Origin of the sequence: Streptomyces sp. NPDC046915, assembly GCF_040644935.1 — a bacterium.
Lineage (GTDB): Bacteria > Actinomycetota > Actinomycetes > Streptomycetales > Streptomycetaceae > Streptomyces.
Genome location: NZ_JBEYXB010000021.1, coordinates 55,930 through 166,877, shown reverse-complemented (window position 1 = coordinate 166,877; position 110,948 = coordinate 55,930). Strand labels below are relative to the sequence as shown.

Annotated in this window: 100 protein-coding genes, 2 tRNA genes, 4 pseudogenes and 1 riboswitch (1 of these 107 running past the window's edge); of the genes and pseudogenes, 45 read left to right on the top strand and 61 right to left on the bottom strand. The window is 71.2% G+C overall.

Annotated elements, in window-relative coordinates; translation table 11 throughout:
- Nucleotides 1-177: 177 nt before the first annotated feature.
- From ABZ915_RS39130 to ABZ915_RS39120, 3 genes are all read right to left on the bottom strand, one after another.
- The gene (locus tag ABZ915_RS39130) at nucleotides 178-549 is read right to left on the bottom strand and encodes a four-helix bundle copper-binding protein (protein ID WP_361813370.1); all 372 of its coding nucleotides are present in this window, start codon (nucleotides 547-549) and stop codon (nucleotides 178-180) included.
- 86 nt (nucleotides 550-635) lie between these two features.
- A complete protein-coding gene (locus ABZ915_RS39125; protein ID WP_361813382.1) occupies nucleotides 636-1,457 on the bottom strand; it encodes an SAM-dependent methyltransferase in 822 nt (273 codons plus the stop codon).
- Between the two features lie 130 nt (nucleotides 1,458-1,587).
- Nucleotides 1,588-2,745, bottom strand: coding sequence for an acyl-CoA dehydrogenase (locus tag ABZ915_RS39120; protein ID WP_361813368.1), 1,158 nt, complete (start codon nucleotides 2,743-2,745; stop codon nucleotides 1,588-1,590).
- 181 nt (nucleotides 2,746-2,926) lie between these two features.
- Between ABZ915_RS39120 and ABZ915_RS39115 the strand changes: the two genes are divergently transcribed.
- Nucleotides 2,927-4,270, top strand: coding sequence for a UDP-glucose/GDP-mannose dehydrogenase family protein (locus ABZ915_RS39115; protein WP_361813366.1), 1,344 nt, complete (start codon nucleotides 2,927-2,929; stop codon nucleotides 4,268-4,270).
- A 126-nt stretch (nucleotides 4,271-4,396) separates the two neighbouring features.
- On the opposite strand, the pseudogene ABZ915_RS39110 reads toward ABZ915_RS39115, so the two are convergent.
- Nucleotides 4,397-4,609: pseudogene (locus ABZ915_RS39110) on the bottom strand (CGNR zinc finger domain-containing protein); the annotation flags it as partial.
- A gap of 25 nt (nucleotides 4,610-4,634) precedes the next feature.
- Between ABZ915_RS39110 and ABZ915_RS39105 the strand changes: the two are divergent.
- The gene (locus tag ABZ915_RS39105; RefSeq protein WP_361813364.1) at nucleotides 4,635-4,859 is read left to right on the top strand and encodes a VOC family protein; all 225 of its coding nucleotides are present in this window, start codon (nucleotides 4,635-4,637) and stop codon (nucleotides 4,857-4,859) included.
- A gap of 14 nt (nucleotides 4,860-4,873) precedes the next feature.
- The gene (locus ABZ915_RS39100) at nucleotides 4,874-5,278 is read left to right on the top strand and encodes a VOC family protein (RefSeq protein WP_361813362.1); all 405 of its coding nucleotides are present in this window, start codon (nucleotides 4,874-4,876) and stop codon (nucleotides 5,276-5,278) included.
- Nucleotides 5,279-5,286: 8 nt separating this feature from the next.
- Here ABZ915_RS39100 and ABZ915_RS39095 read toward each other — a convergent pair whose 3' ends face one another.
- Genes ABZ915_RS39095 through ABZ915_RS39085 form a run of 3 tightly spaced genes read right to left on the bottom strand, consistent with a single transcriptional unit; the run spans nucleotide 5,287 to nucleotide 8,137 of the window.
- Nucleotides 5,287-6,480: a dipeptidase gene (locus tag ABZ915_RS39095; protein ID WP_361813360.1), complete on the bottom strand. Its 1,194-nt coding sequence runs from the start codon at nucleotides 6,478-6,480 to the stop codon at nucleotides 5,287-5,289.
- Nucleotides 6,477-7,001 (bottom strand): 5-(carboxyamino)imidazole ribonucleotide mutase, encoded by a 525-nt coding sequence (purE, locus tag ABZ915_RS39090; RefSeq protein WP_361813358.1) that lies wholly within the window; start codon nucleotides 6,999-7,001, stop codon nucleotides 6,477-6,479. The genes ABZ915_RS39095 and purE overlap by 4 nt, the downstream gene beginning before the upstream one ends.
- Nucleotides 6,998-8,137 (bottom strand): 5-(carboxyamino)imidazole ribonucleotide synthase, encoded by a 1,140-nt coding sequence (locus tag ABZ915_RS39085; protein ID WP_361813356.1) that lies wholly within the window; start codon nucleotides 8,135-8,137, stop codon nucleotides 6,998-7,000. The genes purE and ABZ915_RS39085 overlap by 4 nt, the downstream gene beginning before the upstream one ends.
- Nucleotides 8,138-8,300: 163 nt before the next feature.
- Between ABZ915_RS39085 and ABZ915_RS39080 the strand changes: the two genes are divergently transcribed.
- Nucleotides 8,301-8,804 carry a GtrA family protein gene (locus ABZ915_RS39080; RefSeq protein WP_361813354.1) on the top strand — a complete coding sequence of 168 codons (504 nt, stop codon included), beginning with the start codon at nucleotides 8,301-8,303 and terminating at the stop codon, nucleotides 8,802-8,804.
- A 309-nt stretch (nucleotides 8,805-9,113) separates the two neighbouring features.
- On the opposite strand, the gene ABZ915_RS39075 is transcribed toward ABZ915_RS39080, so the two are convergent.
- Both ABZ915_RS39075 and ABZ915_RS39070 read right to left on the bottom strand, forming a co-directional pair.
- Nucleotides 9,114-10,385: an ATP-binding protein gene (locus ABZ915_RS39075; RefSeq protein ID WP_361813352.1), complete on the bottom strand. Its 1,272-nt coding sequence runs from the start codon at nucleotides 10,383-10,385 to the stop codon at nucleotides 9,114-9,116.
- Nucleotides 10,386-10,421: 36 nt separating this feature from the next.
- On the bottom strand, nucleotides 10,422-11,099 hold the full coding sequence (locus ABZ915_RS39070) for a response regulator transcription factor (RefSeq protein ID WP_361443697.1): 678 nt from the start codon (nucleotides 11,097-11,099) through the stop codon (nucleotides 10,422-10,424).
- Nucleotides 11,100-11,595: 496 nt separating this feature from the next.
- Between ABZ915_RS39070 and ABZ915_RS39065 the strand changes: the two genes are divergently transcribed.
- Nucleotides 11,596-13,092: an oligopeptide:H+ symporter gene (locus tag ABZ915_RS39065; RefSeq protein WP_361813350.1), complete on the top strand. Its 1,497-nt coding sequence runs from the start codon at nucleotides 11,596-11,598 to the stop codon at nucleotides 13,090-13,092.
- A 94-nt stretch (nucleotides 13,093-13,186) separates the two neighbouring features.
- Here ABZ915_RS39065 and ABZ915_RS39060 read toward each other — a convergent pair whose 3' ends face one another.
- From ABZ915_RS39060 to ABZ915_RS39035, 6 genes are all read right to left on the bottom strand, one after another.
- Entirely contained in the window at nucleotides 13,187-14,425 is a 1,239-nt protein-coding gene (locus ABZ915_RS39060; RefSeq protein ID WP_361813380.1) for a hypothetical protein, read from the bottom strand.
- Nucleotides 14,426-14,496: 71 nt separating this feature from the next.
- A complete protein-coding gene (locus ABZ915_RS39055; protein WP_361813348.1) occupies nucleotides 14,497-15,609 on the bottom strand; it encodes a hypothetical protein in 1,113 nt (370 codons plus the stop codon).
- Entirely contained in the window at nucleotides 15,606-16,502 is an 897-nt protein-coding gene (locus ABZ915_RS39050; protein ID WP_361813346.1) for a hypothetical protein, read from the bottom strand. The genes ABZ915_RS39055 and ABZ915_RS39050 overlap by 4 nt, the downstream gene beginning before the upstream one ends.
- 29 nt (nucleotides 16,503-16,531) lie before the next feature.
- Nucleotides 16,532-17,239, bottom strand: coding sequence for an LPXTG cell wall anchor domain-containing protein (locus tag ABZ915_RS39045; protein ID WP_361813344.1), 708 nt, complete (start codon nucleotides 17,237-17,239; stop codon nucleotides 16,532-16,534).
- Nucleotides 17,240-17,454: 215 nt separating this feature from the next.
- Entirely contained in the window at nucleotides 17,455-18,003 is a 549-nt protein-coding gene (locus tag ABZ915_RS39040) for an ATP-binding protein (RefSeq protein WP_361813342.1), read from the bottom strand.
- 393 nt (nucleotides 18,004-18,396) lie between these two features.
- On the bottom strand, nucleotides 18,397-18,774 hold the full coding sequence (locus tag ABZ915_RS39035) for an STAS domain-containing protein (RefSeq protein ID WP_361813340.1): 378 nt from the start codon (nucleotides 18,772-18,774) through the stop codon (nucleotides 18,397-18,399).
- 282 nt (nucleotides 18,775-19,056) lie between these two features.
- Here ABZ915_RS39035 and ABZ915_RS39030 point away from each other — a divergent pair, with 282 nt between their 5' ends.
- Both ABZ915_RS39030 and ABZ915_RS39025 read left to right on the top strand, forming a co-directional pair.
- Nucleotides 19,057-19,950: an RNA polymerase sigma factor SigF gene (locus ABZ915_RS39030; protein WP_361813338.1), complete on the top strand. Its 894-nt coding sequence runs from the start codon at nucleotides 19,057-19,059 to the stop codon at nucleotides 19,948-19,950.
- A gap of 240 nt (nucleotides 19,951-20,190) precedes the next feature.
- Complete coding sequence (locus ABZ915_RS39025; protein ID WP_361813336.1) at nucleotides 20,191-21,729, top strand: RICIN domain-containing protein; 1,539 nt, start codon at nucleotides 20,191-20,193, stop codon at nucleotides 21,727-21,729.
- A 5-nt stretch (nucleotides 21,730-21,734) separates the two neighbouring features.
- Here the strand turns inward: ABZ915_RS39025 and ABZ915_RS39020 are convergent, their stop codons facing one another.
- Both ABZ915_RS39020 and ABZ915_RS39015 read right to left on the bottom strand, forming a co-directional pair.
- Nucleotides 21,735-22,043, bottom strand: a complete 309-nt coding sequence (locus tag ABZ915_RS39020; protein WP_361813334.1) for a hypothetical protein — start codon at nucleotides 22,041-22,043, stop codon at nucleotides 21,735-21,737.
- Nucleotides 22,044-22,046: 3 nt separating this feature from the next.
- Nucleotides 22,047-22,448, bottom strand: a complete 402-nt coding sequence (locus ABZ915_RS39015) for an ATP-binding protein (RefSeq protein WP_361813332.1) — start codon at nucleotides 22,446-22,448, stop codon at nucleotides 22,047-22,049.
- 153 nt (nucleotides 22,449-22,601) lie between these two features.
- Between ABZ915_RS39015 and ABZ915_RS39010 the strand changes: the two genes are divergently transcribed.
- Nucleotides 22,602-23,453: a helix-turn-helix transcriptional regulator gene (locus ABZ915_RS39010; protein ID WP_361813330.1), complete on the top strand. Its 852-nt coding sequence runs from the start codon at nucleotides 22,602-22,604 to the stop codon at nucleotides 23,451-23,453.
- Nucleotides 23,454-23,461: 8 nt separating this feature from the next.
- Nucleotides 23,462-23,659: a DUF397 domain-containing protein gene (locus ABZ915_RS39005; protein ID WP_361813328.1), complete on the top strand. Its 198-nt coding sequence runs from the start codon at nucleotides 23,462-23,464 to the stop codon at nucleotides 23,657-23,659.
- Nucleotides 23,660-23,673: 14 nt separating this feature from the next.
- Here the strand turns inward: ABZ915_RS39005 and ABZ915_RS39000 are convergent, their stop codons facing one another.
- From ABZ915_RS39000 to hutU, 5 genes are all read right to left on the bottom strand, one after another.
- Complete coding sequence (locus ABZ915_RS39000; protein ID WP_361813326.1) at nucleotides 23,674-23,886, bottom strand: DUF4287 domain-containing protein; 213 nt, start codon at nucleotides 23,884-23,886, stop codon at nucleotides 23,674-23,676.
- Between the two features lie 126 nt (nucleotides 23,887-24,012).
- Complete coding sequence (gene hutI, locus ABZ915_RS38995; RefSeq protein WP_361813324.1) at nucleotides 24,013-25,188, bottom strand: imidazolonepropionase; 1,176 nt, start codon at nucleotides 25,186-25,188, stop codon at nucleotides 24,013-24,015.
- 47 nt (nucleotides 25,189-25,235) lie between these two features.
- A complete protein-coding gene (locus tag ABZ915_RS38990; RefSeq protein ID WP_361813322.1) occupies nucleotides 25,236-26,585 on the bottom strand; it encodes a formimidoylglutamate deiminase in 1,350 nt (449 codons plus the stop codon).
- The gene (locus ABZ915_RS38985) at nucleotides 26,582-27,784 is read right to left on the bottom strand and encodes an allantoate amidohydrolase (protein ID WP_361813378.1); all 1,203 of its coding nucleotides are present in this window, start codon (nucleotides 27,782-27,784) and stop codon (nucleotides 26,582-26,584) included. The genes ABZ915_RS38990 and ABZ915_RS38985 overlap by 4 nt, the downstream gene beginning before the upstream one ends.
- Nucleotides 27,785-27,882: 98 nt before the next feature.
- Nucleotides 27,883-29,547: a urocanate hydratase gene (gene hutU, locus ABZ915_RS38980; protein WP_361813320.1), complete on the bottom strand. Its 1,665-nt coding sequence runs from the start codon at nucleotides 29,545-29,547 to the stop codon at nucleotides 27,883-27,885.
- Between the two features lie 32 nt (nucleotides 29,548-29,579).
- Here hutU and ABZ915_RS38975 point away from each other — a divergent pair.
- The 5 genes and pseudogenes from ABZ915_RS38975 to ABZ915_RS38955 all read left to right on the top strand — a co-directional run.
- Nucleotides 29,580-31,073 (top strand): annotated as a pseudogene (locus ABZ915_RS38975) (hypothetical protein); the annotation flags it as partial.
- Between the two features lie 172 nt (nucleotides 31,074-31,245).
- Nucleotides 31,246-31,638 (top strand): hypothetical protein, encoded by a 393-nt coding sequence (locus ABZ915_RS38970; RefSeq protein ID WP_361813318.1) that lies wholly within the window; start codon nucleotides 31,246-31,248, stop codon nucleotides 31,636-31,638.
- Nucleotides 31,635-32,456, top strand: coding sequence for a transcriptional regulator (locus tag ABZ915_RS38965; RefSeq protein ID WP_361813316.1), 822 nt, complete (start codon nucleotides 31,635-31,637; stop codon nucleotides 32,454-32,456). Before ABZ915_RS38970 ends, ABZ915_RS38965 begins: the two co-directional genes overlap by 4 nt.
- Nucleotides 32,457-32,487: 31 nt before the next feature.
- Nucleotides 32,488-33,000 carry a roadblock/LC7 domain-containing protein gene (locus ABZ915_RS38960; RefSeq protein WP_361813314.1) on the top strand — a complete coding sequence of 171 codons (513 nt, stop codon included), beginning with the start codon at nucleotides 32,488-32,490 and terminating at the stop codon, nucleotides 32,998-33,000.
- A gap of 16 nt (nucleotides 33,001-33,016) precedes the next feature.
- Nucleotides 33,017-33,391, top strand: coding sequence for a hypothetical protein (locus ABZ915_RS38955; protein WP_361813312.1), 375 nt, complete (start codon nucleotides 33,017-33,019; stop codon nucleotides 33,389-33,391).
- A gap of 18 nt (nucleotides 33,392-33,409) precedes the next feature.
- On the opposite strand, the gene ABZ915_RS38950 is transcribed toward ABZ915_RS38955, so the two are convergent.
- The 3 genes from ABZ915_RS38950 to ABZ915_RS38940 all read right to left on the bottom strand — a co-directional run bounded on the left by ABZ915_RS38950 (nucleotide 33,410) and on the right by ABZ915_RS38940 (nucleotide 36,489).
- Complete coding sequence (locus tag ABZ915_RS38950) at nucleotides 33,410-33,994, bottom strand: hypothetical protein (RefSeq protein WP_361813310.1); 585 nt, start codon at nucleotides 33,992-33,994, stop codon at nucleotides 33,410-33,412.
- Between the two features lie 114 nt (nucleotides 33,995-34,108).
- Nucleotides 34,109-34,951 carry a MurR/RpiR family transcriptional regulator gene (locus ABZ915_RS38945; protein ID WP_361813308.1) on the bottom strand — a complete coding sequence of 281 codons (843 nt, stop codon included), beginning with the start codon at nucleotides 34,949-34,951 and terminating at the stop codon, nucleotides 34,109-34,111.
- Nucleotides 34,948-36,489 (bottom strand): aromatic amino acid ammonia-lyase, encoded by a 1,542-nt coding sequence (locus tag ABZ915_RS38940; protein ID WP_361813306.1) that lies wholly within the window; start codon nucleotides 36,487-36,489, stop codon nucleotides 34,948-34,950. Before ABZ915_RS38940 ends, ABZ915_RS38945 begins: the two co-directional genes overlap by 4 nt.
- A gap of 141 nt (nucleotides 36,490-36,630) precedes the next feature.
- On the opposite strand from ABZ915_RS38940, the gene ABZ915_RS38935 reads away from it, so the two are divergent.
- The 5 genes from ABZ915_RS38935 to ABZ915_RS38915 are packed head-to-tail and all read left to right on the top strand — an operon-like array spanning nucleotide 36,631 to nucleotide 40,399.
- Entirely contained in the window at nucleotides 36,631-37,668 is a 1,038-nt protein-coding gene (locus ABZ915_RS38935) for an ABC transporter ATP-binding protein (RefSeq protein WP_361813304.1), read from the top strand.
- A complete protein-coding gene (locus tag ABZ915_RS38930) occupies nucleotides 37,665-38,306 on the top strand; it encodes an ABC transporter permease (protein ID WP_361813302.1) in 642 nt (213 codons plus the stop codon). The genes ABZ915_RS38935 and ABZ915_RS38930 overlap by 4 nt, the downstream gene beginning before the upstream one ends.
- A gap of 1 nt (nucleotide 38,307) precedes the next feature.
- Nucleotides 38,308-38,970 (top strand): ABC transporter permease, encoded by a 663-nt coding sequence (locus ABZ915_RS38925; protein WP_361813300.1) that lies wholly within the window; start codon nucleotides 38,308-38,310, stop codon nucleotides 38,968-38,970.
- Nucleotides 38,971-38,980: 10 nt separating this feature from the next.
- Nucleotides 38,981-39,913, top strand: a complete 933-nt coding sequence (locus ABZ915_RS38920) for an ABC transporter substrate-binding protein (RefSeq protein ID WP_361813298.1) — start codon at nucleotides 38,981-38,983, stop codon at nucleotides 39,911-39,913.
- A 48-nt stretch (nucleotides 39,914-39,961) separates the two neighbouring features.
- A complete protein-coding gene (locus ABZ915_RS38915; RefSeq protein ID WP_361813296.1) occupies nucleotides 39,962-40,399 on the top strand; it encodes a hypothetical protein in 438 nt (145 codons plus the stop codon).
- Nucleotides 40,400-40,403: 4 nt separating this feature from the next.
- Here ABZ915_RS38915 and ABZ915_RS38910 read toward each other — a convergent pair whose 3' ends face one another.
- Nucleotides 40,404-41,165 (bottom strand): SDR family oxidoreductase, encoded by a 762-nt coding sequence (locus tag ABZ915_RS38910; protein WP_361813294.1) that lies wholly within the window; start codon nucleotides 41,163-41,165, stop codon nucleotides 40,404-40,406.
- A 146-nt stretch (nucleotides 41,166-41,311) separates the two neighbouring features.
- On the opposite strand from ABZ915_RS38910, the gene ABZ915_RS38905 reads away from it, so the two are divergent.
- On the top strand, nucleotides 41,312-42,169 hold the full coding sequence (locus ABZ915_RS38905) for a helix-turn-helix transcriptional regulator (RefSeq protein ID WP_361813292.1): 858 nt from the start codon (nucleotides 41,312-41,314) through the stop codon (nucleotides 42,167-42,169).
- 329 nt (nucleotides 42,170-42,498) lie between these two features.
- Here the strand turns inward: ABZ915_RS38905 and ABZ915_RS38900 are convergent, their stop codons facing one another.
- Entirely contained in the window at nucleotides 42,499-43,890 is a 1,392-nt protein-coding gene (locus tag ABZ915_RS38900; protein WP_361813290.1) for a cystathionine beta-synthase, read from the bottom strand.
- 160 nt (nucleotides 43,891-44,050) lie between these two features.
- Between ABZ915_RS38900 and ABZ915_RS38895 the strand changes: the two genes are divergently transcribed.
- The 3 genes from ABZ915_RS38895 (at nucleotide 44,051) to ABZ915_RS38885 (ending at nucleotide 47,566) form a co-directional block, all read left to right on the top strand.
- Nucleotides 44,051-45,088 carry an SGNH/GDSL hydrolase family protein gene (locus ABZ915_RS38895; protein WP_361813289.1) on the top strand — a complete coding sequence of 346 codons (1,038 nt, stop codon included), beginning with the start codon at nucleotides 44,051-44,053 and terminating at the stop codon, nucleotides 45,086-45,088.
- A 186-nt stretch (nucleotides 45,089-45,274) separates the two neighbouring features.
- Nucleotides 45,275-46,495 (top strand): acetyl-CoA C-acetyltransferase, encoded by a 1,221-nt coding sequence (locus tag ABZ915_RS38890; RefSeq protein ID WP_361813287.1) that lies wholly within the window; start codon nucleotides 45,275-45,277, stop codon nucleotides 46,493-46,495.
- 273 nt (nucleotides 46,496-46,768) lie between these two features.
- On the top strand, nucleotides 46,769-47,566 hold the full coding sequence (locus tag ABZ915_RS38885) for a hypothetical protein (RefSeq protein WP_361813285.1): 798 nt from the start codon (nucleotides 46,769-46,771) through the stop codon (nucleotides 47,564-47,566).
- Nucleotides 47,567-47,608: 42 nt separating this feature from the next.
- On the opposite strand, the gene ABZ915_RS38880 is transcribed toward ABZ915_RS38885, so the two are convergent.
- Complete coding sequence (locus tag ABZ915_RS38880) at nucleotides 47,609-47,920, bottom strand: hypothetical protein (protein ID WP_361813283.1); 312 nt, start codon at nucleotides 47,918-47,920, stop codon at nucleotides 47,609-47,611.
- A gap of 105 nt (nucleotides 47,921-48,025) precedes the next feature.
- Between ABZ915_RS38880 and ABZ915_RS38875 the strand changes: the two genes are divergently transcribed.
- Nucleotides 48,026-48,256 carry a DUF4287 domain-containing protein gene (locus ABZ915_RS38875; RefSeq protein WP_361813281.1) on the top strand — a complete coding sequence of 77 codons (231 nt, stop codon included), beginning with the start codon at nucleotides 48,026-48,028 and terminating at the stop codon, nucleotides 48,254-48,256.
- Nucleotides 48,257-48,362: 106 nt separating this feature from the next.
- On the opposite strand, the gene ABZ915_RS38870 is transcribed toward ABZ915_RS38875, so the two are convergent.
- The 6 genes from ABZ915_RS38870 to ABZ915_RS38845 form a co-directional block, all read right to left on the bottom strand.
- The gene (locus ABZ915_RS38870; protein ID WP_361813279.1) at nucleotides 48,363-49,229 is read right to left on the bottom strand and encodes a Bax inhibitor-1/YccA family protein; all 867 of its coding nucleotides are present in this window, start codon (nucleotides 49,227-49,229) and stop codon (nucleotides 48,363-48,365) included.
- A 203-nt stretch (nucleotides 49,230-49,432) separates the two neighbouring features.
- The gene (locus tag ABZ915_RS38865) at nucleotides 49,433-50,608 is read right to left on the bottom strand and encodes a 4-hydroxybenzoate 3-monooxygenase (RefSeq protein ID WP_361813277.1); all 1,176 of its coding nucleotides are present in this window, start codon (nucleotides 50,606-50,608) and stop codon (nucleotides 49,433-49,435) included.
- A 206-nt stretch (nucleotides 50,609-50,814) separates the two neighbouring features.
- The gene (locus tag ABZ915_RS38860; protein ID WP_361813275.1) at nucleotides 50,815-51,501 is read right to left on the bottom strand and encodes a hypothetical protein; all 687 of its coding nucleotides are present in this window, start codon (nucleotides 51,499-51,501) and stop codon (nucleotides 50,815-50,817) included.
- Nucleotides 51,502-51,935: 434 nt separating this feature from the next.
- Nucleotides 51,936-53,849: a hypothetical protein gene (locus tag ABZ915_RS38855; RefSeq protein WP_361813273.1), complete on the bottom strand. Its 1,914-nt coding sequence runs from the start codon at nucleotides 53,847-53,849 to the stop codon at nucleotides 51,936-51,938.
- Between the two features lie 112 nt (nucleotides 53,850-53,961).
- A complete protein-coding gene (locus ABZ915_RS38850; protein WP_361813271.1) occupies nucleotides 53,962-54,180 on the bottom strand; it encodes a hypothetical protein in 219 nt (72 codons plus the stop codon).
- Between the two features lie 105 nt (nucleotides 54,181-54,285).
- Nucleotides 54,286-54,501, bottom strand: a complete 216-nt coding sequence (locus ABZ915_RS38845) for a hypothetical protein (RefSeq protein WP_361813269.1) — start codon at nucleotides 54,499-54,501, stop codon at nucleotides 54,286-54,288.
- 238 nt (nucleotides 54,502-54,739) lie between these two features.
- Between ABZ915_RS38845 and ABZ915_RS38840 the strand changes: the two genes are divergently transcribed.
- The 3 genes from ABZ915_RS38840 (at nucleotide 54,740) to ABZ915_RS38830 (ending at nucleotide 56,628) form a co-directional block, all read left to right on the top strand.
- The gene (locus ABZ915_RS38840) at nucleotides 54,740-55,135 is read left to right on the top strand and encodes a helix-turn-helix transcriptional regulator (RefSeq protein WP_361813267.1); all 396 of its coding nucleotides are present in this window, start codon (nucleotides 54,740-54,742) and stop codon (nucleotides 55,133-55,135) included.
- 164 nt (nucleotides 55,136-55,299) lie between these two features.
- Nucleotides 55,300-55,551: a hypothetical protein gene (locus tag ABZ915_RS38835; RefSeq protein WP_361813265.1), complete on the top strand. Its 252-nt coding sequence runs from the start codon at nucleotides 55,300-55,302 to the stop codon at nucleotides 55,549-55,551.
- Nucleotides 55,552-55,653: 102 nt separating this feature from the next.
- A complete protein-coding gene (locus ABZ915_RS38830; protein ID WP_361813263.1) occupies nucleotides 55,654-56,628 on the top strand; it encodes an alpha/beta hydrolase in 975 nt (324 codons plus the stop codon).
- 31 nt (nucleotides 56,629-56,659) lie between these two features.
- On the opposite strand, the gene ABZ915_RS38825 is transcribed toward ABZ915_RS38830, so the two are convergent.
- A tRNA-Leu gene (locus tag ABZ915_RS38825) sits at nucleotides 56,660-56,742 on the bottom strand.
- Nucleotides 56,743-57,173: 431 nt separating this feature from the next.
- Between ABZ915_RS38825 and ABZ915_RS38820 the strand changes: the two genes are divergently transcribed.
- The gene (locus ABZ915_RS38820; RefSeq protein WP_361813261.1) at nucleotides 57,174-57,944 is read left to right on the top strand and encodes an ABC transporter ATP-binding protein; all 771 of its coding nucleotides are present in this window, start codon (nucleotides 57,174-57,176) and stop codon (nucleotides 57,942-57,944) included.
- Complete coding sequence (locus ABZ915_RS38815) at nucleotides 57,944-60,472, top strand: ABC transporter permease (protein WP_361813260.1); 2,529 nt, start codon at nucleotides 57,944-57,946, stop codon at nucleotides 60,470-60,472. The genes ABZ915_RS38820 and ABZ915_RS38815 overlap by 1 nt, the downstream gene beginning before the upstream one ends.
- A 70-nt stretch (nucleotides 60,473-60,542) precedes the next feature.
- Here the strand turns inward: ABZ915_RS38815 and ABZ915_RS38810 are convergent, their stop codons facing one another.
- The 15 genes and pseudogenes from ABZ915_RS38810 to ABZ915_RS38740 all read right to left on the bottom strand — a co-directional run bounded on the left by ABZ915_RS38810 (nucleotide 60,543) and on the right by ABZ915_RS38740 (nucleotide 78,707).
- Nucleotides 60,543-61,829, bottom strand: a complete 1,287-nt coding sequence (locus ABZ915_RS38810) for a cyclopropane-fatty-acyl-phospholipid synthase family protein (RefSeq protein WP_361813259.1) — start codon at nucleotides 61,827-61,829, stop codon at nucleotides 60,543-60,545.
- A gap of 199 nt (nucleotides 61,830-62,028) precedes the next feature.
- On the bottom strand, nucleotides 62,029-63,411 hold the full coding sequence (locus ABZ915_RS38805; protein WP_361813257.1) for an NAD(P)/FAD-dependent oxidoreductase: 1,383 nt from the start codon (nucleotides 63,409-63,411) through the stop codon (nucleotides 62,029-62,031).
- A gap of 444 nt (nucleotides 63,412-63,855) precedes the next feature.
- Entirely contained in the window at nucleotides 63,856-64,758 is a 903-nt protein-coding gene (locus tag ABZ915_RS38800; RefSeq protein WP_361813376.1) for a Ppx/GppA phosphatase family protein, read from the bottom strand.
- A 207-nt stretch (nucleotides 64,759-64,965) separates the two neighbouring features.
- Nucleotides 64,966-65,475 (bottom strand): annotated as a pseudogene (locus ABZ915_RS38795) (DUF501 domain-containing protein); the annotation flags it as partial.
- Between the two features lie 26 nt (nucleotides 65,476-65,501).
- A complete protein-coding gene (locus ABZ915_RS38790) occupies nucleotides 65,502-65,978 on the bottom strand; it encodes a septum formation initiator family protein (protein ID WP_361813255.1) in 477 nt (158 codons plus the stop codon).
- 120 nt (nucleotides 65,979-66,098) lie between these two features.
- Nucleotides 66,099-67,406, bottom strand: a complete 1,308-nt coding sequence (gene eno, locus ABZ915_RS38785) for a phosphopyruvate hydratase (RefSeq protein WP_361813253.1) — start codon at nucleotides 67,404-67,406, stop codon at nucleotides 66,099-66,101.
- A gap of 305 nt (nucleotides 67,407-67,711) precedes the next feature.
- On the bottom strand, nucleotides 67,712-68,404 hold the full coding sequence (locus ABZ915_RS38780; RefSeq protein ID WP_361813251.1) for a transglycosylase family protein: 693 nt from the start codon (nucleotides 68,402-68,404) through the stop codon (nucleotides 67,712-67,714).
- A 4-nt stretch (nucleotides 68,405-68,408) separates the two neighbouring features.
- A riboswitch (cyclic di-AMP (ydaO/yuaA leader) is annotated at nucleotides 68,409-68,593 on the bottom strand.
- 182 nt (nucleotides 68,594-68,775) lie between these two features.
- Nucleotides 68,776-69,798, bottom strand: coding sequence for a transglycosylase family protein (locus tag ABZ915_RS38775; protein WP_361813250.1), 1,023 nt, complete (start codon nucleotides 69,796-69,798; stop codon nucleotides 68,776-68,778).
- 189 nt (nucleotides 69,799-69,987) lie between these two features.
- On the bottom strand, nucleotides 69,988-71,283 hold the full coding sequence (locus ABZ915_RS38770; protein ID WP_361813248.1) for a cytochrome P450: 1,296 nt from the start codon (nucleotides 71,281-71,283) through the stop codon (nucleotides 69,988-69,990).
- A gap of 40 nt (nucleotides 71,284-71,323) precedes the next feature.
- A complete protein-coding gene (locus tag ABZ915_RS38765; RefSeq protein ID WP_361813246.1) occupies nucleotides 71,324-72,349 on the bottom strand; it encodes a nucleoside triphosphate pyrophosphohydrolase in 1,026 nt (341 codons plus the stop codon).
- A 149-nt stretch (nucleotides 72,350-72,498) separates the two neighbouring features.
- Nucleotides 72,499-73,146, bottom strand: a complete 648-nt coding sequence (locus ABZ915_RS38760) for a SurA N-terminal domain-containing protein (RefSeq protein ID WP_361813244.1) — start codon at nucleotides 73,144-73,146, stop codon at nucleotides 72,499-72,501.
- A 163-nt stretch (nucleotides 73,147-73,309) separates the two neighbouring features.
- On the bottom strand, nucleotides 73,310-74,143 hold the full coding sequence (locus ABZ915_RS38755) for a glycoside hydrolase domain-containing protein (RefSeq protein ID WP_361813242.1): 834 nt from the start codon (nucleotides 74,141-74,143) through the stop codon (nucleotides 73,310-73,312).
- Between the two features lie 137 nt (nucleotides 74,144-74,280).
- A complete protein-coding gene (locus ABZ915_RS38750; RefSeq protein ID WP_361813374.1) occupies nucleotides 74,281-75,774 on the bottom strand; it encodes a serine/threonine-protein kinase in 1,494 nt (497 codons plus the stop codon).
- Nucleotides 75,775-75,812: 38 nt separating this feature from the next.
- On the bottom strand, nucleotides 75,813-76,427 hold the full coding sequence (locus tag ABZ915_RS38745; RefSeq protein WP_361813240.1) for a hypothetical protein: 615 nt from the start codon (nucleotides 76,425-76,427) through the stop codon (nucleotides 75,813-75,815).
- A 123-nt stretch (nucleotides 76,428-76,550) separates the two neighbouring features.
- Nucleotides 76,551-78,707, bottom strand: coding sequence for an N-6 DNA methylase (locus tag ABZ915_RS38740; protein ID WP_361813239.1), 2,157 nt, complete (start codon nucleotides 78,705-78,707; stop codon nucleotides 76,551-76,553).
- A gap of 187 nt (nucleotides 78,708-78,894) precedes the next feature.
- Here ABZ915_RS38740 and ABZ915_RS38735 point away from each other — a divergent pair, with 187 nt between their 5' ends.
- Nucleotides 78,895-79,584: a hypothetical protein gene (locus ABZ915_RS38735; RefSeq protein WP_361813237.1), complete on the top strand. Its 690-nt coding sequence runs from the start codon at nucleotides 78,895-78,897 to the stop codon at nucleotides 79,582-79,584.
- Between the two features lie 128 nt (nucleotides 79,585-79,712).
- Nucleotides 79,713-80,474 carry a hypothetical protein gene (locus ABZ915_RS38730; RefSeq protein WP_361813235.1) on the top strand — a complete coding sequence of 254 codons (762 nt, stop codon included), beginning with the start codon at nucleotides 79,713-79,715 and terminating at the stop codon, nucleotides 80,472-80,474.
- A gap of 7 nt (nucleotides 80,475-80,481) precedes the next feature.
- On the opposite strand, the gene ABZ915_RS38725 is transcribed toward ABZ915_RS38730, so the two are convergent.
- Both ABZ915_RS38725 and ABZ915_RS38720 read right to left on the bottom strand, forming a co-directional pair.
- Nucleotides 80,482-81,198 carry an HNH endonuclease family protein gene (locus tag ABZ915_RS38725; protein WP_361813233.1) on the bottom strand — a complete coding sequence of 239 codons (717 nt, stop codon included), beginning with the start codon at nucleotides 81,196-81,198 and terminating at the stop codon, nucleotides 80,482-80,484.
- Nucleotides 81,199-81,363: 165 nt separating this feature from the next.
- Nucleotides 81,364-82,251: a hypothetical protein gene (locus ABZ915_RS38720; protein ID WP_361813231.1), complete on the bottom strand. Its 888-nt coding sequence runs from the start codon at nucleotides 82,249-82,251 to the stop codon at nucleotides 81,364-81,366.
- A 107-nt stretch (nucleotides 82,252-82,358) separates the two neighbouring features.
- On the opposite strand from ABZ915_RS38720, the gene ABZ915_RS38715 reads away from it, so the two are divergent.
- Entirely contained in the window at nucleotides 82,359-82,979 is a 621-nt protein-coding gene (locus tag ABZ915_RS38715) for a TetR/AcrR family transcriptional regulator (protein ID WP_361813229.1), read from the top strand.
- A 46-nt stretch (nucleotides 82,980-83,025) separates the two neighbouring features.
- Nucleotides 83,026-83,817 (top strand): SDR family oxidoreductase, encoded by a 792-nt coding sequence (locus tag ABZ915_RS38710; RefSeq protein WP_361813227.1) that lies wholly within the window; start codon nucleotides 83,026-83,028, stop codon nucleotides 83,815-83,817.
- Between the two features lie 58 nt (nucleotides 83,818-83,875).
- Here ABZ915_RS38710 and ABZ915_RS38705 read toward each other — a convergent pair whose 3' ends face one another.
- From ABZ915_RS38705 to ABZ915_RS38690, 4 genes are all read right to left on the bottom strand, one after another.
- The gene (locus ABZ915_RS38705) at nucleotides 83,876-84,223 is read right to left on the bottom strand and encodes a MerR family transcriptional regulator (RefSeq protein WP_361813225.1); all 348 of its coding nucleotides are present in this window, start codon (nucleotides 84,221-84,223) and stop codon (nucleotides 83,876-83,878) included.
- Nucleotides 84,224-84,236: 13 nt separating this feature from the next.
- Complete coding sequence (gene mfd, locus ABZ915_RS38700) at nucleotides 84,237-87,788, bottom strand: transcription-repair coupling factor (RefSeq protein WP_361813223.1); 3,552 nt, start codon at nucleotides 87,786-87,788, stop codon at nucleotides 84,237-84,239.
- A 477-nt stretch (nucleotides 87,789-88,265) separates the two neighbouring features.
- The gene (locus ABZ915_RS38695) at nucleotides 88,266-90,848 is read right to left on the bottom strand and encodes an FtsX-like permease family protein (RefSeq protein WP_361813221.1); all 2,583 of its coding nucleotides are present in this window, start codon (nucleotides 90,846-90,848) and stop codon (nucleotides 88,266-88,268) included.
- Nucleotides 90,845-91,633, bottom strand: coding sequence for an ABC transporter ATP-binding protein (locus tag ABZ915_RS38690; RefSeq protein WP_361813219.1), 789 nt, complete (start codon nucleotides 91,631-91,633; stop codon nucleotides 90,845-90,847). Before ABZ915_RS38690 ends, ABZ915_RS38695 begins: the two co-directional genes overlap by 4 nt.
- Before the next feature lie 411 nt (nucleotides 91,634-92,044).
- Between ABZ915_RS38690 and ABZ915_RS38685 the strand changes: the two genes are divergently transcribed.
- The gene (locus tag ABZ915_RS38685; RefSeq protein WP_361813217.1) at nucleotides 92,045-93,541 is read left to right on the top strand and encodes an MFS transporter; all 1,497 of its coding nucleotides are present in this window, start codon (nucleotides 92,045-92,047) and stop codon (nucleotides 93,539-93,541) included.
- Between the two features lie 15 nt (nucleotides 93,542-93,556).
- On the opposite strand, the gene ABZ915_RS38680 is transcribed toward ABZ915_RS38685, so the two are convergent.
- Complete coding sequence (locus ABZ915_RS38680) at nucleotides 93,557-94,744, bottom strand: alpha/beta hydrolase (protein WP_361813215.1); 1,188 nt, start codon at nucleotides 94,742-94,744, stop codon at nucleotides 93,557-93,559.
- Between the two features lie 315 nt (nucleotides 94,745-95,059).
- On the opposite strand from ABZ915_RS38680, the gene ABZ915_RS38675 reads away from it, so the two are divergent.
- Both ABZ915_RS38675 and ABZ915_RS38670 read left to right on the top strand, forming a co-directional pair.
- A complete protein-coding gene (locus tag ABZ915_RS38675; protein WP_361813213.1) occupies nucleotides 95,060-95,506 on the top strand; it encodes a DUF485 domain-containing protein in 447 nt (148 codons plus the stop codon).
- Complete coding sequence (locus tag ABZ915_RS38670) at nucleotides 95,503-97,107, top strand: cation acetate symporter (RefSeq protein WP_361813211.1); 1,605 nt, start codon at nucleotides 95,503-95,505, stop codon at nucleotides 97,105-97,107. Before ABZ915_RS38675 ends, ABZ915_RS38670 begins: the two co-directional genes overlap by 4 nt.
- Nucleotides 97,108-97,427: 320 nt before the next feature.
- On the opposite strand, the gene ABZ915_RS38665 is transcribed toward ABZ915_RS38670, so the two are convergent.
- Complete coding sequence (locus ABZ915_RS38665; RefSeq protein ID WP_361813209.1) at nucleotides 97,428-98,312, bottom strand: cellulose-binding protein; 885 nt, start codon at nucleotides 98,310-98,312, stop codon at nucleotides 97,428-97,430.
- A gap of 355 nt (nucleotides 98,313-98,667) precedes the next feature.
- Between ABZ915_RS38665 and ABZ915_RS38660 the strand changes: the two genes are divergently transcribed.
- Nucleotides 98,668-99,891, top strand: a complete 1,224-nt coding sequence (locus tag ABZ915_RS38660) for an RNA-guided endonuclease TnpB family protein (RefSeq protein ID WP_361813207.1) — start codon at nucleotides 98,668-98,670, stop codon at nucleotides 99,889-99,891.
- A gap of 57 nt (nucleotides 99,892-99,948) precedes the next feature.
- On the opposite strand, the gene ABZ915_RS38655 is transcribed toward ABZ915_RS38660, so the two are convergent.
- Nucleotides 99,949-102,648 carry an SUKH-4 family immunity protein gene (locus ABZ915_RS38655; protein ID WP_361813205.1) on the bottom strand — a complete coding sequence of 900 codons (2,700 nt, stop codon included), beginning with the start codon at nucleotides 102,646-102,648 and terminating at the stop codon, nucleotides 99,949-99,951.
- Between the two features lie 9 nt (nucleotides 102,649-102,657).
- Nucleotides 102,658-103,647, bottom strand: a complete 990-nt coding sequence (locus tag ABZ915_RS38650) for an SMI1/KNR4 family protein (RefSeq protein ID WP_361813203.1) — start codon at nucleotides 103,645-103,647, stop codon at nucleotides 102,658-102,660.
- A 236-nt stretch (nucleotides 103,648-103,883) separates the two neighbouring features.
- On the opposite strand from ABZ915_RS38650, the gene ABZ915_RS38645 reads away from it, so the two are divergent.
- The gene (locus tag ABZ915_RS38645) at nucleotides 103,884-104,399 is read left to right on the top strand and encodes a YwqJ-related putative deaminase (protein WP_361813201.1); all 516 of its coding nucleotides are present in this window, start codon (nucleotides 103,884-103,886) and stop codon (nucleotides 104,397-104,399) included.
- A gap of 47 nt (nucleotides 104,400-104,446) precedes the next feature.
- The gene (locus ABZ915_RS38640; protein ID WP_361813199.1) at nucleotides 104,447-104,938 is read left to right on the top strand and encodes an SUKH-3 domain-containing protein; all 492 of its coding nucleotides are present in this window, start codon (nucleotides 104,447-104,449) and stop codon (nucleotides 104,936-104,938) included.
- 18 nt (nucleotides 104,939-104,956) lie between these two features.
- On the opposite strand, the gene ABZ915_RS38635 is transcribed toward ABZ915_RS38640, so the two are convergent.
- Nucleotides 104,957-106,258: a histidine kinase gene (locus tag ABZ915_RS38635; RefSeq protein WP_361813197.1), complete on the bottom strand. Its 1,302-nt coding sequence runs from the start codon at nucleotides 106,256-106,258 to the stop codon at nucleotides 104,957-104,959.
- A 166-nt stretch (nucleotides 106,259-106,424) separates the two neighbouring features.
- Here ABZ915_RS38635 and ABZ915_RS38630 point away from each other — a divergent pair.
- From ABZ915_RS38630 to pth, 6 genes and pseudogenes are all read left to right on the top strand, one after another.
- Nucleotides 106,425-107,258: pseudogene (locus ABZ915_RS38630) on the top strand (hypothetical protein); the annotation flags it as partial.
- A gap of 50 nt (nucleotides 107,259-107,308) precedes the next feature.
- A tRNA-Gln gene (locus tag ABZ915_RS38625) sits at nucleotides 107,309-107,379 on the top strand.
- Between the two features lie 113 nt (nucleotides 107,380-107,492).
- A complete protein-coding gene (gene glmU / locus ABZ915_RS38620) occupies nucleotides 107,493-108,941 on the top strand; it encodes a bifunctional UDP-N-acetylglucosamine diphosphorylase/glucosamine-1-phosphate N-acetyltransferase GlmU (RefSeq protein WP_361813195.1) in 1,449 nt (482 codons plus the stop codon).
- A gap of 88 nt (nucleotides 108,942-109,029) precedes the next feature.
- On the top strand, nucleotides 109,030-110,010 hold the full coding sequence (locus ABZ915_RS38615; protein WP_361813193.1) for a ribose-phosphate diphosphokinase: 981 nt from the start codon (nucleotides 109,030-109,032) through the stop codon (nucleotides 110,008-110,010).
- A 243-nt stretch (nucleotides 110,011-110,253) separates the two neighbouring features.
- On the top strand, nucleotides 110,254-110,850 hold the full coding sequence (locus ABZ915_RS38610) for a 50S ribosomal protein L25/general stress protein Ctc (RefSeq protein WP_361813191.1): 597 nt from the start codon (nucleotides 110,254-110,256) through the stop codon (nucleotides 110,848-110,850).
- 73 nt (nucleotides 110,851-110,923) lie between these two features.
- Nucleotides 110,924-110,948: the beginning of an aminoacyl-tRNA hydrolase gene (gene pth / locus ABZ915_RS38605; RefSeq protein WP_361813189.1), read on the top strand. The gene runs 578 nt beyond the window's last position; only the first 25 of its 603 coding nucleotides appear in the window; its start codon is at nucleotides 110,924-110,926; its stop codon lies beyond the right edge, outside the window.

Here is a 110,948-nt window from a genome sequence, read left to right as displayed (position 1 = left end):
GTACTTGGGCTTGTGCCCGGTGCGGCGAGTGGGGGCACCTCCCACGCCCTTGAGGCAGTGGGGGAGCGTGCCGGGCGTCGCGACGGGGCGAACGTTGCCTGTCGCGGCACTAGCACCGCGCACGGCCGAGGGCACCCACCGCGTGCGGGTGCCCTCGTTCGTCGGCTCAGGGCCGGTTCACATCCTGACGCCCGCCATCGCCCGGCACATCTCCGCGCAGCGGCGACACGCCTCCGCGCAGCGCATCATCTGCTGGTCGTCCGGCATGGACATACACGCCTCGGCGCACATGTCGCAGGCCTTGGCGCACATGGCGCACATCTCCGGGGACATGGGCGAACGCCGCATCATCATGTCGGCGCACATGCGGGTCATCTCCGAGCAGTCCATGAGCGCGCGCATGATCTGCATCTGGGCCTGGCCGCCCATGTGCATGCAGGAGCTCATGGTCTGCTCGCACATGGTGTGCGCCGTCATGCAGGCGTCGACGCAGTCCTGCATCTCCTTGCTCATCGCTCCCATGGCGGGCTGGGTTCCGGGTGCGGTCATGGCTCCTCCTCGGAGGCAGGGGTGCCCAGGGAGTGGGCTCCGTGTGCTTCCGTCCTACGCCCGACCCGCGGGTACTGCCATTCCTGCTACGGCTTTCTGCCGACGCCGCCGAAGTGGGTGACCGCGACGGGCTCCGGGCCCTCCTCGGGGCGCCAGCGGGAGCAGGAGACGATGCCCGGTTCGAGGACCTCCACCCGGTCGAAGAGGCGGACCAGGTCGGCGCGGCCGCGCAGGGTCATGGAGGCCGAGCCCTGGCTGTTCCAGTACTCCACCGCCTGGGTCATCGCCTCGCCGTCCACCTCGGTGGTGGGGTGGGAGATCACCAGGTGGCTGCCGGAGGGTACGGCGTCCAGGAGCCGGTGGACGATGGAGACCGCCTCGTCCGTGTCCATGACGAAGTTCAGGATGCCCAGCATGGTGATCGCGACCGGCCGGTCGAAGTCCAGCGTCCGGGCCGCCCCCCGCAGGATCTTCTCCGGGTCGTGCACGTCCGCCTCGATGTAGTCGGTGGCCCCCTCGGGCGTGCTGGTCAGCAGCGCGTGGGCGTGGGTCAGGACGAGGGGGTCGTTGTCGACGTACACGATCCGGGCCGCCGGGTCGACCCGCTGGGCGACCTCGTGGGTGTTGTCGGCGGTCGGCAGGCCCGTGCCGATGTCCAGGAACTGCCGTATCCCCGCCTGACCGGCCAGGTGCCGCACCGCCCGCGCGAGGAAGGCCCGGTCGGCCACGGCCGAACGGGGCAGGGCCGGCACGAAGCCGAGGATCTGCTCCCCGACCTCCTCGTCCACCGGGTAGTGGTCCTTGCCGCCCAGCCAGTAGTTCCAGATGCGGGCCGAGTGGGACACGTCGGTCCGCAGCCGGGTCATGCGCGCGACGCCTTCGTCACCGGCGGCTTGGATTTCGGGCATGCCGGATATTTCTGACATGACAGCTTGGTCTCCTTCGGGCGATCACCGACACGATGCGCACCAAAATAGACAGAAGGCGCCCCTCGGGACGCCTTCTTTCGAAACCTCACACTCGGCAACTACGCGACCACTAGGGCAGGTTGCGGGCCATCACGATCCGCTGGACCTGGTTCGTGCCCTCGTATATCTGCGTGATCTTCGCGTCGCGCATCATCCGCTCCACCGGGTAGTCACGGGTGTAGCCGTAACCGCCCAGCAGCTGGACCGCGTCCGTGGTGACCTCCATCGCGACGTCGGAGGCGAAGCACTTCGCCGCCGCGCCCTGGAAGGTGAGGTCGCTGTCGCCGCGCTCGGAGGCGGCCGCGGCCTGGTAGGTGAGGGCGCGGGCGGCGGCGATCTTCATGGCCATGTCGGCGAGCATGAACTGGATGCCCTGGAACTCGGCGATCGGCTTGCCGAACTGCTTGCGCTCCTGGACGTAGCCCTTGGCGTAGTCGAGGGCACCCTGGGCGACACCGAGGGCCTGGGCGGCGATGGTGATGCGGGTGTGGTCCAGGGTCTTCATGGCGGTCGCGAAGCCCGTGCCCTCCTCGCCGATCATGCGGTCGGCGGGGATGCGGACGTTGTCGAAGTAGACCTCGCGGGTCGGGGAGCCCTTGATGCCGAGCTTCTTCTCCGGCGCGCCGAAGGAGACGCCCTCGTCGGACTTCTCCACGACGAAGGCCGAGATGCCCTTCGAGCGCTGCGAGGGGTCGGTCACGGCCATCACCGTGTAGTACTCCGACACACCCGCGTTGGTGATCCAGCGCTTCACGCCGTTGAGGATCCAGTGGTCGCCGTCGCGGACCGCCTTGGTCTTCATGCCGGCCGCGTCGGAGCCGGCCTCCGGCTCGGAGAGGCAGTACGAGAACATCCCGTCGCCCTTGGCCAGGGGCGAGAGGTACTTCTTCTTCAGGTCCTCGGAGCCGGAGAGGATCACGGGCAGGGAGCCCAGCTTGTTCACGGCAGGGATCAGGGAGGAGGACACGCAGGCCCGCGCCACCTCCTCGATCACGATCACCGTGGCGAGCGCGTCGGCGCCCGAGCCGCCGTACTCCTCGGGGACGTGCACGGCGTGCAGGTCACTGGCCACGAGGGCGTCGAGCGCCTCCTGCGGGAAGCGGGCGTCCTCGTCCACCGCCGCGGCGTACGGCGCGATCTTCGCCTCGACCAGCGAGCGGACGGCGTCACGGAGCATGTCGTGCTCCTCGGACGGGCGGTACAGGTCGAAGTCAGCCGATCCGGCCAAGGTCTCTCACGCTCCAACGCTAATTACCGTTAAGTAACACAAAGTTTAGGGGTCCACCAGCGGCCCGCATACGTGAGCTTGGCGACAGCGGGAAGTTGCCCACTCAAGCGCCCGCCGAAGCCCCGTGGCAAGCCTTGGCTATGCTCGGGCCCGCACCTGACGCGTACCCCCTGGAGCACCCATGAGCCTCAAGATCACCGTGATCGGCACCGGCTATCTCGGCGCCACGCACGCCGCGGCCATGGCTGAGCTCGGTTTCGAGGTGCTGGGCCTGGACGTCGTACCGGAGAAGATCGCCAAGCTGGAGCGCGGCGAGACCCCGATGTACGAGCCGGGGCTCGAGGAGTTGCTGAGGAAGCATGTCGCGGGAATCGAGGGTTCCTCGGGCCGGCTGCGGTTCACCCAGGACTGGGCGGAGGTCGGCGCGTTCGGCGACGTCCACTTCCTGTGCGTGAACACCCCGCAGCGGCACGGGGAGTACGCGGCCGACATGTCGTACGTGAACGCGGCCCTCGCCTCCCTCGCCCCGCACCTGACCGGTCCCGCGCTCGTCGTCGGCAAGTCCACCGTGCCCGTCGGCTCCGCCGACCGCCTCGCCGCCTACCTGGCCGAACACGCGCCGGCCGGCGCGGACGCCGAGCTGGCCTGGAACCCGGAGTTCCTGAGGGAGGGCTTCGCCGTCGAGGACACGCTGCACCCCGACCGGATCGTCGTCGGTGTGCGCAGCGAGCGGGCGGAGAAGCTGCTGCGCGAGGTGTACTCCACCCCGGTCGCCGAGGGCACGCCGTTCGTGGTCACCGACTTCCCGACGGCGGAGCTGGTGAAGACCGCCGCGAACTCCTTCCTGGCGACCAAGATCTCCTTCATCAACGCCATGGCGGAGGTGTGCGAGGCCGCGGGCGGTGACGTCACCAGGCTGGCGGAGGCCATCGGGTACGACGACCGGATCGGGAAGAAGTTCCTGCGCGCCGGCATCGGCTTCGGCGGGGGCTGCCTCCCGAAGGACATCCGGGCCTTCATGGCGCGCGCCGGTGAGCTGGGCGTCGACCAGGCGCTGACCTTCCTGCGCGAGATCGACTCCATCAACATGCGCCGTCGCGGCCAGATGGTCGAGCTGACCCGGGAGATCCTCGGCGGGGGCTCCTTCCTGGGCCGGCGGGTCGCGGTGCTCGGCGCCACCTTCAAGCCCGACTCGGACGACGTCCGGGACTCCCCCGCGCTGAACGTGGCGGGCCAGATCCATCTCCAGGGCGGCCAGGTCACCGTGTACGACCCGAAGGGCATGGAGAACGCCCGCCGGGTCTTCCCGACGCTCGGCTACGCCGACTCCGCGCTGGAGGCGGTCCGGGGTGCCGATGTCGTCCTGCACCTCACCGAGTGGCGGGAGTTCCGGGAGCTGGACCCGGCCGCGCTGGGCGAGGTCACCACGGGCCGGGTGATCCTCGACGGCCGCAACACCCTCGACCCGCAGCTGTGGCGGCGGGCCGGCTGGACCTACCGCGCGATGGGACGTCCGACCGCCTGAACGAAGACGGACGCGGACAGGTGACGCCGGTTCGGCCGAGGCTCAGTCGGCCGAACCGGCGTCTTCACGCATTCTGCACCACCGGGCCGCCGTGCGGCCTCGGAACCACCTGTGGGTCACCGGGATTTACGCCTCCTTGGCCCGGTGACGGCGCATCTTCGCGCCCGCCCCGCACAGCCGCATCGAGCACCAGCGGCCCCGTCCGGCCGGGCTGCCGTAGTACGCCCAGTGGCAGGTGCCTGCCTCGCAGGCCTTGAGCCGGGTCCAGGCGCCGGCCACCAGCGCCTCGGCGACGGCGGCCGCGACACGGGAGAGGAGCGGGGCCGCGTCGGCGCCCGACCCGATGTATGCCGAGGAGGAAGTCATGGCTCTCGCCGAGCCGGGAACCGCCGTCCTGGACTGCCCCGCCCCCCGTGCGCTCGCCGGTTTCTACGCGGAGGTACTCGGCGGCACCGTCGAGGACCTGGACGCGGCGGAGGGAGGCGTCCTGGCGCTCGGTGCCCGGCCGCTGGACACGGACGACCGCTCGCGCACCTTCCGGGTTTACGCGGACCCGGCCGGGCACCCGTTCTGCCTCTGCGCCCGCTGACACAGGGAGGGCTCATGCCTGGCGTCGCACGTTTCCGTTCCGTCGTGATCGACTGTCCCGACCCCCAGGCGCTCGCCGCCTTCTACTCGCAGCTCGTGGGCGGCACCGTGCACACCGACGAGGGAGACGACGAGGCCGACTGGCTCGTCCTGGACGTCCCGGGCGGGCCCCGGCTCGCCTTCCAGCGGGCGGACGACTACACGCCGCCGGAGTGGCCGCGGGGCGACCGGAACGCGCAGCAGTTCCACATCGACCTCGACGCCGGTTCCACATGGGAGGAGATCGACGCGGCCCACGAGAAGGTGCTGGCGCTGGGCGCGCGTCCACTGGACCTGGAGGACCGCGAGAAGAAGGACTTCCAGGTGTACGCCGACCCGGCCGGGCACCCGTTCTGCCTGTGCCGGATCGAGCACGCCTGAGGGGCCCCCTAGCCGTCGAGCTCCTCGATGGTCGCGTTGGACGGTTCCCGGGTCTCCTGGAGGTGGCGGGCCACGTCTTCCGCGGCGCCCAGTACCCGTACCGCGTTCTTCCAGGTCAGCTTGGCCAGGTCGGACGTCGACCAGCCGCGGTCCAGGAGCTCGGCGATGAGGTTCGGGTAGCCGGAGACGTCGTTCAGGCCGTCCGGGGTGAAGGCGGTGCCGTCGTAGTCGCCGCCGATGCCGAGGTGGTCGATGCCGGCGACCTCGCGCATGTGGTCGAGGTGGTCGGCCACCGTGGCCGCCGTGGCGATCGGACGCGGGGTGCGCTCCTCGAAGGCGCGGTGCACCTTCATCGCCTCGGCGGTGGTGTCGAGGTGGTGGAAGCCGTGGGCGCGCATGTTGTCGTCGGCCGCGGCCGTCCAGTCCACGGCCGCCTGGAGCACGAACTTGGGCACGAACGTCGCCATCGCCAGACCGCCGTTCGCGGGCAGCCGCTCGAGGACGTCGTCCGGGATGTTGCGCGGGTGCTCGCACACGGCCCGCGAGGAGGAGTGCGAGAAGATCACCGGCGCGGACGAGGTGTCCAGCGCGTCGCGCATCGTCGTCGGCGCCACGTGGGAGAGGTCGACCAGCATGCCGAGCCGGTTCATCTCCCGCACGACCTCGCGGCCGAAGGCCGACAGGCCGCCGACGTTCGGCTCGTCCGTCGCGGAGTCGGCCCACGCCACGTTGTGGTTGTGGGTGAGGGTCATGTACCGGACGCCGAGCGCGTACAGACCGCGCAGGGTGCCGAGGGAGTCACCGATCGAGTGGCCGCCCTCCGCACCCATGAGGGAGGCGATACGGCCGTCCCGGCGCGCCGTCTCCATGTCGGCGGCGGTCAGCGCGGGGGCCAGGTCGGCCGGGTAGCGGGCCAGCAGCTGCCGTACGCAGTCGATCTGTTCCAGCGTCGCCGGGACCGGGTCGGGCAGGTCGGAGCGGACGAACACCGACCAGTACTGCGCGCCGACGCCGCCCTCGCGCAGCCGCGGGATGTCGGTGTGCAGATGGGCGTTCTGGTGCCGGCCGATGTCACGGGCGCCGAGGTCGTAGCGGACCTGCTCGCGCAGCGCCCAGGGCAGGTCGTTGTGCCCGTCGACGACCGGGAACTCCCTCAGCAGCTCCCGGGCCGCCGCCACGGACACAGAACTCACCGCGGTCACTTCCCGAAACCGAAGCCGTCGGCGGCGCCCTCGACCTTCGAGCGCAGGCGCTTGCCCTTCTCGGTGGCCTGGTCGTTCAGGTCCTGCTGGAAGTCGCGCATCCGCGCCAGCAGTTCCTCGTCGTGCGAGGCGAGGATGCGGGCGGCGAGCAGACCGGCGTTGCGGGCCCCGGCGACGGAGACGGTGGCGACCGGGACACCGGCCGGCATCTGCACGATGGACAGCAGGGAGTCCATGCCGTCGAGGTACTTCAGCGGCACGGGCACGCCGATGACCGGCAGCGGGGTGACCGAGGCCAGCATGCCGGGCAGGTGGGCGGCGCCGCCCGCGCCCGCGATGATCACCTTCAGCCCGCGGTCGGCGGCCTGCTCGCCGTACGTGATCATCTCGCGGGGCATGCGGTGCGCCGAGACGACGTCGACCTCGTACGCGATCTCGAACTCGTCCAGGGCCTTGGCGGCGGCCTCCATGACGGGCCAGTCGGAGTCCGACCCCATGACGATGCCAACAACAGGGCTCATTCGGTGATCGTGCCTCTCAGGTAACCGGCAGCGTGACGTGCGCGCGCCAGGACGTCGTCCAGATCGTCGCCGTAGGTGTTGACGTGGCCCACCTTGCGGCCGGGCTTCACGTCCTTGCCGTACATGTGGATCTTCAGCTTGGGGTCGCGGGCCATGCAGTGCAGGTACGCGGAGTACATGTCCGGGTAGTCCCCGCCGAGGACGTTGACCATCACGGTCCACTTCGCGCGCGGGCGCGGGTCGCCGAGGGGGAGGTCCAGTACGGCCCGTACGTGGTTGGCGAACTGGCTGGTGATCGCGCCGTCCTGGGTCCAGTGGCCCGAGTTGTGCGGGCGCATCGCCAGCTCGTTGACGAGGATGCGGCCGTCACGGGTCTGGAACAGCTCGACGGCGAGGTGACCGACGACGCCGAGCTCCTTGGCGATGGTCAGGGCCATCCGCTCGGCGTCCAGCGCGAGGTCCTCGTCGAGGTCGGGGGCGGGCGCGATCACGGTGTCGCAGACCCCGTTCACCTGCCGCGACTCCACCACCGGGTAGGCCACGGCCTGGCCGTGCGGGGAGCGTACGACGTTGGCGGCCAGCTCGCGGACGTAGTCGACCTTCTCCTCGGCGAGGACCGGGACGCCGGCGCGGAAGGGCTCGGCGGCCTCCTCGGCGGATTCGACCACCCACACGCCCTTGCCGTCGTAGCCGCCGCGGACGGTCTTGAGGACCACCGGGAAGCCGTCGCCCTCGGCGGCGAAGGCGACCACGTCGTGCGGGTCGGTCACGATGCGGTGCCGTGGGCACGGGACACCGATCTCGGTGAGCTTCGCGCGCATCACGCCCTTGTCCTGGGCGTGCACGAGCGCGTCGGGACCCGGGCGCACGGGGATGCCGTCCGCTTCGAGGGCCCTGAGGTGCTCGGTGGGTACGTGTTCGTGATCGAAGGTGATCACGTCGCAGCCCCGTGCGAAGGCGCGCAGCGTCGCCAGGTCGCGATAGTCGCCGACGACGACATCGTTCACGACCTGTGCCGCGGAATCCTGAGGGGTGTCACTGAGGAGCTTGAACCTGATGCCCAACGGGATGCCCGCTTCGTGTGTCATACGCGCGAGCTGGCCCCCGCCGACCATGCCGACTACCGGGAACGTCACGCCCCTAGGGTATCGGCCGCGCCGGGGCGGCCGGATTCTGCCTCTCTTACCCGGTACTTTCCGGGTTCTTTCCGACCTCGGAGCCCGTCCGCAGGAAACCTCGCGGGGGGCCGGATAGCATGGCGGGGTTGGTCCAAACCTACGGACAGGAGCCTGCACGACCATGGAACGTGGTTCCTCGGGGCTGCACCGGCTCGTACGCGAGGTCGCCAAATTCGGCGCCGTCGGCGGCGTCGGCATCCTTGTCAATCTCGGCGTGTTCAACCTGGTACGGCACCTCACCGGCCTCCAGGTCGTCCGGGCGAGCGTCATCGCCACGGTCGTGGCGATCGCCTTCAACTACGTCGGCTTCCGCTACTTCGCCTACCGCGACCGCGACAAGAGCGGCCGGACCAGGGAACTGACCCTGTTCCTGCTGTTCAGCGCGGTGGGTCTGGTGATCGAGAACGGCGTTCTGTACCTGGCCACGTACGGCTTCGGCTGGGACAGCCCGCTCCAGAGCAATGTCTTCAAGTTCGTCGGCATCGGGGTCGCGACCCTCTTCCGCTTCTGGTCCTACCGCAGCTGGGTCTTCAAGGCCCTCCCGGCCCGCGAGGCCGTGGCCGGCGCGGAATCGATCGTCGTCGCGGAATCGAAGAAGCCCCGCCCCACCCAGCGGGTCCCGTAGCTCTTCGCTTCCCCTGGCAGACTGTCGGGCTGCCCTCCACCGACGGCTGGGTCTCCAGCAGCTCCAGACGGCCACAGCTCCACGGCCCCGCCGGGGTCCAGGGGAGCAGCCCCTGGCGGGGTCGAAGGGGCGCAGCCCCTGGAGGACGGGAAGGGTAGGGGCGGCGCGGGCGAAAGCCCCAGGGCGGCCGACCGTTCGCCTCCGCCAGGTCGCGGGGCGCGGCCGGGCCGATTCCCGTCGAGTTCCGTCCTGACCGTGCGGATTCCATAAGCCACGGACCCGGATCCGGGCCCGGGGCCCAGCCCCGCCCTACCGGACCGTCGGGCTGTCCTCCGCCGGCTTCCGGGACGGCGGGGTCCGGGACAGGAACAGGCCGAAGACCGGGGGCTGGGCCTGGAGCAGCTCCAGGCGACCGCCGTCGGCCTCCGCGAGGTCGCGGGCCACGGCGAGGCCGATTCCGGTCGAGTTCCGTCCGCTGATCGTGCGCTCGAAGATGCGGGCGCCCAGGTCGGCCGGGACGCCGGGGCCCTCGTCGGTGACCTCCACGACGGCCTGGTTGCCGGTGACGCGGGTGCGCAGGGCGACCGTGCCGCCGCCGTGCATCAGGGAGTTCTCGATCAGCGCCGCCAGCATCTGGGCCACCGCCCCCGGGGTACCGACCGCCTGGAGGTGCCGCTTGCCCGAGCTGACGATCGCCCGGCCCACGCTGCGGTAGGCGGGGCGCCACTCGGCGAGCTGCTGCTGGATGACCTCGTCGAGGTCGAACGTGACGGCGGAGCCGGTGCGCGGGTCCCGGGAGTTCGTCAGCAGCCGCTGCACCACGTCCGTGAGGCGTTCCACCTGCGTCAGCGCGACGTTCGCCTCTTCCTTCACCTGGTCCGGGTCGTCGGTGAGGGTGATCTCCTCCAGCCGCATCGACAGCGCGGTCAGCGGCGTCCGCAGCTGGTGGGAGGCGTCGGCGGCGAGCCGGCGTTCGGCGGTGAGCATCCGGGCGATGCGCTCGGCGGAGGAGTCCAGCACATCGGCGACCCGGTCCAGCTCGGGAACCCCGTACCGCTTGTGCCGGGGGCGCGGGTCGCCGGAGCCGAGGCGTTCGGCGGTCTCCGCCAGGTCGGTCAGCGGGGACGCGAGCCGATTGGCCTGGCGCACGGCGAGCAGCACGGCGGCGACCACCGCGAGCAGCGCCACCAGCCCGATGATCAGCAGCGTGCGGCCGACCTCCCGGGTCACCGTCGAGCGGGGCTCCTGGACGGTGACCGTCTCCCCCTCCTCGCCGTTCTCGGTCGAGTGGATCACGTCGCCCTGCGGCCTGGTACCGACCTCGATCGGCGGGTGGCCGGGCATCCGGATGACCGCGTACTGGTCCTTGGTGACCTGCTTGCGCAGGAGCTCGGCGGTGACGTCCTGCGCGCCGAGGATCCGGCTGTCCACGATGCTGGCCAGCCGGACCGCCTCCGAGTCCACGCGTTCCTGGGCGCTGTTACTGATCGTCCGGGTCTCGACGATGACGAGCGACACACCGAAGACGGCGATCACGACCAGGACGACGGCAAGGGTGGACTGAATGAGACGACGACGCACAGGGCCCTCCGGGCGGTGGCTCTAGAACAGCCCCGCTCAGCTTTTCTCGAACCGGAAGCCGACCCCCCGCACCGTGGCGATGTACCGGGGATTCGCGGCGTCGTCGCCGAGTTTCTTCCGCAGCCACGAGATGTGCATGTCCAGCGTCTTGGTCGACGACCACCACGTCGTGTCCCACACCTCGCGCATCAGCTGGTCCCGGGTGACGACCCGGCCCGCGTCCCGCACGAGCACCCGCAGCAGGTCGAACTCCTTCGCGGTGAGCTGGAGCTCCTCGTCGCCCATCCACGCCCGGTGCGACTCGACGTCGATGCGCACCCCGTGCGTCGCGGGCGGCTGCTGCGGTTCGGCGGCGCCGCGCCGGAGCAGGGCCCGGACCCGGGCGAGCAGTTCGGCGAGCCGGAAGGGCTTGGTGACGTAGTCGTCGGCGCCCGCGTCCAGGCCGACGACGGTGTCCACCTCGTCGGCACGCGCGGTCAGGATGAGGACCGGCACGGTGTGCCCCTCGGCACGCAGCCGGCGGGCGACCTCCAGGCCGTCCATGCCGGGCAGGCCCAGGTCGAGCACGAGCAGGTCGATGCCGCCCTGCAATCCGGCGTCGAGCGCGGTGGGTCCGTCCTCGCGCACCTCGACCTCGTAACCTTCCCGGCGCAGGGCGCGGGCCAGCGGTTCCGAAATGGACGCGTCGTCCTCGGCGAGCAGTACACGGGTCATGAGCTGATGGTAGTCCGGTTGCGCGTTGTGCTGGGGTGTGATCGCGGGCAGGGATTCTTACCTTCGGGCACAGTGGTACGAACCTATGGCCGAAAGGTGCGATCGTAGGAGAGACCTTCGAAATCGTTGCCCTGGTTCCTCCGACACCTGTGATCCGTGTCTCAAGTCCTTCCATATCAGGCACTGTCGTGACGTACAGTGACCTGGAACGCCTGTAGCACACAGGGGACCTTCGCGGGCACTTGACGCTGAAGGTCTCTTTTGCGTGCGGGCCGGCCCCTCCGCCGGCCTTGAAAGGAATGACCTCTGGCCGGGCTCCGGACGCATCGTCGCGTCGGGGGCGTGGATCCCGGTGGTCGCCGTCCACCGCTCCGCGATCCGGGGCGGACTCCCCTCGGGCGTGGGGGCGGACGACCGATCCCGCCGGTGCCGGCCGACTCCCCCCACCGGGCGCGCGACGCTCCAGCCAGCGCGTCCCGACCAGCAAGGAACGACCATGGCGTCCAGCCTGACGAAGGACTCGGTCCGACCGGGCACCCCCGGTTCCGAGAAGACCTTCTTCGGCCACCCCCGCGGCCTGGCCACCCTCTTCATGACCGAGATGTGGGAGCGTTTCTCCTACTACGGCATGAGGGCTCTTCTCCCGCTGTACCTCGTGGCACCGGGCGGCCTGCACCTGAGCGCGGCCACCGCGACCGCGATCTACTCGGTGTACGTGTCCCTGGTGTACCTGCTCGCCCTGCCGGGCGGCTGGTTCGCCGACCGTGTCCTCGGCCCCCGCAAGACGGTCGCCGTGGCCGGCGCGGTCATCATGCTGGGCCACCTCACGCTGGCCCTGCCGAGCGCGGGCACGTTCTTCGCCGGTCTGGGCCTGGTCGCGATCGGCTCCGGTCTGCTGAAGGCCAACATCTCCACGATGGTCGGGCACCTGTACGACGGTCCGGACGACCCGCGCCGCGACGGTGGCTTCACGCTCTTCTACATCGGCATCAACGTGGGCGCGTTCGCCGCACCGCTGGTCATCGGCACCGTCGGTGAGAGCTACAACTGGCACCTGGGCTTCGCGCTGGCCGCGCTCGGCATGGCGCTCGGCCTCGGCCAGTTCCTGCTGGGCACCCGCCACCTGAGCTCGCGCTCGGACATCGTGCCGACCCCGCTGTCGGCCGAGGAGAAGAAGGCCACCCTGACCAAGGCCGCCCTGTGGGCGGGCATCGCGGTCGTCTTCTACGCGATCGTCGGCTTCTCCGGCGTCTACACCCTGAACTGGCTGCTGGTCCCGATCACGATCGCCGGTCTGGTCATCCCCGTGCTGGTCATCGCCCGCATCAAGCGGGACAAGGAGCTCGACCGCGCCGATCAGTCGAAGATGACCGCGTACATCTGGTTCTTCGTCGCCGCCGCCGTGTTCTGGATGATCTACGACCAGGGTGGCTCGACGGTGTCCCTGTTCGCCGAGGCCTCGGCGAAGAACACGGTCTTCGGCTGGGAGTTCCCGGTCTCCTGGTACCAGTCGGTCAACCCCGTCATGATCATGGCGTTCGCGCCGGTCTTCGCCTGGGCCTGGCTGGCGCTCGCCCGCCGTGGCAAGGAGCCGAGCACCGCGGTGAAGTTCACGATGGGCCTGGTCCTGATCGGCGCGTCCTTCTTCCTGTTCCTCGCCCCGCTGGGGATCGCCGACGGCGGTCACAAGGCGGCCGCGATGTGGCTGGTCGGCATCTACTTCGTGCAGACCGTCGGCGAGCTGCTGCTCTCCCCGGTCGGCCTGTCGGTCACCACGAAGATGGCGCCCGCGAAGTACGCCTCCCAGATGATGGGCGTCTGGTTCCTGGCCGTCACCGCCGGTGACGCCACGACCGGTCTGCTCTCCATCGCCGGCGTCGACCTCAACAAGACGGGCATCGTGACCCTGGAGGCCGCCCTCGCCGTGCTCGCCGGTGCGGCGGTGTGGATGTACCGCAAGAAGGTCAGGGAGCTCATGGGCGACGTGCACTGACGCACGCCCGAGGCTCTTCCGCGGGAGGGTCACCGTGTCCCGGCCAGGACACGGTGACCCTCCCGTCGTTTCTACGGGTCAGCGGGTCAACGGGTCAGCGGGTCCGCCGTCCCGGCATGAACGTGAACACCGCCGCGCCCAGCAGGACCGCCGTACCCGCGACCAGGCCGAGGGCCTTGAGGGCGCCGTGGTCGCTCGCGCCCGTCTCGGCCAGGCCGCCGCTGCCACTGCTGCCGCCGGAGGTGGAGCTGCCGCCCCCGGAGGTCGAGGAGCCGCCCGACGCGCCGTTGGTCTGCTCGCTGGTGTCGAGGGTGAGGGAGACCTCGGTCTTGGTCGGCGTGCAGGTCGTCGTCGTACCGAGCGCCTTGATCGTCAGCACGCCCGGGGACAGGGTCGACTTGCCGCTCGCGCCCGGCTTGTAGGTGCCGGTGAGGTCCGGGATCGTCATCGGGTCGCCGGTCTTGATGTCGGAGGAGTTCGTCGGGCCCTCGACGTGCACCGTGCCCTTGTCCGCGCCGCCGAGCACCACCTCCATCGAGGGCTTCACGGAGCCCTTGGGGATGGGGGCCGGGCTGTCCATCACCGACTTCTTGAACTGCACGGTGAGATCGAAGTTCCCGCCGTCCTTCTTGGCGTTGATCTGCACCGGGGAGGTCGCGTTCTTGTCGCCGATGGGCGTCTTGCACGCGTAGGGGATCTGCACCTCCTTGCCGGTGAAGTCCGTCTGGCCGGTGCCGTCACTGGCGCTGGTGGTGGGGGTGGGGGTCGAGGACTTGGTGGGGGTGGCCGTGCCGGTCGGCGTGCCGGTGCCCGTCGGCGTTCCGGTGCCGGTCCCGGTGCCCGCCGTCACCTGGATCGTCGCCGACGGCTGCACCGTCACGGTCGGCGTGCACTTGGTGTCCGTGGACATGGCGTTGACCGTGTACGCGTCCGGCGTCAGCTTCACCTCACCGGCCGCGGTCAGCTTCAGCGTGCCCTTCATGTCGGACAGCACCATGTCGCCGCCCTTGGGGATCGCCGGGTTCTCGCGCGGCCCCTGCATCGCGATGTCCGCGGTCTGCGCCCCGGACGCCTTGAGGGTGCCGGACGGCTGGACCGAGTTCGCGGGCAGGTCGATGATGTTCGGGTTCTTCGACGCGGCCTGGGTGAACTTCCACACCACGTCCACCGTGTCGCCCACCTTCGCCGTGGCCGGCGCGGTGATCTCGACCTTCGTGGTGCCGTCGACGGGGTCGATGCCGGCGGGCGGTACGCAGTGGGTGGCGTACGAGACCTCGGCGGCCGCCGCGGACCCGGCGCTCACGCCGAGCAGCACGCCCGCCGAACAGAGCACCAGCGCGGCAGCCGCCGCGCCCGCTCGCCGCACGCCGGGTCCGCCGGTCGCCGTCACTCTCCTTCGCTTGCTCACGTGGGTCCTTTCCAGGTGGGAGTCGTAGGACTCGTGGGAGTCACGGGACTCGTCGGAGCCGTAGGACTCGTCGGACTGTCGTCGTGCGGTGCGGAGAGCCGGCCGGCCTCGCCCGGATGGGAGTCCGGGGTGAACCACGGCAGCGTCGAGGTGGGAGCGGGCGGCTCCGGAGCGGGCCGGGACCTGGGCAGTCGCAGGGCCGGCGGCAGCCGGCGGGGCCCGCGCCGGCGTCCGCCGCCCGCCCGGCGCGGCCGGATCCGGTCCACCACCGCCATTCCGGCGCGGAACAGCGCGGCCGGGACGACCACGCAGAGCAGCAGCCAGAACAGCGTCACGCCCCAGGGGCGGCCCACGCCCCAGGGCTGCTCGGCGAGCACCTTGCCGCCGTACTTCAGGGAGACGGTGTAGTCGCCGTGCGCCCCGGCGGCGAGCTCGACCGGCAGCTTGATCTGCGCCCTCTTCCCGGGTGCGAGGGTGCCGCGCCACTGCTGCTCGTCCCACTGGGGGGCGAACACGCCGTGCGCGGCGCCGACCTGGAAGACGGGGTCCTTGATGTCGGAGGTGCCGACGTTGCCGACGGTGAGGACGAGGGTGCGGGAGGGGGGCGCCCCGAACCAGGTCAGCAGCCCGCTGGACCCCGCCAGCCGGGTGTCGCTGAGGACGGACAGGGTGCCCCCCGAGGACTCGGCGGGCAGCGGCCGGACCGGGTGCCCGGCGACCTTGAGCGTCGCGTCGGCGTCCGCCTTCGCCCCGGTGACGGTGGCCACGTGCACCACGCACGGGCACGGCACCGGCGGCTCGGCGACCGGCAGCTTCCTGCTGAAGCCGCCCTTCGCGTCCGTGGTGACGGCCCGTCCGTCCGCGTTGGCGCAGGAGTTGGTGCCGCCGATCACGCCCCGGGACGGGGTGGCCTGCCCGCAGATCAGCACCATCAGCAGCGCGTGCGGGCGCCAGCCGCCGCCGCTGACGGTGATGGAACCACCGGTGCCCGCCTGGGACTTGGACAGCGCGACACTCGGCCCGGACGCCGCCGACGCGTTGCCCGCCAGGGGCAGCAGGAGCAGCGCGAGGACCGCCACCAGTGCCGGTATCCGCCCCTTGCCGCTCACCGCACCGCTCCCGTCGACCGGGCCTGTCCGACCGGGGATTGGGCCGGGGATTCGGCCGGGCGTTCGGCCGGGGGGTCGGCTTCTGGTGCTCCTGGTGTACGACGCGCGCGCCGCCGTACGACGACGGCGACCGCCCCTGCGGCCACCGCTCCCGCCGTCCCCGTCGCCGCGCCCCACGGCACGAACCTGGCCGAGGTGCCCGCCGTGGCGTGTGCCCCGCCCGGCGCCGTCACCGTCAGCCGCACGTCGACCGCGTCCAGCGCGGGCCGCCCGGGCCACGGCTCGTCCAGCCGCAGCCGCTCGCCCGGGGACAGCCGGACGGGCAGGGAGCGCGGGGCGCGGTCCAGGACCCGGCGGCCGAGGAGGCCGTCGGCCTGCACCGCGAGCGTCGGCACGAGGGCCGTCGTACCGCGGTTGACCAGCTCGTACGAGATGCGGTCGGCATGGACGGCGACGTGCTCGACGGTCAGCGCGGACAGCGCCGGTCCGACGGCCCGCAGGCGCACGTCCACGGCCGCCGTACGTCCGTCCCCGTCCCGCGCGACGATCGTGCCTGCCCGCTCCCCGGGCGCGGTGCCGGCCGGGACGGTCACCGTGAAGGGCACATCGGCGCGGGTGCGGGCGGGTACGCGGACGCGGGTCCGGGCGAAGGCGACCTGGACGCCGGTGCCGGTCAGCCGTACCGCGAGCGGCTTTCGGCCGCGGTTGGTCACGGACACCGTGTCCCTCAGGACCGCGCCGGGGGCGCCCTCGGCATAGACGGACGGCCGGTCGCCTCCGAGGGGTGCGAGACTCCAGCCGTCGGCGGCCGAGGCGGGAGTGGCGACGACGAGCAGGCTCAGGAGGAACACCGCCGACAAGGCCGGGCGGCGGACACGGGTGGCGGACGGCATGGGCGGCTCCAAGCGCTCGTACCCGGTGTTCAGCGGCGTACGGCCTGGTTCCGGCGGGTGAGCCACAACGCGCCCGCCGCGCCCGTGAGGAGGACGGTGCCGCCGAGCGTGCCCAGCGCAATCGCGGAGTCCTCGGGCCCGGTCCGGGGGAGTTGGCCGCCGGAGTCGGTGCCGCTGCCGCCCTGCGACGAGGAACCGGAGCCCGAACCGGACCCGGAGGAGCCGCCGCTCGCGGCCGTGACATCCAGGGTCAGGGACGGCTTGGGGCTGTTGGTCGGCGTACAGGTGGTCGTCGTGCCGAGCGCCTTGATGGTGAGTACGCCCGCCGTGAAGGTGACCTTGCCGGTCTTCTTCGGGGTGTAGGTACCGCTCAAGTCATTGATTTTGATCGGCGTGTTGGCGGGGATCGCCGCCTGGTTGGCCGGGCCCGTCACGGCGACGGTGCCACTGTCGGCGCCGCCCAGCTTGACGGTGGCGCTCGGGTTCATCGCGCCTTTGCCGAGCTCGACGGGGCTGGAGGAGACGCCCTTCTGCCAGCTCATGGTGATCTTGTAGCCGCTGCCGCTCTTGACGCCCTTGATGTCGATGGGCGAGACGGCGCTCTTGTCGCCGATCGGCGTCTTGCACTGGTAGTTGACGTCCACGACCTCGGCGTGGGCCACGGGGGCGGCCAGCAGCACGGCGGAGCCGGCCAGGGCCGCGGCCGACGCGAGTGCGGCGGTTCGTTTCGAGTACACGGCCCCACCTCGTTTCCTGACGGCACATCAGATCGGGCCGTCAAGGTACGCCCGGGGTCGTGAGGAAGGAAGAGACGGCGCACACCGGAGTTGTGGCGATCCCGCGTGCGCACGGCGGGGGTCGAGTGGAGAGGGGTGACCCTGGGTAACCGATGGTCGGGCGGGGGCAGCGCGCCGACGGAGAACGGCGGCCAGCGGCGGCCCCGCGTCGAGGACTACGCCGGGGCGCCCAGTTCCGCCCAGACCGTCTTGCCCGACGCGCCCGGGGTGCGGACGACCCCCCAGTCCAGGCAGAGGCGCTGGACGATGAACATGCCGTGGCCGCCGGGGCGCCCGGCGCGGTGCGGGGTGCGGGGCGCGGGCTGGCCGCTGCCGCGGTCGGTGACCTCCAGCCGGATCACCTTGTTGTCGCAGGCGAGGACCAGCTCATCGGGGCCCTCCGCGTGCAGGCAAGCGTTCGTGACCAGCTCGGAGACGACCAGCAGCACATCCTCGGCGGCGGCCCGCTGGTCGGCGGACGCGGCGGGCAGCCAGCCCCACGCGTACAACGCCTGGCGGGTGAAGTCGCGGGCGAGCGGGACGACACCGCTCTCACCGCCGAGGCGCAGCCGCCGTTCCTGCCGGGGCCTGCGGCTCCCATCCGACGGCATGGCCGCTCCCCCCGCGGACGCGCCGGCCTCCGGCGCACCCCCCTCGGACGCCCCGGAAGCGCCGCTGGGCTCCGGGCCACGGTCGCCCGGCGAGTAAGGCCGGGTGGTGCTCATCAGCGCTTCACCTCACCGATTCACCGTTCACGATTCAGAAGTCGTTCAATCTCGATCTTGCTGCCGGTTTCGATCCCTGCCAATAGGTCACCCATCACCCATGGGTCACCAGTCGAGGCCAACCGATACCGACCGAACCGATCAGTATCGGAAGACACCAACGGGTTCCGGTCGGTTCCGGTCAGTCCCGCTCGGCTCACGTCCGCTCCCATCAGCCCGGCCGACGGTCCACCGTGTCCGCCGGTGCCCTTGGGTACGTACGTCGCACACGGGCCGTTCGCCGGTTCCACGGTGTTCCTGCACCCCGGGGCCGACAGGTTCAGGATGTCTCCTGCCCGGGCGAACCGGGGCGACACCCCCCTGTTCGGCGTGACCCGTGCGGACGGCGGCGACTCAGCCGGACTCGTCCGCCAGGGCGCCCTCGAGGGAGTCATGGACGGTGAAGACCGCCTCCGCCCCCGTAATTTCGAACACACGTGCAACAACCGGCAGCATGCCCGCCAGGTGCACGCCCCCACCGGCGGCTTCCGCCCGCAGCCGCGCACCGAGCAGCACGTTCAAACCCGTCGAATCGCAGAACTCCAGCCGTGAGCAGTCCACGACGAGTCGCGAGAATCCCTTGTCGAGGAGGTCGTCGAGGGGTTCCCGCAGCAGATCGGCGGTGTGGTGATCGAGCTCACCCGCCGGCGTCACTACGGCGCTGGAACCCTCTTCCCGCACCTCTACCAGTAGCCGGCCCGACTGTGCGCTGCCGACCGTCCCGCGGTCCATGCCGTCTCTACTCCCGAGGTCGTGACTACTGACTATTGCCCTGCCGATGTCTGGCGGACGCCAGGTTGATGCCCTCGAACACTACGCCTTCCGTACGCACTCCGACACCCGAACAACCCCACACAAACGGACATATCACACCAGAACGCACTTGCGGCAGCCCTACCGGAACGGGTAGGGCTAGTAAGACACGTAATCAACACGGCCGGCTTTGGAGGCGCCGCACACCGCAGTGCACGCATGGCTTCGGCAGCCTTATGCCGAGAACGATGGAGGACACCCATGTCACCCCGGCTCGACGCCTCGCATACCCGGATGGCGACGTCGACACCCCCACCGGAACAACTGGATCCCATCGATCCCCTGGATCCCATCGCGGGACTCCCGGAGATCCCGCCGTACGACGAGATCGCCCCTCTCGACGCACGTGCCCTCTCCAAGACCCTCTTCGAGCGACTGGAGTCGCTGGAGGAAGGGACGTACGAGTACTCGTACGTCCGCAACACCCTCGTCGAACTCAACCTCGCGCTGGTCAAGTTCGCCGCCTCGCGCTTCCGCTCCCGCAGCGAGCCGATGGAGGACATCATCCAGGTCGGCACCATCGGCCTGATCAAGGCGATCGACCGCTTCGAACTCTCCCGCGGCGTGGAGTTCCCCACGTTCGCGATGCCAACCATCATCGGCGAGATCAAGCGCTTCTTCCGTGACACCTCGTGGTCCGTGCGCGTTCCGCGCCGGCTCCAGGAGCTCCGGCTCGACCTGGCCAAGGCCGGCGACGAGCTGGCGCAGAAGCTCGACCGCGCCCCGACGCCGGTCGAACTCGCCGAACGGCTGGGCATCTCCACCGACGAGGTCGTCGAGGGCATGGCCGCCTCGAACGCGTACACCGCCTCCTCGCTGGACGCACAGCCCGAGGAGGACGATTCCGAGGGCGCCCTCGCGGACCGCATCGGCTACGAGGACCACGAACTCGAAGGCATCGAGTACGTCGAGTCGTTGAAGCCGCTGATCGCCGAACTCCCGGCCCGGGACCGGAAGATCCTCTCCCTGCGGTTCGTGGCCAACATGACCCAGTCGGAGATCGGCGACGAACTCGGCATCTCGCAGATGCACGTGTCGCGGCTGCTGTCGCGCACGCTGGTGCGGCTGCGCAAGGGGCTGACCGTGGACGAGTGAGGTCCGCGAGGTTTCTCCGCCGCCCCCGGAGAAACCTCGCCGCTCTCTCCATCTCCTCCATCTCCTCCTTCTCCATCTCCTCCTTCTCCATCACTTCCTTGTCTCTTCCTGATCTCTTCCTGGCCTCCCTACTTCTCCCAAGCGCCGCCCTCCGTCACTCTGGTCACTCCAAACTGGCCAGTACGTCAGGACAACCAGGGCAGTCGCGGACGGCCGCACGGAGTGCGAGGAGGCGCGAGGATGGGTCAGGGCGCAGACCGGGCCGCCGACGACGCGGACCCATACGCGAGGGTGCCGGACGCGCGGCTGACCGAACTGCTGCGCGCCGACACCGTCACCGCCTACGCGGCGCTGCACGAGCTGCGCCGCCGCCACCGCCCGTCGGTCCTCGGCTACGCCCGGCTCTGCGCCGCGAGCGAGTCGGCCGCCGGGCAGCTGGCCGCGCAGACCTTCACGACGGTGGCCCGGGAGACGGCACGCGGGATCGAGCCCCTCGTCCCCCTCCGCCACCACCTCCTGCTGCTGACCGCCCGCCTGGCCGCCGCCTGGGCCCCGGACGACCGCTCCACGGGTCTGGACCCCGCCCTGCTCCTGGTCCTGAACACCATGGGCGCCCCCGAGGGACCCCTGCCACCCCTCCTCCCGGCCTTCCACACCCTGCCCGCCCGCACCCAGGGCCTGCTCTGGTACGCCGTCGTGGACCGCGAGCCCCTCGACCGCACGGCCGCGCTCCTCGGCCTCACCCCGCAGGACGTGACGTACGACACTCCGCAGGCGCTCCACGCCATGGCCCAGGCCTGCCTCCGCTCCCGTCTGGCCGCCTCCGACGACCCGCGCTGCGGTGACTTCCGCCGCCTGATCGAGGAGTCCACCCGGCCGGACACCCCCCGCCGCAGCGCCGACCTGCACACCCACATGGCCCATTGCCCGCACTGCACGGCCGCCCACCAGGACCTGACCGCCCTGCGGGACGCACCGCGCGCGGCCTTGGCGGAGGGGCTGCTGCCGTGGGCGGGTACGGCGTACACCACGCACCGGGACGGGGAGCGGGACGGTAGCGCCCCTGCCCCGGTCACCCGGCGCCCCTCCTCCCGCCGCTACCTGCTGGCTTCCGTGGCCGTGGGCATCGCCCTGGTCCCCTTGCTGTTCCTGCTACTGCCCTCGGACGACGCCCCCGACGACCAGCCGGCAGGCGCGGTGACCACCCCCACGCCCGCGCCGCAGGTCACGGTGACGGCGACGGTCTCGGCACCCTCGTCCCCATCCCTGCCACCGTCCCCGTCCGCGACGTCGAGACCACCGTCCCCCACGAGGAGCCCCACCCCGAGCCCGACCAAACGCTCCCCCAGCCCGACCCCGACCCCCACGGCCCACGCCCCGAACGGCACGTACGCCCAGATCGTGAACACCGCCTCGGGCCGCTGCCTTGAGGTCGCCGGCGACTTCGACAACGGCACGGACGTCGTCACCGTCCCCTGTACCTCGTCGCCCAGCCAGCGTTGGCGGGTCGACACCGCGCGCGGCGTCGTACAGTCCTCCGCGGACCCCGACTTCTGCCTCGACAGCCGCGGCTCCGTCGACAGGGGCGTCGGCGTCTGGGACTGCGACTCGGTCGACGGCGACCACGGCGCCAACCTGCGCTTCACGGTGGACGCCGACGGGGCGATCCGCCCGGCGATTGCGATCGAGACGGCGCTCACCGAGGGCAGCGGCGGGGAGTTGTCGCTGGAGCCGCTGACGGGGGGTTCGAGTCAGCGGTGGCGGGCGGGTGCGAGGTGACCGTGTCAGGATCCGTCGACGAACAGGTCCGCCGCGGCCGAGGCGTGGACGGCCCGCTGGGCCAACACTTCGAGACGGTCCAGATCGGTGCAGGAGGTGACCCTTTCCCGGATGGACTCGGGCACGTCGATGCCCCGCCACTGAAGAATCCGGAGAACCATCGACGCGCGCTCCTGCTCGACGCCCTCCTCTCGGCCCTCTTGACGTACCTGCTCGGCCAGCGGGTGCCGCCAGAAGTACTGCATCGCCGTCATCAGGTCCCTCCACATCTGCTGTGCCTGGGGGTCGGCCAGGCATGAGTCGACGAACTGCACGAGCTAGACGGCACCCAGGTCACACCACACGTACTTGCCCCGGCTCCCGTGCCGGGACAGTGGCTGCCAGCCCCACAGGTCGGCGCACGCGCGCGTGAGGGCCATGCCGCGGCCGTTCTCGGCGTCGGTGAGCTCCTCCAGCCGGCCCGGAGGGCGGGGCGGCGCCGGGTCGGCGTCCCACGCGCCGACCCTCAGTACGTCGTCCGCCCAGCGCACCCGTAGGTCGGCGGGCCCCTTCGTGTGGAGTACGGCGTTCGACACCAGCTCGGAGGCGATAAGTTCGGCGGTGTCCGCCAGGCGGATCAGGCCGTGCATGGTCAGGATCAGGCGCAGGGTGCGGCGGCAGACGGGGACGGCTCGGGGGTCGTTGGGGATGGAGAGGCAGTACTCCCAGGATTCGGGCATGCGTCGGCTCCAAGTGAGGTGAGGGCGGAGCGGTGCGCTTCCGCTGCGTGAGCAGTTCATCACCCACGGTAGGGAAGTAATTTCTGCCCCTGCAAGCAGTTGCCGTAATCTGACACCCGAACGAGGCACAAGAACCAGGACGTTGGGGAGCGCATGGCGCCGAGGAGTCATCCCACCGCGCGGCAGGTGCGCCTGGGTGCGGAGCTGCGCAAACTACGTGAGGCGGCGGGGCTGAAGGCCCGTGAGGTGGCGGCGTTCCTGAATTCGACCTCGGCCCAGATGAGTCAGGTCGAGGCAGGTATCGCCGCTGTCAGCGCGGAGCGCATCCGTCGCCTCGCGGCCCATTACGCCTGCACGGACGAGGCGTTCATCGACGCGCTCGCATCCATGGCGGGGGACCGCGCACGCGGCTGGTGGGACGACCTCCGGGGAGTCCTGCCTCAGGTGAACCTGGACGTCGCCGAGGCGGAGCACCATGCGACGTTCCTGCGCGAGATCGTCATCAACCGGGTCCCTGGGCTGCTCCAAACGCCGGACTACGCCCGAGCGGTCTTCAGGTACATGCGCCCGGAGCTACCCGAGAGCGAGATCGCACCCCGGGTCGAGTACCGGATGAGAAGACGCTCGGTCATCGGGGGCGACACTCCCACTCCGTACGAGACGATCGTCCACGAGTTCGCGCTGCGTATCCGAGTGGCGGACCGTCAGGCCTCCGTTGCTCAACTCCGTTGGATTCTGGACCAGATCGAGCAGGGCCACGTCACCGTACGCGTCATCCCCATTGACCAGGATGGCTTCGCCGGCGCCGGCGCTTCAATGGTGTACGCGGGCGGGCCGGTACCTCGGTTGGACACAGGCCTCCGCGACGCGCCCACCGGAGTCGTGTTCATTGATGCCGAGCTACAGCTGAATCGGCTTCGAACGCTTCTTCGTAAAGTGGAAGAAGCATCACTGGACCCGACGGCATCGCGGGACTTCATCCACCGCCTGACGAAGGAGTTGTGAGGCACTCCATGGACCACACCCTGCACTGGCAGAAGTCGACGTTCTCCGACGGCGGCGAAGGAGACACCTGCGTCGAACTGGCCGCCACCCCCACCACCCTCCACCTCCGCGAAAGCGACGACCCCGCCACCCAACTCACCACCGGCACCGCCTCACTGGCCCACCTCATACGTGGGCTGAAGTCGGGCCGGTTCGCAACGAACTGAGCTGAGCCCCGCCGCTACTTGCCGCCCGCCTCCGCGAGGGTGTGCGCGACAAGGGCGTTGGCGTGGCCGTGGCCCAACCCGTGCTCGGCCTTGAGCCAGTTCACCAGCTCCATGTGCTTGGTCAGCGGCGAGGTGCGGATGAGGTCCTTCCACTCCGCGATCGGGCGACCGTACTTCTTCTCGATCGAAGGGAAGTAACTGGCAGGGCCCTTGGCGGCGTCAGTCATGTCGGCGGTGTCCCGTCTGTCCGAAGCAGTGTTGTCGCTCGTATGACCGGCGGGCACGAGTCATCTCATCGACCGCCGAAGGTGACCCGCGTCACACACATGATGGCCCAGCCTCCTCCGCGCGGGTCAGACCACCCGCACGCCCCTCCGCCACACCCCGCTGACCAGCGGAACCCCCGGCCGGTACGCCAGGTGTACATGGCTCGGGGCGTCCAGCAGGGTCAGGTCGGCGTGTGCGCCGGGGCTGACGCGGCCGATGTCGGAGCGGCGCAGGGCCGCCGCGCCGCCCGCCGTGGCCGACCACACCGCCTCGTCCGGGGTCATGCCCATGTCCCGTACGGCCAGGGCGATGCAGAAGGGGACCGAGGAGGTGAAGGACGAGCCCGGGTTGCAGTCGGTCGACAGGGCCACCGTCACGCCCGCGTCCAGCAGGCGGCGGGCGTTCGGCCACTCCGCCCGGGTGGAGAACTCGGCGCCGGGGAGGAGCGTGGCGACCGTACGGCCGCTCGCCAGGGCGTTGACGTCCGCGTCCGTGAGGTGGGTGCAGTGGTCGGCGCTGGCCGCGTCCAGTTCGACCGCCAGTTGGACACCGGGGCCGTACGAGAGCTGGTTGGCGTGGATGCGGGGGTGCAACCCCTTCGCCTTGCCGGCCGTGAGGATCGCGCGGGCCTGGTCGCCGTCGAAGGCGCCCTTCTCGCAGAAGACGTCGATCCAGCGGGCGTGCGGGGCACAGGCGTCGAGCATCTCGCCGGTGACGAGGGCCACGTAGGCGGCCGGGTCGTCGGCGTAGTCGGGGGAGACGATGTGCGCGCCGAGGTAGGTGACCTCGTCGGTGTGCGCGGACGCGATGCGCAGGGCGCGGGACTCGTCCTCGACCGTCAGGCCGTAGCCCGACTTCGTCTCGAACGTGGTCGTGCCCTGGCGCAGGGCCTCGGCGAGGTAGCGGGTGAGGTTGGCCTCCAGCTCCTCGTCCGTCGCCGCCTGCGTCGCCGCGACGGTCGTGCGGATACCGCCCGCGCTGTAGGCACGGCCGGACATGCGGGCGTTGAACTCGGCCGTGCGGTCGCCCGCGAAGACCAGGTGGGAGTGGGAGTCGACGAAACCCGGGAGGACCGCCCGGCCACCGGCGTCGACCCGATTGTCAGTGGCGGGTGCTTTCCTTGATTCACCGGTCCACACGACGCGGTCGCCGTCGATGACGACGGCCGCGTCCTGGACCAGACCGAGGGGAGAACCGTCACCGAGGGAGGGATCGTTGGTGACCAGCGTGGCGATGTTGGTGATGACGGTGCTGCTGCTCATGACGTCCTCATGGGTGGTGGGGGTGCGGCGTCTGCTCGGCCTCGGCCTCAGCCGCGCAGGGCTTCGATCGCGTCCGCCAGTGCCGACGGAACATCCGGTACGAGGGCGTGGACGCCGTCCCGTACGACATGCCGCCCCGCGACGATCGTGTGCCGTACGTCCGCTGCCGTCGCGGCGAATACGGCCGTCTCGGCGCCCAGCCTGGGCAGCGGCCCCGCTGTCCTGACCGAGTCGAGGGCGATCGTGGTGAGGTCGGCGAGCGCCCCGGCCTCGATGGTGCCCGCGTCACCCCAGCCGAGGGAGGCGTGACCGTCCGCCGAGGCCGCGCGCAGCAGGGCCGCGGCCGTCCAGTGGCCCCGCGCGCGGGTGCGCAGCCGCTCGTTCAGCTCCATCGCGCGCGCCTCCTCCAGGAGGTCGATGACGGCGTGGCTGTCGGAGCCGAGGGAGAGCGGGGAGCCGGCGCGCTGGAGGGCCGTCGCGGGGCCGATGCCGTCCGCGAGGTCGCGTTCCGTCGTCGGGCACATGCAGGTTCCGGTGCGTGAGCCGCCGAGCAGGGCGATGTCCTCGTCGGTGAGGTGGGTGTTGTGCACGCCGGTGGTGCGCGGGCCGAGGACGCCGTGGTCGGCGAGCAGCCGGGTGGGCGTGCATCCGTGCGCGGCCAGGCAGGCGTCGTTCTCGGCGGTCTGCTCGGACAGGTGCACGTGGAGCGGGGCCCGCCGCTCCTCCGCCCACCGCGCCACCGTCGCCAACTGCCCGGCGGGCACGGCCCGTACGGAGTGAATCGCCGCCCCGATCCGCGCGTGATCCCGCTCCTTGAGAACTGAACAGCGTTCGGCCCAGGCCTCGGCGGTCCCGTCGGAGAAGCGGAGCTGGTGGGAGTTGGGGCGCTCGCCGAAACCGGAGGACAGATAGCAGGTGTCGAGGAGGGTGATGCGGATACCGGCTTCGGCGGCGGCCGCGATCAGGGCCTCGCCCATGGCGTTGGGATCGGCGTAAGGGGTGCCGCCGGGGGCGTGGTGCACGTAGTGGAACTCGCCGACGCAGGTGACACCGGCGAGGGCCATCTCCGCGTACGCGGCGCGGGCGAGGGCGTGGTACGTCTCCGGCGTCAGCCGGTCCGCGACCGAGTACATCACCTCGCGCCAGGTCCAGAAGGTGCCGGAGCCGACCTGGACGGTGCCGCGCAGGGCGCGGTGGAAGGCGTGGCTGTGGGCGTTGGCCAGGCCCGGCAGGGTCAGGCCCCGGAGGATCTCGGCGCCCGGCGGCGGGGCGGTCGTCTCCGTGCGGACGGCCGTGATCCGGCCGTCGGTCACCTCCAGCAGCACCCCCGGCTCGACGTGGGTGTCGAGCCAGGCGTGCTCCAGCCAGTACGTCCGCGTCGGCTCAGTCGTCGTCACCTGCGGGCCAGCCCTTCCAGTACGTCGGCGAGCGCGGTCACCCCGGCCACGCAGTCGTCCTCGGCGGCGAACTCGGCCGGGGAGTGCGAGACGCCGGTGGGGTTGCGCACGAACAGCATGGCGGTCGGGATGCTCCCGGAGAGGATTCCGGCGTCGTGTCCGGCGCCGGTGCCCAGCACGGGCACCCTCAGGTCCGTGTCCCGGCCCAGGATGCGGGCGAGCTCGTCCCGCAGGGCGTGGTCGAACTCGACGACCGGCGTGAAGGACTCACGGACGACGTCGAGGTCGACGCCGTGCGCGACGGCGTACTCGCGCGCGGCCTTCTCCACGCCGGTGACCACCGTGTCGAGGGTCTCCTGGTCGGCGGCGCGGGAGTCGAGCCAGCCGCGCACCAGGGAGGGGATGGCGTTGACCCCGTTCGGCTCCACCGCGATCTTGCCGAAGGTGGCGACCGCACCGGCGAGTTCGGCCTCCCGGCGGGCGGCGAGCACGGTCTCGGCGTACGACAGCATCGGGTCGCGGCGGTCCACCAGCCGGGTGGTGCCGGCGTGGTTGGCCTCGCCCCGGAAGTCGAAGCGCCAGCGGCCGTGCGGCCAGATGGCGCTGGCGATGCCGACCCGGTCGCCGGACAGGTCCAGCGCGCGGCCCTGTTCGACGTGCAGCTCGACGAAGGCGCCGATCCTGGCGAGCCGCTCCGGGTCCGGTCCGATGGCGTCGGGGTCGTACCCGGCGGTCTCCATGGCCTGCGGCAGTGTGATGCCGTCGCCGTCGGTCAGCCGGTGCGCCTGCTCGACGGTGAGCTGCCCGGCGGTGAGCCGCGACCCGACGCAGGCGAGCCCGAACCGGGCGCCCTCCTCGTCGCCGAAGTTGACGATGGCCAGGGGCTTCTCGAGCCGCGCTCCCCTCCCGCGCAGCTCGTCGAGGGCCGCGAAGGAGGACACGACCCCGAGGGGCCCGTCGAAGGCCCCTCCGTCCGGCACGGAGTCCAGATGCGACCCGGTGACGACCGCGCCCCCGGCGGCCGGGTCCCCCAGCCAGGCCCACTGGTTGCCGTTCCGGTCGACCTCGTACGCCAGCCCACGCCCCTCCGCCTGCTCCTTGAACCAGGCCCGGCAGTCGCCGTCGGCCCCGGTCCAGGCGTAGCGGCGGTAGCCGCCGGAGTCGGAGTGCCGGCCGACGGGGGCCAGCTCCCGCCACATTTCGTGGAAGGAACCAGTGGTGGGCACAGCCGGACCCGCGCCCGGCGACGAGTCCTCAGCCCCCACCGGAGAGTTGCCGCCCGGCCTGCCTTCGTGGGTCACGCCTCGTCACCCTCGCGCACAGGCACCCGAACCCCGCGCTCCTCGGCAACCGACTCCGCGATGTCGTACCCCGCGTCCACGTGCCGGATGACGCCCATCCCCGGGTCGTTCGTCAGCACCCGGCGGATCTTCTCCCCGCCGAGCTTCGTACCGTCGGCGACGGTCACCTGCCCGGCGTGGATGGACCGCCCCATGCCGACGCCGCCGCCGTGGTGGATGGACACCCAGGACGCCCCGGAGGCCACGTTGACCATGGCGTTCAGCAGCGGCCAGTCGGCGATCGCGTCGGAGCCGTCGAGCATGGCCTCGGTCTCGCGGTAGGGAGAGGCCACGGAACCGCAGTCGAGGTGGTCGCGGCCGATGGCCAGCGGGGCCGCCAGCTCACCGGAGGCCACCATGTCGTTGAAGCGCTCGCCGGCCTTGTCGCGCTCCCCGTAGCCGAGCCAGCAGATGCGGGCGGGCAGGCCCTGGAAGTGGACGCGCTCGCGGGCCATCTTGATCCAGCGGGCCAGGGACTCGTTCTCCGGGAAGAGGTCGAGGATCGCCTGGTCGGTCTTGGCGATGTCGGCGGGGTCGCCGGACAGGGCGGCCCAGCGGAAGGGGCCCTTGCCCTCGCAGAAGAGGGGGCGGATATAGGCGGGGACGAAGCCGGGGAAGGCGAAGGCGCGGTCGTATCCGGCGAGTTGGGCCTCGCCGCGGATGGAGTTGCCGTAGTCGAAGACCTCGGTGCCGGCGTCCTGGAAGCCGACCATGGCCTCGACGTGCTTGGCCATCGACTCGCGCGCGCGGGTGGTGAAGCCGGCCGGGTCCTTGGCGGCGGCGTCGGCCATGTCCTCGAAGGCGACGCCGAGCGGCAGGTAGGACAGCGGGTCGTGGGCCGAGGTCTGGTCGGTGACGATGTCGATCGGGGCGTTCATCGCCAGCAGCTGCGGGACCAGCTCCGCCGCGTTGCCGAGCACGCCGATGGACAGCGGGCGGCGGGCGTCGCGGGCCTCGGTGGCCAGCTGGAGGGCGTGGTCGAGGGAGTCGGCCTTCACGTCGAGGTAGCGGTGCTCGATGCGGCGCTCGATGGCGCGGGGGTCGCAGTCGACGCAGATCGCCACGCCATCGTTCATGGTCACCGCGAGGGGCTGGGCGCCGCCCATGCCACCGAGGCCGGCGGTGAGGGTGATGGTCCCGGCGAGGGTGCCGCCGAACTTCTTCGCGGCGACGGCGGCGAAGGTCTCGTAGGTGCCCTGGAGGATGCCCTGGGTGCCGATGTAGATCCAGGAGCCGGCGGTCATCTGGCCGTACATGGTCAGGCCGAGGGCCTCCAGACGGCGGAACTCCTCCCAGTTGGCCCAGTCGCCGACGAGGTTGGAGTTGGCGATGAGGACGCGCGGGGCCCACTCGTGGGTCTGCATCACGCCGACCGGGCGGCCGGACTGGACGAGCATGGTCTCGTCCTGCTTCAGGGTGCGCAGTGTGCGGACCATGGCGTCGAAGGAGCGCCAGTCACGGGCCGCCTTGCCGGTGCCGCCGTAGACGACCAGCTTGTCGGGGTGCTCGGCGACCTCGGGGTCGAGGTTGTTCTGGAGCATCCGCAGAGCGGCTTCCTGCTGCCAGCCCAGGGCGCTCAGTTCCGTACCGCGCGGGGCTCGTACGGGGCGGGGTCCCGACATCGTCTGCCTCCTCCTGTTGCTACGTCTATTCAAATCATGGATGGCTGAATAGAGCTAGTCAATACATCGGTGCGCCAAGTCGGTGCCGCAAAGGTGTATGGCTGGAAGTACCGGAGGAACAGGTACGCACACCTACGAAAGCGGGGGAAACCATGCAGCAGGGCGTCGACAGCACGGGGGAAGGCCGCGCGGCCCGGCGCGACGAGGCGGTGCGGGCCGTCGTGGAGCAGGGACTGCTCCGTTCCGGGGCGCCCGTCGTGGGACTGCTGGACGTCACCGGCATCCGGGAGTCGGCGGCCGAGCTGCGCGCGGCGTTCGAGGAGGTGCTGGCGCCGGGTACGCCCGTGCTGCACGCCTTCGCGGTGAAGGCGACCCCGCTGGTGCCGGTGCTGCGGCTGCTGGACGAGGCGGGGGTCGGCGCGGAGGTGGCGAGCCCGGGAGAGCTGGCCCTGGCGCGGGCGGCCGGGGTGCCGCCGGAGCGAATCGTGCTGGACTCGCCCGCCAAGACGCCCGAGGAGCTGCGGGAGGCGCTGGCGCTCGGGATCGCGGTCAACGCGGACAACCCGCAGGAGCTGGCCCGCATCGACGCCCTGGTGGGGGCCGGGCCCAGCCGCCCCCCGCTCGGGATCCGGGTCAATCCGCAGATCGGCGGGGGCTCGATCGAGGCGACCTCGACGGCGACGGAGACCTCGAAGTTCGGGGTGGCGCTGCGCGACGAGGGGGCCCGGGAGTGGATCGTGCGGGCGTATCTGGACCGGCCGTGGCTGACCCGGCTGCACGCCCACACCGGCTCGCAGGGCATCCCGCTGTCGCTGATGGCGCGGGGGGCGGCGGAGGCGTACGGGCTCGCCGAGGAGATCAACGCGCGCGCGGGGCGGCGGCAGGTGGACACGCTCGACATCGGCGGCGGGCTGCCGGTGAACTTCGGCTCCGACGCGACGACACCGACGTACGCGCAGTACGCCCGGCTGCTGAGCGAGGTGGTGCCGGGGCTGTGCGACGGGCGGTACGGGCTGGTGACGGAGTTCGGGCGGTCCCTGCTGGCCAAGCACGGGACGGTGGTGGCCCGGGTGGAGTACGCCAAGAGCGCGGGCGGGCGGCGGGTGGCGGTGACGCACGCGGGCGTGCAGGTGGCGGCGCGGACGGTGTACGTGCCGGGGGCGTGGCCGCTCAGGATCGCCGCGTACGACGCGAAGGGGCGGCCGAAGACGGGGCCCGAGGTGGTGCAGGACGTGGCGGGGCCGGCCTGCTTCTCGGGCGATCTGCTCGCCCAGGGGCGCGCCCTGCCGCTGCTGGAGCAGGGCGACCACGCGGCGGCGCTGGACACCGGCGCCTACTACTTCGCGCACCACTACGCCTACAACTCCCTTTCGCGGCCCGGAATTTACGGCTTCGCCCCGGACGGGTCCGGAGGCGTTGCGTTCGCGACCGTGCGTGAACCGCAGACGCCCGACGAGATCGTGGCCGAGTCGGGAGGGGCGCACGTCACAGCCCTCACCACCCTCGGCGCATCCGGACGCCGTTGACGCACCCCCATGTTCACTAGATCAAGTGGGCTGACATCAGGGCAAGTTGACCCACATTAGTCCTCCGGACGCATGTTCCACTGGAAAATGCCAGAAGCCTCACCTGCCACGCACACGTTGCGTAGTGTCTGCGTCACTCAGCCGGAGTCCCAGGCGGGAGGGGAGCCCAACGGTGCCCGGAATCGACGAGTGCCTACTGGAAGCGATGCGTCTGCCCGGTGCCCGGGGCGCGGCGCTGGTGGACTGGACGAGCGGGCTGGCCCTGGGCACGGTCGGGGACTCCCCCGGCGGTGACCACGAGACGACCGCGGCCGAGGCGGCCGAACTGGCCCGGCTGGCCGCCGAGCACGGGGCGTTCGCCGCCGCCGGGGACGCCGCGGACGAACACCCGCCGGTCGAGGACCTGATCATCAGCAACCGGGACAGCTACCACCTGCTGCGGTTCGTGGACACGTCGTTCGACAGCACGGTGCTGCTGCACCTGTGGCTGGGCCGCGAGGACGGCAACCTCGCCCTCGCGCGGATCCGGCTCGGTGAGATGGCCGCCGGGCTGGTGCTGGGATGACCATGGTCAGAACGCCTCCGCCGCCGCCCCTGCCCGTGCGGGACAGAAGAGCCGAAGGGGAGTGGGGCCGCGCCGCCCTCTCGCCGATGCTGACCCGGCTCGCCGAGGAAAGAGCCACCGGTGTCCTCGCCCGCGAGCACGGCACGCTGCACCTCGCCGAGGGCCGGGTGGTGCACGCCGAGAGCCCCCTCGCCCCGGGTCTCGGCCTGCTCCTCACGGCCCACGGCACGCTGGCGCCGGCCGTCTGGCGGCAGGCCGCGGAACAGGCCGGCGACGCGCCTGGCGCCGCCCGTCTGCTGCTCGGCGCCGGACGGCTCGCGACGGGCGCGCTGGAGCTGTGCCACCTGGGCGCGGTGTTCGACGCCGGGTACTTCGCCCTGGCGCCGAGCAGCACCCCCGGCCACTTCCGGTACGGGCCGGTGACCGCCTCGGCCGCCCTGCGCCCCATCCCGGTGACCGTGCTGGAGCGGGAGACCCTGCGCCGCCGCCTGCTGCTGCACCGGGTCTGGCCGGACCCGGCGACCGACAGCGCCCCGCTGATCCGGGCCGACCCGCTCTCGGCCCCGCAGGTCACGCCCCGCCAGCGGGCGGTGCTGTCCCGGGTGAACGGGAACCGTACGGCGGCGGGCATCGCGCTGGAGCTGGGCCGGCCCGCCTTCCACACCCTGATGGACGTACGGCGACTGGCGGCGGCGGGCCTGATCGCGCCGGACCCGGCGATGTCGCCCCCACCGGCTCACCCACCACCCCCACCCCCGGTCACCGACCCCGACATCGCGCTGCTGAAGAGGCTCAGGGATGCGCTGGAGGCCCTTTGAACGGCACCGACCCGCCGAGAGGAGACATCTGATGGCGGCCGAGCCAGAGATCCACGCGATCCTGGACGAACTACGGCGACTACGCAGCCGCGTCCCTCAGCTCACCGGCGCCCTGGCGGCCGGCGTCGACGGCCTCGTCGTCGCCGCGGACACCCCCGGCGTCGACCCGGAGGGCCTGGCGGCGCTCACCGCGGCGGCGCTCGGCGTCGCCGTACGGGTCGCCGACGCCACCGGTCAGGGCGGCTTCCGGGAACTGCTGGTCCGCGGCGAGCACGGCTACGTCGCCACCTACGCGGCCGGCCGCACCGCGGTCCTGACCCTGCTCGCCCAGGACCGCGTCAACGTCGGCCGGCTGCACCTGGAGGGCCGCCGCGCGGGCGCCCGGATCGGGGAGCTGGTCGACGCGGCGGAGGCCGCCGCCAAGGCCGCCGAGGCCGCCCAGCCCGCCCGGGCGCCCAGCCGGACCACCACCACACGAACCCTCAGACCGACTCGTACGCCACGTGCCGCGGCCACCGACGCGCGCACCGCAACCGACAGTTGAAAGGACACCACACACCATGGCCAACACCGAGACCGCACTGAAGGAATGCCTCGCCTCCATCGAGGGTGCCACCGGCGTCGCGCTCGTCGACTACACCAGCGGGATGGCGCTGGGCACGTTGGGCGGCAGCAAGAGCTTCGACCTCAACGTGGCCGCCGCCGGGAACACCGACGTGATCCGGGCCAAGATGCGCACCATGGAACACCTCGGCCTGAAGGGCGAGATCGAGGACATCCTGATCACCCTGTCCAACGCGTACCACCTGATCCGGCTGCTCAAGGGGCGCGGCGGCAACGGCCTGTTCCTCTACCTGGTGCTCGACGCGAACCGGGCCAACCTGGCCATGGCCAGGCACCAGCTGAAGAAGATCGAGGAGGAACTGGAGGTCTGAGCGCGGCCCGAGCAGCGGTCAGACGAGCGCCGCGGTGCGGCGGCGGGCCCCGCCCGGGGCCGCGTCGCCGGCCGCGATGCCCGTACCGCGGTAGGCCTTGACGGCCTTGCCCGCGGGACGGCCGCCGCGCTTGCCGAGCCAGTCGACACGCACCCACAACAGCTCGTCCAGGGCCCGTTCGCGCCGCCCGAGCCAGGCCGCCTTGAGCCGGAGCCCGGTGCCGGTACCGGCCAGCAGCAGCCCGCCCGCCGAGGGCACCACGAAGGCGCTGCCCAGCGCGAGAAGGAAGGCCGGCAGCAGCCACCAGCGGTGACCCCGGCGCCAGTTGCGCACGGTCACCGCGCGGTCCTGGAGCACGTCGTGCTTGCCCGCGCGGGCCACCCCGCGGGCGAGGCGGGCGTACCGTCCACGGCCCGTCAGGGCCCCCACGGCGGTGGCGACGAGGAACAGCACGGCCCCCGCGAGGACGCCGATCCGGCGTCCGGTCACCCCCGGCGGCAGCACCCCGATGCCCGCCGCGAACACCCCGAGCCACCACAGCGGCGCGGCCCCCGCCCGTACGACGACGGCCACCCGGGCCAGTCCCTGTCCTCCACGCGCCATGTCCGCAGCCTCCTCGCCGTCCCGGCCCAGTCCGTGTGCCGGGACGCTAACGAGCGAAAGTGAGACGAGTCTGAGAACAGGGCCGTGTCCTGGAACAGAGCCTGGGACGCCGGGTCATTCCACGAACAGCCCCCGCGCCGCCGCCCGCGCGTCGAACTCCTCCAGCCGCGCCTGGGCGTCCGGCAGGTCGTCGCACATGGCCTCCAGCAGCACCCGCCCGAGCAGCATCGGCGCGCACGCGGTGTCGAAGGCGAGCCCGGTGCCGACGGCGGCCGGCAGCAGCAGGTCGGACACCTTGGCGACCGGCGCGAACGCCGAGTCGGCGACGGTGACCACGGTCAGGCCCGCCTCCTTGGCGTAGGCGAGGGTGTCGACGACCTCGCGGGGATGCCGGGGCAGCGCGAAGCACAGCAGGGTGGTGGCACCGGCCCGGACGGCCGCGTCGACGCGGTCGTTGATCATCGTGCCGCCCTCGTTGAGCAGCCGGACGTCCGGGTGGACCTTGGCGGCGAAGTACGCGAAGCCGTAGGCCTGGGAGGCGGCGGCCCGCAGTCCGAGCACCGGCAGCGGCCGGGAGGCGGCGAGGAGCCGGCCGGCCCGCTGCACCGGTCGCGGGTCGGCCAGCACCTCCGCGAGATGCCGCAGGTTCTCGATCTCGGACTCCACGGCCTGCTGGTACTCGTTGTACGACGCCGAGCCCACCGCCGGTTCGGCGGGCACGACCTCGCGCAGGTGCTTGCGCAGGGCCGGGTAGCCGTCGAAGCCGAGCGCGACCGCGAAACGGGTCACCGAAGGCTGGCTGACCCCGGCCAGTTCGGCCAGCTCGACGCTGGACAGGAAGGGCACGTCGCCGGCCCGCCGCACCATGCTGTGCGCGATGCGCCGCTGGGTCGGCGTGAGCCGGTGCCCTTCGAAGAGCGCCTGCAAGCGGGCGGCAGGACTGTCGGTCACGCTCATGACGTGCTCCCCCTCCAGATGTCCGTGAACCGGTCGAGCAGTGCGGCCGCCGCCGACACGTCGTCCGTGAGCGGCCGGTCGGCCTGGTCGTCGTCGAGGACCGACTCCGCCAGTGCCAGCGCGCGTCCGGCCGGGAGTTCCGGGTCCGGCCTGAGGTCGCGCTGGCGCAGCGCGCGCACGGCGGCGACGAGTTCGCAGCCGACCACCAGACGGTACGCACCACCGGCACGCAGCGTTTGACGGGCGGCGAGCGAGGCGAAGCTGGCCTGTTCCTCGACGCCCCGGGAGAGTACAGCGTGACCGAGCGACGCGGGAGCCGAGAACGCGCGCAGCTCGCCGAGGGCGGCTTCGGCGGCGTACTCCAGGATCATCACTCCGGAGGAGGCGGCCTCCTGGTCGGCGAGGAAGGGGCGCAGGCGGGTGAAGGCGGGCTCGTTGAGGATGGACAGCCGGGACGTGGACAGCCGGGCCACCTGGGTGACGGCCAGCCTGAAGTGATCCAGTGCGAGGGCAAGTTGGGCCTGGTAGAAGCCGCCGTGGTGGTAGGCGGCCATGTCCTCGGGGCAGATGAGGGGGTTCTCGGCGGCCGCGTTGATCTCTGTCGTGAGCACCTCCTCCAGCAGGTCCGCCGCGTCGTGCGCGGGGCCGTGGACCTGGGGCAGGCAGCGGAAGCCGTAGGGGTCCTGGATACGGCCGAGCGGCGGCGTGGGCCGGTCGGCGGCGCCGATCAGCTCCCGCATCCGGCGCGCCACCTCCGCGCTGCCCCGGTGCGGGCGGGCCGCGTGCACGGGAGCGGCGTAGGCCTCGTGCGAGCCGTCCACGGCCAGCAGGGAGAGGGCCGCGACGACCTGGGTGGCGGCGATGAGCCCGCGCAGCTCGTGCAGGGCGAGGGCGGCCTGGCCGAGGGTGAGCGCGTTGCTGCTGATCAGGGCGAGGGCGTCGTTGTTGTCGAGGGGCTGCGGCTCGGGCGCGCGGCCGGCGGGCGGTGAGTCCGGCCCGTCCGGCCCCCGCCACGGATGCTCGCCCGCCAGCGCCAGCCCGACCTGGGCCAGGGCCGCGATGTCCCCGGTACCGACGGAGCCGAACTCGTTGACGACCGGGTACGCGCCCGTCTCCAGGGCCTCGCACAGGGCGGTGACGACGCTGGGGCGCAGACCGGCGCCCCCGGCCAGGAGCTGGTTGGCGCGGACGGCGAGCGTCGCCCGTACCTGACGGGCCGGCAGTTCCGCGCCGATGGCGCCGGCGTGGCTGCGCAGCAGACGCAGGCCGTGTCCGGCGGCGGCCTCGGTGGGCACGTCCTCGTTCCGGTTGGCGCCCACGCCGGTGGAGCGGCCGTAGACCCGGCCGGACGCGGCGATCTGCCGGGCCGCGTCCCAGGACTCCGCCGCCCGTTTCATCGCGTCGGTGCCCGGCACCGGTCGCGCCGCACCGTCGGCGAGCCGCACGACGTCCGCCACGCCGAGGCCGACCCCGTCGAGGACGACAAGTCCGCGGTGTTCGGGCACGGCTCCCGGCATGTCCACGATTCGAGACGACATAAAGCCCAAAATCCCCTCCACCCGGACATTCGATCTCGCCTGTCGGCCATCCATTGCCCCGGATTAGCGCCGGAGCATTGACAACCTATTCAGACACCAAGAACTCTGCATGACGTTATACAGCCGGGCAAGGGACATCTCATGATCCAGTTCGATGCGGTCCACAAGCGCTTCCCCAACGGCACGACAGCAGTCCACGACCTCTCCCTGGAGATGCCCGAGGGCGGCGTGACCGTCCTGGTCGGATCTTCCGGTTGCGGCAAGACGACCACCCTGCGGATGATCAACCGGATGGTGGAGCCGACCTCCGGCACCATCCGGGTCGGCGGCCGGGACGTCACCGAGCAGGACGCCGCCGAGCTGCGCCGCTCCATCGGGTACGTCATCCAGCAGGCGGGGCTCTTCCCGCACCGCACGGTGCTCGACAACATCGCCACCGTCCCGCTCCTGCTCGGCTGGAACCGCAGGAAGGCACGCGCCCGGGCGGCCGAGCTCCTTGAGACCGTCGGCCTCGCCGCCGACGCCGGGAAGCGCTACCCGCACCAGCTCTCCGGCGGCCAGCAGCAGCGCGTCGGCGTCGCCCGCGCCCTGGCCGCCGACCCGCCGGTACTGCTCATGGACGAGCCGTTCGGCGCGGTGGACCCGGTCGTGCGCACCCAGCTCCAGGACGAACTCCTCCGCCTCCAGAAGGAGCTGAGCAAGACCATCGTCTTCGTCACCCACGACATCGACGAGGCGGTACGGCTGGGCGACCGCATCGCGATCTTCCGCACCGGCGGCCACCTGGTCCAGTGCGCCCCGCCCGCCGAACTGCTCGCCCGCCCCGCCGACGACTTCGTGGCCGACTTCCTCGGCGCCGAGCGCGGCCTGAAGCTGCTGTCCCTGAAGACCCTCGCCGACGTCCCGCAGGGCCCGGCACCCGAGGGCGGCACCTGGTCGCTCGTCCTGGACGAGGCGCGCAAGCCTCTGCACTGGGGCTCGGCGGAAGGGGCCGAGCTGCCCGTACGGCCGCTCGGGGACTCCGACTCCCTGCTCTCCGCGCTCAACGAGTCGATCTCCTCCCCCACCGGCCTGATCGCCCGCGTCGACGCGGCCGGCACGCTCACCGGCGTCTCGTCCCGCGACGACATCCACGAGCACGCCGGCCGGGCACACGCCGAAGTGGACGTGGCCGCGTGACCGTCGACTGGTCGTGGATAGGCGACCACACCGACGACCTGACCAGCCTCACCCTCTCCCACCTCCAGGCCGCCCTGACCGCCGTGTTCTTCGGCCTGCTGATCTCCCTGCCCCTCGCGGTCGTCGCCCACCGGGTCCGCGCGCTGCGCGGCTTCCTGCTCGGCGTCTCCAACGTCCTGTTCACGATCCCCTCGATCGCGATCTTCGTGCTGCTCCTCCCCGTCAGCGGCCTGACCCGCACCACCACGGTCATCGGCCTCACCGTCTACACCCTGGTCGTGCTGCTGCGGAACACGGTCGAGGGGCTGGACTCGGTCCCCGCGAAGACGAAGGAGGCGGCGAAGGCGATGGGCACGCGCCCGCTGCGCACGCTCCTCACGGTCGAGCTCCCGCTGGCCCTCCCCGTGATCATGGCGGGCGTCCGTATCGCCACCGTCATGTCCATCTCCCTGGTCTCGGTCGCCACCTACATCGGCGACGGCGGCCTCGGCCAGCTCTTCACCGACGGCTTCCAGCGCGACTTCCCGACCCCGGTGATCGTGGGCGTGGTCCTCACGATCCTGCTCGCGGTGGTCGCGGACGCCCTGCTGGTGGCCCTCCAGTACGTGCTGACCCCGTGGCGCAGGAGGCGGACCTGAGATGTACGAGCTGTTCAAGAACCTCGCCAAGTGGCTGACCAGCGGCTCCCAGTGGGCCGGCTCGGACGGCATCGCCCACCGCCTCGCCGAGCACCTCCAGTACTCGCTCCTCGCCACCCTCATCGCCGCCGCGATCGGCCTCCCCCTCGGCCTGCTGATCGGCCACACCGGCAAGGGCGCGTTCCTCGCCATCAACCTGGCCTCCTTCGGCCGCGCCCTGCCGACCGTCGGCCTGGTGGTGCTGGTCTTCCTGGCCGGCGGGCTGTCGATGCTGCCGGTGTACGTCGCGCTGGTCGCCCTGGCCGTCCCCGCGATCGTCACCAACACCTACGCCGGGATGACGGCCGTCGACCCGGACGTCCGCGACGCCGCGCGCGGCCAGGGCATGCGCGGCCACCAGGTGCTGCTCCAGGTGGAGCTGCCACTGGCCCTCCCCCTGATCATGACCGGCCTGCGGCTCGCGCTCATCCAGGTCGTCGCCACCGCCACCATCGCCGCGTACGTCTCCTTCGGCGGCCTCGGCCGCTACGTCTTCGACGGACTCGCCCAGCGCGACCTCGTGCAGGTGCTGGGCGGCGCGGTGCTGGTAGCGGTCGTGGCCGTCGTCCTCGACCTGCTGCTCAGCACCCTCCAGCGCTTCCTCTTCCGCCACCGCACTGCCTAGGGACCCCTCGATGAACCGACGTACTCTCCTCGGCGGCCTCCTCGCAGCGGCCTCCGTCCCCGCCCTCTCCTCCTGTGCCGGCGGCATCACCTCCCTGAACGAGGGAAGCGGTTCGACCGCCGGCGGCGGCTCCAGCAAGGGCGGTGTCACCATCGGCACCGCCAACTTCACCGAGAACCAGGTGCTCGGCTACCTCTACGCGGCCGTCCTGTCGGCGGCCGGTGTGAAGGTGAAGGTCCGCCCCAACCTCGGCACCCGGGAGATCGTGATCCCCGCGCTCAGGGCCGGCGACATCGACCTGCTCCCCGAGTACCAGGGCGCCCTGCTCAACTACCTCGCCCCGAAGGACGCCTCGGCGGAGCCCGGCACCATGCAGAACGCGCTCACCCTGGCACTGCCCGCCGGCCTCCAGGTGCTGCCGTACGGGCAGGCGGCCGACTCCGACTGCTTCGTCGTCACCCGGGCGACCGCCCAGAAGTACGGGCTCACCTCCCTCGCCGACCTGGCGAAGCAGAACGGCGAGCTGGTCATCGGCGCCGCGCCCGAGGTGAAGAAGCGCCGGGTGGGCGCGGTCGGGCTGAGGGACGTGTACGGCGTCGAGTTCAAGGAGTTCAAGTCGCTGGACTCGGACGGTCCGCTGGTCAAGGGCGCCCTGAAGAAGGGCGACGTGGACGTGGCGAACCTCTTCACCACCGACACCGACATCGCGGCCAACGGCTGGGTGGTGCTGACCGACCCGAAGAACCTGATCCCGAGCCAGCACATCGTGCCGCTGATCGCCGACCGCAAGGCCGACGACACGGTCCGCAAGGCCCTCGCCCGCCTCGGCAACATCCTCACCACCGCCCAGCTCACCGAGCTCAACCGCCTGGTGGACAAGGACAAGAAGGATCCGGAGGACGTGGCGAACGACTACGCGCAGCAGCACGGCCTCACCAAGTAGGGGGCTAACCCCAGTGCGGCGGGCGTCCCCGCTCCCTACCTTGTCCTCATGACCGGGATCGAGGCGCGGGACGCCGAGCTGAAGAAGGAACTCGACGCCACCCTGCAAGCACGCAGGGAACTGGGAGAGGAGTACGAGTCCGCCCTGGTGGACTCGTTCCTGGAGAAGGTCGAGCAGCGCATCGACGGCGTGGTGGAGCGCCGGGTGCGCCGGCAGCTGGCCGAGCAGCAGCTCCAGGTCGCCCGGGGCAGCCGGGAGCCGAAGAACAGCGACTCCTGGGGTGAGCGCTTCGGCTTCGGCATCGTCTCGCTGGTGCTGGCGATCCCGCTGTCCGCGATCGGCGGCGGCATCGCGCACCTGCCCGGCCTGCTGACCGCCTGGGCGGGCATCGTGGGCGTCAACGCGGTCCAGGCGGTCCGTGCCAACCCGGGCCTGTTCGCCCACCGGCGCCGCGCCTCCTCCCAGGACTCCGACTGGGAGGAGTGACACCTCACGCCTGCCGGGTCGGCAGCACCATGATCTGCCGCAGGTTCACGTGCCGGGCGCGGCTCGTCACGTAGGCGATGACGTCCGCGACCTCCTCGGCGGCCAGCCCGCCGATCCCCTCGAACATGCCGTCCAGCTCCCCGGCCAGTTCCGCGCTGCCCACGTGCGAACCGAGTTCGGTCGCCGTCAGCCCCGGTTCGATGTTGGTGACCCGCACGTCCCGCGGCCCGAACTCGCCGCGCAGCGACTGGGAGAGATACGTGACGGCGGCCTTGGTCGCCCCGTACACCGCGTAGTTGGGGAACGTGATGTGGGCGCCGACCGAGGAGATGTTCACCAGGTCCGCGGTACGGCCCTCGGCGGCGGCCCCCACCAGATCGGCGGTGAAGGCGCGGATCACCCGCAGCACCCCGGCCACGTTGGTGTCGAGCATCCGCTGCCACTCGTCGGCGCGGCCGTCGTCGATCGGATGGGGCAGCATCACGCCGGCGTTGTTGACGACCAGGTCGACGGACCCGTACGCCTCCTGGATCCGCTCCTTGGCGGCCCGCACGGACGCGTCGTCGGTGACGTCGGCGACGACCGCCAGCGCCTGCCCGCCGTCGGCCCGGATCTTCGCGGCGAGCTCCTCCAGCCGCTCCCCGCGCCGGGCGAGCAGCGCGACCCGCGCCCCGTGCGCGGCCAGCAGCACGGCGACGGACTCGCCGATCCCGCTGGCGGCCCCGGTGACGACGGCGGTACGGCCGGAAAGGTTCTCGTACGACATGGGTGGCTCCCTCGGTTCGCGGCCGGGGCGTCTCCCCGGCGGCACTCACCACCCTGCGCCGCCGTCTCCGCCCTACCCAGGGATGCGCTTTTCCTGGGTCTGCCAGTACCAGGCTCGCGGCCGGCCTCTCCCCTACGATCGAACCCATGGACGGGGATCTCGGAGACTTCCTGCGCTCGCGCCGCGCCCGCATCCAGCCCGAGGAGGTGGGGCTGGCCTCGCACGGACGGCGCCGCGTGCCCGGACTGCGCCGCGAGGAGGTGGCACAGCTGGCCGGGGTGAGCGTCGACTACTACATCCGGCTGGAACAGGGCCGGGGCCCTGGGGGCACCTCCCGGACGAAGTCTGGGGGAGTCTCGGACGCGGTGCTGGACGCGATCGCCCGGGTGCTGCGGATGGACGAGACGGAGCACGAGTACCTGCGGACGGTGGCGCGCCCCCGGCAGAAGCAGGGCAAGCGCCCGCCCGCACCCCGCGTGCGCCCCGGCGTGCAGCTGCTGCTGGACGGCATGAAGCACAGCCCGGCCTTCGTGCTCGGCCGCCGTATGGACGTCTTGGCCTGGAACGCCCTCGGGGACGCGGTGAACGGCTTCAGCCGCATGGCCCCGGAGGAGCGGAACATCCCCCGCCAGTTCTTCCTCGACCCCGCGAGCCGGGACTTCTACCCGGAGTGGTCCGCGGTGGCCGTCCAGACGGTGGCCTACCTGCGCCTGGCCGCGGGCGTGTACGCCGACGACCCCGGGCTGTGCGCCCTGGTCGGCGAACTGTCCGTCAAGAGCGAGGAGTTCCGCCGCCTGTGGGCCGACCACCAGGTCGCCGAGTGCGCGTACGGCGTGAAGAAGATCCAGCATCCGGTGGCGGGCCTGCTGACTCTCCCGTACGAGTCCCTGGCCACCCCGGCGGACCCGGAGCAGACGATCGTGGTGTACACCCCGGAGCCGGGCTCGGAGACGGCGGAAAGACTGGCGCTGCTGGCCAGTTGGGAATCCGCGCACGCCCGCTGAGAAAGACTTGCGCGGGGACCGCCGCACCCCCGTTGCCGGGGGGCGGGACGACGGCGGTCCCCGCGAGGGACGCGGGCCGGGTCAGGGCCGGGCTTGCGCGTCCGTGGCGTCCTTGGAGGTCCGGGAGCCGCTCCGGAGGTCCTTGGCGCCGTTCGGTGCCGGCTCGGACGGGGAGCCGCTCCCGCCCTGCCGACACCCACTAATGTGCCGGACCCGTGTTAAGCGGGTGCTGCGTGCACGTGACGCGCTCGTACCACTTCCGCGAAGTCCACCACTTCGGTAGGACACCGCAAGTGCCGCGCGGACACCGGCAGTTCACCGGGCGTTCGCTACTGCTTCCCGCCCTTGGCGAGGAAGGACAGCAGGTCCTGCCGGCTGACCACACCGGTCGGCTTGCCCTCGACGAGGACGATCGCGGCGTCCGCCGAACCGAGCACCGACATCAGGTCCCCGACCGGCTCGCCGGAGCCGACCTGGGGCAGCGGGGCGCCCATGTGCTTCTCCAGCGGATCCTCCAGCGAGGCCCGCTTGTTGAACAGCGCGTCGAGCAACTCCCGCTCCACGACCGACCCGACGACCTCGGCGGCCATCACGTCCGGGTGACCGGCGCCCGGCTTGACCACCGGCATCTGCGAGACGCCGTACTCGCGCAGCACCTCGATGGCCTCGCCGACGGTCTCGTCCGGGTGCATGTGGACCAGGGAGGGGATGGCGCCGGCCACCTTGTCCTGGAGGACGTCCGCGACCCGGGCGCTGGGGCCCTCGTCCTCGAGGAAGCCGTAGTCGGCCATCCACTCGTCGTTGAAGATCTTGCTGAGGTAGCCGCGCCCGCTGTCCGGGAGCAGGACCACGACGACGTCGTCCGGGCCGAGCCGCTCGGCGACCCGCAGCGCGGCCACGACGGCCATGCCGCAGGACCCGCCGACCAGCAGCCCCTCCTCCTTCGCCAGCCGCCGGGTCATCTGGAAGGAGTCCTTGTCGGACACGGCGACGATCTCGTCCGCCACCGTCCGGTCGTAGGCGGTCGGCCAGAAGTCCTCACCGACGCCCTCGACGAGGTACGGCCGCCCGGAGCCGCCGGAGTAGACCGAGCCCTCCGGGTCGGCGCCCACGACCTGGACCCTGCCGTCGCTGGCGTCCTTCAGGTAGCGGCCGGTGCCGGAGATGGTGCCGCCGGTGCCGACGCCCGCCACGAAGTGGGTGATCTTCCCCTCGGTCTGCTCCCACAGCTCGGGGCCGGTCGAGTGATAGTGCGAGAGCGGGTTGTTGGGGTTGGAGTACTGGTCGGGCTTCCAGGCGCCGGGCGTCTCACGCACCAGCCGGTCGGAGACGTTGTAGTACGAGTCCGGGTGCTCCGGATCCACGGCGGTCGGGCACACGACCACCTCGGCGCCGTACGCCCGCAGCACGTTGATCTTGTCGGTGCTCACCTTGTCGGGGCACACGAAGATGCACTTGTACCCCTTCTGCTGGGCCACGATGGCCAGGCCCACGCCGGTGTTGCCGCTGGTCGGCTCGACGATGGTGCCGCCCGGCTTGAGCTCCCCGCTCTGCTCGGCGGCCTCGATCATGCGCAGGGCGATGCGGTCCTTCACGGAACCGCCCGGGTTGAAGTACTCCACCTTGGCCAGGACGGTCGCCCGGATCCCCTTGGTCACACTGTTGAGCCTCACCAGCGGGGTGTTGCCGACGAGGCTGATCATCGAGTCGTGGAATCGCACCGTTGTCTCCGGTTGCTGCAAAAAGTGGTGGTCGTGATTGGTCCCGCCAGCCTACGGCCCTCGACGACACCGCGACGGCCTTCACTCCGCGTCGAGATTGGCGCACGGGCTGTACGGGGCAAGGAGTGGGTGTACGGCTTGAAGGAGGTGGCGGCGAGGCATGACGAGCATGTCGAGGGCGAGAGTGGCCCGGCGGATCGCGGCCGGTGCGGCATACGGCGGTGGCGGGGTCGGGCTGGTCGGCGCGGCCACCGTCGGTGTGGTGCTGGCGGAGCTGCGGCTTGCCAAACGGCACGTGGGCAACGGCTCGAAGGGCCGGGTGCCGGTGGCGGACGGCCTGTACGGCGCCGGATACGACATCCCCGGCGAACCGCCGCTGCGCCTGACCGTCCTGGGCGACTCCACGGCCGCGGGCCAGGGGGTGCACCGGGCGGGCCAGACACCGGGCGCGCTGCTGGCCTCGGGCCTGTCGGCGGTGGCGGAGCGGTCGGTGGAGCTGCGCAACGTCGCCCTGCCGGGTGCCCAGTCGGACGACCTGGACCGCCAGGTGGGGGTGGTGCTCGCGGATCCGTCGCCCGTCCCCGACATCTGCGTGATCATGATCGGCGCGAACGACGTCACGCACCGGATGCCCCCGACCCGCTCGGTCCGCCATCTGGCGGCGGCGGTACGGCGGCTGCGCACGGCCGGTGCCGAGGTGGTGGTCGGCACGTGCCCCGATCTGGGCACCATCGAGCCGGTGCAGCAGCCACTGCGCTGGCTGGCCCGCCGCGCCTCCCGGCAGCTGGCGGCGGCCCAGACGATCGGGGTGGTCGAGCAGGGCGGCCGCACGGTGTCGCTGGGCGACCTGCTGGGCCCCGAGTTCGCCGCGAATCCGCGTGAGCTGTTCGGCCCCGACAACTACCACCCCTCGGCCGAGGGCTACGCCACGGCGGCGATGGCGGTTCTCCCGACCCTCTGCGCCGCCCTCGGCCTCTGGCCGGCGGAGGAGGACCGCCCGGACGTCACGCGCCGCGAGGGCTTCCTCCCGGTGGCCCGCGCGGCGGCCGCGGCCGCGGACGAGGCCGGTACGGAGGTCACGGCGGCGATGCCGACCGGCCCCCGTGGCCCCTGGGCCCTGCTCAAACGCCGCCGTCGGAGGACGCTCCCGGAACCCGACCCGACCTCCGAGCCGACATCGTCCGCGCCCTCGCCGTGACCCGGCGGGAAAGCAAGCGCTTAGAAACTGCGGCCTGAGTCACACTGTGACACACGTGACCTCGGCCATACGTACGGGTAACTTCGCAAGAAGCCCCCCAAGCCAACTCCCCGTACGCCCACCCGTCGCCCGACCGCCACCCCTCAACGAAGCGCTACGCGCTGCCCCTTTTTCATTGGAGCCGTGATGCCCGAAGCCGTCATCGTCTCGACCGCCCGCTCCCCGATCGGCCGCGCCTTCAAGGGCTCCCTCAAGGACCTGCGCCCGGACGACCTGACCGCCACGATCATCCAGGCCGCCCTGGCGAAGGTCCCCGAGCTGGACCCGAGGGACATCGACGACCTGATGCTCGGCTGCGGTCTCCCGGGCGGCGAGCAGGGCAACAACCTCGGCCGGATCGTCGCCGTGCAGATGGGCATGGACCACCTGCCGGGCTGCACGATCACCCGTTACTGTTCCTCCTCGCTCCAGACCAGCCGCATGGCCCTGCACGCCATCAAGGCCGGCGAGGGCGACGTCTTCATCTCGGCCGGCGTCGAGACGGTCTCCCGGTTCGTCAAGGGCAACTCCGACAGCCTGCCCGACACCCACAACCCCCTCTTCGCCGAGGCCGAGGCCCGTACCGCCGCCGTCGCGGAGCAGGAGGGCACCACCTGGCACGACCCGCGCGAGGACGGCCTGGCCCCGGACGCCTACATCGCGATGGGCCAGACCGCGGAGAACCTCGCCCGCCTGAAGGGCGTCACCCGCCAGGACATGGACGAGTTCGGCGTCCGCTCCCAGAACCTCGCCGAGGAAGCCATCAAGAACGGCTTCTGGGAGCGCGAGATCACCCCGGTCACCCTTCCCGACGGCACGGTCGTCAGCAAGGACGACGGCCCGCGCGCCGGCGTCACCCTGGAGGGCGTCCAGGGCCTCAAGCCGGTCTTCCGCCCGGACGGCATGGTCACCGCCGCCAACTGCTGCCCGCTGAACGACGGCGCCGCCGCGCTCGTCATCATGTCCGACACCAAGGCCCGCGAGCTGGGCCTGACCCCGCTCGCCCGCATCGTGTCGACCGGCGTCTCCGGCCTGTCCCCCGAGATCATGGGCCTCGGCCCGGTCGAGGCCAGCAAGCAGGCCCTCCGGCGCGCCGGCCTGACCATCGACGACATCGACCTGGTCGAGATCAACGAGGCCTTCGCCGCCCAGGTGATCCCCTCCTACCGCGACCTCGGCATCGACCTCGACAAGCTGAACGTCAACGGCGGCGCCATCGCCGTCGGCCACCCGTTCGGCATGACCGGCGCCCGCATCACCGGCACGCTCATCAACTCGCTCCAGTTCCACGACAAGCAGTTCGGCCTGGAGACGATGTGCGTCGGCGGCGGCCAGGGCATGGCGATGGTCATCGAGCGCCTCAGCTGAGCGTCGTAAAGTAGCGGTCACTGGACCCAAAGTGACCCTCCGGCCCGGCCTTCGAGAAAACCTCGAACGCCGGGCCGGTTTGTGATCCAATCTCCCCCAGGATGTGACCTATCTCCCGCCCGGGAGGTATCAAGGCAGGTCAGAGCGGCTGTACGCAGGAAGCCCACGACAGAGATCTGTCCGTTTCGTGACGTTACGCACTGACAGCTGGTTAGTCCGCCCTTCAAGCTGATGTAGGAAGTCGGGGGTCGACTTTTAACCGGGAGTACGTCAGTGAGCGCCATGCCGATCGCCCTGCTGGTCACCACGGCCGCCACCGGCGCCGTGGGCGCCGCCGTCCTGCGCACCCTTCTGGGCCTGCGCCGGCAGCTCGCGGCCCTGCGCACGCAGCTCGCCGCGAACGCCGAGACCGCGGAGAACGACGCCGCCGCGACGCGCGCCCTGCTGCCCGCCGCGCGGACCGCCGAGGCCGAGGAGATACGCGCGGCCGTGGCCGAGGCACTCGCCGAGGAGCGGGAGCGCGAGCTGGCCGAGGCACGGGCGTTCTGGGCCGCCCAGGAGGCCCGTGAGGCCCCCGACATGCCCACCCTGCTCGGTCTCCCCGACAGCGAGCTGTTCCTGCCCCGCACGGCCGACTTCGCGGGCCTGGAGCCGGTGACGGAGCCCGGCCCGGACAACGACGAGTTCGCCGGGGAGTCCCCGGAGCTGGCCGCGGCCCGCCGCCGCCACCCCTCCCACCCCGACTTCGTTCCGGTCCAGTCGCCGGTCGTGGGCGACCATGAGCGCACGGTCACCGTCCTGGAAGGGCTCGCCGAGTCCGGCACGGAACTGACCGACGTGCGCCCCGGCCCCCTCGGCACCCTCGACGTCTACGTCTTCGCCGACGGCACGACCCTGTGCATGACACCCGGCCACCGCGAGACCGCCGAACGCCTGGCAGCGGCCCTGCGCGCCGGCGAGAAGCCGCACCTGCTGGGCGGCTCCGGCATCTCGGGCGCGTACACGCTGACGTTCGCGTGCGGCGAGGAGAGCGTCTACATCCTGGCGGACCGGGTCATCGCCTCACTCTGAGGCACCTCGCTCCGAGACACGTCGCTACGAGACACAGGGTCCTCAGACCCCCGCCCTCTTCTGCGCCTCCGCGACCAGCCTCACCGCTTCGTCGACCTCGGTGTCACTCGACAGCACCAGCGCCAAGTCATGCCCGGCCACGGTGATTTGGTCGGCCGCCGCGAACATTCCCGCGTCCGGCATCTCCCGGGGCTCCCCCGAAGGGTCCTCCAGCCGCTGGGCCCACACGGCCAACTCCCGGCCCAGTCGCAGAGCCTCAGCGGCAGCACCCCGTTGGAGTCGGGACTGCGGCGCCGCCCGCAACCGGTCGGCGAAGTGATCCACGGCATGGGTCAGGGGCGTCGTATCAACCACGCCGTGAGCGTAACGCGTCCCAGCGGGACTGTTGCCAACACGCCAACGCTAGGGCACGGTGACCTGAAGGACCGGCTTACATCCCCTTTGCGTTCGGAGGCGCCGATGTCCCAACTCTTCTCCGAGGAGACCCACCGCAACCTGCTCGCCCGCATCCCCCAGTGCACCGGTCGTGAAGTCTCCGACTGGTTGCGCACCGTCGAAGACGGACCCTCTCTCTTCCGCTTCGAGGAAAAAGTCAGCTGGCTCCGGCACGAGCACAACCTCGCGTACGGCCACGCCAAGGCAATCGTCCACGAGTACGACCTGAGGAGGGCCGCGCGCATGCTGCGCTAGGGCGGCAGGGGCCAGGCCCTGACCGCGCACCCGCAGACACGCACCTTCACACGGCGAAGGGCCCCGGGGAGAACCCGGGGCCCTTCTCGCTACCGCTGGGCGGTGGCTAGTCGCTGCTGCTGAAGATGGCCGCGAGCCGCAGCATCTCCACGTAGATCCACACCAGCGTCAGGGTGAGGCCGAACGCGGCCAGCCAGGCCTCCTGGCGCGGGGCGCCGTAGGCGATGCCGTCCTCGATCTGCTTGAAGTCGAGGGTCAGGAAGAACGCGCCGATGAGCACCGCCAGGATGCCCACGGCCGCGCCCAGCGGGCCGAAGCTGCGCAGCCCGCCGTCCTCGGCGACGCCGAACACGACCAGCAGCAGGTTGACCGCCATGACCAGGATGAACGCCATGGCGATGGCCAGACCGATACGGGCGTACCGGGCGGTGACGCGGATCCAGCCCGCCTTGTAGATCAGGAGGGTGGCCGCCGAGACCGCCATCGTGCCGAGCACCGCCTGGAACGGGGCGCCGCTCCACCGGCTGTTGTACATCTCGCTGATCACGCCGAGGAAGACGCCCTCGAAGGCGGCGTATCCCAGGATCAGCGCGGGCGAGGGGGTGCGCTTGAAGCTCTGGACGAGCGCCAGGACCATCGCGACCAGCGCGGATCCGACCGCCAGGCCGTAGCTGCCGGCCGAGACGGGAAGCAGGGCCCAGGCGAGGACCGCGCCGACGGCGACGGTGCCGAGCGTCATGGCCGAGCGCATGACGACGTCGTCCATCGTCATCCGGCCGGTGGAGACCGGGGCCTGCGGCGGAGCGCCGTACTGCTGGTCAGTCTGGGCGTAGGGGTTCTGCGCGTACGGGTTGCCCTGCTGCGCATAGGGGTTGCCCTGCGCGTACCCGGCCTGCGGCGCGGTGTTGAAGCCCGCGTAGCCGTTGTCGCGGCTGAACCCCCGTCGCGAGAAGACCGGGTTACTGCTCCTCATTTCACTCCTCCATGGCCACCCTTCGTGGCCTTGGCTCAAGAGTAATAGATTGGCAAAGGAATGATCCTAATACTTGAGGAGGATCTTTCCCTGTCCGTGCTGGCCAACACGCTACGCGGATGCGTGATTCCCGGCCACGGAGGGATCCATTCCTCACCGAACTGGTACACAGCCGGAACCGGACAGGGCTGACGGCCGCGCGCTCAGTCGAACGGGAAGCCCGTGTACGCCTCGGCCAGGTCGGTCTCGGCCGACCGCGAGGAGGCGATCCGGGAGAGACGGGCGAGCTGGAGGCGGTCCTCGAACGGGGTGGCGTCCGGGGCGCGGTGGAGCAGGGTCGTCATGTCGTAGGAGAACCGTTCGGCCTGCCAGACGCGGCGCAGACAGGTCGCGGAGTAGGCGTCGAGCAGTTCCGCCGAGCCGGTGTCCCGCCGGTGGGCCAGCGCCCGCGCGAAGGTGACGACGTCCCCGACGGCGAGGTTCAGCCCCTTGGCGCCGGTCGGCGGCACGATGTGGGCGGCGTCGCCGGCGAGGAAGAGACGGCCGTGCCGCATGGGTTCGTGGACGAAGGAACGCATCGGGGTCACCGACTTCTGGGTGACGGGCCCGCGTTCCAGCCGCCAGCCGTCGGCGGTCTCGAACCGGCGCTCCAGCTCGTCCCAGATCTCGCCGTCGGCCCAGCTCTCCGCCTCCGTGTCGGCGGGCACCTGGAGATAGAGGCGCGCGATGGACGGGGAGCGCATGGACAGCAGGGCGAAGCCGCGGTCGTGGCGGGCGTAGACCAGCTCGTCGTGCGAGGGGGCCACGTCGGCGAGGACGCCGAGCCAGCCGAAGGGGTACGTCCGTTCGAAGACCTGGGAGAGCCCGGCGGGGACGGCCTTCCTCGACACCCCCCAGAAGCCGTCGCAGCCGACGACGTACTCGCACTCCAGCACGTCCTCGCGGCCCGCGTGCCGGAAGGGGACGCGGGGGCGGTCGGTATCGGCGTCCTCGACGGCGAGTGCCTCCGCCTCGAACAGCAGCGGGCCGCCCTCCTTCAGCTGGAGGGCGATGAGGTCCTTGCAGACCTCGGTCTGGGCGTAGACCATGACGGACCGGCCGCCGGTGAGGGCGGGGAAGTCCACGCGATGGCGCCGCTTGGCGAACCGCAGCTCGATCCCGTCGTGGCGCAGGCCCTCGCGGTCCATGCGCTCTCCGGCGCCGACCGCCCGCAGCACGTCCACCGTGCCCTGCTCCAGGATTCCGGCGCGCTGCCGGTGCTCGACGTAGGCGCGGTCGCGGCTCTCCAGGACGACCGAGTCGATACCCGCGGTGCGCAGCAGCCGCGCGAGGAGGAGTCCGGCGGGGCCGGCTCCGATGATGCCGACGGTGGTGCGCATCGATCGCCCCTTGTTCGCCTTGTTCGCCTGGTGAAATTTCCTTCACTTTATTGCGGTCGAGTTTCCGCTCGCCCACGGGTGATGTCAATGGTGATGCCGACTGTCGTCCGCACAGCCGTACGCACAGCCCGTACGCACAGCCGTCCGCCGGGCCCGCGGTCGGAATCGCGGGCCCGGCGGAGGGTGGGGGGTGACGGCGGGGTCGGTCAGTGGCCCGGCCAGCCGTCGAGGTGGCGGTGCAGGGTCACGTCGGGCTGCGTGTCGCCCTTGGGAGCCTGCGCCACCGCGTCGTGGAGGACACCGGTGACCTCCGCGGCGAGACCGTCGACCTTCGACTTCAGCTCGGCTGCCGGGATCGTGGACCGGGTCAGCTCGTCCAGCCGGCGGTGGATGTCGGCGAGCCGCCCTCGGGCGTTGTCGTCGAGGGTGAGCCGGGTCGGCGTGGAGACGACGAACTGGTAGGCGCCGGCCAGCGTCTGACAGCCGGTGCACTTCTTGTTCGCCGCGTCACTGAGGTTCACGGCGTTCAGCCGGGTCTCGTCCCCCGTGACCGTGACGATCTGGAAGGACAGCGCCACCGACCGGCAGTGGGCGTCGGCGGAGCAGCCCGCCGAGACCGCGTTGGCCTGGTTGCGTACGGCGGTGGCGTTCACATCGCCGAACTGGCGGATGGTGAAGGAGTCCTTCGTCTGCGTGTGGTGCGCCCGGTCGGCGTGGCTGAACACATGGTCCGACGCGACCGCCACATGCGACTGCGTCGCGGCCGTCGCGGCCTGGGCCTGGGCCGGCACCGCGGTCGCCACACCGGCGATACCGGCGGCGAACAGGCCTATGCGGACCGCCCGTTGGGTGATGGGGCTGCTGGTGGAGCGTGGTTTTCGGTGGCTGTTCATGGGATCTCCAGCGATGGATCGGACACGTACGGTTGGCGACCGGCGCGGGCGGGCGACCGGCGACCGGCTGTCGCCGCGGACGTGCGGATGGTGGCCGCACGGCTCACGGCCGACTGGCTGCCGCGGGCGCTGACGGTGGCTGCGACGGCCGCCGGTGCGCGGCCGCCGCTGCCGGCGGTGGGCTCGCACCCCAGGTGGGGGGTGGACTACCGCCGCCGACGCCCGGCTACCGGCAGGCGGTTGGCTGCCGGCGCCGACGCGCGGATGGTGGCTGCCGCAGAAACTGACGGTGATTGCCGCAGACCCGCGGTTCGCGGCTGGCTGCCGCGGGCGATGGGCTGCCGCCCGCCGGCCCCCTCCCCGGCCGGCGCCGGTGGGCTCCCGGTCTCCGGCGTGGTCGGCTGCCGCGCCCATGGCCGGTCGGCTGTCGTGGTTCAGGTCGACGGTGGGGCGGAGGGCTCGGTGCTCGGGGGCGGGGTGGGGGTGTCCGTCGGTGTGGGCGTGACGCTTTCCGACGGGGTGGGCGGGGGCTCGGGTGTCGGCCCGCCCGCCCCGCCGGAGGCGGTGGTGGGCGGGGGTTCCTCCGTGGCCGGAACGCTCGGTGCGGCCTTCTGCGTGGACGGGCTCCGGCTCGGCTTGCCGGACGCGGAGGCCGAGGCCGGCACCGACGCGGTGCCCGACACCGAGGCCGACGGACCGTGTCCCGGCCGCGCGGACCCGGTGCCCGCCGCACCCGAGGGTGATGTCGAGCCCCCGTCCGAGGGGTCGGACGAGTTGTCGTCGCCCGGCGTGGACGCCTCCCGCGGCTCCGGCTCCCGTGTGGACACCCCGGGTTGCAGGATCGGCGCGATCGGCGGCTTCTTCGGCAGCGGCTGCGGCGTCATCCCGGACACCCAGGCGTAGCTCAGCCCCGCCAGTCCGGCCAGCGCCAGCGCGCAGAACGCCACCCGCAGCCGGGGCCGGCCCTCGGTGGAGCGCTTCGCGGCCCGCAGGATCCGGCCGCCCATCTTCACCGACAGATAGATGACCCCGGCCATCGGGCACAGCAGCATGACGCAGCCGATGACCCCGACCAGGCCCTCGACGACCTTCCCGTGCACGAAGGCCGACCCGGTGCCCAGGAGTTGCTCGGTCAGCGACCGGGTCATCGTGGCGATGATCCGGGGCAGGTTCCACAGGGCGTACCCGAGTTCGCCGACGATCAGCGGCACCATGGTCAGCACCCAGGTGGCCACGATCGTACGGGCGGACTTCTTCAGCCCCGCGACCTCCTGGCGGGCGGCCCGCCCCTTCGCCCCCGGCACCAGGCTCAGCACGATCGGCTTGATCTTGCCGTACAGGTCCGGCACTCCGGCGAGGTCGCCCAGGATGTAGTAGCCGTCCAGCCGGACGGCCGGCATCAGCTGCTCCAGGATCTCGAAGTGCCCGAGATACACCGTGGCCAGCAGGAACTGCGCCCCGGTGGCGAAGTACAGCCCGGCCATGACCAGCATGAAGACGACGTTGAAGTACACCCCGCCCAGATCGGTGCGCAGCCGCCCGCCGCGTCCGATCCGGTAGACGTCGGTGACGTCGGTGTACATCGACGGCCAGATCAGGAACAGCCCGCAGCCGATGCAGCCCGGTCTGGCACCGCCGTATCTGCATGCGGAGGCGTGGCCGAACTCGTGGAACACGAGGGAGGCCACGGTGAGCACGAAGACGACGAGGATCAGCACCGGCTGGTCGAGGACCTCCAGGACCGGCTCGATCGCGCCGAAGAACCCGAACAGCCAGACGTCCATGGCCACGGCCGCCAGCAGCACGAACACGACCGCGGCCGGCCGGTGCAGCCAGGCGAAGGCCCGGGCTATCTTCGCGGTGCGCCGCTCGTTGAAGACGACCCGGTGGCCCTTGAGGGCGAGCAGCAGGTCGGAGCGCGGGGCGTCGACCTCGTCGTCCTCCTGGCCCTCGGGGACCGTCAGTCCGAGCGGCTCGAGCTTCTTCTCGACCAGGTAGCGGATGTTGTCACCGCTGACCTCCTTGCCGTACCGGGCGCTGACCCGGTGCGCGATGGCCTCGACGTCGCGCTCGCCGTCGACGGACGACGCCACGAGATACAGCAGCCGCGACAGCTGCACGACCTGCCCGTCCCCCCGACGGGCGATGTACTTGGGGTCGGTGAAGCCCGATCCCTGGTACTCGCCGTGCAGCCGCAGTCCCGCGCTCAGTCTCGGCACCAGCGGCGGCGGCTCGACGACCGGCAGGCTGCCCGTCGCCACCTGCTCGTAGGTCACCGGCCAGCCGCCGGGGCCGGGCACCGGGCCCGTGTCGTAAAGCGCCGGGGCCCCGTCTCCGAGCACCGTCATCCGTGATCTCCCCCCACGTACACGTACTCACCGCTCTCCCCCGTCCGGTTCCGGGGGCGGACCGCGCCACCTCGCGGTCCGCCCCCGGTAGCCGTCGTCGCGGTGCTGCCGCTTACTGCGTGACGTTGATCGTCTGGGCGGCCGAGGACTCGGCGGCCGACCACGAGGAGTGGTCGTTCAGGGCGGCCGACTCGTTGTGCGCGTTGATGTTCGCGACGTGCTTGGTGACGTTCACGGTCTTGCCGAAGCTGAACTTCAGGCGACTGAGGGCCTCACGACCCGGCAGCAGCTCGGCGGACTCGGTCTCCAGCTCGTTCATGTCCATGCTCATGATGGATGTCCTTTCAGGTGTTTCCGGCGTTCGGGTGTTTCAGGTGTTTCAGGTGTTCGGGTGTTGCGGGTGCTCAGGCGCCCAGGAGTTCAGCTGGGCGGCGCGTCACTGAGCGACGTTGATGGCCTGGGCGGCGCCGGAGTCGGCCACGGACCACGCGGAGTGGTCGTTCAGGGCGGCGGACTGGTTGGCGGCGTTGATGTTCGCGACGTGCTTGGTGACGTTCACGGTCTTGCCGAAGCTGAACTTCAGGCGACCGAGGGCCTCACGACCCGGCAGCAGTTCCGCGGACTCGGCCTCGAGCTCGTGGGCGTCCATCATGATCGATTCCCCCTACGGGATAGACATTTCCGGTCGGACCGAGTCAGGTTCCCCCCCGACTCTGTCCAACTTGGTCGGACGTGCTGTCCAACGAGATTGGACACTACGGCCTCCGGGCACCTCCGCGCAACCCATTCGGGTAATCACCCTTTCGGCGGTACGTGCCCCCGACCGTAGAATCGGCCCCGACCTGGACAGCCAGGCCCCAAGCCGAGCGGCGAGCAGGAAGTGACCGTCAGTGGCCAACGCACTTCAGCAGTTGATCCGGGAACGCCTCGACCGCAAGAGCTGGTCCTACGGTGACGTGGCCCGCCGCGGCGGCGTCCCCCGCTCCACCGTCCACCACCTGGCCACCACCGACCGCGTCGTCCGCATGCCCCAGGCGGCCACCCTCGAAGGCCTGGCCAAGGGACTGGAACTGCCCCTGGACACCGTGCGGCGCGCCGCCGCCGAGGCCTGCGGCATCCACGTCTACGGCACCCCGTCCAACGCGGCCGACGGCGGGGCCGCGCCGGCCGTCGACCCCGAGGTGGACGTGCTCATCGCCAGTGTCCAGAAGCTGTCGGCCGACGACCGCCGGCATGTCGCCGCCCTGGTGGAGTCCCTGCTGGACCGCTCACCGCGCGAGAAGTGACCGGGCTCCCGGCCGTCCGACGACATCGGACGGTCGCTCCACCACCAAGACGGTGAAAGAAACCGACACCGCCCGAATCGACCGAGATCCCCCGCTAGTCTCTCGTCACGCCCGAGGCACTGGAGCCGCACGACCACGGGCTCTCTGGGGGGAATGTGTTGTTCGTGCATGGCGGGACGACCACGGCCGTGGTCCGGGGACCCGCCGGTGAATCGATGGTCCTGCTGTCCGGGGACCTGCCCGAGGTTCTCACCGCGGAGGCGGTCGCCGATCTGCTGGACCTGGCCGCCGCCATCCTGGACACGGATGAACTCGGCCTGTTCCACACCTGTCTGGAAACGCTCCGCCGCAACGGTATGCGCGCGGGACGGCGGATCGAGGTCGGGGGGGCCGTACTGACCGTCTACGAAGGGTGACATGCCGTCGGCCGAGGCCAGGGGACCCGGCAGATGCGATCACCACCAGGGCGAGTGACGCTGTTGTCATACCGAGCGCGCCACTGCCCCGAGGAGATCGTCATGGCCGTCCCGCCCGTCGGTTCCCTGGTTCTGGAGCCTGCCTCCCAGCAGCTCGCCGATGCCACCTCGAAGCCGCCGTTCCTGTACGAGATGGGCCCCGCGAAGGCCCGCAAGGTGCTCGACGACATCCAGGCGGAGCCGATCGACAAGCTTCCCGCCGACACGGAGTGGATCACGGTTCCCGCCGAGGTCGGTGACGTCCGGGTCCGGATCGTCAGGCCGCAGAACGCCCTATCACCCCTTCCGGTGGTCCTGTACATGCACGGCGGGGGCTGGATCCTCGGCAACGCCGACACCCACGACCGGCTGGTGCGCGAACTGGCCAACGGGATTCGGGCCGCCGTGGTGTTCGTCGAGTACGCCCGCTCGCCCGAGGCGCACTACCCCGTGGCGATCGAGCAGGGCTACGCCACCGCCCAGTGGATCGTGCGCGAAGGAGCCGCGCACGGCCTCGACCCGGACCGCATCGCGGTGGCGGGCGACTCGGTCGGCGGCAACATGACCGCCGCGCTGGCCCTGCTGGCCAAGGAGCGCGGCGACGTCCGCTTCGTCCACCAGTCCATGTACTACCCGGTCACCGACGCCGACATGGACACCAAGTCCTACTCCGACTTCGCCACGGGTTACTTCCTCACCGCCAAGGCCATGCGCTGGTTCTGGGACGCCTACGCGCCGGACCGTGCGCGGCGCGGCGAGATCACCGCCTCCCCCTTGAAGGCGGACCTCGACCAGCTCACCGACCTGCCGCCGGCGCTCGTCCTGGTCGACGAGGCCGACGTCCTGCGTGACGAGGGCGAGGCGTACGCCGCCAAACTCCGTGCCGCGGGCGTCGACGTCACCACGGTCCGCTACGACGGCATCACGCACGACTTCATGATGCTCAACCCGCTCAGCGACACCCACGCCACGCGTGCGGCCGTCGCCCAGGCCATCGCGGAACTCAGCGCCGCCCTGGGAACGAACGAGGAGGCATAGGCCTGCGTCGACGCACCGCAGACATGGAAGGTGCCCGGAACCGGACTTGAACCGGTACGCCCGCGAGGGGCAGCGAGGTTTAAGCTCGCCGTGTCTGCATTCCACCATCCGGGCAGGCCATGGGCTCCGCTTCGAGGTTCTGACCCTATCGGGATGCATCCCCCGAACAGCGGTAGGGCAGTGCGATGTTGTCTTATTTTATTGAGGTCTGAGGGAGCATCAGGCCCCTGCACACGCCATCCGCACTTGCCAATAGCGTTACGTGTGGTGGGTGCGCGCGTACGTGGAATGACGGAATTTCACCGTACGAACAAGGGGGCCCCACCTGTTCTCGACAACCTGTCCGGTCCCGCGCGAACCTTTCCGGCCTCTCCTCGGGCTGCTCCTCAGGGTCGGCCCTCATCCCCAGGTATGACACGGGGCCGCCCGGTCCGACCGCAGTCGCCCCCCGGAACCGGAACAGCGGGTGACTCCAGGGCGGCAACCGGCCGGGACGATGGATCACGTCCCCACGAACGCCGTCGTCCTGACAGGAGCACCTTTCCGTGACCACCACACCCATCGCCGACCGGACCACCACCGTGGCCGCGCGCGCCACGGAGCTGTCGAAGATCTATGGGCAGGGTGAGACCCGGGTGGTCGCCCTCGACCAGGTCTCCGTCGACTTCCGGCAGGCCGAGTTCACCGCGATCATGGGGCCGTCCGGGTCGGGCAAGTCCACGCTGATGCACTGCGTGGCCGGGCTGGACACCTTCTCCTCCGGGTCCGTGCGCATCGGCGACACCGAGCTGGGCTCCCTGAAGGACAAGCAGCTGACCAAGCTGCGCCGGGACAAGATCGGGTTCATCTTCCAGGCGTTCAACCTGCTGCCGACCCTGACGGCGCTGGAGAACATCACCCTCCCGATGGACATCGCGGGCCGCAAGCCGGACAAGCAGTGGCTGGACAGCGTGATCCGGATGGTCGGCCTGGCCGACCGGCTGAGCCACCGGCCCGCCCAGCTCTCCGGCGGCCAGCAGCAGCGCGTCGCCGTCGCCCGCGCCCTGGCCTCCAGGCCCGACATCATCTTCGGCGACGAGCCCACCGGAAACCTCGACTCCCGCTCCGGCGCCGAGGTGCTGGGCTTCCTGCGCAACTCGGTGCGGGAGCTGGGGCAGACGGTGGTGATGGTCACTCACGACCCGGTGGCCGCGGCGTACGCGGACCGCGTGGTGTTCCTGGCCGACGGCCGGATCGTCGACGAGGTGTACGGGCCCACGGCCGACTCCGTGCTCGACCGCATGAAGCAGTTCGACTCGAAGGGCCGTACGAGCTGATGTTCCGCACCGCCCTGCGCAACGTACTCGCGCACAAGGCCCGGCTCCTGATGACCGTGCTCGCCGTCATGCTCGGCGTGGCGTTCGTGTCCGGGACGCTGGTCTTCACCAACACCATCTCCGACGCCTACCAGAAGAGCTCCGCCAAGGGCTTCGGCCAGGTCGACGTCGCCGTCACGGCCGAGGGCCAGGCGGACAAGGGCAACACCATCGGAAAGACCCCCGAGCTGACGCAGGCGATGCTGAACCGGAGCGCGAAGGTCCCCGGGGCCGAGTCCGCGACCGGCGTCGTCACCGGTTTCACCGCCATCGCCGACAAGAAGGGCAAGCTGATCGGCGGCGGCTGGCAGTCCGAGGGCGGGAACTACTGGGGCACGAAGGACGCCCGGTACCCGCTCGTCAGCGGCCACGCCCCGAGCGGCAAGGGCGAGGTGCTGATCGACTCCAGGACCGCCGAGCGGGCCGGCTACAAGGTCGGCGACAAGGTGCGGATATCCGTCGACGGCCCCGTGCTCACCCCGGTCGTCAGCGGCGTCTTCACCACCGACGACGGCAACGTCGCGGCCGGCGGCAGCCTCGCCCTCTTCGACACGGCGACCGCGCAGAAGCTGTTCGGCAAGCCGGGCACGTACGACCAGATCGACGTCAAGGCGAAGCCGGGCACCAGCCAGACGGCGCTTCAGGACGCGCTGGAGCAGGCCCTGCCGAAGAACCGCGTGGAGACCACCACCGGCAAGGAACTCGCCGACTCCCAGGCGGAGCTGATCTCGTCCCAGATGAGCGGGCTGAAGCAGGGCCTGCTGGTCTTCGCGGGCATCGCGCTCTTCGTCGGCACGTTCATCATCGCCAACACCTTCACCATGCTGGTCGCCCAGCGCACCAAGGAGCTGGCCCTGCTGCGCGCGGTCGGCGCCTCCCGCCGCCAGGTCACCCGGTCGGTGCTCATCGAGGCGTTCGTGGTGGGCACGGTCGCCGGTGTGACCGGTCTGGCCGCCGGCATCGGCATCGGCGCCGGGCTGCGGTCGCTGATGAGCTCGCTCGGCGCGACCGTCCCGGACGGCCCGCTGGTCATCACGCCCGGCACGGTCGTCGCCGCCCTCGTGGTGGGCGTCGTCATCACCATGCTGGCCGCCTGGCTGCCCGGCCGGCGCGCCGCGAAGATCCCGCCGGTGGCCGCGATGAGCGCGGTGCACGCGAAGGCGACCACCAAGTCGCTGGTGCTGCGCAACACGATCGGCGCCCTGTTCTCGGCGGCCGGCGTGGCGGTGGTCCTGGCGGCCACGACGATGGACGGCTCCGACGGCCAGGCCCCGATGGGCCTGGGTGCCGTACTGCTGATCATCGGCGTGTTCGTGCTGACCCCGCTGCTGTCCCGCCCGCTGATCGCGGCCGCCGCGCCGGTGCTGCGCGTGTTCGGGGTCTCCGGCAAGCTGGCCCGGCAGAACTCGGTGCGCAACCCGCGCCGTACGGCCGCCACGGCCTCCGCGCTGATGATCGGCCTGACGCTGATCACCGGTATGACGGTGATGGCGGGCAGCCTCCAGAAGTCGATCGACAAGATGGCGAGCGCGGCGATCCGCGCGGACTACGTGGTGTCGATGGCCAACGGCAACGAACTCTCCCCGGACGTGGCCGAGAAGCTCGCCGCCACCGACGGCGTCACCGCCAGCAGCCCGCTGCGCGACGCGGCCTCCCGCATCGACGGCGACACCGAGTACCTGACCGGCGTCAACGGCCCGGCGATCGGCAGGCTGACCGACCTGAAGGTCGACGACGGCTCCTTCCAGGTGGGCGGCTCACGGGTCGTCGTCGACAAGGACACCGCCAAGTCCCACCACTGGAAGGCCGGTTCGGGCTTCACCGCGCACTACGAGGACGGCAAGCAGCAGAAGCTGACGGTCGCCGGGGTGTACGAGGGCAACGACCTGTTCCAGGGCATCATGGTGGACAACGCGGCCCTGGCCCCGCACCAGGCGGACCCGGCCGACATGCGGGTCATGGTCAAGGCGGCGGGCGGCGCGTCCGACGCGACCAAGGACAAGCTGGAGAAGGCGCTGGGGAACAACCCGGCGATCAAGATCCAGGACAAGAAGGACCTGTCCGACTCGATCGCGCAGATGTTCACGCTGATGCTGAACATGCTCTACGGCCTGCTGGCGATGGCCGTGATCGTGGCGGTCCTCGGCGTCATCAACACCCTGGCCATGTCGGTCTTCGAACGCTCCCAGGAGATCGGCATGCTCCGCGCGATCGGCCTGGACCGCAAGGCCGTCAAGCGGATGGTGCGCCTGGAGTCCCTGGTGATCTCCCTCTTCGGCGCGGTGCTGGGCATCGGCCTGGGCGTGTTCTTCGGCTGGGCGGCCGGTGAGCTCATCGGCACGAAGATGGCGACCTACGAACTGGTCGTGCCGTGGGGCCGGATCGCCTTCTTCCTGCTGCTGGCCGGCACGGTCGGCGTCCTCGCGGCCCTCTGGCCGGCCCGCCGCGCGGCCCGGCTGAACATGCTGGCCGCCATCAAGTCGGAGTAACGGCCGCACGCCCGTACGGCAGCCGAGGCCCCGTCCTCCCGCACACCGGAGGGGACGGGGCCTCGCGCGTTCAGTTCCAGGTGCGGGACCGCAGCGGCAGGCCCGACGCGCCCGACTCGGGGGTGCGTACGGCGAGGACCTGGTTGACGCCGATGCGGTTGCCTTCGAAGGCGAGCGCGGAGGCCGCCATGTACAGCTGCCAGACGCGGGCGCGGCCGGCGCCGGTGAGCCGGACCGCGTGCGGCCAGTCGGCCTCCAGGTTGGCGACCCACCGGCGCAGGGTGCGGGCGTAGTGCTCGCGGATCGACTCCACGTCCCGGACCTCGAAACCGGCCCGCTCCAGCTGGGTGACCGTGGTGCCGAGCGGGGCGAGTTCGCCGTCGGGGAAGACGTAGGCGTCGATGAACGCGTCCACGTGGTACTCCGACTCCTCGCTCTGCGGACGGCGGGCGATCTGGTGGTTCAGGAGCCGTCCGCCGGGCTTGAGCAGGGCGTGCAGATCCCTGGCATAGCCCAGGTAGCGCTCGGCGCCGACGTGTTCGGCCATGCCGATGGAGGAGATAGCGTCGTACGGGCCGTCGGTGACGTCCCGGTAGTCCTGCACCCTGATCTCCACCCGGTCGGTGAGCCCCTCGTCGGCGATGCGCTTGCGGGCGTAGGCGGCCTGCTCCTGGGAGAGGGTGACGCCGACGACGCTCACGCCGTGCTCACGGGCCGCGTGGATCGCCATCGAGCCCCAGCCGCAGCCGACGTCGAGCAGGCGCCGGCCGGGCGTCAGGGCGAGCTTGCGGCAGACCAGTTCCAGCTTGTCGCGCTGGGCGGACTCCAGGGTGCCGGTCTCCTCCCAGTAGGCGCAGGAGTACACCATGGAGGGGCCGAGGACGATCTCGTAGAAGTCGTTGCCGACGTCGTAGTGGTGGCTGACGGCGCGTCTGTCGCTGCGCCTGGTGTGCAGATGGCCGGATCTGCGGACCTCCTCGCGGGGCGGCGCGGGCGGGACCGGGGGCCCGGCGAGCCGGAGCAGCCCGCGGGCGGCGGCCCTGACCTCGGGGTCGCGCAGCGCCTGCGCGAGGGTGCGGGCGTCCTCACCGCGCTCCCAGACCAGGCCGGACATCGCCTTCAGGACGGCGTACAGATCCCCCTCGATGCCCAGATCACCGGCCACCCAGGCGCGGGCCAGGCCCAGTTCGCCCGGCTTGAACAGCAGCCGGCGCACGGCGCGGCGATTACGGACGACCAGCATCGGTGCGCCGGGCGGTCCCGCCTGCGAACCGTCCCAGGCGCGGATACGCACCGGGAGCGGGACTCCCAGCATCTGTTCGAGCAGGCTCTTGAGCCGCGACGCGGCGTCGGCCATGGCGCACACCTCCGTACGAACCCCGGAATGTCCTCCCCCACGTAAACATCCACCTGCCCGCGACACAGTCCCGCAATGGTGTTACGTCTGGGCAAACACCCTTTCCGCCCAACACCGGGCACCCGAGAACGCCGAAGGACCTCCCGCACCACGGATGGCGGGAGGTCCTTCGATCGGGTTGTTCAGCGACCGGGGGAGGTCAGGAGGCCTTGGCCTTCTCCTCGGTCTTCGGCGCGGCGGCGACCGGCGCCGGCTTGGCGGCCTCGTAGAACTCCTCGCGGGGGTTCTCCATGGCGCCCAGGGAGACGACCTCGCGCTTGAGGAACATGCCGAGCGTCCAGTCCGCGAAGATGCGGATCTTGCGGTTCCAGGTCGGCATCGCCAGACCGTGGTAGCCGCGGTGCATGTACCAGGCGAGACGGCCCTTGAGCTTGATCTTCATCTTGCCCATGACGATCATCGCCACGCCCTTGTGGAGGCCGAGGCCTGCCACCGCGCCCTTGTTGGCGTGCGAGTAGTCCTTCTGCGGGAAGCCCCGCATACCGGAGATCACGTTGTCGCCGAGGACCTTGGCCTGACGCAGCGCGTGCTGGGCGTTCGGCGGGCACCAGGCGTTCTCGTTGCCCGCCTTGCGGCCGACGAGGTCGGGCACCTGGGCGTTGTCACCGGCGGCCCAGATGTAGTCCGTGCCCTTGACCTGGAGCGTGGGCTCGCAGTCGACGTGGCCGCGCGGACCGAGCGGGAGGCCGTAGCGGCCGAGCGCCGGGTTGGGCTTGACGCCCGCGGTCCACACGATGGTGTTGGAGTCGACCTCGAGGCCGTTCTTGAGCACGACGTGGCCGTCCACGCAGGAGTCCATGGAGGTGGACAGGTAGACCTCGACACCGCGGCCCTCGAGGTGCTCCTTGCCGTACTGGCCGAGCTTCGGGCCGACCTCGGGGAGGATCTTGTCGGCGGCGTCGACGAGGACGAAGCGCATGTCCTCGCGGGACACGTTCTTGTAGTACTTGGCCGCGTCCCGGGCCATGTCCTCGACCTCACCGATGGTCTCCGCGCCCGCGAAGCCACCGCCGATGAAGACGAACGTGAGCGCCTTGCGGCGGATCTCCTCGTCGGTCGTGGAGTCGGCCTTGTCGAGCTGCTCGAGGACGTGGTTGCGCAGGCCGATGGACTCCTCGATGCCCTTCATGCCGATGCCCTGCTCGGCGAGGCCGGGGATCGGGAAGGTGCGGGAGACCGCGCCGAGCGCGATGACGAGGTAGTCGAAGGGCAGCTCGTACGCCTCACCGACCAGCGGGGCGACGGTGGCGACCTTGCGGTCCTGGTCGATGGTGGTGACCCGGCCGGTGAGGACCTCCGCCTTCGGCAGCACGCGCCGCAGCGGGACGACGACGTGGCGAGGGGAGATGCTGCCGGCGGCGGCTTCGGGCAGGAAGGGCTGGTAGGTCATGTACGACCGGGGGTCGACGACCGTGACGGTCGCCTCGCCGTAGCGCATCTTCTTCTGGATGCGCCGAGCTGCGTACAGGCCTACGTACCCACCGCCTACTACGAGGATCCTGGGACGCTCCGTGGTGCTCATGCCATCGAGTATCCACCCGCCCCTCGGGGGTCGCTCGTGCGCCCCTTCACAAGCTTGCCGAGGCCCTGTGCTATCCTCCGCGGCCCGCGTGACGCAGGTCATGATCGCGGATGGGAACCGGCCGCCGGCGCGACCCGTTGTCAATGGCGCGTGAGCTGCCTCTCCGCCTGCTGGTGCCCCCTGTGAGTCCCCGGAAACACCCCTTGCGGACCTTCACCGGACACCGCCCCGCAAAGCCCTCCTGACCGGGCCTCCAGTCCTGTTGGACCCCCGAACGGCTCAACAGAACCTCTGGGATCCCTCTGACGGGCCGAATTCCTTGTGAAGAACTTCACGAACTTTTCCGGCGGAGCGTCGACGAGGGGCCCCTGAAGGCCCCTCAGTCGCGCTCAAACGTTATCCGACCTGCTCACTCGACGGCTACTGATCGGTAACAAAAGAGACCTAGGACACCGACCACGCGATGCCGTCGAGGATGTCGTGCTCGCTCACGACGACCTCCTCGGCACCGATCCGCTCCATGATCGCGAGCAGGATCAGGGCACCGGCGCCGATCACGTCGACCCGGCCCGGATGCATGCTGGGGATCGCCGCCCGCTCGGCATGGGTCGAGCGGAGCAGTTCACTTGTGATCTCGCGGACCCGGTCCAGCGGGACGCGGGAGTGATGGATGGCCTCGGAGTCGTACTCGGGCAGGTCCTGCGCGATCGCCGACACGGTGGTGACGGACCCGGCGAGACCGACCAGCGTGCGCGCCTCCCGCAGCGGGACCGTCTCCTCGGCGAGGTCGAGGGCCGCCTCGATGTCCGCCCTCATCGCGGCGATCTGCTCCTCGCCGGGCGGATCGCTCACCTTGCCGTCGCGCAGCAGGTGCCGCTCGGTCATGCGCACGCAGCCGATGTCGACGGAACGCGCGGCGCGCACATGGTCGTCGCCCACCACGAACTCGGTCGACCCGCCGCCGATGTCCACCACCAGGAAGGGCCTGGCGAGGTCCGCACGCCCCGTCAGCTCCTTCGTCGCGCCGGTGAAGGAGAACTCGGCCTCCTGGTCGCCGGAGATCACCTCGGGCTCGACCCCGAGGATGTCGACGACCCCGCGCACGAACTCGTCCCGGTTCTCGGCGTCCCGGGAGGCGGAGGTGGCGACGAACCGCACCTTCGCGGCGCCCAGTTCACGGATGACGTCCGCGTACTCGCGGCACGCCGCGAAGGTCCGCTCCAGCGCCTCGGGCGCCAGCCGGCCGGTGCGGTCCACGTCCTGGCCGAGCCGCACGATCGTCATGCGCCGGTCCAGCTCCAGCAGTTCGCCGGTGGCCCGGTCGACGTCGGCGACCAGCAGCCGGATGGAGTTCGTACCGCAGTCGACGGCCGCGACCCGGGAGAAGCCCTCCGGGACGAGCGGCTTGTCGGCGAAGAAGCCACTGCGGGCCTCGGCCGGGTCGAGGACCGTGCCCTCCTCGCCCGGGTGCTCGTCCGCCGGATCGGGCGCCTGGAGCGGCTGCACGCACGGCCCCTTGCGCCACCACTCGGGCAGCATGGCGAGCGCCTCGTCGCCGAGGGGGTTCACACCCGGTCCCGCGGCCAGCGAGTGGGCCACGAGAACGTGCAGGCACTTCACGCGGTCCGGCATGCCGCCCGCGCTCGGGAAGCCCGCCAGGACCTCGATCTCGTCCCGGCGCCGGATGTAGTCCTCGTGCGCGGCCCGGTAGGCGGCGGCCAGTTCGGGATCGCTCGCCAGCCGCTCGGTCATCTCCTTCATGACGCCGTTCGCCTCCAGCGTGCCGATCGCCGAGGCGGCGCGCGGGCACGTCAGGTAGTACGTCGTCGGGAAGGGCGTGCCGTCCGGCAGCCGGGGAGCGGTCTCCACGACGTCCGGCTGCCCGCAGGGGCACCGGTGCGCGATCGCGCGCAGTCCGCGCGGGGGCCGCCCGAGCTGCTGCTTGAAGGCCTCGACGTCCGCCTCGGTGGGCTCGGTGCGCGGGGTCTGGGGCAGATCAAACAGCGTCAGCGCGGAGCGCTGCCCTTGAGGGGTGGTGGTCGGGCGACGGGCGGGCGTTTCCATGGCTGTACGAAAGTCTCTCTGTGGGTTCACTGGTCAGCGGCGTCGGACTTGTCGACCCCGTCCCAGACGTTCGCGTACCAGGGGCGGTCGGCCGCCACCAGGTCGGTGCGCGCCTGCTTGGCCGCGTCCGGGTCGATCACGACGTACCCGGTCTCCCCCGGCATCACATAGTGCAGCCGCCGCCGGATCTGCTGCTCGGCGTACGTGTCGTCCTGCCACCGCGCCTTGAGGTCGCGCAGCTCTTCGACCCGCTCCTTGGCCTGCTGCTTCTCCCGCTGGAGGTCCGCGATCTGGGCGCGCTGGGAGACGTACTGCCGCATCGGGTAGGCCAGGGCCACCACCAGGGTGCACACCACGAGGGCGAGCAGCGCGGCCCGGCTGGTGAGCCGGGAACGGCGGGCCTGCCGTTTGGTCTGGGAGCGGTAGACCCGGGCCGCCGTCTGCTCGCCGAGCAGCCGGATCCTGGTCGCGGTGGAGAAACGGTCCCGTTCCTTCGCGGCCATCTGGCTCTCCGCCTCCCCTGCGTGCTTCCTACGTGCGTACGTCCCCGGACACGGTACGGGACCGGGTACGGGGACGTACGTACGACTGGCTAGGCCTTACTCGGGGTTGACCGGTTGGGGTCAGCCCTTGGAGACCTCGGCGTTGCCCCTGAAGCGCGGGAACGCACTGCGGCCGGCGTAGACCGCGGCGTCGTCGAGGATCTCCTCGATGCGCAGCAGCTGGTTGTACTTGGCGACGCGGTCCGAGCGGGCCGGGGCGCCGGTCTTGATCTGACCGCAGTTCACGGCGACGGCGAGGTCGGCGATGGTGACGTCCTCGGTCTCACCGGAACGGTGGGACATCATGCACTTGAAGCCGTTGCGCTGGGCCATCTCGACGGCGTCCAGGGTCTCGGTCAGCGAGCCGATCTGGTTCACCTTGACGAGCAGGGCGTTGGCGCTGCCCTCCTCGATGCCGCGGGCCAGGCGCTCCGGGTTGGTGACGAACAGGTCGTCGCCGACGATCTGGACCTTGTCGCCCAGCTTGTCGGTGATGACCTTCCAGCCGGCCCAGTCGTCCTCGAACAGCGGGTCCTCGATGGAGACGAGCGGGTAGGCCGCCACGAGCTCCTCGTAGTACTCCGTCATCTCGGCGGCGGAGCGGGACTTGCCCTCGAACTCGTACTTGCCGTCCTTGTAGAACTCGGACGCGGCGACGTCGAGCGCGAGCGCGATCTGCTCACCCGGGATGTAGCCGGCCTGCTTGATCGCCTCGATGATGAGGTCGAGGGCGGCGCGGTTGGACTCGAGGTTCGGGGCGAAGCCGCCCTCGTCGCCGAGACCGGTGGACAGGCCCTTGGACTTCAGGACCTTCTTCAGGGTGTGGTAGACCTCGGCACCCCAGCGCAGCGCCTCGGAGAAGGACTCCGCGCCGATCGGGGCGATCATGAACTCCTGGATGTCCACGTTGGAGTCGGCGTGCGAGCCGCCGTTCAGGATGTTCATCATCGGCACCGGCAGCAGGTGCGCGTTCGGGCCGCCCAGGTAGCGGAAGAGGGGGAGGTCGCTGGCCTCGGAGGCGGCGTGGGCCACGGCGAGCGAGACGCCGAGGATGGCGTTGGCGCCGAGGGAGCCCTTGTTGTCGGTGGCGTCCAGGTCGAACATCGCCTGGTCGATCAGGCGCTGCTCGGTGGCGTCGTAGCCGACCAGCTCCGGGCCGATCTGCTCGATGACGGCGAGGACGGCCTTCTCGACGCCCTTGCCCAGGTAGCGGTTGGGGTCACCGTCGCGGAGCTCGATGGCCTCGAAGGCGCCCGTGGAGGCGCCGGACGGGACGGCGGCACGACCCGTGCTGCCGTCGTCGAGGCCGACCTCGACCTCGACCGTGGGATTGCCTCGGGAGTCCAGGATTTCCCGGGCTACGACGACGTCGATGGACGGCACGAGCATCTCCTTCTTGGATGTGACGCTGAAAGTGCGGGGCTGTGTGCCTTGCGGCTGGGCCTTGCGACTAGAGCCTAACCGTCCCCGGGCCATCGGCAGCCGACCGACCGCCCCGTGGACACGGCGACGGTACACATTGTTCCCCAACGGAACAAAGGGCGGGAAGAAAAAAGAAACCCCGCTCCGGTGCGTACGGGGGAACACGCACCGGAGCGGGGGACCCCGTGGGGGACGGGGGGGTGACCCTCACGTGGCCTCCATCATGGAGGCCACGGATATGAGGGCGCTGTGGTCGTACTACCAGCCAGGTGTCACTTCAGGTGCAGCTGCTGGCCCGGGTAGATGACGTTGGCGTCGTCGACGATGTCCTTGTTCAGCTGGAACAGCTTCTGCCAGCCGCCGGCGACGTGGTGCTTCTCGGCGATCGAGCTGAGGGTGTCGCCCTTGACGACCTTGTACTCGCCGTCGCCCTTCTTGACCGTCTTGCCGGTCGGGGTGGTGACGGTCTTCTTGGCGGCCGGACGCTCCGAGGAGCGGGTGGCGGCCTGCTGGTCGGCCGAGCGGGTGGTGGTGCCGGCAGAGCTGGAGGAGTTGGAGGAGCTGGAGGAGCCGCTGCTCGAACCGGTGTAGGCGGCGCCGGACAGGCCCTTGCCGCAGACCGGCCAGGCACCCTTGCCCTGCGCGGCGAGGACCTTCTCGGCGACGGCTATCTGCTGGGCCTTGGAGGCCTGGTTGGCCTGGGAGGCGTACTGCGTGCCGCCGTACGCGGCCCAGGTGGAGGCGGAGAACTGGAGACCGCCGTAGTAGCCGTTGCCGGTGTTGATGGACCAGTTGCCGCCGGACTCGCACTGGGCGACCGCGTCCCACTCGGAGGCGGTGGCGGCGGAGGCGTTGCCGGCCGCCATCAGCGGGGCGGCGACGGCGGCGCCGGTGACACCGGCGACAGCGATGGCGCGGACGGCCTTGGACGGACGACGGTGCTTGCCCTTGCCGGAAAACAGCATGGATCGATCCCCTCACCGACGCCTGCGAGGTGAGCTGTCGGGTTCGGGCCGGTTGAGTTGCCCGGCCGCACCTCGCGTGGTTCTCGTGCGAGGCGCGGCTTCACCCCTAGCCGTCCCCGGTGGTCTTTCGACCTCCGGGCCCGGCGCTTACCTTGGGTCCCCCGCTCCTGCCTACGGCGCTTGACGCGACGACTGTTCCCGGGCAGCCGCTGGCAGGATTCGGCGTTGCGGCGGCCGGGGCTCGCGTTGACGAGCGGTCATGACCGTAGACACGCGATCCGCGGAAATTCAAAGACGATCAGGGCTTCTGAGACTCATCCCACACTTTCAGCAAAGCGGACAACAAGCCCAAAACGGGGCGTCAACTCCCGCTACTTTGCACCCGTTTCGGCACTGAGTTCCAGGGTCTGACCGGGGGCGATGTTGTTCGGGTCGCTTCCGATGTCGCCCTTGTTCGCGGCATAGAGCGCCCGCCATCCGCCCTCGAGGCCAAGGGAGTCGGCGATGGAGGCGAGAGTGTCACCGTCGCGGACGGTGTAGCCGCCTGCGGCGTGCCGGCCGGAGGTGGTGGCGGTCTGACCGCTTGTCACGGTTTCGTCCGCATTGTCGCCCCGGTGACGACCACTGCTGGCCACCCCGGTGTCCACAAGGCTCCAAGAACCCCCGGTCTGCCACGAATCGTCCGATTCATCGGCGTCAGGAGACACCGTGGCCGAGCTGCCGCTGCCCTCGGACTTCCCGGAGCCGGAAGATGCCGACTTGTCCGACTTGGCGGAATCATCCGAACCCTTGGAGCCGGCATCGACACCCGGGCTCGGCGAGGACGAGGCGTCCAGCGAGGGGCCGGAATCGGACGACTCCGACGAATCAGACGAAGACTTCGAGGAATCCTCGGACCCCTGGGACCCCTTGGAATCCTTCGAATCGGATGAATCAGATGAATTCGACGAATGGGAGGAATTGTCGGAACCGGATGATCCGGACCCGCCGACGCCCGTGTCGACGTCCACCGAACCGGAGTTCGACGTGAGGCCGGAGAGCAGGGCGCAGGTGGCCCAGGGCTTGGTGCCCTGGTCGGCGAGGATCTTCTCGGCGACCGAGATCTGCTGCGAACGGCTGGCCTGGTCCGGCGTGGAGGCGTAGTCGAGGCCGCCGTACTTGTCCCAGTCGCCCTGGGACATCTGGAGGCCGCCGTAGTAGCCGTTGCCCGAGTCGGCGCTCCACGAGCCGCCGCTCTCGCACTCGGCCACCTTGTCCCACGTGGTCCCGTCGGCCGCGTTGGCCGCGGATGCGCCGAGCAACGGGATGGCGATGGCGGAGCCGGTCACTCCGGCCGCGACGAGGAGGGCCGGAGCCTGACGGGGGCGTCGGTGGCGACCGTTCCCGGAGAGCATGCGGTGACCTTTCCCAAGACAGCAGTACCGGCGCGGCGACTGCGGTGAGGCGCCGCGCTGACGAGTGAACGTATCGGCAGACGATCACTTGTCACAAGTTAATGCCGCGCAGATCACGTGAAGATCACAGAGTTGAACGTCGGTCACTTTTTTGTGAAGGCGCCGTCCGCCCTCCCGCTTACCGGTCGATTACCGGACGGTCGTGAACTCCACGGGCAAGGTACGCAGTCCACGCATGATGAGCCCCCCACGCCACCGCAAATCGGCTGGTTCCACCGCGAGTCGGAGGTCGGGAAGACGGGTGAGGAGGGTGGCGAGCGCGGTCTGGCCCTCCAGCCGGGCGAGCGGGGCGCCGAGGCAGTAGTGGATGCCGTGGCCGTAACCGAGGTGCTGATTGTCACGCCGTGCGAGGTCGAGGACGTCCGGGTCGGCGAACCGCTCGGGGTCCCGGTCCGCGGCGGCGAGTACGACGAGGACGGGGTCGCCGGGTGCGATGTCCTGCCCGCCGACGGTGAGCGGCCGGGTGGCGAACCGCCAGGTGGCGAGCTCCACCGGGCCGTCGTAGCGCAGGAGTTCCTCGACGCCGGTCTCCAGCAGCTGCCGTTCTCCGCGCGCGAGGGACTCCTGAAGCCGCTGCCGCTGCCCGGGGTGGGTGAGGAGGGCGTACGTGCCGTTGCCGATGAGATTGACCGTCGTCTCGAACCCGGCGAACAGGAGGATGAACGCCATGGCGGCGGCCTCGTTCTCGGTGAGGTGCTCGCCGTGGTCGGAGGAGCGGATGAGACCGGAGATGAGGTCCTCGCCGGGCGCCGGTTCGGCCGGGAGCGCCTCGCGTTTCTTGTGGATCAGCTCGGCGAGGTAGCCCCGCATCTTCTTCACCGACCGTGCGACCCCGCCGCGCGGGCCTCCGCCGTGCCGGATCATCATCCCCGCCCAGTCCCGGAAGTCGTCCTGGTCCTCGCGCGGGACGCCGAGCATGTCGCAGATGGCGTAGATGGGGAGCGGGAAGGCGAACTCATGGATGAGATCGGCGGAGCCCTTCGCGGCGAACCCGTCGATGAGATGGTCCGTCAGCTCCTGCACGCGCGAGGCGAACTCGGCGACGCGGCGAGGCGTGAACGCCTTGCTGACGAGTCGGCGCAGCCGGGTGTGGTCCGGCGGGTCGATGTTGAGCAGATGCGTCATCAGCTCGGCCTTGCGCTCCCCCGGGATCCCCGTCTTGCCCTTGGCGTGCGCGGGCTCGTCGTGGTGCGCCGGGTTCTTCGACAGCCGCGGGTCGGCCAGCGCCTGCTTGGCGTCGGCGTACCGGGTGACCAGCCAGGCCTCCACCCCGCTGGGCAACTTCGTCCGCCGCACGGGCGCGTGCTCCCGGAGCCAGGCGTAGGCCGGGTAGGGGTCGCTCGCGAACTCCCAGGTGAAGAGGTCCGGGGCGGGCGCGCCGGGGGCTGCCTGGGGGTGGGGCTGGAGGTGGGGCTGGTTGGTCACCCCTTGACGGTATCCGGGTTTCCGGCGCGTGCCTCGGGGGCTATGGCTGTCCGCCGGACAGGTCCTGCCCCGCCACGCCCTCGGCGGCCCGTATCGCGTCCCGGTAGGCCCGCGCCGCCGCTCTCAGTGCCGCCTCCGGGTCGACGCCGTCCGCCTCGGCCCGGGTCGCGAGGGCCAGGAGGTCGTAGCCGATGCCCTCGCCCTGGGGCAGGGGTACGTCCAGGCCCGCGATGCGTACCCGGGAGGACAGCTTCGCGGCGAGGGCGAGGCCGGGCTGGCCGAGGGGGATGCCCTCGGTCACGGAGGTGCGCTGCTTCTCGACCGCCTTGGTCCGCAGCCAGTGCTCCTTGACCTCCTCGGGGGTCTCGGCCGTCGCGTCGCCGAAGACGTGCGGGTGGCGGTGGATGAGCTTGGCGACGATGCCGCCGGCCACGTCGTCGATGGAGAAGGGTTCGTCGGCGTCCTCCTCGGCTATGCGGGCATGGAAGACGACCTGGAGCAGGACGTCGCCCAGTTCCTCCCGCAGTTCCTCGCGGTCGCCGGCCTCGATCGCCTCGACGAGTTCGTACGCCTCCTCGATGCCGTACTTCGCCAGGCCCTCGTGGGTCTGGCGGGAGGACCAGGGGCACTCGGCGCGGATGCGGTCCATGACCTGGACGAGGTCGAGGAGGCGGGCCCCGGGCAGGTCGTAGGAGGCGGGGAGCAGCTCCAGCTCCGGCATGGAAACCCGGCCGGTGCCGGCGAGTCGGGCCAGGCCGTCCGTGAGGGCCGGCTCGCCCTCGCCCGTCGCCACGACCACGACCGTGTGGCCGCCGGCGCAGGCGTCGACGAGTTCCTGGGCGGTCGGGGCGGCCTCGTCCACGGATATCCCGGCCTCGCGCAGATAGGGCAGCTGCGGATGGGCGCCGTCCGCGCACAGCACGCGGTCGGCGCCGCGCAGCGCCTGCCAGGCGGGCCAGGACAGCAGTCCGGGCGCGACACGGTGGCTGGTGGTGAGCAGGACGATCCGGCCGGGGGCGGCGTCCGGGCCCGGTACCTGCGCGTCTTCGAGGCTGGTGGTGTTCACGCCTCGAACGTAACGCACACCCACCGGCGGCCTCGCGCGTTGTCCACAGGGCGGGGATGACGGTGGGATCGTATGACCGGACTCGGACGGGACTCGGACCAGACCCGGGCTTGGCCCCGGGCTCGGACCCGGGCCTGCACCCGCCCGACCTACGCCGTCTCCTGCGTCCCGCTCCCCGTGACCTCCCGTACCCACGGCGTCTTCGCGTCGACCCGGCTGCTCTTCTGCACGTCCCAGGTGCCGTAGCGCGGGTTCAGGTCGACGTGGAGTTCCTTGGACGCGGTGGACAGGGCCTTCCAGAACGCGGGCTGGGTGGTGTCCGTGCCGAGCTGGGTGGCGAGCTTCTGCGCTTCGAGCTGGAGGCGCAGATTGTCGTCGAGACGTGCGGGCGCGATGCCGTACTTCTGGAGCCAGGTCGTCTCCAGCCCCTTCGCCCCGCCCGCCTGCTGCTCCAGGCCGGTGCGCATCTGCTGGATCTCCTTGCGGCTGACCGTGACGCCCTGGTCCTGCGCGGCGCGGTGCAGCACCCGGTCGAGGACCATGTTGTGCAGGGTGTCGCGGGTGAGGCTGCTGGTGGAGGCCAGGACCTGCTGGTACTGCGCCTCGCCGGGCACCGCGGCCTGCTGCGCCCGGCGCACCTCGTTCACCCGGCTCTCCAGCTGGGCGACGGTGATCCGCTGGCCGCCGACGACGGCCGCCGCGCCGGGGTGCGCATCGTTTCCGCACGCGGTGAGCAGGGGGGCCGCGGCGGCGATCGCGGCGGACAGGACGAGCGCGGTGCGACGGCGGCGGTGCAAGGAAACCTCCAAGGGAGATTGTGCGGCGGTGCACAAAGTCTTGCGGTGATCGATGGTAGGCAGTGGGCAAGCTCTGGCCAACCCATTCGACCAACGATTCGCGCGCGCTTCGGGCACCGCCGCGTGCCCCGGGAGGATGCGGGAGGGCGCGGGAGGGAGCCGGTCAGCCGGTGATGGCCACCGGAGCGTCCCACGCGTCACGGTCGACGGTGATCGTGACGCCGCCGTACGTCTCCTTGCTGTTGACCATGTACTGGTGGGCGCGGCTGTGGTTCGTGAACTGGGTGGAGCCCCACGGCCAGTCCGCGGTCGTGGTGTTCTGCTTGTCCCACAGCGCGTACCAGAGGTTGCCGGGCAGGTCCGTCTTGTCGGCGGCGGTGGCGATGGCCTTGGCGCTGGAGCTGGTGAAGCCGTAGTAACCGGTGCGGTACGTCTTGGCGTGCAGGCCCTTGTCGAAGGCGCGCACATACGTCAGCACCGCGTCGTTGCACGACTTGTTCGTGGTGTCGTACGACTCCATGTCCAGGTAGATCGGGCTGCCCGCCTTCATCCCGAGCGCGGAGGCCTTGGCCACGGCGTCGGAGGCGTCGGAGGCGCCGAGGGAGGCGGCGGTGGAGGTGGTCAGCTTCTCCGGGTTGGAGCCGGACTGACACGGCGGCTGGGCACCGACGTACAGCGGGATGAGCTTCCAGCCGAGACCGCTGACGTACTTGACCCAGGAGGCGGTGAGGTTGGGCTGGCCGCAACCGCGGTTCTTGCCGCCCACGTAGACGGCCGCGGCGCCGTAGAACCCGGTGTGCCAGGCCTTCATCGCGGACTGGGAGGGCGCGGCGCAGGTGTCGAAGGCGCGGCCGGTGTACGTCTTCTGCGCGGGCCAGGTGGTGGCCGCCATGGAGGTCTGCGCGGCGATGCCCGCGCCGGCCACGACGGCGGCACCGGCGACGCCCCACGTGATGTATCTGCGCTTCTTGGACTGCCGATGGCTGGACCTGGACATGGAAGACCCCACCCTTGTAGTGCTGCGTGCCGGGAACTGCGTGGCAAAAACGGACGGCACCTTATCCCGCGCCGCCCCCGTGTTCGGAAAACTCCGCCCCAGGAAGATCACAAAGATCCCTCAGGGAACGGCAAAGACTAACCACGGACCTGCCCCAGCCACTGCAGGGTCCGCCTGATCTCGGCGGCCAGCGGGTGCCCGGGGCCGTGCACGCGCTCCACGTCCAGCACGAGGCGCGCGAGCGTGTCGTGGGCGGCGGGCCGGTCGCCGAGCGCGAGCAGCAGGTGGCCGATGCGGCGGCGGACGTCGTGGGCGAGCTGCGGGTCGCCGGAGACGTACTGGTTCTCGTAGTACGGCAGCAGCGCCCGGTACTCGGCCAGGGCCGCCGCGGGTTCGCCGAGCTGTTCCAGGCACTGGGCGGCGTCGTAGCGGAAGCGCAGGGACTGCGGGTCGGCCTGACCGGCCTCGGTGGCGCGTTCGTCGGCCAGACGGCGCAGTTCGGGCAGCGCCCGCCGGTACTGGCCGTCGTCCATGAGCGTGGCCGCGTACTGCTTGCGCAGGGTGCGGACGACCGGGGAGTGCTCGCCGTGCTGTTCGGCCGCGGCGGGCAGGATCGCGCCGAGGATGTCCACCGCCTGCGTGATGCGGCCCTCGCCGAGCAGACGCTTGACCTCGTCGACGGCCGCGGCGACGTCGGGCTTCTCGGTCACGGACGGGGTGGGCGCGACGGGGGCGGGCTGGGGCGCGGGCGTGCGCGCGCGGTCCGGCCAGGGAGCATGCGGGCGCAGGAAGGGACGCGTCGGGTCCAGCGGGGCTCCGGTGGGTGTCCCGCGCGCGGGCAGCAGCAGCGCGAGATGCTCGTACACCTCCTGCGCGGAGGCGGGCCGGTGCTGCGGGTCCTTGGCCAGCAGGCGCAGGACCAGCGCCTCGAGGGCTTCGGGGACCTCGGGGCGGAGCCGGCGCACGGGCAGTGGCGGCTCGTACAGGTGCCGGTGGAGCACGCCGAGCGCCGTGGAACCCGCGAACGGGACGTTTCCGCTGAGCAGTTCGTGCAGCAGCACACCGAGCGCGTACAGGTCGGTGTACGGGCCGACCGCGCCGCCCATCGCCTGCTCCGGCGCCATGTAGGCGGGCGAGCCTATGGGCGTGCCGGTGTGGGTGAGGCGGGTGGTGTCGGCGTCCATGACGGAGGCGACGCCGAGGTCGAGGACGGTGACCGTGCCGTCCTGCTTCACCATCACGTTGCGCGGCTTGAGGTCGCGGTGCACGATCGGCACGGCGTGCACCGCGCTCAGCACGGCGCACAGCTGCGCGGCGACCGCGACCGCCCACTGCCACGGGTACGGGTCGTGCTCGGCGAGGTGGTCGGAGAGGTCGGCGCCGTCGACGTACTGCATGACGAGGAACAGTTCCTCGCCCTCGCTGCCCGCGTCGTGCACGGTCACCAGTCCCGGGTGGTCGACCTGCGCGGTCACCCGGCACTCGCGCACGAACCGGCGGCGCAGCTCGTCGGCCTCCTGCCCGGCCACCTTGTCGGGGCGCAGCAGCTTCACTGCCACGCGCCGGTCGAGCCGCTGGTCGTACGCGGTCCACACCTGGCCCATGCCGCCCTGCCCGATGAGCGTGGACAGCTCGTAGCGGCCGGCGACGACGCGTCCTTGCGCCACGGTCACCTTCCGCCCTCGTGGTTGCCGTCGTGGTTGCGCAGGTAGTCACTCAGTTCGTCGAGCTCCGCGCGCACCTGGTCGATACGTGCGGGCGCCGGGCGCTGGGGCGGCGGCGGGGTGGGTATCGGCGGCTGGGGCAGCGGCGTGTGCGGCACCGGGGGCGGGGTGTGCGGGCTCTGCGGCGCGCTCGGCACGGTCGCCGCGGTGAACGGCGACGGCGGCTGTGCGTAGCCGTACGCCGGTGCCATGGCCTGCTGCGCGGTGTACGCCTGCTGGAGCCGGTGGAAGTGGCGGATGTCGGCGGCGAGGTAGTACGCGATCGCGGCCACCAGGGTGCCGAGCAGCAGGAAGACACCCAGGTAGCCGCCGGGGGTGTGGACCTCGTCCCCGCCTTCGTTGCCCAGCAGCACGAGGCTGAGGATGTCGGCGGCGACCACCGCCACGAACAGGCCCCAGTCCAGCGACTTGCGCGTCACGACGGCCAGGCGCAACAGCATCGCCGAGGTCAGCAGACCGATGCTGAAGATCGCGATCACCACGAACAGCACCCGCAGGAAGACCAGCCACCCGATGTGGGGCGGCTGCTTCACCGGCTGTGCGTAGCCGCGGCCTTGCATGGCTGCTCCTGTTGCCTGAAGAGGGCGTGCGGTTGTCGCTTCGAGCGTATAGGCCGACACGGACAAGCGGTCCCAGGTTGTACCGAACCGTTGTCGTGCTGATCACTTTGCTCCACGATCACCTCAACCGGGCGCCACCGTTCCGTCCGTCAGGCCGTCGTACATCCCGCGCACGAGCTGCTCGCCGAGCCGGCCCGCGTGCCTGAGCGCCCGCTCGAACTCGTCGAGGGCCCGGAAGCGGCCGCCGTAGCGCCGTTGTTCGTCGAGCGGCAGCCGGGGCAGCTGGAGCCGGCGCGCGTCGAGGCGGGTGGCGGTGGACGCGTAGCTGCTGGCCTGGCGGTTGTTGGCGGTGCCGCGCAGGAACCCGGCGATGAACCACGGGTCGAGCGCGGTGGGATCGGGGCGCAGGAGCACGAGGTTGCGGCCCAGGGCGGCGCCCGCCGTCGTGTCGTCGATCACGCGCGCCACCGAGCCGCCGCCGAGCACCGGGACGACGACGTCGCCCGGTTCGGTCAGCACGGCCTCCTCGTCGCTCTCGGGGAGCGTTCCCGAGGGTGCGGTGCCGGCGAGGACGTCGTGGTCGGTGAGGACGGGCACGCGCGTGTGGCCGCCGCTTCCGCCCGTGCGCATCACCAGGGCGCCCCCGCGCGCGAGTTCGCCGATGGTGGTCAGCGGCCAGCGAGCGGGCCGCGCGGAGTCGGCCGCGGGCGGGGTGAGGTCGGCGGTCAGGCGCAGGGTCTCGCCCAGGCGTTCGCGTACGGCCGTGAGCTGCTGCGCGCCGTCGGCCGCGACGGGCGGCGGGAGATGGCGGGCGGGGGCGAGGTCCACGTCGTCGTCGAGGAGTTCGATGACCGGCACCGAACGGGCCAGCCCCGGCCGCTCCTCGCACCCTCCCTCGCGCTCGGAGGCGCGCCAGGCGTCGAGGACCGCGTCCCGCACGGCCTGCCAGTCGGGCCCGCCGCGCCCCTCGGTGGCGAACCGCCCGGTGTCGGCCAGCAGCACCTGGGGCTGCGCGGGCGTCCGGTCCGGGCGGCGCAGCACCCACAGGTGCAGGGGGATGTTGTACGGCGGCGCCGCGCCCACCGGCAGCGCGACGACGGCGCGCAGCGCGCCCCGGCGCAGCAGGTCGGCGCGGATACGGCGGCCGGAGCGGCGGGAGGCGGCGGCGGGCGGCATCAGCAGTACGGCGGTGCCGCCGTCCCGGAGCCGGGCGAGCGCGTGCTGCACCCAGGCGAGCTCGGATTCGGTGCGGGCCGGGAAGCCGTACTCCCAGCGGGGGTCGTAGGCGAGTTCGTCGTGCCCCCAGTTGCGCTCGTTGAACGGCGGATGGCACAGGACGGCGTCGGCGCGCAGCTCGGGGTAGGCCTCCGCGCGAAGGGTGTCGCCGACGGCGGCGCGCACCGTCACGCGCGCGTGCAGCGCGCTGCGCAGCGCGGTGAGCGCGGCGAGTTCGGGGGCGCTGTCCTGGGCGTACAGCTCCTGGCCGGGGCGGGTCTCGACGGCGCGCAGGAGGGCGCCGGTGCCGCAGGCCGGGTCGAGCACGGTGCGGGCGGGGCCGGCGAGCTCGGCCATGAGCCGGGCGAGTTCGGCGGGGGTGAGGGTGTACTGGCGGGGGTTGGCGTCCAGGTGCCGTCCCAGCAGGAACTCGAAGGTCTGCCGTGCGCCCAGCTCGGCGGCGAGTTCGGCGGCGCCGCGCAGGAGGGGGGCGGAGGGGAGCAGTTCGGGACCGGCGGGGATGTGAACGGCTGGGGCGCTGTTCACAGGCTGGGAGGTGTTCACATCGGCTGGAGTGTGAACAGCGGGTGCGGTGCGCGCCGCGCCCGGGGTGTTCACAGCGGCCGTCCCGCTCGCGCCCCGCCGCTTGTGAACGCGGGCGTCACGCGTCACGCCGAAGCGCGGTACGAGTACCTGCTCCAGCGCGTCGGGCAGCATCGCGGCCAGGCGCGCGTCGGAGCCGGCGCTCACGTCCAGCCAGACGGTGGGGCGTTCGTGGATGAGCAGCAGGACCGAGCCGGCGTGCACCAGCGCGGTGACCGGCCCTTCGGGGTGCCCGGCGAGCTGTTGCCAGACCCGTTCCCGCAGGGGGACCTCGGCGAGTTTGCCCTGCTTGCGCAGCCAGGCCTCCACCTCGGCGAGGGCGAAGGAGGGGCTGGTCTCTGTGCCGCCGACGGGCTTGGGGAAGTCGGCGTGCCGACGGCGCCAGTTGCTCACGGCGGCGCGGCCGACGCCGGCGAGCCGTGCGATTCCGGCGGCGGTCACTTCTGTCGCGTTGTCCTGCACCCGCCCGGCTCCCCTCGTCCATGTGTGAGCCGAGCATAGCGGCGTACACATGATCCACGCATTCACGACCGTGTACCTAACCATCTCCGTGAACCGTGTTGACTCGGTTCACAAGCTCTGCTCTTATTGACCCAGCGAACGAGCGACCGCCGGACGGAGGCGGTCGCCGCGTCGGGAGGGGATCGCCATGGGCATGAAGGGCAAGGTCGCGCTGGGCGCTGTCGTGGGGGTCGTCGTCATCGGTGTCGTGTCGGCGAACGCCGGCAGCGACAGCAAGGACGGCGGTTCCGGCAGCGGCAGCAAGGGGTCCTCCGCCTCCGCCCAGCACAAGCCCGGCAGCAAGAAGGACGCGGGCGGCTCGGAGACCGCCGCGAAGAAGGTCGCGTTCGAGGGGGACGGCGACTTCCAGGTCGGCAAGGACGTCAAGCCCGGCACCTACCGCACCACCGGGAACACCGACGACATGTGCTACTGGGAGCGGGCCAAGGACGCCTCGGGCGAGACGGACTCCCTGCTGGCCAACGACAACGTCACCGGCACCAGTTACGTCACCATCAAGGCCACCGACAAGCTGTTCAAGTCCAGCGGCTGCAAGGACTGGGAGGCCGTCGACCCGAAGGCGAAGGGTTCACCCGCCTCGACGGCGGACGGCGACGGCGGCATGTTCAAGGTGGGCACCGATCTCGCCCCGGGGACGTACAAGTCCACCGGCAACGCCGACGACTCCTGCTACTGGGAGCGCACCAAGGACGCCGAGCAGGGCCTCGACTCGATCATCGCCAACAACAACGTGACCGGCACGGCCGTCGTCACCGTCAAGGCCACCGACGCCTACTTCAAGACCACCGGCTGCGGGGACTGGAAGAAGGCCGGCTGAACCGGCCGCCACCGGGTAGCACACCCCGACGGCACCGGGGCGCGGCGGCCGGCCACCCGCCGCCCCGCGCCCGCCCCATCGCTCACCGTCTCTCACCATCTCTCACCATCTCTCACCAAGGAATTCCCATGCGTCGCACCGCACTTGCCGCCCTCTGCCTCGCCGCCGCGACCACCGTCGGGCTCACCGGCTGCATGCCGGGGCAGGACAAGGCGGACAACAAGCCGGCGAACAGCAAGTCGAAGGAACCGTTCGCCGGGCTCTCCGGTGGCGAGGTCGCCGACCGGGCGATGAAGGCCACCACCGGAGCCTCGTCGCTGCGGATGAAGGGCGATGTCGCCGACGACACCGACGGCACCATCCGGATCGACATGGCCCTGGACAAGAAGGGCGAGTGCGCCGGCACGATGAGCATGGGCGGCCAGGGCAAGGCCGACCTGATCAAGACCGGCGACACCGTCTACATGAAGTACGACGAGGCGTTCCTGCGCGCGCAGAGCAAGGGCGAGTCCAAGTCGGACACCGACGCGGCCGTGGCGATGCTGGCTGGCAAGTGGACCAAGATGGCCGCCAAGGGCCAGGACGCCAAGGACATCGCGAGCTTCTGCGACCTGGACTCGGTGCTCGGCGGCGCCGAGGACGGCAACTCGGACGCCACCCGCGGCAAGACGACCACCGTCGACGGCACGCCCGCGATCGTGCTGCACGAGAAGGACGGCAAGGACCGTTACACCGTCTACGTCGCCACCCAGGGCAAGCCGTACGTGCTGCGGGTCGACGGCTCGTCCGCCAAGGAGCCGATGAACCTCGACTTCAGCGACTTCGACCAGCCGGTGCCGGCGAAGAAGCCCACCGGCAAGATCATCGACCTGGACACGCTGGGCGGCTGAGCCCGGCTCAGCCCGCGTGGAACCGTGCCGGCGCCTCCGTCGGGTTGCCGCCGGCCGGGAGCTTCTGGCCGGGGCAGGTCCTGAGGACCTTCTCCATCGCGGTCTTCTCGGCGGCGGTGACCCACAGCCCGTACTTCTTCTTCACCGCGACCTGGGCGGCGACGTAGGGGCAGCGGTAGGACTTGTTCGGCGGTATCCAGGTGGCCGTGTCGCCGTCGCCCTTGCCGCGGTTGGTGCTCGCGTCGACGGCTATGAGGTTGAGCGGGTCGTTGGCCAGGGCTATGCGCTTGCTGGGGTCCCAGTACTTGGCGCCCTTCTGCCAGGCGTCCGAGAGGGCGACGACATGGTCGATGTCCACCAGGCTGCGACCGCGCCGGTAGGTGACGTCCTTGCCGGAGTACGGATCGGGATCAAGCTGCCCGTAGGACACCTTGCAGGTGCCGCCGGTGAACTTCACCTCCTTCAGGTCGCGCTTGAGGATGTCGTCGCGGGTGTCGCAGGAGTTGGAGTCGGTGTCGGCCCAGGCCGTGCCGAACCGCTCCCGGGAGTAACCGGTCTTCGGCGCCCGGCCCTTGACGGTCAGTGACTGGGCGGCCGTGAGGGCGGCTCCCCCGCCCCCGGCCGGTGCGGGCCCGGAAGAGCCCCCGGCCCGCTGGTCCTTGCACCCGGCCACGGCGATCACGACGACAGCGGCGACGACCGCCCCGCCCCTCAGACGCGTCACGTGCCTCCCCCTTCGCCACCCCTTGTTCCGCCCTCGCACGGACAGACCCGCTCCTGGTCCCACCGTATCGGCCGGGGAATGCGCAGCGGAGAGCGCCCGGGGGAGGACGGCAGGCGCGTGAAGCGCGTGAACGTCCTGACCCTCCGCCCTGATACCCCCTTTTCCTCAGACCTTGCCGATGCCGAGCGTGGATTCCGACGGCAGCAGGCCCGAGGAGAGCACCGCGACCCAGTAGTCGCCGAGCAGATCGGCCAGGCGGTCGGTGGCGGATGCACCGAGTATCCGCCAGGGGGCGGCGGCGAGTTCGTCGGTGTGCTGCTCGACGCGGTGGCGCAGGTCGCGGCCCGCCTGAGTGGCCCTGCCGTCGGCGTCCACCAGGCCGCGGGCGGTCAGGCGCTCGCGTGCGGCCGTCCATTCCTCCGTGCTCCAGCCCCGGCTCTCGAAGCGCTCGACGGAGGCGGCGCCTGTCGCGGCGAACGACACCAGCGCCTCGACCGGGTCGAGACCGGCGACGAGCAGGGCGGCGAGGTGGCCGTCGCCGCGGTGTTCGCGCAGGATCGTCGCGGCGTGCCAGAGCTGGAGGTGGGGGGCGTCGGGCCAGGGCAGTTCGGCGTTGGCGGCGGCGAGCGGGCGGCCGGCGGTGTTCGCCGCCTCGGCCGCGCGCCGGGCGAGGGCGGCGGCCTCGGTCAGCTCGGGGCTGTCGACGCGGTCGCCGAACAGCGCGCGGTACGCCCGGTCGATCGCCCGCGTTCTGGCCTTCAGGACCTCTTCCGGGCTCGCCGCCTTCCACGCCGGGTCGATGTGCTCGGCGACCATGCGGGGGCTGAAGCTGTAGAAGGCGGAGGCCACCCGTTCGCTGCCGGCCGTGCCCAACGGGGCCGCGCGATAGGGGAAGTAGCTCGGCCAGCGCTCCTCGGTCGCGAATCCGAGCGTGGCCGCCTCCTCGAAGGCCTCCGGTGCGTAGTACAGCACCGCGTGCAACGGCTCCAGCAGGTGCCAGAGCTGCCGCACCCGGGACAGCTCGATCCCGGCCTTGCTGACGTGCTCAGACATGGCGTGACTCCTCAGCGCGCTCGGTCCGGCTCCGCAACTTGACACTGACAAGATTGCCTCGCGTCCACGAACTTGTCAATGCCTAGATTCGGCGTACGCTGCTGACCATGAGCCCCAGCAAGCCCACCCCCGGCAAGCCCGCCCCCGACGCCCCCACTTCCCCCCACCGCCCCTACCACCACGGCGACCTCCGCCGCGCCGTCCTCACCGCCGCGCTCGACGTCATCGCCGCCGACGGCCCCTCGGCGCTGAGCCTGCGCGACCTCGCCCGCCGGGCCGGGGTCTCGCACGCGGCGCCCGCGCACCACTTCAAGGACCGCACCGGCCTGCTCACGGCGATCGCGGCCGAGGGGTACGGGCTGCTGGCCGCCGCGCTGCGGGAGGCGGCCGATCTGAAGGACGCGGGCGTGCGCTACGTACGCTTCGCGCGCGAGCACCCGGCCCACTTCCAGGTGATGTTCGCGCCCGGACTGCTGCGCGCCGACGACCTGGAACTCACCACGGCCCGGACGCTCGCCGCCGACGCCCTGCGGCACTCCGTCGCCGCCGTGCCCGCCGAGGGCCGCGGCCCCGACGCCCGCCTGGCCGGCGTCGCCGCCTGGTCCCTGGCCCACGGTTTCGCCACGCTGCTCCTCGGCCACAACCTCGACGGCCCCCTCGGCGACCGGAACCCGGAGGAGGTGTTCAGCACCCTGGCGGCGATGCTGTTCCGCCCCGCCACCCACTGATCCGGGCTTGACCCTGCCCCTGGCGTCAGGGTCCGACGATCCCGGCATGAGCGAACCGAGCACCCCGAGCACCCCGAGCACGCCGAGCGAACCCGCCAACACCCCCCGCACCGTCCTGGTCACCGGCGCCGGCACCGGCATCGGCCGCGCCACCGCCCGCGCCTTCGCCGCCGAGGGCGCGCACGTCCTGGCCGTCGGCCGGCGTCCCGCACCCCTCGCCGAGACCGCCGACGGTCATCCCGGGATCACCACCCTCCCCGCCGACATCACCGCCGAGGACGGCCCGGAAACCGTCGTCCGCACCGCCCTCGAGCGCCACGGGCGCATCGACGTGCTGGTCAACAACGCGGCCGTCGTGAACACCGAGTCGCTGCGCACCTATTCACGCGCGTCCGTGCGACCCCAGCTCGCGACGAACCTCCTCGCCCCCGTACTGCTCACCCAGGCCGCCCTCCCCGCGCTGGAGGACAGCCGCGGTGTCGTGGTGAACGTGACGACGTCCGTCGGTCAGCGCGGCTGGCCCGGCAACTCCCTGTACGCGGCGGGCAAGGCGGCCCTCGAAGTGCTCACCCGCAGCTGGGCGGTGGAACTCGCCCCGCTCGGGATCCGGGTCGTCGCCGTCGCCCCCGGCGCCGTCGAGACGCCGATCGCCGACCACTCGGGCTACACGCCCGAACAGCGCGCCGCCATCCGCAAGTGGCAGCTCGACCACACCCCGCTCGGCCGGGTGGGCCGCCCCGAGGAGGTCGCCTGGGCGATCACCCGACTGGCCTCGCCGCAGGCGTCGTTCATCACCGGCGTGATCCTCCCGGTGGACGGTGGCGCCGTGGTCGCCTGACCTGCCGGTGGACGGCGACGCCCGGTCACCCGACCTGCCGATGGGCATCGGCGCCCGGTCACCCGACCTCGCGCAGCGCCGCCGCCAGCCGTTCCCGCACCGCCAGCTGGGCCGCGATCCGCGCGTCCAGCACCGCCAGCCGGTCCCGGGCGACCCGCAGCCCTTTGGGGGACGGGGATCCGGCGGTGACGTCCCCGTCCAGGCACGGCAGGAACGCCCGTACGTCCTCCAGGGTGAGGCCCGCGTCCAGCAGGTGCCGGATGTTGCGGACGCGGACCACCGTCCCGGCGTCGTACTCGCGGTAGCCGTTGGCGGCGCGCTCCGAAGTGATCAGCCCCGTCTGCTCGTAGTGCCGCAGGGCGCGGGGCGTCACCCCGGCAGCCGTCGCCAGCTCACCGATCCGCACGCGTCTCCCCTGCTCACGACCCCAGGATCGAGGCCAGGAACTCCCCGACCCACCCCAGCAGTTCCCGGCCGACCAGCGGCTTGCCGCCCACCTTCGCGGTCTTGGGACGCGGCACCAGCACCTGGTGGACGGCCGGCTTGATGACCGTCCCCGGGTACAGCCGCTTGACCCGCAGCTCCTGCGACTCCCGCAGTTCCACGGGGGCGAAGCGGATGTTGTTGCCCTGGAGCACGACCTCGCCGACGCCGCACGCGCGCGCGAGCATCCGCAGCCCGGCCACCAGCAGCAGGTTCTCCACCGGCTCGGGCAGCTTGCCGTACCGGTCGACGAGTTCCTCCCGTACCGCCTTGATGTCCTCCTCGGTGTTGGCGGAGGCGATGGCCCGGTAGGCCTGGAGGCGCAGCCGCTCGCCCGGCGCGTAGTCGTGCGGGACATGCGCGTCGACGGGCAGCTCGATCTTGACCTCGAGCGGCGGCTCCTCCTGGATCTCGCCGGTCTCCAGCTGGCGCCGGTAGTCCGCGACGGCCTCGCCGACCATGCGGACGTACAGGTCGAAGCCGACGCCGGCGATGTGGCCGGACTGCTCGCCGCCGAGGAGGTTTCCGGCGCCACGGATCTCCAGGTCCTTCATGGCGACGTACATGCCGGCGCCCATCTCGGTGTGCTGGGCGATGGTCGCCAGCCGTTCGTGCGCGGTCTCCGTCAGGGGCTTCTCCGGCGGGTACAGGAAGTACGCGTACCCCCGCTCACGCCCTCGGCCGACCCGGCCGCGCAGCTGGTGCAGCTGGGAGAGGCCGAAGTTGTCCCCTCGTTCGACGATCAGGGTGTTGGCGTTGGAGATGTCGATGCCCGACTCGACGATCGTGGTCGAGACGAGCACGTCGAACTTCTTCTCCCAGAAGTCGACGACGACCTGCTCCAGCGCCGACTCCGACATCTGGCCGTGCGCGGTGGCGATACGCGCCTCGGGGACGATCTCCCGGAGCCTGGCGGCGGCCCGGTCGATGGACTCGACCCGGTTGTGGATGTAGAAGACCTGGCCCTCGCGCAGCAGTTCGCGGCGGATGGCCGCGCCGATCTGCTTCTCCTCGTACGGGCCGACGAAGGTGAGCACCGGGTGCCGCTCCTCCGGCGGGGTGGTGATCGTCGACATCTCGCGGATGCCGGTGACCGCCATCTCCAGGGTGCGCGGGATGGGGGTGGCCGACATGGTCAGCACGTCCACGTTCGCGCGGAGCTTCTTCAGCTGCTCCTTGTGCTCGACGCCGAAGCGCTGTTCCTCGTCGACGATGACCAGGCCGAGGTCCTTGAACTTCGTCTCCGAGGAGAACAGCCGGTGGGTGCCGATGACGACGTCGACGGCGCCCTCGCGCAGCCCCTCCAGGACGGCCTTGGCCTCGGTGTCGGTCTGGAAGCGGCTGAGCGCCTTCACGCTGACCGGGAACTGGCCGTAACGCTCGGAGAACGTCCCGAAGTGCTGCTGCACCAGCAGTGTGGTGGGGACGAGGACCGCGACCTGCTTGCCGTCCTGGACGGCCTTGAAGGCGGCGCGGACCGCGATCTCCGTCTTGCCGTAGCCGACGTCGCCGCAGATCAGCCGGTCCATGGGGACCGACTTCTCCATGTCGTCCTTGACCTCGGCGATGGTGGTGAGCTGGTCGGGGGTCTCGGCGTACGGGAAGGCGTCCTCGAGCTCGCGCTGCCAGGGGCTGTCCGCGCCGAAGGCGTGTCCCGGGGCGGCCATGCGCGCGCTGTACAGCTTGATCAGGTCGGCGGCGATCTCCTTGACGGCCTTCTTCGCGCGGGCCTTGGTCTTCGTCCAGTCGGCGCCGCCGAGCCGGTGCAGGGTGGGGGCCTCGCCGCCGACGTACTTGGTGATCTGCTCCAGCTGGTCGGTGGGGATGTACAGGCGGTCGCCGGGCTGGCCGCGCTTGGCGGGTGCGTACTCGACGACGAGGTACTCGCGAGTGGCGCCCTGGACGGTGCGCTGCACCATCTCGATGTAGCGGCCGACGCCGTGCTGCTCGTGGACGATGTAGTCGCCGGTCTCCAGGGTGAGCGGGTCGATGGTCTTGCGGCGGCGGGCGGGCATGCGGGTGCCGTCCCGGCCGGCCGCCTTCTGGCCGGTGAGGTCGGTCTCCGTCAGGACGGCGAGTCTGAGCGCCGGGTCGACGAAGCCGTAGTCGATGGAGCCGCAGGCGACGTGCACGACGGAGGGGCTGAGCTCGCCGAGGTCGCCCGTCTTCGCGTCCGACACGGCCAGGCGGGCGGCGATGCCCTCGCCGCCGAGCACCTCCACGGTGCGGGCGGCCGGGCCGTGGCCCTCGGTGACGAAGACGGTGCGCCAGCCGTCGGCGAGCCAGCCCTTGGTGTCGGCGAGGGCCCGGGCGGTGTCGCCGCGGTAGGTCTCCGGGGCGTGCATCCCCAGCTTCAGCGTGTCCGCGTCGAGCTCGTCGTCCGCGGCGAACGGCGAGACCGACCACCACATCATGTCAAGCTCGCGCGCGCGGTCGCGGACGTCCGCGATGGACCACAGGGAGGCCGCGCCGACGTCGATGGGCGCCTCGCCGCCGCCCGCGGTGGCCGCCCAGGAGGCCTGGAGGAACTCCTGGCTGGTGGCGACGAGATCGGCGGCACGCGTGCGTACCCGCTCCGGGTCGCACACGACGGCCATGGCGCCCTTGGGCAGTACGTCGAGCAGCAGCTCCATGTCGTCGACCAGGACCGGGGCCAGGGACTCCATGCCCTCGACCGCGATGCCCTCGGCGATCTTGCCGAGCAGTTCGCCCAGCTCCGGGTGCTGTTCGGCGAGGGCACGCGCACGCGTGCGGACGTCTTCCGTCAACAGGAGTTCACGGCACGGCGGTGCCCACAGGCCGTGCTCGGCGACCTCCAGCGACCGCTGGTCGGCGACCTTGAAGTAGCGGATCTCCTCGACGTCGTCGCCCCAGAACTCGATGCGCAGGGGGTGTTCCTCGGTGGGCGGGAACACGTCGAGGATGCCGCCGCGCACGGCGAACTCGCCGCGCTTCTCCACCAGCTCCACGCGCGCGTACGCGGCCCCCGCGAGGGCCTCGACGATCGCGTTCAGGTCGGCGGTCTGCCCGGTCCGCAGGGCCACCGGCTCGAGGTCGCCGAGGCCCTTGACCTGCGGCTGGAGCACGGACCGTACGGGGGCGACGACGACGGAGACCGGGCCGGTCTCGGGGTCGTCGGGGCGGGGGTGGGCCAGGCGGCGCAGGACGGCGAGGCGGCGGCCCACGGTGTCGCTGCGCGGGCTGAGCCGCTCGTGGGGCAGCGTCTCCCAGGAGGGGTACTCCACGACGCCCTCGGGGGACAGCAGCGTGCGCAGGGCGGCGGCCAGGTCCTCGGCCTCCCGCCCCGTCGCCGTGACCGCCAGCACCGGGCGGCCGGCGTCGCGGGCCAGGGCGGCGACCGCGAAGGGACGGGCCGCCGGGGGGCCGACCAGGTCGACGTGCATGCGGTTGCCGTCGGCGGACGCCTTGATCGCTTCCGCGAGGGCGGGGTCCTTGACTACGGCGTCGAGCAGACCGTGCAGGCTCATTCGGGGGCGGCTTTCGTCCGGGGCGGGCAACACGACGGGCCCGACACGCGTCGCGGGCCGGGGGTGTCCAGCCTACGACGCCGCGCTCGCGGACGCGGGCGGCTGTGGACAGCCTGCGCTTTCCGGTCCGGGGAGGGCGGCGACCCGGGCCGTCGGGAAGCACACGCGGCGGACAGCGAAGAACCCGGCGCCGGGAAGTCCCCCAAGACTCCCCGGCGCCGGGATTTCCCCCCGCAACCCCCGTGTGCGGTGGTCGTACGGCCGCTCCTGCCTGTGCGGCTAGTGCCGCGGCAGGCAACGTTTGCCCGTCAAGGAGCGGCGTCCGGTGCGTGCTCTCGGCGTGCCGGGTGCGAGCCCTCGTACTGGATGTACTTGGGCTTGTGCCCGGTGCGGCGAGTGGGGGCACCTCCCACGCCCTTGAGGCAGTGGGGGAGCGTGCCGGGCGTCGCGACGGGGCGAACGTTGCCTGTGGCGGCACTAGTCCGTCGCGATCGCGTTCAGTACGTTCATCCGGCCCGCCCGGAACGCCGGGATGAGCGCCGCGAACAGTCCCACGAAGGCCGAGCCGACGAAGACGAAGATGATGGTCGGCCAGGGGATGTCCAGGACCTTCAGGCCCTCCAGGGCGAGCAGCTTCTGGGCGGTGGCTCCCCAGCCCATGCCGAGGCCGAGGCCGAGCAGGGCGCCGAAGAGGGCGATGACCACCGACTCCAGGCGGATCATGCGGCGCAGCTGGCGTCGGGAGAGGCCGATGGCCCGCATCAGGCCGATCTCCCGGGTGCGCTCCACCACCGACAGGGCCAGGGTGTTCACCACGCCCAGGACCGCCACGATGATCGCCAGGGCCAGCAGGCCGTAGATCATGTTCAGCAGCTGGCCGATCTGGTCCTTCAGGTTCTTCTTGTAGTCGGTCTGGTCGCGGACCTTGTACTGCGGGTAGTCGTGCAGGGCCGACTTCAGCGCCTTGTACGCGGCGGCCTGCTGCCCGTCCTTGGCGGTGGCGAAGACCAGCTGGTCGAGCGGCCTCTTGCCGGCGGGCACGTACTTGGCGAGCGTGGCGGTGGAGGTGTACTTGGCGCCCTGGTCGATCACGTCGTCGCTGCTGGTGATCGCGCGGACCGTCAGGTGGGCGGTGGCGCCGCCCTTGAAGGCGACGTCGATCTTCGAACCGATGTGGATGCCGTGGGCCTTGGCGAACTTCTCGTGGACGGACATCGAGTCGGGCAGGTAGGCGTCCTTGAGGTCGCCGGCGACGGTCTTCTTGCGCAGGTCGCTGGCGTACGTCGGGTCGGCCGCCGTGATGTCGGTGTCCTTGAGGGTCTGGCCGTCGGGGGTGGTGTAGTCGGCCCGAGCCACCTTGTACTCGGTGACCCGCGCGAGGCCCGGCGTCGACTTCACGGCCTTCACCGCCTGCGGGACGACCGGGTCCCCGTTGTCGTTCTGGATGATGAAGTCCGTACCGACGGTCTTGTCGAGCTGGTCGGTGGCGGAGGCCACCATGGAGGAGCCGACCACCGACAGGCAGGCGACCAGCGCGAGGCCGATCATCAGGGCCGCGCCGGTGGCGCCGGTGCGGCGCGGGTTGCGCAGGGCGTTGCGCTCGGCCATCCGCCCCACGGGCCCGAACATCCGCAGCAGCACCGCGCTGAGCACCCGCACCAGGCCGCCGGCCAGCAGCGGGCCGATGACGACGAACCCGATCAGGGTCAGCACGATGCCCAGCCCCAGGTACGGGGAGCCGTCCTTGGCCTTGTCGACCGAGGCGGCGGCGTACAGGCTGACGCCGCCGGCACCGGTGAGGAGGGCGCCGATCAGGGCCCGTATCCAGCCGGATTTGGCGTCGGACGGGGCGCCCGCGTCGCGCAGCGCGGCCATCGGGGAGACCTTGCCGGCCCGCCGGGCGGGCAGGTAGGCGGCCAGGACGGTGACCACGACACCGAGGAACAGACCGATCACCGGGGTCGTCCAGGCGACCGTCAGATCGTCCGTCGACAGGTGCATGCCCATCTTGCCCATGAGCTTCATCAGGCCGACCGCGATGCCGACGCCCGCGCCGACGCCGAGCACGGACCCGACCACGCCCAGCAGCAGCGCCTCGGCCAGCACCGAGCGGTTGACCTGCTTGCGGGAGGAGCCGATGGCCCGCATCAGGCCGATCTCCCGGGTGCGCTGGGCGACCAGCATGGAGAAGGTGTTGATGATCAGGAAGATGCCGACGAGGAAGGCGATCCCGGCGAAGCCGAGCATCGCGTACTTCATGACGTTCAGGAAGCTCTCGACGTCCTTCTGGTTGGCGTCGGCGACCTCCTTGGCGGTCTGCACCTTGTAACCGCCGCCGCCGAGTTCGGCCACGACGTTCTTCTTCAGCCGGTCGTCGGTCACGCCCTTGGCCGCCGTGACGTTGACGTTGGTGTACACGCCGGTCTCGCCGACGAGCGTCCGCTGCGCGGTGCGGGTGTCGAGGTAGAAGATCGCCGCGCCGGGGTTGGTGACGGTGAAGGTGGCGATGCCGGAGATGCGCGCGGTGTGTGTGCCGACCGTGGTGATCACACCGATCTCGTCGCCGAGCCCCAGGTGGTGCTTGTCGGCGGTGTCGGCGTCGATCATGATCTGGCCGGGGCCCTTGGGCGCCGTACCGGAGGTGATCTTCATGGTGCGGGCGTCGTTGTCGTTCCAGCTGCCGACGATGGTCGGGGCGCCGCTGCTGGGCGAGAGGTTGTCCTTCTTGGCGTCGACGACGGTCGCCCTGGTGGAGAACACCGTCCCCTCCGCCGCCTTGACGCCCTGGGCGTGCCGGATCCTGCCGAGCACCGAGGCGGGCATCACCGGCGGCTTGCCGGTGTCGGAGGTCGTCTGACCCGTGTCGGAGGCGCCCTTGGCACTGACCTGCACATCGGAGGAGGTCGCCTGGAACAGCTTGTCGAAGGTGGTGTTCATCGTGTCCGTGAAGACAAGAGTCCCACTCACGAAGCCCACCGACAGGAGCACCGCTATCGCCGACAGCGCCATACGGCCCTTGTGCGCGAAGAAGTTGCGCATCGAGGTCTTCAGGACGGTCATGACGTACGCCCCCGGGCGTCGAAGTCCTTCATGCGGTCCAGGACCTGATCGGCCGTCGGCTGGTGCATCTCGTCGACGATCCGGCCGTCGGCGAGGTACAGCACCCGGTCCGCGTACGACGCCGCCACCGGGTCGTGGGTGACCATCACGATGGTCTGGCCCAGCTCGTCCACGGACCTGCGCAGGAAGCCGAGGACTTCGGCGCCGGCCCGGGAGTCGAGGTTTCCGGTCGGCTCGTCCCCGAAGATGATCTCGGGGCGGGCGGCCAGGGCGCGGGCCACGGCGACACGCTGCTGCTGGCCGCCGGAGAGCTGGGTGGGCCGGTGCTTGAGCCGCTCGGCGAGGCCGACGGTCTCCACCACGCGGTCCAGCCACGCCTTGTCGGGCTTGCGGCCCGCGATGTCCATGGGCAGCGTGATGTTCTCGAGCGCGTTCAGCGTCGGCAGCAGGTTGAACGCCTGGAAGATGAACCCGATCCGGTCCCGGCGCAGCTGGGTGAGCTTCTTGTCCTTCAGGCCGGTGATCTCGGTGTCGTCCAGGTAGATCTGGCCGCTCGTCACCGTGTCGAGCCCGGCCAGGCAGTGCATCAGCGTGGACTTGCCGGAGCCCGAGGGGCCCATGATCGCGGTGAACTGGCCGCGGGCGATGTCCACGTCGACGTGGTCCAGGGCGACGACGCGGGTCTCTCCCGACCCGTACGCCTTCACGACCTGCCGCGCCCGCGCGGCAACGGCCGTACGCCCTCCAGTGCCCCCGTGCCTGGGAATGGTCACAGCCGATGTCACGGTAAGTCTCCTATGTCGGTCAGCAGGTCTGCGGGTGCGCCCCGGTGAGCCGGTGCGTCGTTCTGGGTACGCCGATGAGTCTCGCGTCCGGCGGGGCCACGGCGCGCTGGTGCGAAGCCCCGTCTTCCAGGGGGGTTAACCCCACCCTCGCCGGTTCGGTCAGCCGCCCCCCAGCGGCGTAAAGCCAGGTTAAGGACCACGCCGGTGCCGTCTCGTCCTCCGGCGGTACGAACCCTCCCCCAGCCGTTGTACGGATGAACCCCTAGGGGCGGTCCACCCGCGGGTGGAGCCGCTCTCGGGGTCCCGCTCCACCCGGCGGCCCCGACAGGCTGCACCCTGCCGTCACGTGAGGGTCAAGTGGGAAGCTGTCCCCGGCAGATAGGTGCAAGGGGCAAGGGATCGGGGGCTTCGATGGGCGGTACGGCACCCGCGATACGTGACGGCACGGCACGTCCCACCGCGACCCGCGGGCGGGGCGCGGTCGTCGCCGCCCTCATGCTCGCCATGGCGCTGGCCGCGCTGGACTCCACCATCGTCTCCACGGCCGTACCGCAGATCGTCGGCGACCTCGGCGGGTTCTCCGTCTTCTCCTGGCTGTTCTCCGGATACCTGCTCGCCGTGACCGTCACCCTGCCGGTCTACGGCAAGCTCTCCGACACCTTCGGCCGCAAGCCGGTCCTGGTCGCCGGCGCGGCCCTCTTCCTGCTCGGCTCGCTGCTGTGCGCCACCGCGTGGAACATGGCCGCGCTGATCGCGTTCCGGATCGTGCAGGGCCTGGGCGGCGGGGCGTTGCAGGGCACGGTGCAGACCCTGGCCGCGGACCTCTACCCGCTGGCCGAACGGCCGCGGATCCAGTCCAGGCTGTCCACGGTGTGGGCGGTCTCGGCGGTCGCGGGACCGGGGATCGGCGGGGTGCTCGCCGCGTACGCGGACTGGCGGTGGATCTTCCTGGTCAACCTGCCCATAGGGGCGGCCGCACTCTGGCTGATCGTCCGTCACCTGCACGAACCCGTCCGTGCCCCGGCGGCCCCTGCCCGGATCGACTGGGCGGGCGCGCTGGCGGTGTTCGCCTGCGGCGGTGTCCTGCTGACCGCGCTGGTGCAGGGCGGGGTGGCCTGGGCGTGGCTGTCGGCGCCCTCGCTGGCCCTGTTCGGCACGGGACTCGTCCTCATCGGGGTCGTGGTGTGGGTGGAGCGGCGCGCGGCGGAGCCGATCATCCCCGGGTGGGTGTGGCGGCGCCGGACGATCGCGGCGGTCAACCTGGCACTCGGCGCGCTGGGGTTGCTGATGGTGGCGCCGGCCGTGTTCCTGCCGACGTACGCGCAGTCGGTGCTCGGCCTCGCCCCGGTGGCCGCCGGGTTCGTCCTGTCGGTGTGGACACTCAGCTGGCCGGTGTCGGCGGCACTCAGCCAGCACGTCTACCGGCGCATCGGCTTCCGCGACACCGCCATGCTGGGCATCGGCTCGGCCACGCTGATCCTGCTCGCCTTCCCCTTCCTGCCCTTCCCGGGCCGGGCCTGGCAGCCGGCGCTGCTGATGCTGCTGCTGGGCGGCGCGCTGGGCCTGTTCCAGCTGCCGCTGATCGTCGGGGTGCAGTCGACGGTCGGCTGGGCGGAGCGCGGCACCACCACCGCGTCGGTGCTCTTCTGCCGCCAGACCGGGCAGACCATCGGGGCCTCGGTGTTCGGCGCGGTGGCCAACAGTGTCCTGGCCGCCCGGCTGGGCGGCGTGGGCGACCTGGACTCCGTGACCCGGGCGCTCGACGCGGGCACGGCGCCCGAGGCCACCCGGCGGGCGATCGCCGACGCCGTGCACGCGGTGTACCTGGGGGCGGCGGGCGCGGCGGCGCTGGCGTTCCTGGCGCTGCTGGTGCTGGCGCCGCGGCGCTTTCCGGTGCTCACCGAGTGAGCGCTTCCGGGCCGGTCAGGGCAGCCGGACGGAGACCTCGGGGTTCCGCGGTGACGGCCCGTCGAGCAGCGGCTGTGCGATGCCCTTCAGGTGCAGGTCGAAGAAGGCGGCCACGTACGCGCGCGTGATCGCTTCCGAGCGCCCCGAGGAGAGCACGTTCGGGTCGGCGACGCCGAGCAGTTCCGCGAGCAGGGGCGCGTCGGTGAAGGTGCCGTGGTCGGACCCGGCGACCGTCAGCCAGCGTTTCCAGCCGTCCAGGCGGTCCCAGGCCTGGTTCCAGGTCTTGTCGTCGACCCCGGTGGCCTCGCTGAAGAGCAGGAAGGGGCGGCCGTCCAGACCGGCCTCGGGGACCGGCGCGAAGAAGGTGCCGTCCATGTTCACCCCGGCCCGCACCCGGTCGTCGGCGGCCATGGTCGCGGCGGCGGCGTCACCGCCGATGGAGTGCCCGGCCATGCCGATCCGCTTCGGGTCGATCATGCGGGCGTACCGCCATGCGGGATGCCGGCCGGTGAGCCGGTCCAGTACGAAGGAGACGTCCTTGGCCCGGCTCTCGGCGATGGCCGCGGGGCCGCCCGCCGGGGGCGCGTCGCAGATGGCGCAGGGCAGCGTCCGGCCGTCGGGCAGGGTCGTACCGGCGGTCTCGTACAGGTGGTCGACGAGCGCGACGACGTACCCGCGGCCGGCGAGGTCCTCGGCGAGACCGGTGAGCGTGGCACGCGGCAGGGTGAAGCCGGGTGAGAGCACCACCAGCGGGAACCTGCCGTGCGCCGGGTGCGCGCCGGGGTGCGCCCAGGTCCGTATGCCGCTGATCGTCTCGGGCGGGACGGTGGAGTCCGGGACCTTCATGGCCAGCAGGAGACGTGCCTCCTCGGTGGTCATGTACGGGGCGGTCGGGCCGCGGGTCCCGGTCCGGGCCGGGTAGTACACCGACACCATCAGCTGCCGGGGGCCCGCGGACGGCACCCAGGGGTCCGGACGGTGGGTGTCGACGAGGTGCAGCATGCTGCGGCCGACGGCGTGCGGGCCGGTCGGGCGGGGCAGCGCGGCCGAGGCGGCGTGGGTGGCCGAGCCGGAACGGGCGGACGAGACGGCGGCCGGCGCCGGTGCGGCGGACGCGGGGCCGGCACCGAGGATCGGCAGCGACAGGGCGAGCGCGGTGGCCGTGACGGCGGCTGAGCGACGGCGTCCATGGGGTCTGTTCATGGCGGAGACGCTAGGAGGCGGCACCGTCCCCGGCATCGCCTCGGGGAGGTACGTACCCCTCGTCCCGCAGGGGCACAGGGGGCCCGCCTGCGGGCGTACATCCGGGGCCGGTGGTCCGACTCCGGTCGCACACCCGCGGGTTAACGCCGGTAACACCCGAGGTCAGACACGTTTGCGCATAGTAAGCGCATACCGACCGTCCAGTTTGGTGAAAACCCCACGCGCCCCGGAAGCCTGCGAGTAGCGTGCCCACTCGCTCCCCCCCACCTCCCTGCGGTCCGCCGCCACGGACCCGAGCCACGCAAGGAGCACGGGATGTCCTACGACCCGTTCTCGCACCACCCTCCGCAGCACCCCACACAGCACCCACCGCATCACCCACCCCACCTCACCTACCCCTGGCAGCCACCACCCCCCGAACCCCACCACCCCCGGTCCGCGCCCCGGCGCGAACCGCTCGGCCACCACAGCGATCTGCGGATCCTGCGCAGCGCCTACCGCTGGCAGCGCCGCACCGCCACCCTCACCGCGCTCGGCTACTTCACCCTGTTCCTGCTGCTGTCGGCGTTCGCACCGGACCTCATGACGACCCCCGCCGCCGACGGCATCCCCACCGGCCTGCTGCTCGCCCTGGCCCAACTGCCCGTCACCTGGCTGGCGATCGCCCTCTACGAACACACCGCACGCCGCCGCGTCGACCCGCTCGCCGACCGCATCCGCAAACAGGCCGCACTCGACGCCAAGCGGGGGGCCGCACGATGACCGGCTTCAGCGACTCGGCGCAGGCGATGTCCCTGGTCGCCTTCTGCACCGTCGCCACCATCACCCTGCTGCTGTGCGTGATGACCGGCCCGGACCGCGACGACCTCGACGAGTTCTACACCGGCTACGGCTCCCTCTCCCCGCTGCGCAACGGCCTCGCCATCGCCGGCGACTACATCTCGGCGGCGACCGTGCTCGGCACCGGCGGCGTGATCGCCCTGTGCGGCTACGACGGCATCGTGCTGGCCCTGAGCACGACCCTGTCGCTGATGCTGCTGATGTTCCTGCTGGCCGAACCCCTGCGCAACGCCGGCCGCTTCACCATGGGCGACGCGCTGGCCCGCCGCACGCCCGGACGCGGTGCGCGGATCGCGGCCTGCGCGGTCACCATCGCCGCGCTGCTGCCGCTGATGCTGGTGCAACTGGCGGGCGCGGGACAGCTGATGGCGTTCCTGCTCGGCTTCTCCAACGAGTCGGTGAAGACCGGATGCGTGGTCGGCATCGGCGCCCTGATGATCAGCTACGCGGCGATCGGCGGCATGAAGGGCACCGCCCTCATCCAGATCCTGAAGATCGTGATGCTGCTCGGCTCCGGCGCCGTCATCGCCGTACTCGTCCTGCACCGCTTCGACTGGGACCCCGGCGCCCTGTTCGACCAGGCCGCGCGGCAGAGCGGCGCCGGACCGGCCTTCCTCCACTCCGGTCTCCAGTTCGCGGGCGGCGCCGCACCCCGCCTGGACATGATCACGTCCGAGCTGACGATCGTGCTCGGCGGCGCCTGCCTGCCGCACATCACCATGCGCATGTACACCGCCTCCAGCGCCCGCCAGGTGCGCCGCTCGATGTCCTGGGCGGTGTCCTGCGTGGCCCTGTTCGTGCTGGTCATCACGGTCGTGGCGGTCGGCGCGACGGCCCTGGTCGGCAGCAGGGCCATCGCGGGGGCCGACCCGCACGGCAACACCGCCTACCTGCTGGGCGCGCGGGCCGCGTTCGGCTCCGACATCTCCACCGCGGAGACGCTGCTGTTCACCACGGTCACGTCCGCGATCTTCCTGACCCTCCTGGCCTCCGTCGCCGGAATGATCCTCGCCTGCGCCAACTCCCTGGCCCACGACGTCTTCGCCACCCGCGTGCAGGAGATGTCCGCGACCCGCGAGATGACCCTGGCCCGGCTCTCGGCCCTGGCGATCGGCATCCCCGCGATCCTCCTGGCCACCCTGGTCCAGCACCACAGCCTTCAGCCCCTGGTGACCCTCTCCTTCTGCCTGGGCGCCTCCGCCATCGCCCCCGCCCTGGTGTACAGCCTCTTCTGGCGCCGCTACACCCGAACGGGCCTGCTGTGCACCCTGATCGGCGGCTCCCTCGCCGTCCTGCTGCTCATGCCGGGCACCAACCTGGTCTCCGGCTCCCCCGTCGCCGCCTTCCCCGACGCCGACTTCAACTGGTTCCCGTTCACCACCACGGGCCTGGCCTCCATCCCCGCCGGCTTCGCCTTCGGCTGGCTGGGCACGGTGGCCTGCGGCCGGCGCAAGGCCGAGGAGCAACGACGGCAGTACGAGGCGGTGGAGGGCTGGATCCTGGCGGGGGTGGTACGACGGTAGACGCACCGCCGGAGGAAGGGCCCGGACGGGACCGGGCGCCGCGCGCGGCCCGCGCCCGGAGGGACGGAACGCGCGCGGCACGGCACGACACACAGCCCGAGCCGCGAGAGACAAGGCGCACAGCCCAGCACCAGCCGGAGCGAGGCACCCGGCCCGGCACCGGCCAGGACGACACCCGCAGCCCGACGCCAGGCGAAGGCAGGACGCACAAGGCCCACGCCGGCCGGAGCAAGACACGACGCCCAGCACCAGCCGGAGGAAGGCCCACGGTCCAGTGCCAGCCGGAGCCAGGGCCGCCGCACGGTGGGCATCCGGTTCGGCTACTCGGCCCCTCGGCCCTTCCAGGTCGTGAGGCTGCTGCGCACGGAGTCCATCTGTGCCTGCATGAGGTCCCACGTCTCCCCGTGCTCGCGCAGCACCCGCTCCGTCTCCCGGGCGATCAGGTCCTCGCGCACCCGGGCCTCGGCAAGGATCTCCGCGGCACGCGCGCGTGCCTCCTCCTGACCGGGCGCCTCCCCCTCCCTCGCCGCCACGAGTTCCCGCTCCGCGTCCAAGACCGCGGCCTCCGCCCGGGCCACCTGCTCGACGTGCAGCGCGTCGAGCGCGGCCGACCGCTCGACCTCCTCCCGCTCCACCGCCGCCCACCGCTCGGCGTGCTCCCGGGCCTGCTCGGTCAGCATCCCCGAGGTCCGCTGCCGTACCTCCCGCAGCGCCGCGAGCGCCTCGCTGCGGCTCTCCTTCACCACCCGCCGCGTACCGACCCGGAGGGCGTCGGCCTCGGCCTGCGCCGCGAGCAGCCGCTGACGGGCCCATTCCTCGGCATCCCCGACGAGCGCGTCCGCGTACTCCTGGGCCGCCCCGCCCACGCCCTCGGCGTACGCCTGCGCCTGAGCGAGCTCGGTCCGCGCGGCGTCCCGCGCGGACTCCCGTACGGCGTGCGCCTCTTCCACCCCGAGCTGGAAGAGACGCCGCGCACTCTCGCCGAGCGACTCGTACGTCGGCGGCGCGAGCTGCGCCACCGCCTCGCGCAACCGGGCCACCTCCGCCGCCATGTCCTTGGCGAGCACGGTGAGCCGGGCGGCCCGCTCCCAGGCGGCGTCCCGCTCCCGGGAGAGCGCCTCGACGCACGCGTCGACCCGGTCGGGCCGGTAGCCGCGCCCCCGGACGGAGACGAAGCCGTGCGACGACACCGGTGCACTGCCCATTCTGTGAACCCCTCTCCGCCAGACACACACGAAATGATGATTTCGCGCATATCTTGATGTATCGGACGCAAGTGTTCATAACGCGACACTCCGCAGACACAACACGGCAAGGTTCTGGCAGCACGCGAAGGGGCCGACCCCGGTCACCCGGGTCCGGCCCCACCGACTCCACCAGCCGCGCTACCTGATTCACCGCACTCCGGCCTTTCAGGCCGGGGGCGAAGCGAACGCCGCGGTGGTGACGGGGGGCGTCACGGTGTTGTTCCGGCGGAGCCGGGCAGTGCACGGCACCGGTGACATCTCGCGCACATGTTCCCGGTGACGGTGGGTGTTCGAGCTTTCTACAGTGATCGTCATGCAGCTCCGGTACGCGTTCAGGCTCTACCCGGATGCCAGTCAGCGCGCCGCACTGGCCAGGGCGTTCGGGTGTGCCCGGGCGGTGTTCAACGACGCGGTCCGTGCCCGTGAGGAAGCTCGCCGAGCCCGGCAGTCGTTCCCGACGGCCGGTCAGCTGTCCCGAAAGCTGATCACCGAAGCGAAGCAGACGGCGGCACGCTGCTGGCTGGGTGAGGTCTCCGCCGTCGTCCTCCAGCAGTCCCTGCGGGATGCCGAGACCGCATACCGTAACTTCTTCGCCTCCCTCAAGGACACCCGCAAGGTCCCCAGGACCGGGCCGCCCCGTTTCAAGTCCCGCAAGGACGCGCGGCAGTCGATCCGGTTCACGGCCAACGCCCGCTGGAACGTCTCCGACAGCGGCCGTCTGAACCTGCCGAAGATCGGCGCGGTGAAGGTGAAGTGGTCCCGCACGCTGCCCACCACCCCCACCTCCGTCACCGTCATCAAGGACGCGGCCGGGCGGTACTTCGCCTCCTTCGTCATCGACACCGATCCCACCGCCGACACCGCACGGATGCCCGAAACCGACCGCACCATCGGCATCGATCTCGGCCTCAAGCACTTCGCCGTCCTCTCCGACGGCACGAAGATCGACTCCCCGCGCTTCCTGCGACGCGCGGAGAAGAAATTGAGGAAGGCCCAGCAGGAGCTGTCCCGCAAGCAGAAGGGATCAAAGAACCGCGCCAAGGCCCGACTCAAGGTCGCCCGCGCCCACGCCAAAGTCGCCGACGCACGCCGCGAGTTCCATCACCAGCTCTCCACGAAACTGATCTCCGAAAACCAAGGGATCGCCGTGGAGGACCTGTCGGTGGCGGCACTGGCCCGCACAAAGCTGGCCAAGTCCGTGCACGACGCCGGTTGGGCATCGTTCACCAGCATGCTGGAATACAAGGCACATCGATACGGCCGGACCCTGGTGAAGGCCGGCCGCTTCGAGCCGACCTCCCAGATCTGCTCCACCTGCGGCGTCAAGGACGGGCCCAAACCCCTCAGCGTCCGGGAATGGACCTGCACCGCCTGCGGCACCGTCCACGACCGGGACACCAACGCCGCGATCAACGTGAAGACGGCCGCCGGACTGGCGGTATCGGCCTGCGGAGCGCCGGTAAGACCAGGAGCAATCCCGGCACGGCACGAAGAAACAGGAAGCCACGGATTCCCGACCGACCCCCGTGCCGCGTAGCGGCACGGGGGTCGGTCGGGAAGGCCAAAATCCTCGCCCTTCAGGGCGAGGAGCATGTCAAAGCAGCCCGTCCCACATCTGCTCCAGCAGCACCGACCACCAGCTCTCCGGCGACCCCAGCGCCGCCGGGTCCAGCGAGGCCAACTGCGCCTGGAAATCGACCGTCCAGCGACCCGCCTGCTCCGGATTCAGCCCGAACCGCAGCCGCCACATCCGGCCCAGCAGCGCCAGACAACGCGCGAACTCCGGCAGCCCGGAGTTCACGAACTGCGGCGGTACGGGCCCACCGCCCGGCCCCGCCTCCACCGGCACGGCGACGATGTTCGCCGTCCCGTACTGCACACAGATCGCCTTGCCGAAGTCCGTACCCATGACCAGGTACGACCCCGCGTCCGGCGCCGGCTGCACCCCACGCTCCGCCGCCAGCTCCGCCAGCGTCGGCACCGGACGCCCCGGCTGCGCCTGCGCCCAGAAGAACGGGCCCAGGTCCAGCGGCAGCCCGGCCACCACCAGCGTGTGCGCCACGATCGGCGGCACGCCCTGCCGCGACACCGCCCCCTGGTCGAACCGGAAGACCCCCGGCCCGAACGCCGCCGCCAGCTCCTGCGCGATCGCCTCCGGCGGAATCGGCGGCGCGGGCTGCACCGGCGGAATCGGGGCCCGCACCGGCGCCGGCCGCGCGGGACCGTCCGCGACCTGGTGCAACTCGCCCTGGTGCGCCAGCAACTGCTGCATGCCCTGCTGCCGGCTCGCGTGATCGGTCCCGTACGGCGCGATGCTCGCGATCCGCGCCTGCGGCCACTGCTCCCGGATCATCCGGGCACAGTACGCACCCGGCAGCTCGCACGACTCCAGCTCCGTGTGCAGCTCCAGCACCTGGTTCGGCGGCACGTTCATCGCACGCAGCTCATGGAAGATCTGCCACTCCGGGTGCGGCGTACCCGGCGCCGAACGCCGGATCAGCTGCTGCTCGGAACCATCCTGCGCGCGATAGCGCAGCACGGCCTGATACCCCGGGCCGACCATCGGCTGCCCCTGCTGCTGCGGGTAGCCGTACGCCGGAGGCTGCCCGGGCGGCGGCGTGGCACCGGGCGGGGGCATGGCACCAGGCGGGGGCATGGCACCGGGGGGCGGCATGGCACCAGGCGGGGGCATGGCACCGGGAGGCGGCATGGCACCAGGCGGCGGCATCGCGCCCTGCGGCATCGGCTGCGGGGCAGCCGGTACACCGGGGGGAGGCGGCGGAGGTGCGCCGGGCCCGGACACCGGGGGCGCGGCCAGCACGGTCTCCGCGTGATGCACCGCATTACGCCCACCGCCCGTGGAAGGCCCTTGCGGAGCGGGCGGGTTGGGCACACCCGGACCAGCCGGGGCACCCGGCGGCTGCGGACCCGCGGGCCCCTCCGGACCGAGCGCCGACACGAACTGCGTCGGCACATACCCGCCCGCCGGAGCACCCGGCGTCCCGGGCGCACCCGGCGGAGGCGGCGGCGCGGCACCCGGCGCCCCCGGAGCACCCGGCGGCGGAGGCGGCGCACCCGCCCCACCACGCGCCCGGCGCGGCGGAGGCGCAGCCTTGCTCGTCGCGGCGTCCGCGATGTCCCCGGCGTTCGGCGCCAACGGCCGCCCCGGAGCAGCCGGGGCACCCGGACCACCGGGCCCGCCCTGGCCCCCCGGACCGACCGGAGGCTGAGGCGCGCCCGGAACACCCGTCGGTGCTCCCGGGGCCTGCGGATAGCCGTACCCGGGAGCACCCTGCGGGCCGCCCGGCGGCGGAGGCGGCGGAGCACTGCCCTGCGGCGGCACACCCGCAGCCGGCGGAGGCGGGGGCGGAGGCGTACTCGCCTGCGGCACACCCGGCGCCGCTGGATAGCCGTACGACGGCGCACCCGGCGGCGGCGTGCTCCCCTGCGCGGGCCCCGGAACCGGCACGGCGGCCGGAGCCCCCGGACCGTCCACCGCCGGCGCGACAGCCGTCGGCGGCAGCTGACTGCCCCCCGACAGCAACGCCGTCTTGGCATCCGGCGGAGTCGGCGAACCACCGCCGGACTCACTCAGCGGCGGCGCGAACACCGTCGCCGGCAACGGCACGGACCGGTCCTCACCCGCATCCCCGTTGGTGTCCGTACCCGCCCAAGGCGTCGCCCCCGCGGGCGCCGGCCCCTCGGAACCGCCCCGCTCATCCACCCCGGCGGCCGGCCACGGCGCACCACGGCCCGGCACGCCATCCGCGGGCGCGGCGTCCGACGGCGCGACGCCAGAGGGCACGGCATCTGCCGGCGCGGCGTCCGACGGCTCGGCACCCGAAGCGCCGGCAGGCCCCGGAACCGGCACGCCCGCCTGCGTCCGGGGCAACTCACCACCCTGCGACCGACGATCCGGAATCCCCAGCTTGTCCGCCGCCTCCTGCAACCACTCCGGCGGACTCAACAAGAACGACGTCTGATTCAGATCCACCCGCGCCGCGGGCGCCGGCACCGCGTCCGCCACCTCGGCCTCACGGCCGTACTCCTCCTCGTACCGGCGGATCACCTCACCCACCGGCAACGCCGGCCACAAGGTCGCCTCACCACTGTCCCGAGCGATGACCAGCCGCTGCCCGCCCGCGTCCGACCGCGGGCCCTCCGCCCGGTCCTCACCCCACACCACGAAGCCGAGTTCGAACTCCCGTACCCGCACCTCACGATGCTGGTACACGGGCACGTCCCCGTTGATCCACTCTTCCGCGCGCTCCTGCGCCTGCGCGAACGTCACCATCGCCGAAGCTCACTCCCCCACGGAAGAGACCGGAACGGCATGCGCGAAACCGCCGTCCACCATCAGGTTCGCCACCGTCTCCAACTCCGGCGGACTGCCCGCCAGCCGCGACAGAAAGGCGTCGAAGTCGTCACCACACGACAGCAGCAACCGCTCCACCCGCTCCGCCGGGGGCCACGCCGGATCCACGTCCCGCGCGTCGTCGTACGCACAGAACCACACCGAACCGGCCCGCTCGCCGCGCACCTTCACCGCCAGCAGACCACCCTGCACGAAGGCCACCCCCAGGTAATCCTTCGTCAGATGGTCACGCAAACACTTGTTCACATACACCAGGTCATTGACCGCGGCCTCGTCCCGCACCGTGAAGAACGGCTGATCCACCAGCAACCCCAGCTCGGCGACCAACGCCGTCCCCACCGGCGCACACCCACCCGCCGCCTTCAAGAACGACCGATAAGCACCCGGCAACCGATACCCCAGGTCCTCCTCGACCCCCTGCACCTGCGACTCCGTCACCGCCACACCCGACTTCGGCAGACCGAAATGCGCCGGACGCGTCTCCTGCAACGGCCGCGTCCCCCGCTTCCCATGGTCCACCCCAGACGTCGCCACCCCACCGTGATGCCGCAGCAACGCCTTCACCTCGACCGGAACCAGCTCCAGCCGCCGCGAACCCACCACGTGATGCCACGTCCAGCCGTGCGGCGTCGCCACATCCGGCACCGTGTCCCACAACTCGTGCCCCGTCGCCGCCAACGCCGCGTTGGCCGACACGTAATCCGTCAGCCGCAACTCATCGACACCGAAACCCTCGGGCGGCTCGGCGACCTCCGCCGCCGCACGCGCGTACGGCGAGAAATCGGGGTACCCGCGCTCGTCGACACGTACCCCTCTCGGGTGACGTGCGGCCCGGACCGGATCCGGGAAATGCACGACCTGCCCGGCATAGGCCGCGTTCGGCGGCGCGGCTTGCTGCCCGAGCCGACCTGTCGTCATGGCGGTAGCCCCCTGCGGCGTTCTCTCAGGCCTGTACGGCGGATTCGATCGCGGATGCCGACAGCCTATGCGGTACGCCGACCCCGGTCACCGGCCCTCCACTTCCGTGACCAGCCGTCACCCCGCCGTGACAGCCTGACCCGACCAGGGCGTGTCGCACCGCCCCAGCTTCCGCACCCGCCACGCGATTTGGCAATCTGTGTCCTTCGGGGGACGCCCGGGAGGGAAAGAGGACCATGAACACCATCCAGGCCGGAGGCGGTGGAGACGTACACGCGGGCGACCCCCGCATCGGCTGGAGCAACACCGAGACGCCCCACGCCCCCACCCTCCTGCACCGCCGCGACGGCATCCTGCCCACCGTCGCCGCCGCCCTCTCCGTCCGCGGCACCACCCTCACCGGCACCGCCGCCCGCAGCGACCACACCCCACCCCTCCACCCCCTCGTCCAGGACTTCCTCGACGCCCTCACCAGCGGCCAGCGCGACCGCTTCACCGGCCGCTGCGCCGAAACCATCCTCATCTCCCGCCACATCACCGCCGCCGACACCGCCCGCAGCAAACGCGCCGTCCGCAAACCCATGACCAACAGCGAAGCGCGCAAAGCCCTCAAACAGGCCAAACTCACCGCCCGCCGTATACGCGAGGACGGCGACCCCCTCCACGGCAGCTTCGCCACCCCCTGCCGCGCCTGCACCGCCCTCAGCGCCCACTTCGGCGTCCGCATCGTCGACCCCACCACCGACGACTGAACCCACCACCCGCGAACCTCCGCACCAGCACGACGAACGAAGGGCAGATGCACACCGACCGCACCACCACACGCTTCTCCGTCCCCGTCGACGCCGCCCTGCGCACCGCAGGCTGGCAACCCGGACGCTGGGACATAAAGCAGGCCGAATACTGGGCCGACACCCTCCGCGACCACACCTCACCCGCCGGCCACCGCCACACCGTCTTCCCCGCGGCCGTCGAAGCCTGGGCCGAATTCGGCGGCCTCCACATCACCCCCACCGGCCCCGGCCGCCAGATCGCCCCCGCGACCCTCCACCTCGACCCGCTGCACGGCGTCCACCACGCCCGCACCCTCGGCGACCTCGGCCGCGCCCTCGACACCGACGTCTGCCCCCTCGGCGAGGAGACCGACACCCACTCCCTCCTCGCCATCGACGCAGCGGGCCGCGTCTACGCCCTCGACCACACCGGCGACTGGTACCTCGGCCCCGACATCGACCACGCCCTCACAGCGCTCATCTCCGGCATAGCACCGGTACGCCTCACCGCCGGCTGACCCCGCCGCCCCCGCGGCTCACGCCGCCGGAATCACCGCCGACACCCGGAAACCCCCCGCATCCGTCGGCCCCGACACGAACACCCCACCCAGCGCCGCGACCCGCTCCCGCATCCCCACCAGGCCGTTACCACCCGACGGCAACCCCACCGCCGACGCCGACCCCACCTCCGGCGGCGGCTCGTTCTCCACCTGCATCGCGATCTCCGACACCCGATGCGCGAGCCGCACATACGTCTTCGCACCCGCCGCATGCTTGTGGACGTTCGTCAACGCCTCCTGCACCACGCGGTACGCCGTCTGCTCGATCTCCCGCGCATACGACCGCGCGTCCCCCTCCACCGAGAGATCCACCACCATCCCCGCGGCGGCCGACTGCCCCACCAGCTCGTCCAGCTCCGACAGACACGGCCCGTCCTCGTCCGCGGCCCGGGAAGCCACCTTCGCGGCCACCACATCCACAGCCGCCAACTGCGCCTGCGCGGCCCGCCGCTCCACACCGTCCCCCGACCGCAGCACCCCCAGCATCTCCCGCAGCTCGGTCAAGGCCTGACGCCCCATGTCCCCCACCAGCGCCGCGTTCCGCGCCGCCTTCTCGGGATCCTTCCGCGCCACCGCCTGCAACGCCGCCGCGTGCACCACCATCAGGCTCACCCGGTGCGCGACCACGTCGTGCATCTCCCGCGCGATCCGCGTCCGCTCCTCGCCGCGCGCCCACTCGGCCCGCTCCTCCGCCCGCTCGGCCAGCAACTGAAGCTCCCGCTCCAGACTGTCCGCCCGCTCCCGCAGACTCTCCATGAGCCGGCGCCGGGCACCCACGTACAGCCCCAGCAGCAGCGGGGGCGCGGTCAGCCCGAGGGACGTCGTGATGGAGGCGAAGGGGACGAACCAGTCCCCCAGCGTCAGATCCCCCCGCGCCATGTCCTGCCGCACCCGCACGAACGTCACGATCATCGTCCCCACCAGGGACATCCCCGCCAGCGCCACGATGATCCGACGCGGCAGCTCACACGCGGCCAGCGTGTACAGGCCCACGATCCCCATCAGGAAACCCATCTGGGCCGGAGTGATCGCGATCGCCACCAGCACGACGGCGATCGGCCACCGGCGGCGAATCAGCAGCACCGACCCGGCGAGCAACCCGAACACAATGCCGACGGCCACCGGAATCCCGGCATCACGCGCGAACGGGATCCCCTCCGCGCCGCACTCCAGAGCCGACACCAGCGCGAGACTCCCGTCGAGCACCGCACTGCGCCACCTCGCCCACCACCACGGGCCGGTCGGGCCCGTGGCGTGCTCTTCCCCCGTCGTGGTCATGCGTCCAGCCTACGTTCGGCGAGTGCCGCTTTTCCGGTGAGTTTCGCGGACTGGCCTACACCACACTCCGTAATCGAATAACAGCGAAACCGGCCGGTATCCCTCGAACTGCTGAACCACACCCGTTCGACCCCGGAAGCGAGCATTCCGCCCGGACGGTATGCCTATGGCACATTCAGCAGGCAAGTACGCGGACTTCGAGGCGCTGCGGGAGCGGGCGGTCGCCTTGCGGCGGGCGGGGCTCAGTCTTCGGCAGATCCGGGACGAGCTGAAGATCTTCAACAACGACATCCTCAACCAGTTGGTGAAGGGGGAACCACCACCGGAGTGGACGAAGCGGCCGAACGCGAAGGACGACCTGCGGGCGAAGGCACGGGAGTTGCGGCTTCAGGGGTGGACGTACGACCAGATCGAGGCGGAGCTGGGGTGTTCACGGGGTTCGGTTTCGCTATGGGTGCGGGATCTGCCGAAGCCCGAACGACGCGACCCTACGGAGCAAGCCAAACTCGCGGCCCGGAAACGCTGGGAGCACGAGTTGGCAGTACGGGACGAGGAGCGCCAAAAGACCAAGGCGGCCGCAGCCGCCGCGGTGGGCAAACTCTCCGACCGCGAACTGTTCCTGCTCGGCGTCGGGCTGTACTGGGCGGAGGGCGGCAAGGACAAGCCCTACGCCCGCCGCGAGACCGTCGCCTTCATCAACAGCGACCCGGACATGATCTACGTCTTCCTGGCATGGCTCGAGCTCCTCGGCGCCGAACAGGAACGCCTCAGGTTCAGCGTAATGATCCACGAGACGGCAGACGTTGCGGGCGCAGAAAGGTACTGGGCGGACCTCATCGGCGCCGACCGGGCTTCGTTCAACAAGACCACCCTCAAAAAGCACAACCCCAAGACAGTCCGAAAGAACGTCGGCGACGCTTATCGGGGCTGCCTGGTGGTCAAAGTCCTGAAGGGTGCCGACTTGTACCGTCGCATCGAGGGCTCTTGGTACGGCATAGTGTTGTCCGTGCGCGAGACCGATCAACGAAATCGGACATGGCACGCAAACCATCCCGGATCGTCTAAAGGTAGGACAAACGGTTTTGGTCCGTTGAATGAGGGTTCGATTCCTTCTCCGGGAGCATGACAAGTAGCGGGCCCTGACAGCACTGTCAGGGCCCGCTCCCATGTCCCCCAAGAAACGCCCCGGTATCCTGCGGATGTCCCCACCCGTCCAAAGCCGAAGGGCAACCCCGTGAGCGTCATTCGCCCGGCAGCCGTCGTCGTTCTCGCAGCGGGTGAGGGCACCCGTATGAAGTCGGCCACACCAAAGGTCCTGCACGAGATCTGCGGCCGTTCCCTGGTGGGCCATGTGCTGGCCGCCGCCCGTGAGTTGAACCCCGAGAACCTGGTCGTCGTGGTCGGCCACGCCCGCGAGCAGGTCACCGCCCACCTGGGCGAGGTCGACCCGAACGCGCGCACGGCGGTGCAGGAGCAGCAGAAGGGGACCGGGCACGCCGTGCGGATGGGCCTGGAGGAGCTCGGCAGCGGTGTGGACGGGACGGTGGTCGTCGTCTGCGGTGACACTCCCCTGCTCACCGGTGACACCCTCGCGCGGCTCGCCGAGACCCATCACGCCGACGGCAACGCCGTGACCGTGCTGACGGCCGAGGTTCCGGACGCGACCGGGTACGGCCGCATCGTTCGTGACGATGCCACCGGTGCGGTCACCGCGATCGTCGAGCACAAGGACGCCAGCAACGCCCAGCGGGAGATCCGGGAGATCAACTCCGGGGTCTTCGCCTTCGACGGGCAGCTGCTCGCCGACGCGCTGAAGAAGGTGCGGACGAACAACAGCCAGCACGAGGAGTACCTGACCGACGTCCTCGGGATCCTGCGTGAGGCCGGTCACCGGGTCGGGGCTTCCGTGGCGGGTGATCACCGTGAGATCGCCGGGATCAACAACCGCGTGCAGCTCTCGGAGGCGCGTCGGATCCTCAACGACCGGTTGCTGGAGCGGGCGATGCTCGCCGGTGTGACCGTGATCGACCCGGCGACGACGTGGGTGGACGTCACCGTCACCTTCGAGCAGGACTCCGTCGTTCACCCCGGCACGCAGCTGCATGGTTCCACTCACCTCTCCGAGGGTGCGGAGGTCGGTCCCAACAGCCGGCTGAAGGACACGCATGTGGGTGCGGGGGCCCGGGTGGACAACACGGTGTCCGACGGGGCTCGTGTCGGGGCGCAGGCGAGTGTGGGGCCGTACGCCTATCTGCGTCCGGGGACGCGGCTGGGCGTCAAGGGCAAGATCGGCACCTACGTCGAGACGAAGAACGCCTCGATCGGGGAGGGGACCAAGGTCCCGCACCTGTCGTACGTGGGTGACGCGACGATCGGTGACCACACGAACATCGGTGCGGCCAGTGTGTTCGTGAACTATGACGGCCAGGAGAAGCATCACTCCACGATCGGTTCGCACTGCCGTACCGGTTCGGACAACATGTTTGTGGCGCCTGTCACGGTCGGGGACGGCGCGTACACCGCCGCGGGGTCCGTGATCACGAAGGATGTGCCGCCGGGTTCGCTGGCCGTGGCCCGTGGTCAGCAGCGGAATATCGAGGGTTGGGTGGCTCGCAAACGTCCGGGGAGTGCGGCGGCGAAGGCGGCCGAGGCGGCTTCTGGGCAGGGGTCGCGCGAGGGCTGACCGGAAACGGGTGCGTCAAACACGGCGTACCGTGATAAGTGCACATCCTGCACCCCACCTGCTGAGAGACCTCTGAGGAGACAGTGCTGTGACCGGGATCAAGACGACCGGCGAGAAGAAGTTGATGTTCTTCTCCGGCCGCGCCCACCCCGAGCTTGCCGAGGAGGTCGCCCACCAGCTGGGTGTCGGGGTCGTCCCGACGAAGGCCTTCGACTTCGCGAATGGCGAGATCTATGTGCGTTATCAGGAGTCGGCGCGTGGTGCGGACTGTTTCCTGATTCAGAGCCACACGGCTCCGATCAACAAGTGGATCATGGAGCAGTTGATCATGATCGACGCGTTGAAGCGTGCGTCGGCCCGTTCCATCACCGTCATCGTGCCGTTCTACGGTTACGCGCGGCAGGACAAGAAGCACCGTGGTCGTGAACCGATCTCGGCGCGTCTGATCGCGGACCTGATGAAGACGGCGGGTGCGGACCGCATCCTGACGGTGGATCTGCACACGGATCAGATCCAGGGCTTCTTCGACGGGCCGGTGGATCACCTGTTCGCGCTTCCGCTGCTGGCGGACTACGTGGGCCGGAAGGTGGAGCGGGACAAGCTGACCGTGGTGTCGCCGGACGCGGGTCGGGTGCGGGTGGCGGACCGCTGGTGCGACCGGCTCGGTGCGCCGCTCGCCATCGTGCACAAGCGGCGTGACAAGGACGTGGCGAACCAGGTGACCGTCCACGAGGTCGTGGGTGAGGTCAAGGGGCGTGTGTGTGTCCTCGTCGATGACATGATCGACACGGGTGGGACCATCTGTGCTGCCGCCGACGCGCTGTTCGCGCACGGTGCGGAGGATGTGATCGTGACGGCGACGCATGGCGTGCTGTCGGGGCCGGCGGCGGATCGGCTGAAGAACTCGCGGGTGAGTGAGTTCGTGTTCACGAACACGCTGCCGACGCCGGGTGAGCTGAACCGGGAGCTGGACAAGATCACGGTGTTGTCGATCGCTCCGACGATCGCGAGTGCGGTGCGTGAGGTGTTCGAGGACGGTTCGGTGACGAGCCTCTTCGACGAGCAGTGAGGTTTCTGCACAGCTCTCACGCGGGCTAGTTGAAGATCCTTTTGGTCCGGCCTCCCTCTCCGAGTAGACTGCTTCAGTTGCTCGGCGAGGGAGGCCGTACCCCGTTTTCGGGGCTGTACGGCGGTCCGTAATCGACGCGCTCTTCGTAGCAGGCCGTTCGTGGCCGGGTAACCTCCCCCACTCTCGACTCCGCTCGAGCGGGGGGACCCCACATCGTTTCCTGATGTTCTACGAGGAGTGAACATGTCCGAGGTGAAGATCGCCGCCGAGACCCGTAGCGAGTTCGGCAAGGGTGCCGCCCGTCGTATCCGCCGTGACAGCAAGGTTCCCGGTGTGCTGTACGGCCACGGTTCGGACCCGCTGCACCTGACCCTTCCGGGCCACGAGCTGCTGCTGGCGCTGCGTACGCCGAACGTCCTGATCTCCCTGGACATCGACGGCAAGACCAACGAGCTGGCGATCCCGAAGTCCGTGCAGCGTGACCCGATCAAGGGCTTCCTGGAGCACGTGGACCTGCTGCTGGTCAAGCGTGGCGAGAAGGTCACGGTCGAGATCCCCGTGCACGCCGAGGGCGAGCTTGCCCCGGGTGGCAACCTGCTCGAGCACGTGCTGAACGCGCTGCCGGTCGAGGCCGAGGCCACGCACATCCCCGAGTCGGTCACCGTGTCGGTGGAGGGTCTGGAGGCCGGTGCCTCGATCCACGCCAAGGACATCACGCTGCCGAACGGCGTGACCCTGGCCGTCGACGAGGACGCCGTCGTCCTCCAGGTCCTGGCCGCGCAGGTCGAGGAGGCCCCGGAGGGCGAGGAGACCGAGGGCGAAGAGGTCGCCGAGGCCTGATCCTCGCTTCTCATCATCGTTTCGTCAGCCGCTGTTCCCGTGGGGGGCAGCGGCTGGCGCGTATCAAGGAGACATGGACGTGACCACTGGCGCCAACG

Excerpts from the sequence above, each read along its gene's own strand:
- ABZ915_RS38780 (WP_361813251.1), bottom strand. The coding sequence starts at position 68,404 with ATGCTGTTTTCCGGCAAGGGCAAGCACCGTCGTCCGTCCAAGGCCGTC.
- ABZ915_RS38865 (WP_361813277.1), bottom strand. The coding sequence starts at position 50,608 with ATGCGCACCACCGTCGGCATCATCGGAGCCGGCCCCGCCGGACTCCTC.
- ABZ915_RS38755 (WP_361813242.1), bottom strand. The coding sequence starts at position 74,143 with ATGTCCAGGTCCAGCCATCGGCAGTCCAAGAAGCGCAGATACATCACG.
- ABZ915_RS39065 (WP_361813350.1), top strand. The coding sequence starts at position 11,596 with ATGGCGTCCAGCCTGACGAAGGACTCGGTCCGACCGGGCACCCCCGGT.
- ABZ915_RS39100 (WP_361813362.1), top strand. The coding sequence starts at position 4,874 with ATGCCTGGCGTCGCACGTTTCCGTTCCGTCGTGATCGACTGTCCCGAC.
- ABZ915_RS38640 (WP_361813199.1), top strand. The coding sequence starts at position 104,447 with ATGCACACCGACCGCACCACCACACGCTTCTCCGTCCCCGTCGACGCC.
- ABZ915_RS38685 (WP_361813217.1), top strand. The coding sequence starts at position 92,045 with ATGGGCGGTACGGCACCCGCGATACGTGACGGCACGGCACGTCCCACC.
- ABZ915_RS39040 (WP_361813342.1), bottom strand. The coding sequence starts at position 18,003 with ATGAGCACCACCCGGCCTTACTCGCCGGGCGACCGTGGCCCGGAGCCC.
- ABZ915_RS38910 (WP_361813294.1), bottom strand. The coding sequence starts at position 41,165 with ATGTCGTACGAGAACCTTTCCGGCCGTACCGCCGTCGTCACCGGGGCC.
- ABZ915_RS38925 (WP_361813300.1), top strand. The coding sequence starts at position 38,308 with ATGTACGAGCTGTTCAAGAACCTCGCCAAGTGGCTGACCAGCGGCTCC.
- ABZ915_RS38635 (WP_361813197.1), bottom strand. The coding sequence starts at position 106,258 with ATGACCACGACGGGGGAAGAGCACGCCACGGGCCCGACCGGCCCGTGG.
- ABZ915_RS38875 (WP_361813281.1), top strand. The coding sequence starts at position 48,026 with ATGTCCCAACTCTTCTCCGAGGAGACCCACCGCAACCTGCTCGCCCGC.
- ABZ915_RS38665 (WP_361813209.1), bottom strand. The coding sequence starts at position 98,312 with ATGGGCAGTGCACCGGTGTCGTCGCACGGCTTCGTCTCCGTCCGGGGG.
- ABZ915_RS38715 (WP_361813229.1), top strand. The coding sequence starts at position 82,359 with ATGAGCCCCAGCAAGCCCACCCCCGGCAAGCCCGCCCCCGACGCCCCC.
- ABZ915_RS38935 (WP_361813304.1), top strand. The coding sequence starts at position 36,631 with ATGATCCAGTTCGATGCGGTCCACAAGCGCTTCCCCAACGGCACGACA.
- ABZ915_RS38815 (WP_361813260.1), top strand. The coding sequence starts at position 57,944 with ATGTTCCGCACCGCCCTGCGCAACGTACTCGCGCACAAGGCCCGGCTC.
- ABZ915_RS38890 (WP_361813287.1), top strand. The coding sequence starts at position 45,275 with ATGCCCGAAGCCGTCATCGTCTCGACCGCCCGCTCCCCGATCGGCCGC.
- ABZ915_RS38945 (WP_361813308.1), bottom strand. The coding sequence starts at position 34,951 with ATGAGCGTGACCGACAGTCCTGCCGCCCGCTTGCAGGCGCTCTTCGAA.
- ABZ915_RS39025 (WP_361813336.1), top strand. The coding sequence starts at position 20,191 with ATGGGTCAGGGCGCAGACCGGGCCGCCGACGACGCGGACCCATACGCG.
- ABZ915_RS39050 (WP_361813346.1), bottom strand. The coding sequence starts at position 16,502 with ATGCCGTCCGCCACCCGTGTCCGCCGCCCGGCCTTGTCGGCGGTGTTC.
- ABZ915_RS38905 (WP_361813292.1), top strand. The coding sequence starts at position 41,312 with ATGGACGGGGATCTCGGAGACTTCCTGCGCTCGCGCCGCGCCCGCATC.
- ABZ915_RS38915 (WP_361813296.1), top strand. The coding sequence starts at position 39,962 with ATGACCGGGATCGAGGCGCGGGACGCCGAGCTGAAGAAGGAACTCGAC.
- ABZ915_RS38920 (WP_361813298.1), top strand. The coding sequence starts at position 38,981 with ATGAACCGACGTACTCTCCTCGGCGGCCTCCTCGCAGCGGCCTCCGTC.
- ABZ915_RS38645 (WP_361813201.1), top strand. The coding sequence starts at position 103,884 with ATGAACACCATCCAGGCCGGAGGCGGTGGAGACGTACACGCGGGCGAC.
- ABZ915_RS38960 (WP_361813314.1), top strand. The coding sequence starts at position 32,488 with ATGGCGGCCGAGCCAGAGATCCACGCGATCCTGGACGAACTACGGCGA.
- ABZ915_RS39000 (WP_361813326.1), bottom strand. The coding sequence starts at position 23,886 with ATGACTGACGCCGCCAAGGGCCCTGCCAGTTACTTCCCTTCGATCGAG.
- ABZ915_RS39070 (WP_361443697.1), bottom strand. The coding sequence starts at position 11,099 with ATGACCCGTGTACTGCTCGCCGAGGACGACGCGTCCATTTCGGAACCG.
- ABZ915_RS38855 (WP_361813273.1), bottom strand. The coding sequence starts at position 53,849 with ATGACGGTGCTCGGAGACGGGGCCCCGGCGCTTTACGACACGGGCCCG.
- ABZ915_RS39035 (WP_361813340.1), bottom strand. The coding sequence starts at position 18,774 with ATGGACCGCGGGACGGTCGGCAGCGCACAGTCGGGCCGGCTACTGGTA.
- ABZ915_RS39080 (WP_361813354.1), top strand. The coding sequence starts at position 8,301 with ATGGAACGTGGTTCCTCGGGGCTGCACCGGCTCGTACGCGAGGTCGCC.
- ABZ915_RS38860 (WP_361813275.1), bottom strand. The coding sequence starts at position 51,501 with ATGAACAGCCACCGAAAACCACGCTCCACCAGCAGCCCCATCACCCAA.
- ABZ915_RS38830 (WP_361813263.1), top strand. The coding sequence starts at position 55,654 with ATGGCCGTCCCGCCCGTCGGTTCCCTGGTTCTGGAGCCTGCCTCCCAG.
- ABZ915_RS38790 (WP_361813255.1), bottom strand. The coding sequence starts at position 65,978 with ATGGCCGCGAAGGAACGGGACCGTTTCTCCACCGCGACCAGGATCCGG.
- ABZ915_RS38965 (WP_361813316.1), top strand. The coding sequence starts at position 31,635 with ATGACCATGGTCAGAACGCCTCCGCCGCCGCCCCTGCCCGTGCGGGAC.
- ABZ915_RS38675 (WP_361813213.1), top strand. The coding sequence starts at position 95,060 with ATGTCCTACGACCCGTTCTCGCACCACCCTCCGCAGCACCCCACACAG.
- ABZ915_RS38695 (WP_361813221.1), bottom strand. The coding sequence starts at position 90,848 with ATGACCGTCCTGAAGACCTCGATGCGCAACTTCTTCGCGCACAAGGGC.
- ABZ915_RS39030 (WP_361813338.1), top strand. The coding sequence starts at position 19,057 with ATGTCACCCCGGCTCGACGCCTCGCATACCCGGATGGCGACGTCGACA.
- ABZ915_RS38670 (WP_361813211.1), top strand. The coding sequence starts at position 95,503 with ATGACCGGCTTCAGCGACTCGGCGCAGGCGATGTCCCTGGTCGCCTTC.
- ABZ915_RS38845 (WP_361813269.1), bottom strand. The coding sequence starts at position 54,501 with ATGATGGACGCCCACGAGCTCGAGGCCGAGTCCGCGGAACTGCTGCCG.
- mfd (WP_361813223.1), bottom strand. The coding sequence starts at position 87,788 with ATGAGCCTGCACGGTCTGCTCGACGCCGTAGTCAAGGACCCCGCCCTC.
- ABZ915_RS39015 (WP_361813332.1), bottom strand. The coding sequence starts at position 22,448 with ATGCCCGAATCCTGGGAGTACTGCCTCTCCATCCCCAACGACCCCCGA.
- ABZ915_RS38710 (WP_361813227.1), top strand. The coding sequence starts at position 83,026 with ATGAGCGAACCGAGCACCCCGAGCACCCCGAGCACGCCGAGCGAACCC.
- ABZ915_RS38650 (WP_361813203.1), bottom strand. The coding sequence starts at position 103,647 with ATGACGACAGGTCGGCTCGGGCAGCAAGCCGCGCCGCCGAACGCGGCC.
- ABZ915_RS39010 (WP_361813330.1), top strand. The coding sequence starts at position 22,602 with ATGGCGCCGAGGAGTCATCCCACCGCGCGGCAGGTGCGCCTGGGTGCG.
- ABZ915_RS39115 (WP_361813366.1), top strand. The coding sequence starts at position 2,927 with ATGAGCCTCAAGATCACCGTGATCGGCACCGGCTATCTCGGCGCCACG.
- ABZ915_RS38985 (WP_361813378.1), bottom strand. The coding sequence starts at position 27,784 with ATGTGGCGGGAGCTGGCCCCCGTCGGCCGGCACTCCGACTCCGGCGGC.
- ABZ915_RS39105 (WP_361813364.1), top strand. The coding sequence starts at position 4,635 with ATGGCTCTCGCCGAGCCGGGAACCGCCGTCCTGGACTGCCCCGCCCCC.
- ABZ915_RS38660 (WP_361813207.1), top strand. The coding sequence starts at position 98,668 with ATGCAGCTCCGGTACGCGTTCAGGCTCTACCCGGATGCCAGTCAGCGC.
- ABZ915_RS38810 (WP_361813259.1), bottom strand. The coding sequence starts at position 61,829 with ATGGCCGACGCCGCGTCGCGGCTCAAGAGCCTGCTCGAACAGATGCTG.
- ABZ915_RS39005 (WP_361813328.1), top strand. The coding sequence starts at position 23,462 with ATGGACCACACCCTGCACTGGCAGAAGTCGACGTTCTCCGACGGCGGC.
- hutU (WP_361813320.1), bottom strand. The coding sequence starts at position 29,547 with ATGTCGGGACCCCGCCCCGTACGAGCCCCGCGCGGTACGGAACTGAGC.
- purE (WP_361813358.1), bottom strand. The coding sequence starts at position 7,001 with ATGAGCCCTGTTGTTGGCATCGTCATGGGGTCGGACTCCGACTGGCCC.
- ABZ915_RS38745 (WP_361813240.1), bottom strand. The coding sequence starts at position 76,427 with ATGCAAGGCCGCGGCTACGCACAGCCGGTGAAGCAGCCGCCCCACATC.
- ABZ915_RS38680 (WP_361813215.1), bottom strand. The coding sequence starts at position 94,744 with ATGAACAGACCCCATGGACGCCGTCGCTCAGCCGCCGTCACGGCCACC.
- ABZ915_RS38895 (WP_361813289.1), top strand. The coding sequence starts at position 44,051 with ATGACGAGCATGTCGAGGGCGAGAGTGGCCCGGCGGATCGCGGCCGGT.
- ABZ915_RS38655 (WP_361813205.1), bottom strand. The coding sequence starts at position 102,648 with ATGGTGACGTTCGCGCAGGCGCAGGAGCGCGCGGAAGAGTGGATCAAC.
- hutI (WP_361813324.1), bottom strand. The coding sequence starts at position 25,188 with ATGAGCAGCAGCACCGTCATCACCAACATCGCCACGCTGGTCACCAAC.
- ABZ915_RS38720 (WP_361813231.1), bottom strand. The coding sequence starts at position 82,251 with ATGTCTGAGCACGTCAGCAAGGCCGGGATCGAGCTGTCCCGGGTGCGG.
- ABZ915_RS38870 (WP_361813279.1), bottom strand. The coding sequence starts at position 49,229 with ATGAGGAGCAGTAACCCGGTCTTCTCGCGACGGGGGTTCAGCCGCGAC.
- ABZ915_RS39130 (WP_361813370.1), bottom strand. The coding sequence starts at position 549 with ATGACCGCACCCGGAACCCAGCCCGCCATGGGAGCGATGAGCAAGGAG.
- ABZ915_RS38940 (WP_361813306.1), bottom strand. The coding sequence starts at position 36,489 with ATGTCGTCTCGAATCGTGGACATGCCGGGAGCCGTGCCCGAACACCGC.
- ABZ915_RS39125 (WP_361813382.1), bottom strand. The coding sequence starts at position 1,457 with ATGCCCGAAATCCAAGCCGCCGGTGACGAAGGCGTCGCGCGCATGACC.
- ABZ915_RS38735 (WP_361813237.1), top strand. The coding sequence starts at position 78,895 with ATGGGCATGAAGGGCAAGGTCGCGCTGGGCGCTGTCGTGGGGGTCGTC.
- ABZ915_RS38950 (WP_361813310.1), bottom strand. The coding sequence starts at position 33,994 with ATGGCGCGTGGAGGACAGGGACTGGCCCGGGTGGCCGTCGTCGTACGG.
- ABZ915_RS38610 (WP_361813191.1), top strand. The coding sequence starts at position 110,254 with ATGTCCGAGGTGAAGATCGCCGCCGAGACCCGTAGCGAGTTCGGCAAG.
- ABZ915_RS38730 (WP_361813235.1), top strand. The coding sequence starts at position 79,713 with ATGCGTCGCACCGCACTTGCCGCCCTCTGCCTCGCCGCCGCGACCACC.
- ABZ915_RS38775 (WP_361813250.1), bottom strand. The coding sequence starts at position 69,798 with ATGCTCTCCGGGAACGGTCGCCACCGACGCCCCCGTCAGGCTCCGGCC.
- eno (WP_361813253.1), bottom strand. The coding sequence starts at position 67,406 with ATGCTCGTGCCGTCCATCGACGTCGTCGTAGCCCGGGAAATCCTGGAC.
- ABZ915_RS38805 (WP_361813257.1), bottom strand. The coding sequence starts at position 63,411 with ATGAGCACCACGGAGCGTCCCAGGATCCTCGTAGTAGGCGGTGGGTAC.
- ABZ915_RS38850 (WP_361813271.1), bottom strand. The coding sequence starts at position 54,180 with ATGAGCATGGACATGAACGAGCTGGAGACCGAGTCCGCCGAGCTGCTG.
- ABZ915_RS38955 (WP_361813312.1), top strand. The coding sequence starts at position 33,017 with ATGGCCAACACCGAGACCGCACTGAAGGAATGCCTCGCCTCCATCGAG.